The sequence below is a fragment of the Streptomyces spiramyceticus genome, from assembly GCF_028807635.1.
In the GTDB taxonomy this organism is placed as follows: domain Bacteria; phylum Actinomycetota; class Actinomycetes; order Streptomycetales; family Streptomycetaceae; genus Streptomyces; species Streptomyces spiramyceticus.
The window spans coordinates 3,616,249-3,702,500 of record NZ_JARBAX010000001.1; the positions used below are offsets into that span (position 1 = coordinate 3,616,249).

An 86,252-nucleotide genomic window follows, 5' to 3' on the forward strand; every position below is an offset into this window, starting at 1 on the left:
CGTAACGACCCCGACCGCATGACGCTCCGCAAGTTCGACCCGGTCGTCCGCCGGCACGTCGACTTCCGCGAAGAGCGCTGACCAGCAGAAGAGCGCTGACCAGCAGCTCACCGGCCCAGCACCAGAAGTCAGAAGCCAGAAGGGGGCTCACTTCATGAAGCCCGGAATCCACCCGCCGTACGGTCCCGTCGTCTTCCGCGACACAGCCGGCGGCTTCGCCTTCCTCACCCGCTCCACCATGACCAGCGACAAGACGGTGGAGTGGGAGGACGGCCGTACGTACCCCGTCGTCGACGTCGAGATCTCCTCGAAGAGCCACCCCTTCTACACGGGGACGGCCCGCGTGCTGGACACCGCGGGACGCGTGGAGCGCTTCGAGCGCCGCTACGGAGCGAAGTAGTGAGCGAGAGGGGAGCCAAGCTGCCCGTCGTGATCGTCGGCGGGCTGCACTCGGACGCGCGCAAGGAGGTCGTGGACCGCCTGCTGCGCACCGTTCCCGGCAGCGTCGCTCTGCATCACGACCTGTCGACCGCGGCCGAAGGGACGGTACGCCGCAGTGTCCGCGACGCCCTGGGCGAGAGCTCGTCGGGCGAGGCGCCGCTGGTCAACGACTGCGCGTGCTGCGCGCTGCGCGAGGACCTCGTGCCCGAACTGGAGCGGCTCGCGGGCAGCAGCCTGACGCGGCTCGCGGTCGTGGAGCTGTGGGACTCGGTCGAGCCCAAGGCGATGGCTGAGGTCGTCGTCGCGCACGGCGGCGACGTACTGGACCTGACCGCCGTAATGACCGCGGTCGACCCCGCGCTGCTCCTGCCGTACCTCGGCTGCGGCGACGATCTGTCGGAAGCCGGACTCGCCGCCGCAGCCAGCGATCAGCGGACCGTCGCGGACACCTGGGCGCGGCAGCTGGAGTACGCCCCGGTGCTGGCCATCGTCGAGAGCGAGGACTCCCAACAGGCCGACGAGGCGGACAAGGCGCTGCTGGCGCAGCTGCATCCGACCGCCCGCCAGGTCCAGGCCGCGTCCGGCGACCTCGCGGAGGCCGCCTTCGCGGGCTTCGACGTCGAGGCTGCCGCGGCCCGTCAGCACCCGGCGTGCGCACTGCTCCCGCAGGAGGCGGACGAGTCGGGTGTCGGCACCTTGGTGTGGCACCGGCGCCGGCCCTTCCACCCGGAGCGGCTGTACGAGGCCCTGGAGGACCTGACGTGTGCGGCGGCCCGCAGCCGGGGCAGGTTCTGGCTCGCCGACCGCCCGGACACGCTGATGGCGTGGGACGCGGCGGGCGGGGCGCTGTGCGTGGAGAGCGCGGGGCCCTGGCTGGCCTCGCTGCCGGACGCCGCGTGGGACATGGTGCCGCCGATGCGCAGGGCGGCGGCCGCACTCGACTGGCACCCCGACCACGGGGACTGCTGCCAGCACCTGGTGTTCACCTCTCCGGGGCTTGACCGCGACGGACTCGAAGAGCTCCTCGAATCCTGCTTGTTGACCGATGCCGAATACGCGGCAGGGCGCGACGCGTGGAAGCGCCTGCCGCCCGCTTTTGATTCTCTTCTGGAGGCCTGATGTCCCGCCCGTCCCGAGGTAATGACCCCCGCAAGCCCCTGAAATCCCGGCCCAATCCGCTGGATCAGGCGAAGATTACGTACATTGACTACAAGGACACGGATCTGCTGCGGAAATTCATTTCGGACCGCGGGAAGATCCGCAGCCGGCGTGTGACAAGGGTCTCGGCGCAGCAGCAGCGCCAGCTGACCCGGGCCATCAAGAACGCCAGGGAGATGGCCCTTCTCCCCTACTCGTCGCGCTGATCCGGACTCCTGTAACCAAGAGGCCACCCGGCGTGCACGTGCATCTGCCCATGCATCAGCAAGTGAAGAAAGCTATGATCCGGGGCAGTTGACATCTGCACTTTCCGGGAGCGACCTGTGCACCACGCGTACAACGGCATGGCGGCCACAGAGCTTCACGGGGTGGTCTGGCAGAAGAGCAGGCGCAGCAACTCGCAGGGGTCCTGCGTGGAGTTCGCCAAATTGCCGGGGGGGAATGTGGCAGTCCGCAATTCGCGCCACCCGGACGGTCCCGCTCTGGTCTACACGCCTGCGGAGATCGAGGCGATGCTGCTCGGCATCAAGGACGGGGAGTTCGACCACCTGACGGGTGGCTGAATCGTTTCGCCTCAAGTCGGGAGCAGGGCTCACCACTACTGCTGTTCGGCGGCTCTCACGCGGAAGAGTGCCCAGACCACCTTGCCGCTCAGCGTGCCCGCGAGCGGGTGCCAGCCCCAGCTGTCGCTGAAGGAATCCACCAGAAACAGGCCACGGCCCGACTCGGCGGAGAAATCGTCGGCCTCGCGCGCCATCGGGCTCTCGTGGCTTGGGTCGCGCACCGCGCACACCAGACGCGAGGTCCAGTGCATCAGGTGCAGCCGTACGGGCGGGTCCTGATCGCCTTCGCGCGGGGTGTCCGCGGGCAGGGCGTGCCGCAGGGCGTTGGTGACGAGCTCGGAGACGACCAGGGCCACGTCGTCGAAGTGCTCGCCGAGCTCCCACTTCGCCAGCGTCGACTTGGTGAACTGTCTTGCCCCGCCCACCGCTTCGTACCTGGGTGGCAGCGCGCAGGAGGCCGAGCTGGAGACCGCTGCGGGGTCGATGGGTGGCAGGCCCTGCCTTAACGGCTCGAGCACGGTCGATCCATTCGTCCCCATGCGAGGCACTCCCGGGATTCGCGGTCGTTGCGATACAGCGGTGGTGCGGCGTCAGCACGAAAGAGCATGCAGATGCAGGTGCGCGCGGACCATGGTTCCGAATGCGTACGGCAGATGCAAGGGCAGATGCACGTGCACGTGCCGGACCTGTCCGATCCCGTGCCGGTTCTTGCTCATTTCTTCCACCCACTACTTTCAGTGGCTGGCGAAGCCCTTGCCATTTCCGTAATCGAATGAGTACGGGGTGAAGCGTTTTGATGGCAGACTGCGGCTCTCGGGAACCTGGGGGAGGCACCCGCTACTGAACTGTCGGACTGGGGAGGGTTGGAGAAGTGACCGCAGGCGAGTCGAGCGGCTCCGTGGTGCGGCGCATCCTGTTGGGATCCCAGCTCAGACGTCTCCGTGAATCGCGTGGCATTACCCGCGAGGCGGCCGGCTACTCGATCCGAGCATCCGAATCGAAGATCAGCCGCATGGAGTTGGGACGGGTGAGCTTCAAGGCCAGGGACGTCGAGGATCTGCTGACGCTCTACGGCGTCACGGACGGAGCAGAGCGCGAGTCCCTGCTCAGTCTGGCGCGGGAGGCCAATGTGGCTGGCTGGTGGCACAGTTATGGCGATGTGCTGCCCGGCTGGTTCCAGACGTACATCGGTCTGGAAGGTGCCGCCTCACTGATCCGGATTTACGAAGTCCAGTTCGTGCACGGGCTGCTGCAGACGGAGAGCTACGCCCACGCAGTCGTCTCCCGCGGCATGCCGCAAGCGACCGCTGCCGAGGTCGACCGCAGGGTCGCGCTGCGCCTGGAGCGCCAGAAGGTCCTCGTGTCCGAGCGTGCGCCGCACTTCCACGCCGTACTGGACGAGGCCGCGCTGCGCCGTCCGTACGGCGACCGGGGCGTGATGCGGAGCCAGTTGCAGCATCTCATCGAGGTCTCGGAGCAGCCGAACATCACCCTTCAGGTGATGCCGTTCAGCTTCGGCGGTCACGCGGGCGAGAGCGGTGCCTTCACGATGCTGCAGTTCCCCGAGTCGGATCTCTCCGATCTGGTCTATCTGGAGCAACTGACAAGTGCGCTCTATCTGGACAAGCCCGAAGAAGTCGCCCAGTACCGAAGGGTGATGGAACGGCTGCAGAAGGACAGTCCGAGTCCGGCGGAGTCACGCGATGTCCTCCGCGGTCTACTCCAACTCACATAACCGGCCAGTAGGATGACGTTTTATCAGGAGTCTGCACCTGCACACCTTGCAGTAAGGGATCGCATGTCCTTCTTCACCGACCTGGCCCACCAGTACATCGACGGCGAGTGGCGGACCGGCAGCGGCTCGTGGGACATCATCGACTTCAACCCGTACGACGGGGAGAAGCTCGCCGCGATCACCGTGGCCTCGGTGGACGAGGTCGACGAGGCCTACCGGGCAGCGGAGCGCGCGCAGCCCGCCTGGGCCGAGTCGAGCGCGTACCGCAGGAGAGACGTTCTCGAACGCGCCCTGCGGGTCACCCAGGACCGCGAGGACGAGATCGTCGAGGCCATCATCGACGAGCTCGGCGGTACGCGCCTGAAGGCGGTGTACGAGGTCCATCTCGCCAAGGAGTTCCTGCGCGAGGCGACGCGGATGGCACTGCGCCCCGAGGGCCAGATCCTGCCGTCGCCGGTGGACGGCAAGGAGAACCGGGTCTACCGGCTGCCGGTCGGTGTGGTCGGGGTCATCAGCCCCTTCAACTTCCCGTTCCTGGTGACCATCAAGTCGGTCGCCCCGGCGCTGGCGCTCGGCAACGCGGTCGTGATCAAGCCGAACCAGAACACTCCCGTCGTCGGCGGCGGCCTGATCGCCAAGATCTTCGAGGACGCGGGTCTGCCGGCCGGGCTGCTCAATGTGCTCGTGACGGACATCGCGGAGATCGGTGACGCGCTCATAGAGCACCCCGTCCCGAAGGTCATCTCCTTCGCGGGCTCCGACAAGGTCGGACGGCACGTCGCCGCCGTCACCGCGAGCCACTTCAAGCGCTCCGTGCTCGAACTGAGCGGCAACAGCGCGCTCGTGGTGCTGGACGACGCGGACGTCGACTACGCCGTGGACGCCGCGGTTTTCAGTCGTTTCGTGTACCAGGGCCAGGTCTGCATGGCCGCCAACCGCATCCTGGTGGACCGGTCGGTCGAGGTGGAGTTCACGGAGAAGTTCGTCGCGAAGGTACGGTCCCTGGTCACCGGCGACCCGGCCGACCCCAAGACCCACATCGGCCCCGTCATCAACACCTTCCAGGCGGACGCCCTGACCACGCTGGTGGAGCAGGCGCTCGCGGAGGGCGGGACCGCGCTCGTACGCGGGTCCACGCGCGGCAATCTGGTCGAGCCGACCGTACTGACCGGGCTGCCGGACGACTCGACGATCCTGGGGCAGGAGATCTTCGGGCCTGTCGCGTTGATCATTCCCTTCGACGGGGAGGAAGAGGGCGTACGCATCGCCAACGACAGCGAGTACGGGCTCAGCGGGGCGGTCCACACCGCGAACGTGGAGCGAGGTGTGCGCTTCGCCAAGCGCATCGTGACCGGGATGATCCACGTCAACGACTCGACCGTCGCGGACGAGCCGCAGGTGGCCTTCGGGGGCGAGAAGTACTCGGGGATCGGGCGGCTGAACGGCGACTCGGCGGTGGAGGCGTTCACGACGCAGAAGTGGATTTCGGTGCAGCACGGACGGACCGAATTCCCCTTCTGAACGGCTGCCGTTGCGGACAGATGCTGACCGCAAGGGTTCGTAGCGTGGTTCTTGTCAGGACGGCGAGACACCTTACGGAAGAGGCGGACCCATGGTCGTACACGTGAACGCAGAGGCCCACGGCGACGAGCGCGGCGCGCTTCTGGCCTTCCTGGACGCCGAGCGCGGCGGCATCCGGCGCGCGCTGCTCGGCCTGACGGACGAGCAGGCGGCCACGAAGCCGAGCGCCAGCGAGCTCTCGCTCTCCGGGCTCCTCAAGCACGTCTCCGAGGCCGAGCAGAGCTGGCTCTCGCGGGCCAAGGGCGTCGAGCCGGAGACGCGGCGCGACGAGTCGAACTGGGACGAGAGCTTCCGGCTGGTCGGGGACGAGACGGTCGAGAGCAGGCTGGCGTACTGGGAGAAGGTGGCACGGCAGACCGAGGAGGTCATCCGGTCGGTGCCCAGCCTGGACGACACCTTCGCGCTGCCCGACGAGCCGTGGTTCCCCAAGGAGGATGTGTCGATGCGCTGGCTGCTGCTGCGGCTGATCACCGAAATGTCCCGGCACTCCGGCCATGCGGACATCATCCGCGAGACCTTGGACGGCAAGACGGCGTTCGAGCTGGTCGCCCTGGAGCGCGGCGAGAGCTGGGACTGATGGTCCGGGACTGACTCGCCTGGGGCCGATCGCCTGGGGCTGATCGGCCGGCGGATCGTGCTCTCGCTGCTCCGGATACTCTAGTCAAAATTGAGTAGAAGGAAGGTGCGGTGATGTCGGCGATCCGGCTGCTGGTCCTCGGCGCCGTCCGTCAGCACGGACGGGCCCATGGCTATCAAGTACGCAACGACCTGGAGTTCTGGGGCGCCCACGAGTGGTCCAACGCCAAGCCCGGGTCCATCTATCACGCGCTGAAGCAGATGGCCAAGCAGGGACTGCTGCTCGCCCACGAGGTGGCGCCGAGCACGGCCGGCGGGCCGCCGCGTACCGAGTACGAGCTCACGGAGAAGGGTGTCGAGGAGTACTTCGGGCTGCTCCGCGAGGCTCTGACGACGTACGACCAGAAGATGGACGTGCTGTCGGCCGGCATCGGCTTCATCGTGGATCTGGAGCGCGCCGAGGCTGTCGAGCTGCTGAAGGAACGGGTGCGGGGGCTTCAGGAGTGGCGGGCGGCCGTCACCGAGTACTACACCCCGGAGGACGGGCCCGAGTCACTCGGGCACATCGGCGAAATCATGAATATGTGGGTCCACTCGGCGGATGCGGGGGCCGAGTGGACACGCGGCCTCATCGCCCGGATCGAGGGCGGGGCGTACACCTTCTCCGGCGAGGGGGACCCCTTTGTGGGGGTGCTCGCGGAGGACCAGGAGAACCCGTACGCGACCGGGATTCCCGATGAGGGAGATCATCGCTAATCAAGCTTGACTAATGCGCGAGCCCGGCCTACCTTGGGCGCCGTAGTCAAGTTTGACTACAGGGCTTGGAGGAGAGTGCATTGACTGACGCCGACGCGGCGATCGTCGTCGAGGGAGCACAGAAGAGGTACGGGGAGAAGCGGGCCCTGGACGGGCTCGACCTGGTGGTGGGGCGCGGCACGGTGCACGGTGTGCTCGGGCCCAACGGAGCGGGCAAGACGACGATCGTGCGCATCCTGGCCACGCTGTTGCGGCACGACGCGGGCCGCGTGGAGGTGGCCGGGTACGACGTACGGTCGCAGGCCGGCGAGGTGCGGCGGCGGATCGGGCTGCTGGGGCAGCACGCGGCGGTGGACGAGGGGCTCGGCGGGCGGCAGAACCTGGAGATGTTCGGTCGGCTGTACCACCTGGGGGCGCGCAGGGCGGGCCTACGGGCGGACGAGCTCCTTGAGCGGTTCGGGCTCGCGGACACCGGGCGCAAGGCGGTCAAGCAGTACAGCGGCGGGATGCGGCGGCGGCTCGACCTGGCGGCATCGCTGATCACTGATCCGCAGGTGCTGTTCCTGGACGAGCCGACGACCGGGCTCGACCCGCGCGGACGGGCGGAAGTGTGGGGCGCGGTGCGCTCGCTGGTCGGGGGAGGGACGACCGTACTGCTCACGACGCAGTATCTGGAGGAGGCCGACCAACTGGCCGATCGCATCACGGTGGTCGATCGGGGCAAGTCCATCGCGGAGGGCACGCCGGACCAGCTCAAGGGCAAAGTGGGCGGCGACCGGATCGACGTAGTGCTGCACGATGTGCGCCAACTGGGCGTGGCGGCAAGTCGGTTGGGGGTCGGGGCCGAGACGGACGAGGACCGGCGGCTGATCAGCGCGCCGGTGACGGACCGGATGGCGGCGCTCACCGGGATCGTACGGGCGCTGGAGACGGCCGGGATCGAGGCGGAGGACATCGCACTGCGCAGGCCCACGCTCGACGAGGTGTTCCTGCACCTTACGAAGGGAACCGGCGGGACGGATGTTTCCGGCAAGGCCGGCGAGGTCGGCGAGATCCACAAGGGGGTTGCGGCATGAGTGCGGCATGGGCGGTCACGGACTCCTGGACGATGACGCGGCGCGAACTCGCCCACTGGGGGCGGCAGCCGGTCCAGGTCGTCGTCGGACTGGTCTTCCCGGTGATGCTGCTGCTGATGTTCGGATTCCTGATCGGCGGCGGCAAGGGCGTCACCGGGGAGTACGTCGAATTCCTGGTGCCGGGCGTGCTGGCGCTGACCATGGCCTTCGGCCTGGAAGCGACGATGCTCGCGGTCACCCAGGACCTGGGCAAAGGCGTCATCGACCGCTTCCGGTCCATGCCGATGGCGACGTCGGCGGTGCTGGTCGGGCGCTGCGTCGCGGACATGCTCCAGTCGGCGGTCAGCCTGCTCGCCCTGATCGGGGTCGGGTATGCCATCGGGTGGCGCTGGCACGGCAGCTTCATGGCGGCGCTGGGGGCGGTGGGGCTGCTGCTCCTGCTGAGGTTCGCGATGCTGTGGATCGGCATCCATCTTGCGCTGGTGGCGGGCAAACCGGAGCTGGTGCAGGCGGTTCAGATCCTGGTCTGGCCGGTCGGTTTCCTCTCCAACGCCATCGCGATTCCGCAGAGCATGCCGGACTGGCTCGGCGCGATCGTCGAGTGGAACCCGATGTCGGCGACGGCGACGGCGGTGCGTGACCTCTTCGGCAACCCGGGTGCGGCGGGCGGATCGTGGGCGGCGGACCACGCGGAGCTGCTGGCGGTGGTGTGGCCCGTGGCGCTGGTCGCGGTGTTCTTCCCGCTGGCGGTACGGCGGTTCGGGCGGCTGAGCCACTGAAATCGGTCGGCTGAGTCGCTGAAATCGTCGGCTGAGAAGGGGAACCCGGAAGCGGTCTGCGGTGTACCAGAAGGAGAAGTGGTCCGCCGCGGACCGCTGGACCGGGGGGCTTCGATGCGTAAGCCGTTCACGACAGTCGGGGTGCCGACCGGCGCCGTCCTCGTTGCGTTGGTGGTGCTGGCGCTGCTGCTTTCCACACGGTGGGGCCGGCGGCGGACGGGAGCGGCTTCGCGCTGCTCGCGGATTGACGGAGAGCCTGGGGCGCGGCTCGCTGTCCTCGCGTTCCTCAGCGCCCCGATGAAGCGGCACGCGTTACTCCTTGGTAATGACGACCGCTGTGCCGTACGCGCACACCTCGGTGCCCACGTCTGCGGCTTCCGTCACATCGAAGCGGAACATCAGCACCGGGTTGGCGCCGCGCGCCCCCGCTTGCTCGACGAGCCGCTCCATCGCCTGGTTGCGGGTCTCCACCAGCGTCTTGGTGAGCCCCTTGAGCTCGCCGCCGATCTGACTTCCCAGGTCGTGACCACCAGTACGTCGGAATGCCCGCTCTGCCCGCCGCCGTAATCCTCGATGCCCATACGCATCCACCTCCTGACGGACAGCTTTGCCCCAGTACGTGCACCGCGCATCCACTGGGAAGCCACTGGAACCAGGAGAGTCCCGGTGGCGTTGATAGCTTTGGGCAGCACACCCGCAGACGATCGATCCCACCCTGGAGCCCGGTACCCGTGAATACGCTTGCGCTCGGACCGTCCTGGCTGGATCCCGACTATCTGCTGGAGCAGTTCGGCCTGATCGGCCTCCTGGTCATCGTCTTCGCCGAGTCCGGGCTGCTCATCGGCTTCTTCCTGCCGGGCGACTCGCTGCTGTTCACCACCGGCCTGCTCGTGACCACGGGCGCACTGGACACCCCGCTGTGGCTCGTCTGCACGCTGGTCGTTCTCGCGGCGATCATCGGTGACCAGGTCGGCTATCTCTTCGGCCGCAAGGTCGGGCCTGCCCTCTTCAAGCGTCCGGACTCCAGGCTCTTCAAGCAGGAGAACGTCGAGAAGGCCCACGACTTCTTCGAGAAGTACGGGCCGAAGTCGCTGGTCCTGGCCCGCTTCGTGCCGATCGTCCGCACCTTCACGCCGATCATCGCCGGCGTCAGCAGGATGAACTACCGCTCGTTCATCACGTTCAACATCATCGGCGGCGTGCTCTGGGGCGCCGGCGTCACGCTCCTCGGCGCCTCGCTCGGCAAGATCGACTTCGTCCACAAGAACATCGAAGCGATCCTCATCCTGATCGTGCTGATCTCGGTGGTCCCGATCGCCATCGAGTACCTGCGCGCCCGCAGCAGGTCCAAGAAGGCGGCCGCCGCCGAGGGCCCGTCCGACGGCACGCCCCCGTCCCAGCGCGGCCGCCACGCCAAGCGCTGACCCACGCCAGGCACTCGCCCGGGCCGGACAGGACAGGTTAGAAGCCGCGCGTCCGCTTCGCCGCGCGGCGGCTCGCCCCACGGCCTGCTCCCGGCATCTTGAGGAACAGCCGGGAGATCTCGCCACCGAGGTTCACCCCGATGGCGATCGCCAGTGACAGGGCCGCCGCCTTCGACAGCGAGGCGAGCCCCGAGTTCAGATCGTTCTGCGCGATGCCGAGCAGACCGAAGTACGTCGCCGAACCGGGCAGCAGCGGGCCGATCGCCGCCGTGACGTACGGCAGCGCCGAGGCGTACTGGTAGCGCGAGAACAGCTGCCCGAAGAGACCCACCAGACCGGCCGCGACAGCCGTCGAAGCCACCTGCGAGATCTCGCCGATGTCATGCATCGCGCCGTAGACGATCCAGGCCACCGCGCCGTTCAGCGTCACCATCAGCACGGTGTTCCGTTCCTGCTGGAGCAGGATCGCGAAGGAGAAACAGAGCAGCATCGAGGCCAGGATCTGGGTCACCGGACGCGTGGAGCTCTCCAGCGCCGTCGCCGCCTGGAGCTCGGCGCCCAGCTGCACACCCAGATAGAGCACCATCAGCACGCCGATGACGATCGCGATGAAGAAGTACATGACTTCGAGCAGGCGCGCGGACGCGGTGATGTAGTAACCGGTCAGCCCGTCCTGCACGCCCGCAACGAGCGCCCGCCCGGGCAGCAGCGCGAAGAGACCACCGGTGATCACCGCCGAGGGCCGGGCGTCCCACGCCGACGTCTGGGGGGCCAGCGTGAGCGCCACGCCTATCGCGGCGGGCGGCATCGCCGCCACCACGAACTGGTAGAACTCCGGCAGCCCGCGCCCGGAGCACAGCCAGGCGAGCCGGTCGCCGAGCATCGCCCCGATGGCCGCCGCCACGAAGACCACGGGCCCACCGCCGACCAGCACGGAAGCCCCGCCGGCCAGCAGCCCGCTCGCCATCGTCAGCGCCCACCCCGGGTACGGGTGGCGGTTGCGGCGGATCTCCGCGAGCGTGCCGTACGCCTCCTCCAGCGTGACGTCGGTCTCCGGCGTCGTGATGTCGTCGATGAGGTGGTAGACGGCCGCCAGGCGGGTGTAGTCGGTGCCCCGCCTGCGTACGGTCCTGCTGGCCGTCACCGGATCGTCGACCAGTGAGGGCTGGTACGAGATCGACAGCAGGGTGAAGGTGACGTTCGGCTCGCAGCGGTCGAGCCCGTACGCCCGGCTCACGCCGAACATCGCCGCCTCGACGTCCTCCGCGCCCTCGCCGCCGGCGAGCAGCAGCTCGCCGATACGCAGCGTCAGGTCCAGCACGCGCGGTACGGCGGGCCCGGTCTCGTCGTGCTTCTGCACCGGCTCCGACACGGGCCGGTCGCCCACCGGCATGCGCAGCAGCGTACGCATCCGGTCCTGCCAGGGAGCCTCCTTGGTCAGCCTGACCATGGGGACGCCGTGCGCCGGGGTGAAGGCGGGCGGCGCGTTCCTGGCGTTGTACGTGGTCGGTGTGTCGAATGCGGATGATTCGGGCGGTGCGGGCTGCTCGGTCGTCATCCCCTCGGGGACGGCGAACTCGGAGCTCGGGTGGTCCTCCTCGGGCGGCGCCGGCTGCTCCATTCCGGCCGGTGGAGCGAAGGCGCTGCGCGCCTCGTCCGACGGCGGCTTGCGGTCTTCGGGGCCCTCGCTCTCGGCCCCGCTGCCGCCGCGCTTCGGATCCGCCACCGTTCGCCTCGCTTCCATTCCTTGATCGAGTCGGGCCCGTCCGCCCCGGTTCAGTATGCGGACGGACTGCTTCCCGTCACGAGGGGCTCAACACACGGCGGGCGGTGCGCCCCGTTGGGGTGCACCGCCCGCCGTTTTTCATGCCACGAGAGCCCAGAGGCTCATCGGTTTCGCCAGCGCCAGTGTCGCCAGTGGCGTCAGTGGCTGCCGCCCTGCGCCTGGAGGCGCTTGTAGGAGGCCTCGACCTCGGCCTCGGCCTCGGTGCGGCCGACCCAGTCGGCGCCCTCTACGGACTTGCCGGGCTCCAGGTCCTTGTAGACCTCGAAGAAGTGCTGGATCTCCAGCCGGTCGAACTCCGATACGTGGTGGATGTCGCGCAGGTGCTCGACACGCGGGTCCGACGCCGGGACGCACAGCAGCTTGTCGTCGCCGCCGGCCTCGTCGGTCATACGGAACATGCCGATCGCGCGGCACTTGATGACACAGCCGGGGAAGGTCGGCTCGTCGAGCAGAACAAGGGCGTCCAGCGGGTCGCCGTCCTCGCCGAGGGTGTTCTCGACGAAGCCGTAGTCGGCGGGGTAGCTGGTGGAAGTGAAGAGTCGACGGTCCAGGCGGATCCGACCGGTCTCGTGGTCCACCTCGTACTTGTTCCGCGAACCCTTCGGGATCTCGATGGTGACGTCGAACTCCACGGGTGGCTCCTCCATGATCAGCACAAACTTCGGGTGGTTAAGTGTCCCTCACGCAGGTGGATGATCGCGAAAGGGGCTGGTCCGAGGTGCCGGAGTGGAGAACGTGGCAGCTCGCGGCGGGCGCAGCCGTGCTCGGTCTCGCCCTCTCTGCCGGGGCGGTGACCGCGGCAGGCCCTTGGGACTCCGGCCAGCGTAAGGCCGAGCGGGAGTGGGCCGCCTCCCAGAGCCATGGGGGCACCTCCCCTGCCCTTGAGGCTGGGGGGGAGGGTGGCGCACGTCACCAACACCCGGCGCGCGACGCCCCGGCGCCCGCCCCCAGCGCCCCCGGCGTACTCGCCGCGCTCGGAGCGCCCGTACCGCCGCCGGTCGAGAGCGGCCTCGCCGACGCCCTGGAACCCCTGCTCCAGGCCCCCGCCCTCGGCACGCTCCGTACGGCGTCGGTGATCGACACCGCGACGGGCACGCAGGTGTACGGGAAGGGGGACCGGGACCAGATGGTCCCCGCCTCGACCATCAAGATCGCCACGACGGTGGCCGCGCTCTCCGCGCTCGGCCCCGACCACCGCATCGCCACCACGGTCGAGGCGGCCCCCGACGGCAAGAAAATCACGCTGGTCGGCGGCGGCGACCCGACCCTGGAGCGGGAAGACCTGGGCTCCCTGGCCGACGACACCGTACGGGCGCTGAGCGACCGCGGCGTCGGCGAGGCGGAGCTGACGTACGACACCTCGCTCTACTCGGGGCCCGACCTTCACCCCATCGGCCCCAACGCGAACATCAGCCCCGTCAGCCCTCTGATGGTCGGTGAGGGCCGCCTCGACGGCTCCCGCAGCGGCCCCGCCCCTCGCACCGGCGACCCGGCGGGCGACGCGGCCCGCGCTTTCGCCGACCTGTTGCGCAAGCGCGGTCTGACGACGAAGGGCGACCCGGCACCGGGCAAGGCGCCCGGCGAAGCCGATCCGGTCGCCAAGCACCTCTCCGTACCGCTGTCCGCACTCGTCGAGCGCACCCTCACCAACAGCGACAACGACATCGCCGAGGCCCTCGCCCGGCAGACCGCCCTCGCGTCGGACGAGCCCGCGAGCTTCGAAGGTGCGGAGAGGGCGGTCGAGGCCCGGTTGAAGAAGCTTCAACTACCGCTGTCCGGCGCCCGTTTCGCGGACGGCAGCGGCCTCGACCGTGCCGACAGGGCCTCCGCCTCCCTGCTGTCGAGCCTCCTGGCCCGCGCCGCCGACCCGGCCCACCCCGAGCTGCGGCCTGTCCTGACCGGCCTCCCCGTGGCAGGTTTCAACGGCACCCTGAAGAGCCGTTACACAAGGGAATCTCCCGGTACGGGCATGGTCCGCGCCAAGACCGGCACCCTCACCGGCGTGAACGCCCTGGCCGGAACCGTCGTCGACGCGGACGGCCGCCTCCTGGCCTTCGCCTTCCTCGCCTCGGGCACCAGCGGCCCCGAAGCGGCCCAGTCGGCCCTCGACAAGCTGGCTTCCGCGATCGCCAACTGCGGCTGCGAGCCCGCCGAGGGACGGCCCGGGAACTCGTGAACCCCGAGGAAGTTCAGGGGGACGGGTGGAGGACAACACCTCACCGCAGGCCGGTTCGACAACGTACGGTTGACGCATGACGAGCATCGGTGGTGCGGAGATGGTCGACTGGAATCTCGCGGTGGCGACGGCGACCCGACTGGTGAGGCCGGGGCCCGACGTGACCCGCGAGGAGGCGCGCGCCGTCGTCGCGGAGCTCCGCAAGCACGCCAAGGCAGCGGAGGAGCACGTCCGCGGCTTCACGCGGATGATCCCCGACGGCCACGAGCCGGAGGACACCCCGGTCCTCGTCGTCGACCGGGCGGGCTGGATCAAGGCGAATGTCGCCGGGTTCAGGGAGATCCTCAGGCCGCTGCTGGAGAAGATGCAGGACCGCAGGGGCTCGGGCCCCGGCGGCGCCGTGCTCGGCGCGGTCGGCGGCAAGGTGACCGGCGTCGAGGTCGGCATGCTGCTGTCGTTCCTTGCCTCGCGCGTCCTCGGCCAGTACGAGACCTTCGCCCCGGCCACCCGCGAATTCCCCGCGGGAGCCAATGGCGGTGGCCGCCTCCTGCTCGTCGCCCCCAACATCGTCCACGTCGAGCGCGAGCTGGAAGTGGACCCCCACGACTTCCGGCTCTGGGTCTGCCTGCACGAGGAGACGCACCGCACCCAGTTCACGGCCGTGCCCTGGCTGCGCGACCACCTCGAAGGCGAGATCCAGTCATTCCTCGGCGAGACCGAGGTCGACCCGATGACTGTCCTGGAGCGCCTGCGCGAGGCGGCCCAGTCGCTGGCCGGCGGCCGCCCCGAGGGCGAGGCCGGCGAGGGCGGGCGCAGCCTCGTCGAGATCGTCCAGACCCCCGCACAGCGCGAGATCCTCAGCCGCCTGACCGCCGTCATGTCGCTGCTCGAAGGCCACGCCGACTTCGTCATGGACGGCGTGGGCCCCGATGTGGTGCGGTCCGTCGCCGAGATCCGCGAGAAGTTCCAGCAGCGCAGGGCCCGCGGCGCCAGCCGCCTCGACCAGGCGCTGCGCAAGCTGCTCGGCCTGGACGCCAAGCTCCGGCAGTACCGTGACGGTGAGCGTTTTGTACGGTCTGTGGTGGAGGAGGTCGGAATGGACGGCTTCAACCGGGTCTGGACCTCGCCGAACACGCTGCCCACCAAGGCGGAGATCGCCAAACCGGCGGATTGGGTCGCGCGGGTGCACCGTAAGGCAGAGTCGTAGGCGCGATGCGGCCGATGACAGGAGAGCAACCCTCTTAATCACCCATCCGAGGGACCGTGAGCGCTGGGTAGGCGTGCAATGCTCGGGGAATGGCCCGGCTCTGTCACCATCGACGCACTCTGAGTGACTGGCTTCTCCTCCCGAGGCACCCCCAACTTCACCGAAGGGCACCGGACATGGGTCCCCATCCTGCGGTCGCAGCGATACGCCTGGCGGTCCGCCGCGTACTCCACGACGTACTGAACGACACCACCGAGCACACCAGCGCCTCCCACCCCTCACACGCCTCCCACGAGCCGCCGACAGCGCCGCTCGTGCTGGTCGCCTGCTCCGGCGGTGCCGACTCCATGGCGCTCGCCTCCGCCCTCGCCTTCGAAGCACCCAAGCTCGGCATCCGGGCCGGCGGCGTCACGATCGACCACGGCCTCCAGGACGGTTCCGACACGCGCGCGGGCGAGGTCGTCAACCGCCTCGCCACGCTGCGCCTCGACCCCGTCGAGGCCGTCGCCGTGACCGTCGGCCGCGAAGGCGGTCCCGAAGCGGCCGCCCGCGACGCCCGCTACGCCGCGCTGGACGCCGCCGCCGAGCGTCTCGGCGCCGCCGCCGTCCTGCTCGGCCACACCCGCGACGACCAGGCAGAGACAGTCCTGCTCGGCCTTGCCCGCGGCTCCGGCATCCGCTCGCTCTCCGGAATGGCCGCCGTCACCGGAGCCGGGCGCTACCGCCGCCCCTTCCTCCACATCGACCGGCAGACCGCCCGCAAGGCCTGCATGGTCCAGTCGCTCCCGGTCTGGGACGACCCGCACAACACCGACCCCGCGTACACCCGCTCACGACTGCGCCACGACGGCCTGCCGGCCCTGGAGAAGGCGCTCGGCAAGGGCGTCGTCGAGGCCCTGGCCCGCACGGCGCAGCTCTCCCGGGACGATGCCGACGCCCTCGACGACTGGGCCGCCGAGGCGGACGCGTCCGTACGGGACGACGCCGGGCTGCTGGTCTGCGCGAAGCTCTACGCCCTGCCGCCGGCCGTACGCCGCCGCGTCCTGCGCCGTGCCGCCATCGCAGCGGGCGCACCGGCCGGATCCCTCTTCGCACGGCACGTCGAGGAGGTGGACCGCCTGATCACCGGCTGGCGCGGGCAGGGAGCCATCAACCTCCCCGGCCGGGTCGAGGCACAGCGGCAGGGTGGCAGACTGGTCATTCGGCAGGGCTGAGCCGAAGTACTACGAAAGTGATGCGGGTGGACGCGAACGACATGAGCACCGACCTCAAATCGGTGCTCATCACCAAGGAAGAAATCGACGCGAAGCTGGCTGAGCTGGCTGAGAAGATCGATGCGCAGTACGCGGGCAAGGACCTGCTCATCGTCGGTGTCCTCAAGGGCGCAGTGATGGTGATGGCGGACCTGGCGCGTGCGCTGTCCACCCCGGTCACGATGGACTGGATGGCGGTGTCGTCGTACGGCGCGGGCACCCAGTCCTCCGGCGTGGTCCGGATCCTCAAGGACCTCGACACCGACATCAAGGGCAAGCACGTCCTGATCGTCGAGGACATCATCGACTCGGGACTGACGCTGTCGTGGCTGCTGTCGAACCTCGGTTCGCGTGAGCCGGCGTCCCTGAATGTCTGCACCCTTCTGCGCAAGCCGGAGGCGGCGAAGGTCGCGATCGACGTGAAGTGGGTGGGTTTCGACATTCCGAATGAGTTCGTCGTGGGCTACGGCCTGGATTACGACGAGAAGTACCGGAATATGCCGTTCGTCGGCACTCTCGCACCGCACGTCTACGGCGGCTGAGCCGAGCCGCACCTTCCCCGGGGAACCCTCGCCCGTGTCCCGCCGTTGGAGCATGGGAAGGAGGGTTCGTCAGTCGTCCCCCGCAGTCACGGGTGACAATGCTGGGGTACCGTCCGAAGAACAGTCTTTTTAAACAGCAGCATTTACCTACGGGCAGGAGGGACGGGGCGATTACCGCCCCGTATGGATGGACGTGAAGCGATACTTCCGTGGGCCGGTCATGTGGATCGTGCTGGCCGTCCTCGCCGTGGTCGTGTTGATGCAGGTTGTCGGCTCGTCCGGCGGCTACAAGACGGTGGACACTGCCGAGGTCGTCCAGGCGATCGACAAGAACCAGGTCAAGCAGGCCAAGCTGACGACCGGTGACGAACAAGTCATCAGGGTCGAGCTGAAGGACGGCCAGAAGGTCAAGGACAGCAGCAAGATCCAGGCGAGCTACATCGGCGACCAGGGCGTCGCGCTCGCCAACAAGCTGCAGTCGAAGTTCGACAGCGGGGACATCGACAAGGGCTACACGGTCTCCCCCTCCAAGCAGAACCCGTTCGTCGGGATCCTGCTCTCGCTGCTCCCCTTCGTCCTCATCGTGGTTGTCTTCCTGTTCCTGATGAATCAGATGCAGGGCGGCGGCTCCCGGGTCATGCAGTTCGGGAAATCCAAGGCCAAGCTCATCACCAAGGACACCCCGAAGACGACGTTCGCCGATGTGGCGGGGGCGGACGAGGCTGTCGAGGAGCTCCACGAGATCAAGGAGTTCCTGCAGGAGCCGGCGAAGTTCCAGGCCGTCGGCGCCAAGATCCCCAAGGGCGTGCTGCTGTACGGCCCGCCCGGTACGGGCAAGACGCTGCTCGCGCGTGCTGTCGCGGGTGAGGCCGGCGTCCCGTTCTACTCGATCTCCGGTTCCGACTTCGTCGAGATGTTCGTCGGTGTCGGTGCCTCCCGTGTCCGTGACCTCTTCGAGCAGGCCAAGGCGAACGCTCCGGCGATCGTCTTCGTCGACGAGATCGACGCCGTCGGCCGGCACCGCGGTGCCGGTATGGGCGGTGGCCACGACGAGCGCGAGCAGACGCTCAACCAGCTGCTCGTCGAGATGGACGGCTTCGACGTGAAGGGCGGCGTCATCCTGATCGCCGCCACGAACCGGCCCGACATCCTCGACCCGGCGCTCCTGCGCCCGGGCCGCTTCGACCGGCAGATCGCGGTCGACCGCCCGGACCTCCTGGGCCGCCTGGAGATCCTCAAGGTGCACGCCAAGGGCAAGCCGGTCACGCCGGAGGTCGACCTCCGGGCCGTCGCCCGTCGTACGCCCGGCTTCACCGGCGCCGACCTGGCGAACGTGCTGAACGAGGCCGCGCTGCTGACCGCCCGTAGCGACAAGAAGCTGGTCGACAACCACTCCTTGGACGAGGCGATCGACCGCGTCGTGGCCGGACCGCAGAAGCGGACCCGGATCATGAGCGAGAAGGAAAAGAAGATCACCGCGTACCACGAGGGCGGACACGCCCTGGTCGCGGCGGCTTCTCCGAACAGCGACCCGGTGCACAAGGTCACCATCCTGTCCCGCGGGCGTGCCCTCGGTTACACGATGGTGCTCCCGGACGAGGACAAGTACTCGACCACGCGCAACGAGATGCTGGACCAGCTCGCCTACATGATGGGCGGCCGTGCGGCCGAGGAACTGGTGTTCCACGACCCGACCACGGGCGCCTCGAACGACATCGAGAAGGCCACTGCCACGGCCCGCGCGATGGTCACGCAGTACGGCATGACCGAGCGCCTCGGCGCGATCAAGTTCGGCCAGGACGGCTCCGAGCCGTTCCTCGGCCGTGACATGGGTCACCAGCGGGACTACTCGGAAGAGGTCGCCGCGCTCGTCGACGAAGAGGTCAAGAAGCTCATCGAGACCGCGCACAACGAGGCGTGGGAGATCCTCGTCGAGAACCGTGACGTTCTCGACAACCTGGTTCTGGCCCTCCTGGAGAAGGAGACGCTGAACAAGGAGGAGATCGCCGAGATCTTCAGCCCGATCGTGAAGCGCCCGGCCCGCCCCGCGTGGACCGGTTCTTCCCGCCGCATGCCGTCCACGCGGCCGCCGGTGCTCTCCCCCAAGGAGCTTTCGCTCACCAATGGCGTCAACAACGCCAACGGTGCGGCTCCCGCGGTGACCGCCGGTTCTGTGGACACCCCGGCCACCGAGGCGATCCCCGAGGAGCGTCCCGAGAGCTGATCACACCGGCCCCGAGGGGCCCGGAATGGATGCCGCGTCCCCCAGGTTTTAGCCTGTGGGGGCGCGGCGTTTTTCGGCCGCGCACGAAAGCACAGGAACGAGGCAGTGATGACCGACCCGGTGACGTTGGCGGGCGAGGGCTCCATCGGCGAGTTTGACGAGAAGCGGGCCGAGAACGCCGTACGCGAGCTCCTCATCGCGGTCGGGGAGGATCCGGACCGGGAGGGCCTCAGGGCGACGCCGGGGCGCGTGGCGCGGGCCTACAGGGAAATCCTGGCCGGGCTGTGGCAGGAGCCCGAAGATGTCCTGACGACGACGTTCGACCTCGGCCACGACGAGATGATCCTGGTCAAGGGCATCGAGATCGTCAGCCTCTGCGAGCACCACCTGCTGCCGTTCCACGGCGTGGCGCATGTCGGCTACATCCCTGCGGACACAGGAAAGATCACCGGGCTCTCCAAGCTGGCGCGGCTCGTCGACGTCTACGCACGGCGCCCGCAGGTCCAGGAGCGGCTCACCACGCAGATCGCAGACTCCCTGATGGAGATCCTGGAGGCGCGTGGCGCGATCGTAGTCATCGAGGCCGAGCACATGTGCATGTCGGTGCGCGGGATCCGTAAGCCAGGGGCGAAGACCACGACGTCTGCCGTGCGCGGTCAGCTGCGGGACGGCAGCACCCGCTCAGAGGCGATGAGTCTGATATTGGCGCGTTAGGGCCTGTCGTCAAACTCCCGCCTGCCCCGCGAGTTTCACGACAGGCCTAGGCCGCTGAGGCTCTGCTGTTGCCCTGGTCCTCGTCGTCCGGGAGCTTGCAGACGCGCTCCAGGAAGAACGCCGCGGCAACGACCGCCACGCCCGCCAGGACCGCAAAGCCCGCATAGATGGCCTGGTCCCGGCGGGCGGGCACGTCGAGGCTGTTCATCAGCAGGAAGACGCCCGTCCCGCCGTACATCCCGCAGACCAGGGACGCCACCAGCGCGCTCGCCTGGCCGAATACCACCGCCCGGGCCGCCATCAGCGGCTCCACGCCCTTGGCACCGGGACGGCGCTCGCGCTGGGCACGCAGCCGGGAGCGGATCGACAGTGCGGTCGCCGTGAGCACGGCGGCGATCACCGCCAGCACGACGGGTGCCGCCAGCGGCACGCTCGGCAGGGTGTCGATCGTGTCCCAGAGCCGCGCAGCGCCCCAGGAGAGGATTCCGGCCACGGCGAAGAGACCGGCCAGTACGCCGAGCCGAAGTTGCTTCACCGAGAGCGCCCCTCACATCCGCACAATTTTCCGCAAGCCTAACGATTACTCGGGCAGGCGGAGTTCCAGATCGGCGCGCGGGTGAACGCTGCTGACGCCGACCTCGGCCAGCAGCTCGCCGACCGGGCCGCGGCCGGGCAGCTGGGCCTCCGGCTCCACGTCGTGCCACGGGGCGAGCACGAAGGCACGCTCGTGGGCGCGCGGATGCGGGAGGGTGAGGACCGGGTCGTCGGACACCACATCGGCGTACGCCACGATGTCCACGTCGATCGTGCGCGCCCCCCAGCGCTCCTCCCGCACCCGGTCGAACGCTTCCTCGATGGCCTGGCCGCGCTCCAGGAGAGAGGACGGCGGCAGGGTGGTCTTGATGACGACGACCGCGTTGAAGTACGAGGGCTGGGAGCCGGGGGCGACGCCCCAGGGCTCCGTTTCGTACACCGGCGAGACGGCTTTCACCCGCAGGCCGGGCGTGTCCTCCAGAGCGTCGATCGCGCCCTGGAGGGTCTCCAGCCTGTTGCCCAGATTGGAGCCGAGGGAGACCACCGCACGCTTCGGGTTGGACAGCGTCACATCCGCCGCATCCACCTGCTCCACCACGGAGGCGGGCACCGGCTGCACTGTCGGGTCGCTCTGTGCGGGGTTCATACTTGGCTCCGGGTGATGGTGATGGTCACATCGTCGAAGGGGACCGTGATCGGAGCATCCGGCTTGTGGACGCACACCTCGACCTCCTGCACACCGTCGTGCTTGAGACACTGCTGGGCGATCCGCTCGGCGAGCGTCTCGATCAGATCGACCGCTTCGCCCTCCACGACGTCCACGACTTCCTCCGCCACCACGCCGTAGTGCACGGTCTTCGCCAGGTCGTCGTCGGCCGCGGCGGGGCGGGTGTCGAGGCCGAGCACCAGGTCCACGATGAAGGTCTGGCCTTCCTCCCGCTCCCGGGGGAACACACCGTGGTGCCCACGGGCCTTGAGGCCGCGCAGCGCGACACGATCCACGCGAATCACTCCTGCTGTCGTAGTGAACAAGGGCGCCTGCCGAGTGCGGTCGGCACGCCGCCCTCAACCGAATCTACCTGCGAGCACTGACAGCGGACGCCCAAGGGGGCTATGGACAGAAGCTCACGGGACTGGTAGCCGCCCATACCCAAGGGCCAGGGGCGCCAACCTTCAAGAGGCCCCTACCCACTCAGGCCGGGGTCTCGTCGTCCTCTTCGTCGCCGGTTTCGGTCAGAACCGGGGACCCGTGGTGAGACCAGAGTCGCCAGCCGTCCTCGGTGCGGCGGAACACATTGGTGGCCACGATCAGCTGGCCGACCAGAGGCCCCAGCTCGCCGGCCTCCTCGGCAGGACCGCCGCTGAGCGTGTTCTCGGTGCAGTTCACCAGCGCGGTGTCGCCGAGCACCGTCACCTTTACGTCGGTGAGAAAGAACTGGATGTACTCGGTGTTGGCCATGATCAGGGCGTACGAGCGCAACACCTCGCCGCGGCCCGAGAGCACCGGCCAGCCCGGGTGTACGCAGGAGACCTCGTCGTCCAGCCAGATCGACGACAGTTCCTCGAAGTCTCCGCGCTCCACGGCCTCGTAGAACGCCGTGTTGGCCAGTTCGACCTGCTCGACGTCCGTGTTGGCGCGGCTCACAGGGCTCCCTCGACGGCCCTGGCGACCCGTACGGCGTCGGCCGTCGCCCGTACCTCGTGGACGCGCACCGCCCAGGCGCCCTCGTGTGCGGCGATCGCGGAGACGGCGGCGGTGGCGGCGTCGCGCTCGCGGGCGGGCGGCGGGGCGGCGCCCGCGCCGGCGGATGCCGCCAGTACGTGGCCGAGGAACCGCTTGCGGGAAGCGGCGACGAGCAGGGGGCGGCCCAGGGCGCGCAGGTCGGCGAGGTGGGCGACCAGGGCCAGGTCGTGCTCGGCCTGCTTGGCGAAGCCGAGCCCGGGGTCGATGACGACGCGCTCGGGGGCGATGCCGCCGCCGACCACGGCTTCCATGCGCGCGTGCAGCTCGGACACGACCTCGCCGACCACATCGGCGTACACCGCGCGGCTGTTCATTCGGTCGCTGAAGCCGCGCCAGTGCATGACGACGAAGGGCGCTCCGGCCGCCGCGACCGCAGGGATCATGGCGGGGTCGGCGAGACCGCCGCTCACGTCGTTGACCAGGACCGCGCCCGCCGCGATCGCCTGCTCGGCGACGGCGGCGCGCATGGTGTCGACGGAGACGGTGACGCCCTCGGAGGCGAGGCCGCGCACCACGGGGATGACCCGCTTCAGCTCTTCGTCGGCGTCGACGCGGGAGGCGCCGGGGCGGGTCGACTCGCCCCCGACGTCGATCAGGTCGGCGCCCTCGGCGACGAGTTCGAGACCGCGCTTGACCGCGGCGGTCGTGTCGAACCAGCGCCCGCCGTCGGAGAAGGAATCGGGCGTCACATTGACGACCCCCATCACCGCACAGCGGTCCCAGTCCGGCAGACCCTCGATCCGGCCACGCTCGCGCAACGTACTCATGCGTCCAGCCTAGGCGTCAGGCGGCCGGGCCCGAACCGCCTGAACCGCGTAGACCGCGTGAACCGCTGAAGACACGGCCGAGGAGCTCGTACAGCGTGGCGCGTTCCTCGTCGCCGAGGGCGTCGATCGCGGCGTGCGTGGTGTGCATGCGGGCGCGGATGGCGTCGACGGTCTCCTCGCCGGCCTCGGTGAGGGCGACGTTCTTCACGCGGCGGTCGGTGGGGCTGACCTCGCGGCGTACGAGCTCGCGCTTCTCCAGGCGGTCGACGATCCCGGTGATGTTGGACGCGTCGCAGGCCAGCGTGGTCGCCAGTGAGCGCATCGAGGCAGGGGAGGCGCGCAGGACGCCGAGGGTTTTGGCCTGGCTGGCGGTGAGGCCCGCGTCGGCGGCGGCGAGGGAGAAGTCGCCGTAGTAGCCGCTGAAGGACTCGGCGAGCCGCTCCATGAGCTGGGCCTTGGTGGGGATGGTCTCTGTCACGTTGCCAGCCTATCAACCAAAGCTTGACTATCTCAATCATTGAGGTCTACGGTCTAAAGCGTTACTTGATGTACTCAAGCATTTTGGGAGCAGCGCGATGAAGGCCATCACCTACCGCACCTACGGCGGCCCGGACGTCCTCGAATACGGCGATGCGCCGGACCCCAAGCTCGGCCCCGACGCCGTGCTCGTCCGGGTCAGGGCGGCCTCCGTCAACCCTGTCGACTGGAAGATCCAGGCGGGCTACCTCGAATCCGCGCTCGACGCGGTCTTCCCCGTGATCCCGGGCTGGGACGTCGCAGGCGTCGTCGAGCAGACGGGCGTCGGCGTGACCGAGTTCGCGCCCGGCGACGAGGTCATCGGATACGTCCGCGAGGACTTCGTCTCGCGCGGCACCTTCGCCGAGTACGTCGCCGCACCCGTGCGCACCCTGGCCCGCAAGCCGGCGAACCTCACCTTCGAGGAGGCGGCCGGGCTTCCGCTGGCCGGCCTCACGGCGTACCAGGCGCTCACCCGCCACCTCGGCGTCACCGAGGGCGACACACTGCTGGTGCACGCGGCGGCCGGGGGCGTCGGTTCGCTGGCGGTGCAGATCGCCCGCGCCTTCGGCGTCCGGGTCATCGGCACGGCGAGCGAGCGCAACCACGACTACCTGCGGTCCCTGGGCGCCACCCCCGTGACGTACGGCGAAGGGCTCGCCGACCGCGTCAAGGCGCTCGCGCCCGGCGGCGTGGACGCCGTGCTCGACCTGGTCGGCGGCGAGGCGCTGAAGGTCTCGCCGGGGCTGCTCGCTCCCGGTGGCCGACTGGCGTCCGTCGCGGACGGCGCGGTCCTGGGGCTCGGCGGCAGCTATGTCTTCGTACGCCCCGACACCGCCGACCTGACGGCGCTGACCGAGCTGGCCGAGCGCGGTGCGCTGGCCGTCGAGGTCGCCGCGGTCTTCCCGCTGGAGCAGACCGCCGACGCGTTGCGGCTGAGCATGGAGGGCCACACCCGCGGCAAGATCGCGATCAGCATCGGCTGATCCCGGACGGCGAGTCGTGCGGGCTCAGGCGGCCGACTGCCCGGCCTCGCGCGCCCGCACCTGGTCGAGGTGCGCGCACGGGCGCGGCTGCCTGGCCGACGCGCGGCGGGAGGCGAACGGGCGGGGCAGGGCCAGTGTCACGAAGCCCTCCGCCTGCATCGCCGCGAAGCCGATGCGCGGCAGGTCGCGGGTGGTGCGGAAGACCACGAAACGCGGCTCCCAGCGCGGCCTGAACTTGGCGTTGAACTTGTACAGCGACTCGATCTGGAACCACCGGGACAGGAAGACGAGCAGCCCGCGCCAGATGCGGAGCACCGGTCCCGCGCCGATCTTCTCCCCGCGGGCGAGCGCCGAGCGGAACATCGCGAAGTTGAGCGAGACGCGGGTCACGCCCAGCTGGGGTGCGGCCTGGAGAGCGGCGACGATCAGCAGTTCGTTCATGCCGGGGTCGGCGGAGCGGTCGCGGCGCATCAGGTCGAGGGACATGCCGTCCGTACCCCACGGGACGAAGTGGAGTACGGCCTTCAGGTCGCCGTACGGGGAATCCGCGTCGGCGGTGTTGTGGGCGGTGGCGATCACGCAGTCTCCGTCGCCGGGTTCGCCGATGCGGCCGAGCGCCATGGAGAAGCCGCGCTCGGTGTCGGTGCCGCGCCAGTCGGCGGCGGCCCGCCGGATGCGGTCCAACTCGGCTTCGCCGAGGTCACGGACGCGTCGTACCCGGGTTTCGTAACCACCGCGCTCGATGCGCTTGACCATCTGGCGTACGTTCCGCATGGCGCGCCCGGCGAGGGAGAAATCCGGCACGTCCACCACCGCTTCGTCCCCGAGCTCCAGCGCGTCGAGTCCGGTCTCGCGGGTCCACACTTCGCCGCCGGTCTCGCTGCAGCCCATGACGGCCGGGGTCCAGGAGTGGGCCTTGGCCTCGTCCATGAAGCGCTCGATGGCGCCCGGCCAGGCCTCCACGTCGCCGATCGGGTCGCCGCTGGCGAGCATCACGCCGGATACGACGCGGTAGGTGACGGCGGCCTTGCCGCTGGGGGAGAAGACGACGGCCTTGTCGTGGCGGAGCGCGAAGTGGCCGAGGGAGTCGCGGCCGCCGTGCTTGGCCAGCAGCTCGCGCAGGCGGTGCTCGTCGTCGGGGGTGAGGCGAGCGGCCGGGTGCTCGGGGCGCAGGGCCAGGTAGATCGTGGTGACGGCGGTGAGCAGGCCGAGGGCGCCGAGCGAGTAGCCGACGGTCCAGGAGACCCGGCCCGCGTAGTCGACAGGGCCCTCGAAGCCGAAGAGCCCGTACAGGACGTGCTCAAGCCGGTCGGCGACGCTCGGATTACCGACGACCTTCGCCGGGTGCGAGCTGACGATGACCAGGCCCAGGCCGAGGGAACCGGCGCCGAGGAGAACGAAGTTCGCCACCGCCTTCCAGCGGCTCCGCGGGTCGGGCAGCGCTGCGAACTCGCCGCGGTGACGCAGCAGAAGGACCAGCAGCGCGAGCGAGATCACCACGCCGATGACCGAATGCCGGTACGTGAACTGCGCCGCGGCACCGGCGGGCAGCAGCACCACGGCGGCCCGCCAGGCGCGGCGCTTGTGGCGCTTGAGGGCGTGCGCGAGAAGCAGCAGCAGTACGCCCGCACTGATCGCGAGGGCGGCCGCGAACGGGCCGAGAGCCCCGGGCAGCACCTCGGCGGCGGCGTGCATCCGGCTGTGCCGGAAGCGCGGGAAGACACCGGCGGCGATGTCCAGGAGGCCTACGAGGGCGCAGGCCGTACCGACCAGGGAGGGCACCGACTCGGGTCGTGGACCGCTCAGGATCCGCCGTACTCGATTCGGAACCGCTCCCGATTTATCCCCATCTAGCCTGATAGACATCGCTTCCCGTGGCTCCGCGAAAGATTCTCTGTCCGTGGGCCGAAGCGCCGGACAATTTGCGCTCTCTAGGACGGCGCATCAGCGGTGCGGGTTCACTCGCTCACCGGAAATTCTGAGGCAGAAAGCTCGATCGTCATCATGGGTCTCACCAGCAATAAGGTTCTGGCGCTCGCCGTCCTTCTGGCGGTGGCGCTGTTCGTCGCCACGATCTGGCTCTGGCCGCGTCTGGCCGGGCGCAACGTGCGCTCCGTACTGGGCCGTGTCGGGCTGCTGTTCGCAACCCAGTTGATGCTGTTCGCCTCCGTGGGACTGGCGGCCAACAAGTCCTTCCTCTTTTACGGCTCCTGGGCCGACCTTTTCGGCCAGGAGACCGAAATGGGAGTGGTCGTCGACCACTCGGCCGGCGCGAAGCACCTCAAAGTCGTAGGGACGCAGGGTGTTGACGTGCCGGGCGGTCACAAGCCGGCAACGGGAGGCCAGATACAGAAGGTCGTCATAGCGGGGGAGAAGTCGAAGATAGAGGGCCCCGCTTACGTCTATCTGCCACCGGAGTACTTCCAACCACGTTACGCCGGGAGGAACTTCCCCGCGTCCGTGGTGCTCACCGGCTATCCGGGTACAGCGGAGAACCTCCTCAAGGGACTGCGCTATCCGGCGACGGCGTACACGCAGGCGGCGGCGGGCAACATGCAGCCGATGATCCTGGTGATGATGCGGCCCACCGTCGCGCCGCCCCGCGACACCGAATGCGTGGACGTACCGGGCGGCCCGCAGACCGAGACCTTCTTCGCCAAGGACCTGCCCAAGGCGATATCCGAGTCCTACAGGGTGGGCACAAAGCCGCGGAACTGGGGCTTCATGGGGAACTCCACCGGCGGCTACTGCGCCCTGAAAATCGCCATCCACCACCCCGGAACCTTCGGTGCGGGAGCGGGCATGTCCGCGTACTACAAGGCGGCCGAAGACGCGACGACAGGGGACCTCTTCCACGGCAACAGGAATGAGGCGAACCGGGCCGACCTGCTGTGGAGTCTTGACCACCTGAAGCCGTCGAAGTCGTCCTTCCTTGTGACCAGTTCAAGGGAGGGCGAAGGCAATCTGCAGGGCACCCGGCTTTTCATCGAGAAGGTGAAGCCGCCCGCCCGGGTCTCGTCGATCACCCTGGACAGCGGCGGCCACAACTTCGGCACCTGGCGGCGCGAAATAGCGCCCGCCCTGGAGTGGATCAGCGGCAGGCTCAGGGCGAACTGACGGACTCCACTTCCACCGCTGTACGGGGAAGGGCCTGGGCGTCGGCGTCGATGGAACGGCGCAGTGCCTCATGGAGACGGGCCGGGGTGAGTACGCCGAGGAAACGTCCGGCACTGTCCTTGTCGATGACCGCGATCCAGCCCGCGTCGTGCTGGAGCATTGTGGAGAAGGCCTGCTTGAGCGAGGCGCCGACGGGCAGCCACGCCTCCATGCGGCGGGCGTGTTCGCGTACGGTCCCGGTGGCCGTCCGGGCCTGCTCGGCGGAGATCCAGCCGTGCAGGTCGTCCTCGCTGTCCAGGACGACGGCCCAGCGAGCGCCTTCGGCCGTCAGTGCGGCGGCTGCCTTCTTGACCGGGTCGTCGAGGTGCACGACGGGCGGCTGTTCCAGGTCACCGGGCTCTATGGGCGTGACGGAGAGGCGCTTGAGGCCCCGGTCGGCGCCGACGAAGTCCGCGACGTAGGGGGTGGCGGGCATGCCCAGTACGGCCGCCGGGGCGTCGAACTGCTCGATCCTGCCCTGCCCGTAGACGGCGATGCGGTCACCGAGACGGACGGCCTCCTCGATGTCATGAGTGACGAAGAGGACGGTCTTGCGCACCTGCGACTGGAGCCTCAGGAACTCGTTCTGGAGATGCTCGCGCACGACCGGGTCGACCGCGCCGAACGGCTCGTCCATCAGAAGCACGGGCGGGTCCGCGGCCAGGGCCCTTGCCACGCCGACGCGTTGGCGCTGGCCGCCGGAGAGCTGGTCGGGGTAGCGGTCGCCGTGCACGGACGGGTCGAGGCCGACCAGATCGAGGAGCTCGGCGGCGCGCTCGCGGGCTTTGGAGCGCTTGACGCCGAGGAGGTGGGGGACGGTCGCGGTGTTCTCCAGAACCGTCTTGTGGGGGAAGAGGCCGACTTGCTGGATGACATAGCCGATGCGGCGGCGCAGCTGAACGGGATCGATGGCGGATATGTCGGCCCCGTCGAGGAATATCCGGCCCTCGGTCGGCTCGATCAGCCGGTTCACCATTTTCATGGTGGTGGTCTTGCCGCAGCCGGACGGCCCGACGAGCGTGACCAGTTCGCCCTCCGCGACTTCGAAGGAGAGGTCGTCGACGGCGGTGGTGCCATCGGCGTACCGCTTGGTGACGTGCTCGAATCGGATCATGGTTCCCCCATTGTTGCCCGTGTGACGCGCTGTCACTTTTCCGGGGGGCGACCCCCATGCCCCCGCCCCGTGTTGCTGGAATGTGGCGGCCCTCGGCGATTGTCAGTGGCCGAGGATATGGTCGTGAGACGTGAATGTCGTCAGACATGAGTTCGGGGACTCGGGGGAGGCGGGGACGCATGAGCGGCCAGAGCTGTCTGACGGCGAACGACTGGATTTGCGGGGAGTATGTGCGTTCCCGCGGCCAGGAGCTGACCGATGCGACCGTGCAGCATGTGTGGATCACCGCGCTTTCGGTGGTGCTCGGGCTGCTGATCGCCTTCCCGCTGGCCTTGCTCGCGCGCGGGCAAGGCGGTCGCCGCAGCAGGCTCGCGGGTCCGATTCTGGGCCTGACGACCGTCCTCTACACGGTCCCTTCGCTGGCGATGTTCTCGCTGCTGTTGCCCCTGTTCGGGCTTTCGGCGGCCGTGGTGGTCACGGGTCTCGTGCTCTATTCGCTGACCGTGCTCGTACGGAACATCCTGGCCGGGCTGGAAGCCGTGCCCGCCGAAGCGCGGGAGGCCGCGCAGGGCATGGGGTACGCGCCGGCGCGACTGCTGTGGGAGGTCGAACTGCCTTTGGCACTGCCCGCCTTGCTGGCCGGGGTGCGGATCGCGACGGTGTCGACGGTCGCCCTGACGACGGTCGGCGCGATCGTGGGGTACGGCGGGCTGGGGACGCTGATCGTGGACGGCCTCGACTCCCTCTTCAAGGCGCAGGTGCTCACCGCTTCGGTGATCTGCGTGCTGCTGGCTGTGGTGGCCGACCTGCTGCTGCTCTGGCTGCAGCGGGCGCTGACCCCGTGGACCCGGGTGCGTACGCCCCGAATACGCACCGGCCGTGCGGCGGCCGCCCGTGCCGGCCGTGCTGCCCGTACCGCGAAGGCCGGTTGATCCATGGGAGTGATCGGGAACGCCTTCGCCTGGCTGACGACCGCCGTCAACTGGCAGGGCGAGAGCGGCGTCTGGAACCGACTCGGTGAGCATCTGTACTTCAGCGGCGTGTGCCTGTTGCTGTCGTGTCTGATCGCGCTGCCGGTCGCGCTCTGGCTCGGCCACCTCGGCCGGGGCGGAGCACTCGCCATCAACCTCTCCAATGTGGGGCGGGCGATTCCCACCCTCGCGGTTCTGATTCTGCTGACGCTCACACCACTGGGCAGGCAGGGCGACCTGCCGACGATCACCGCGCTCGTGCTGTTCGCGGTGCCGCCGCTGCTGACCAATGCGTACATCGGCATGCGGGAAGTGGACCGGGCGGTTGTGGAGGCCGCGCGCGGGATGGGCATGTCGGGGCGCCAGCTCTTCCTGCGGGTCGAACTGCCACTCGCGTACCCGCTGGTCATGACGGGGCTGAGGTCGGCGGCCGTCCAGGTCGTCGCCACGGCGACGCTCGCCGCGATGGCGGGCGAGGGCGGCCTCGGACGGATCATCACGGCCGGCTTCAACACGTACAACACCCCGCAGGTGGTGGCGGGCGCGCTGCTCGTGGCGGGGCTCGCGCTGCTGGTCGAGGGCGTACTGGTGGCGGCGGACCGGTTGCTCGACCCGGTGCGCCGGCGAGCCGCCGGGGCGCAGAAGACAGCCTGACGATGCCTCTCTCCTCTTCCTTCCCTTTTCCCTCCTTTCTCCCTTTTCTCCTTGGATGGTGAACCTCATGAGCAGGACTTCGCGCACAGCGGGTGCGGTACTGGCCGTGATCGCACTGGCCGGCGGCCTGGCCGCGTGCGGCGGCGAGAGTTTGGAGAAGGGCAAGGGCGGTGAGGCGGGCAAGAACGGCTCGCTGGTGGTCGGTTCGGCCGGATTCACCGAGTCCAAGGTGCTGGCCGAGCTGTACTCGCAGCTTCTCTCCGACGCCGGATACGACACGTCGATCAAGACGGTGGAGAACCGCGAGCTGTACGAACCCGCCCTGGAGAAGGGCGAGATCGACGTCGTACCGGAATACGCCGCTACGCTTGCGGAATTCCTGAACGCAAAGGCCAACGGCCCCAAGGCGCCGGAGAAGAATCCGGTCGCGTCCAGCGATGTGACCGCCACCTTCAATGCGCTGGAGAAGCTCGCGGAGCCGCGCGGGCTCAAGGCGCTGCCGGCAGGCGAGGCCGTCGACCAGAACGCCTTCGCGGTGAGCAAGGAATACGCCGAGAAGAACAAGCTCAAGACGCTTTCCGACCTCGGCGAGTCCAAGCTCGGGGTGAAGATCGCCGCAGGCGACGAATGCACGGTCCGGCCCTTCTGTGCACCGGGCCTGAAGAAGGAGTACGGGATCGACGTGAAGGGCGTCGACCCCAAGGGCGTAGGGACTCCGCAGGCCAAGCAGGCCGTCAAGGACGGCGCCGATCAGCTGGTGCTGACCACGACGACGGACGCGACGCTGGAGGGCTTCGGGCTCGTACTCCTGGAGGACGACAAGAAGCTCCAGAACGCGGACAACGTACTGCCCGTCGTCAATGCGAAGGACGCCGGATCGCAGGAGATAGCCGACGCTCTCGGCAAGCTCACGAAGGTGCTGACGACGGATGATCTGGTCGATCTGAACCGCAAGATCGACGCGGAACGGGTGAAGCCCGCCGACGCTGCGAAGGCGTATCTGGAGTCCAAGGGCCTGATCAAGAAGTAGCCCCGGTAAGCAAATGGGTAACCGCCCGGGAACAGATTGCCGGGCGGGGCCCCATCCATCGTCCATGCACGGTAAATTTCAGGCCATGCCACGTGGACGCCACCGCCATTCCCCACCCCTGCACAGGATCCTTCCGCCTTCCGCGGTCGCCGGCGCATCGATAATCAGCGCCGCCGGTGCGTGGTTGTTCGCGGAACCGGTGGTGCTGCGCGGCTTGGTCGCCGTCGCGGCCGCTGCCGCGGTCACCGGCGCGGTCATGATGCGCAGTTGGGACCGTTCGGCGGGGCGGAGAGTCGCCGAGCTGACACGGGCGCGGGCGAGCGACGAGTGGAAGACCGAGGAGCGAATAGCCGATCTGGAGTCCGACCTCGACGAATCGCGTGCTCTGCGGACCAGGCTCGACGCGAAGCTGCGCGCCAAGCGGGTCGAGCTGGCCGCGCTGCGGGGCGAGCACGCGGCGCTGCTGCGCCGGTACGCGACCGCCGAGACGGAGCGGGCGAGCGCGCTGGAGGGCCGGAGGCTGCTGGCGATAGAGGCGGCGTCTCCTGCGAAGGCGCTGCCCGCGGCGAGCAGTACGCCGACGCCGTCCGCGTACCTGCGGGCCACCATGGCGCTGGACAACCTGTCGCGCAACGCGGCGAAGCAGCAGGCGCGGGAACCGCGGGGACCCGGTGGGGTGGAGCAGCCGGAGGGGAAGCACGTGGCGGCCGCCGGTACCGATGCCGTGTCCGGGAGCTCCCCGGAACACGCGCGGCCGTCGTCCGCCATCGTCACGCGCCCCGTCGCGTCCGCTTCCGCGGTCGTCCCGTACGACGCCGCGCAGAACCGTCGTGCGTCGCGCACGGAGGGCGGCTTCGACTTCTTCGGCACACAGAAGCCGGGCCCGGCGGCGATCGAAGCCGTCGAGAAGGAAGACCTCGCGGACGTGGTGGGCGAGGAGGCGCTGGCGGCGGCGAGCAGGGCGTCGGGGACGCGGGTGGTCGGCCAGGTCATCGACCTGACGGCCCACGACGAAACGGAACAGCTCAGCGTGGCGGAGCTGCGCAGCGCGATCTCATAGGTGCCGGTGCCGGTGTGGGTGCGAGGTGGGACGACGGGTGCCTGCGGCGCTGTTCCCCCGCCCGCCCCTTCCCGGCTGTGACGTTTGCGGCTGCCGCCGCGTGGGGGCCTGACTAACCCGCGGCCAGGCCACCGCCGCCGCCCGCCCGGACCAGTCCGGACTCGTACGCCAGTACCACCACCTGGACGCGATCCCGCAGGTTCAGCTTCGTCAGGATGCGGCCCACGTGCGTCTTGACCGTGGCCTCCGACAGGACCAGCCGTGCCGCGATCTCCCCGTTCGACAGCCCCTGCGCGACGAGCAGCATCACCTCGCGCTCACGGTCCGTCAGCCGCCCCAGCGCGCTGTTGACGGCTTGCGTCTCCTTGCCCGTGCTGGGCAGCAGCGGCGAGAAGCGGTCCAGCAGGCGCCGCGTCGTCGACGGCGCCACGACCGCGTCGCCGCTGTGCACCGAGCGGATCGCGGCCAGCAGTTCGCCCGGCGGCACGTCCTTCAGCATGAAGCCGCTCGCCCCCGCCTTCAGCCCGGAGAAGGCGTACTCGTCCAGGTCGAACGTGGTCAGGATGAGGACCTTCGGCGCATCCGGCTCCGCGCAGATCCGCCGCGTCGCCTCGACCCCGTCCAGTTTCGGCATGCGTACGTCCATCAGGACCACGTCCACCGCCGCCGAGCGCAAGACCTCGATCGCCTCCGCCCCGTCGCCCGCCTCGGCGACCACCTCCATGTCCGGCTGAGCGGCCAGGACCATCCGGAAGCCGGTGCGCAGCAGCATCTGGTCGTCTACGAGCATCACGCGGATGGACATGGAGAGGGTGACCTTTCGTCAGGCACTCGGAAGTCAGGCACTCGGAAGAAATGGGCGGGTCGGTGGGCCGGGCGGATCAGTGGGCCGGTTTCAAGGGAAGCAGTGCGCTGATCCGGAAGCCGCCGCCCGGCCGCGGCCCCGCGTCCAGCGTGCCGCCGACCATACCCACGCGCTCCCGCATGCCGATCAGCCCGTGACCCTGCCCGTCGGCCCCGCCGTCCTCGTACAGCTCGTGCGCCGCGCCCCGCCCGTCGTCCTCGACAAGCAGGCCGAGCCCGTCGTCGAAGTAGACCAGGCGTACGCTCGCGCCCGCGTCGGGACCGCCGTGCTTGCGCGTATTGGTGAGGGCTTCCTGCACGATGCGGTACGCCGTGAGCTCCACGCCGCTGGGCAGCGGCCGGGGCGTGCCCTCGACCTTGAAGTCGACGGTCAGCCCCGCGGTCCGTACCTGCTCGACGAGGTCCTCGATCTGCTCGACGTCGGGCTGCGGCACGTACTCGCCGCTCACCGCCTGCTCGCCGGTTCGCAGCACGCCCAGGAGGCGCCGCATCTCGGCGAGCGCCTGGCGCCCGGTCGTCGAGATGGTTTCCAGTGCCTGTTTGGCCTGGGCGGGGGAGGCGTCCAGGACGTACGCCGCGCCGTCCGCCTGCACCACCATCACCGAGACGTTGTGCGCGACGACATCGTGCAGCTCGCGGGCGATACGGGCCCGCTCGGCGGCGACCGCCACCTTCGACTGCGCCTCGCGTTCCTTCTCCAGGCGCGCGGCGCGCTCCTCCAGCTCCGCGAAATACGCACGCCGGGTCCGCATCGAATCGCCCAGAACCCATGCCAGTGCGAACGGCAGCGCCATGACGATCGAGAAGAAGATGGCCGGAAGGACCGTGCCGTCCTTGTCGGCCGGCCAGCGCAGTTGCGCCAGCGGAGCAGCGGCCAGGCCGCCGACGAGCGCGACGCGCGAGACCCAGCGTGGCCCGTCGCTCGCGGCGACGGTGTAGATGATGACGAGCATGGCCCAGTCGGCCGGGTTGACCTCGACGTCGAACGCGAGCTGGGCGACGCCCATCATGATCGCCAGCAGCAGCATTTTCTGCGGCGCGCGGCGGCGCAGCGCCACCACGAGACAGAGCAGCGTAACGATCGGGATGGCCGCGATCCGCGGCTCGGTGCCCATCGTCGCCTGGACGGCCCACAGCATGGAGAACCCGAAGAGCATCACAGCCCAGAAGCTGTCGACGCTCGTCGGGTGTCTGCGGATGAAGTCGTAGAGGCGTTGCACGTAACCCAGCGTAGGGAAACCCAATAGGTGCAGGGGTCAACCGGAGGAGCGATCCGGTGGACCGGAGCCTACTCCCCAAGGTGGAGACTTGGTGCCGTGACGGATGAGTGGCAGGGGTGGCGGGAAGCGACGGAGGCCGCGCTGTACGGGCCCGAAGGGTTCTACGTACGCCCCGGAGGGCCTGGTCCGGCAGGCCATTTCCGTACGTCGGTGCACGCGTCCCCGCTCTTCGCTTCGGCCGTCGCGCAGCTGCTGACGGAGGTCGACGACGCACTGGGGCAGCCGGACGAGCTGGCGCTGGTCGACATCGGCGCGGGCCGGGGTGAGCTGCTGACCGGCGTGCTGACGGCGCTGCCGCCGGGCCTCTCGGCGCGGGTGCGGCCGTACGCGGTGGAACGGGCGCCCCGCCCGGCGGACCTGGACCCCCGCGTCGAGTGGCGGGCCGAGCCGCCGTCGGGCGTGAGCGGGCTGCTGTTCGCGAACGAGTGGCTGGACAACGTGCCGGTGGACGTCGCGGAGACGGACGCGGAGGGTACGGCGCGATACGTGCTCGTACGGGCGACGGACGGCGAGGAACGTCTGGGCGATGAGGTGACGGGCGCGGACGCGGAGTGGCTGACGCGGTGGTGGCCGCTGGGGGCGGGTGCGGGTGCGGGTGCGGGCGCGGGCGCGGATGCGGACATGGGCGCGGGCGTGGATGCCGGCGCGGGGCCCGGCCAGGGCCCGTGGCAGGCGTACGAGACAGATCCTGCTGAGGCCGCAGGACAGGGGCCGGGGCACGAGGCCATACGTGCGGAGCTGGGCCGGAAGCGCGGGGCGCGGCCCCTGCAGCCGGCTGGGCCGGACCAAGGGCACGAGGCGGAGTCTGCGCAGCCTGCGGGCCTGTCGCAGGGGTACGAGGCAGACGCTGCGGAGGCCATAGGTCCGGGCGGGGGGTACATGGCCGAGCCCGCGCCGCCCGTCGGGTCGGCGCAGTGGGCCGCCGCCGGGCTGCGGGCCGAGATTGGGCGGCCCCGGGACCTCGCGTGGGCCGCCGCCGTTGCGACGCTCGACGCGGGGCTCGCGGTTGCCGTGGACTACGCCCACTCCCGCGCGGCACGCCCGCCGTTCGGCTCGCTGACCGGGTTCCGTACGGGGCGCGAGGTACGCCCCGTACCCGACGGAAGCTGCGACATCACCGCCCACGTGGCGCTGGACGCGTGCGCGCTTCCGGGGGCGGAACTGCTGACGCAGCGCGAGGCCCTGCACCGCCTCGGCGTAACGGCCGCGCGCCCACCGCTCGCACTGGCGAGTACGGATCCGGCGGCGTACGTACGGGCGCTCGCGTCGACGGGTGAAGCCGCCGAGCTGACGGCACGGGGCGGCCTGGGGGACTTCGGCTGGCTGATGCAGTGGGTGCCTTTCCCACCCGCCCGTCCGTCCAACGGGGGCAGGAGTGGGGGACGCCCCTAGTGGCCGGCGCACCGCCGTCGGCGCCCGCGGCCGGCGCCGCGTCTGCGGGCGGGCTGCGGAAATGGCTTCCGCAGGAGCCCCCGCCCGCCCCGTACGGCCCACGGGGGATACTGGCCGCATGACGGAGACCACGGTCGGCATCGGCGGCGCGGCGGAGAGCACCGACATGGTGCTCAACATCGGCCCCCAGCATCCCTCCACCCACGGCGTCCTCCGCCTCCGCCTGGTCCTCGACGGCGAGCGCATCCAGCACGCGGAGCCGGTGATCGGCTACATGCACCGGGGCGCGGAGAAGCTCTTCGAGGCGCGTGACTACCGCCAGATCGTGATGCTCGCGAACCGCCACGACTGGCTGTCCGCCTTCTCGAACGAGCTCGGCGTCGTCATGGCCGTCGAGCGGATGCTCGGCATGGAGGTCCCGGAGCGAGCGGTCTGGACCCGTACGCTTCTCGCCGAGCTCAACCGGGTCCTCAACCACCTGATGTTCCTCGGGTCGTACCCCCTTGAACTGGGCGGAATCACCCCGGTCTTCTACGCGTTCCGAGAGCGCGAGGAGCTCCAGGCCGTCATGGAGGAGGTCTCCGGCGGCCGCATGCACTACATGTTCAACCGGGTCGGCGGCCTCAAGGAGGACCTGCCCGCAGGCTGGCTCGGCCGCGCCCGCGAGACCATCGCGGACGTCCGCTCCCGGATGGACGTCTACGACAACCTCGTCCTCGGCAACGAGATCTTCCGGGGCCGTACGCGCGGGGTCGGCATCCTCTCGGCGGAGGCCGTGCACGCGTACGGCGTCAGCGGCCCCATCGCCCGTGCCTCCGGCGTCGACTTCGACCTGCGGCGCGACGAGCCGTACCTCGCGTACGGCGAACTCCAGGACACCCTCAAGGTCGCCACCAGGACCGAGGGCGACTGCCTGGCCCGCTTCGAGATCCTCCTCGACCAGACACACAACGCGCTGGACATCGCGGATGCCTGCCTCGACCGGATGGCCGACCTGCCGCCCGGTCCGATCAACCAGCGGCTGCCGAAGGTACTGAAGGCCCCGGAGGGCCACACGTACGCCTGGACCGAGAACCCGCTCGGCATCAACGGGTACTACCTGGTGTCGAAGGGCGAGAAGACGCCGTACCGCCTGAAGCTGCGCTCCGCGTCGTTCAACAACATCCAGGCGCTGACGGAGCTGCTGCCGGGGACGCTGGTCGCGGACATGGTCGCGATCCTCGGATCGCTGTTCTTCGTCGTCGGCGACATCGACAAGTAGCCCTACAGGTAGTCCTGGTAGTCCAGCTGCTCGTCCCAGTCGGTTCCGCGCCCGTCCGGTGTGAGGTCGAACAGGTTCCAGAGCGGCTCGATGGTGCCGACATGGCGGGGACCCTGACTGGGATCGTCGGTGGGCGCGTAGAGCAGCTCCGAGCCCCAGAAGTGGCGGATCTCCTCGCCGTCGCGCCGGAAGACGTTGAGCATCGGCATCGACACGCCCTCCGCCGTCTCGGCGAGATAGTCACGCCGGTACGTATTGCCTGCCGCGGACAGCAGGCGCAGCCGTCGCCAGCCGCGCTCCTCGGCGAACGCGAGAAGCCGGGGCAGCGGCGCCTTCGCCACGACCGCGAAGTTGACGCGCTGGGTGACGTGCTCGACGGCGCCGTCGAGCTGATCGAGGATCGCCGTGCACGACGGGCAAGGCCCTTCCTCGCGCTTCAGCTGCGCTGTGCGCCTCGTCCTGGGGCCCGGCCGGTCGTCACCGGGGTCGCGCGGGAACATGAAGCCGTAGATCACCAGCGAGTCCTTGCCCGGCGCGAACAGCTCCGAGAGCCGCACATCGGCCGGAGCGCCGTCGGCCCCGGCTCCCTGGAAGACGTAGTCCTCGGGAACCAGCCCGCCAGGAGGCAGCTTGCGCCTCGCGGCAGCCACCGCCTCGGTGGCACGGCGCAGCGAGACCTCCTGCAGGAGCAGCCGATCGCGCGCGGCACGGTACTCGGCCGACTCGCCCGGAAATGTCATGCCTCCAGCGTGCGGTGTGCGGTGGTCCGGTGCCAGCCGACGCGCGAGACGACGCGTGGTCGAGCGGGCGCCCCAGTTGGTGCATGACGTACCGTCCGCGCCGCTGCATCGTCACCAGGCCCGCCTTCTTCAGCACCGTCAGGTGCCGTGACATCTCGGGGGCGCCGACCGGATAGTGGATCACCGGACGCCAGCCCAGCGCGTGCAGGACCGACAAGTGCGGCCAGCCGAAGCTGGACGGGACGAAGGTGAGCCCCGCGCCGACGGCCGGATCCATGGCGCTGGTGCGCCCCTCGGCCGGCTTGTCCGCGTGGATACGGGTCCGGGCGCCGCCCCCCCGCACTGCCGCATCGCTCCTCCAGCGACAGCGCGGGAGACACCGCGTACAGCGCCTCGGCGAGGCCCTTGTGCCGCAGCACCTCGCCCTTGTGCCGGGCGTCGGCGGCAAGTTGGACCCGTATACGCCGCCACGTGTCGGCGAAGAACGCCTGGTCGCAGTCTTCGAAGAGCCGCCGCAGCCAGGCCCGCACGGACGTCGGGTCGTCGAGCAGCCGGGCCGCGAAGTCGGTCTGCTTCGGCCCGCGTGCGGCGGCCAGCTCCAGCGCGCGCTCGCGCATCGCGGGGTGTGCGGTGAGCGGTGGCCGGGGTAGGGGAACAGCGTGCGGCGCGGTCGCCGCCCACAGGCTGTGGACAGCGCGGCGGGTGCGCGAAACGCTGGCGTAGCATGACGAGAAATCGTCCGGTACCCGCCGCGGACTGGAACGGAAGGCCGTCCCCGCGTGAATGTGAACGCACCACACGAGCCCCTGGATGCCAGGGACCGACCAGCCCGCCTCACCGTCGGCGTGGTCGGAGCCGGCAGGGTCGGCCCGGCCCTCGCCGCCGCCCTGCGACTGGCGGGGCACCGCCCGGTCGCCGTCTCCGGCGTCTCGGACGCGTCCGTGCGCAGAGCCGCCACGCTCCTGCCCGGCGTTCCGCTGGTCACCCCCGCCGACGTAATGGCCCGCGCCGAACTGGTGCTGCTGACGGTCCCCGACGACGCACTGCCGGGTCTCGTGGAAGGTCTCGCGGAGACCGGCGCGGTCCGCCCGGGGCAGCTGATCGTGCACACCTCCGGCCGGTACGGAACCGGGGTCCTCGCACCCGCCCTGCGCGCCGGCGCGCTGCCGCTCGCCCTGCACCCCGCGATGACCTTCACCGGCACCTCCGTGGACGTCCAGCGGCTGGCCGGCTGCTCCTTCGGTGTCACCGCGCCCGACGAGCTGCGGCTGGCCGCCGAGGCCCTGGTCATCGAGATGGGCGGCGAGCCCGAGTGGATCGCGGAGGAGTCCCGTCCGCTCTACCACGCCGCCCTGGCGCTGGGCGCGAACCACCTGGTCACCCTGGTGGCCCAGTCGATGGAGCTGCTCCGTGAGGCGGGCGTCGACGCCCCCGACCGGATGCTCGGCCCGCTGCTCGGTGCCGCCCTCGACAACGCCCTGCGCTCCGGCGACGCGGCGCTCACAGGCCCTGTCGCGCGCGGCGACGCCGGCACCGTGGCCGCGCACGTCGCCGAGCTGCGCAAGCACGCGCCGCACGCCGTGTCCGGATACCTCGCAATGGCCCGTACGACCGCGGACCGCGCCCTCGCGCACGGCCTGCTCAAGCCGGAGCTGGCCGAGGACCTGCTGGGCGTACTGGCGGAGCAGGACGAAGGGGAGGTCCGATGAGTGCCTTCGAGCTGGTCCCCACGCGCGAAGACCTCCGTTACGTTCTCGACCATTTCGGTGCCCCCGGCCGTACCGCCGTCGTCATGACCATGGGCGCCCTGCACGAGGGCCACGCGACGCTGATCCGGGCCGCGCGCAAGCACGTCGGACCCAAGGGCTTTGTCGTCGTCACCGTCTTCGTCAACCCCCTCCAGTTCGGTGTGGGCGAGGACCTCGACCGCTACCCCCGCACCCTCGACGCCGACCTCGCTCTTGCCGAACAGGCAGGCGCGGACGTCGTCTTCGCCCCCTCGGCCGACGAGGTCTACCCGGGCGGAGAACCGCAGGTCCGTATCGCCGCGGGCCCGATGGGCGAGCGCCTCGAAGGAGCGTCCCGCCCGGGGCACTTCGACGGCATGCTGACCGTCGTCGCGAAGTTGCTGCACCTGACGACACCCGACGCCGCCTTCTTCGGGCAGAAGGACGTTCAGCAGCTGGCCCTTATCCGCCGCATGGCCCAGGACCTCAACTTCCCGGTGGAGATCGTCGGCGTACCGACGGTCCGTGAGGAAGACGGCCTGGCCCTGTCCAGCCGCAACCGGTACCTGTCGCCCCAGGAGCGCCGCACCGCGCTCGCCCTCTCCGGGGCCCTGTTCGCCGCCCGTGACCGGCTCGCCGCCCAGGAGGCCCTGCAGGCCCGCGCGTCGGCCCAGACGATGCCGCCGACGCCCCAGCGCGTGGCCGGGCTCGCCGCGGTCGGCGAGACGCGGGCCGCGGCCGACGCGTACGCCGTGTCGCAGGCCGGCCAGCCGGACCTGAGCGGCCCCGCTGCCGTCCGCGCGGCGGCGGCCGCCGTCCTGGACGCGGCCACGCGCCTCGACCCCCCGCTCGACCTCGACTACATGGCCCTGGTCGACCCGTCCGATTTCACCGAGGTCCCCGACACCTACCGCGGCGACGCGGTCCTCGCGGTGGCCGCCAAGGTCGGCGCGACGCGCCTGATCGACAACATTCCGCTGACCTTCGTCCACGAAATCCGCGAGACCCGCGAGACCCGCGAGCAGGGAGCCTCGGCATGACCCGCACCGGTATACGGCTGAACGCCCCCGCCCCCGGCTGGTCCATCGACGCCGACGTCGTGGTCGTCGGCTCCGGCGTCGCCGGCCTGACGGCGGCGCTCCGCTGCACCGCGGCCGGTCTGCGTACCGTCGTCGTCACCAAGGCCCGCCTGGACGACGGCTCCACGCGCTGGGCACAGGGCGGCATAGCCGCCGCGCTGGGCGAGGGCGACACCCCCGAGCAGCACCTGGACGACACGCTCGTCGCGGGCGCGGGCCTGTGCGACGAGGAGGCGGTACGGGCCCTGGTCACCGAGGGCCCCGACGCCGTACGCAGGCTGATCGAAACCGGCGCGCAGTTCGACACCACGGCCGGCGGGGACATCGCCCTCACCCGCGAGGGCGGCCACCACCGCCGCCGTATCGCGCACGCGGGCGGCGACGCCACGGGCGCCGAGATCTCCCGTGCGCTGGTTGAAGCCGTACGCTCCGCCTCGCTCCGTACGATCGAGAACGCCCTGGTCCTGGACCTGCTGACGGACGTCGACGGCCGTACCGCCGGCGTCACTCTGCACGTCATGGGCGAGGGCCAGCACGACGGCGTCGGCGCGGTCCGCGCCCCGGCCGTCGTCCTCGCCACCGGCGGCATGGGCCAGGTCTTCTCGGCCACCACCAACCCGTCCGTCTCGACGGGCGACGGCGTCGCGCTGGCGCTGCGCGCGGGCGCCGAGGTCTCGGACCTCGAATTCGTCCAGTTCCACCCGACCGTGCTCTTCCTGGGCGCGGACGCGGAGGGCCAGCAGCCGCTGGTCTCGGAAGCGGTACGGGGCGAGGGCGCCCATCTCGTCGACGCCGACGGCGTGCGCTTCATGGCGGGCCGGCACGAGCTCGCCGAACTGGCGCCCCGGGACATCGTCGCCAAGGCGATCATGCGCCGCATCCGCGAGCAGGGCGCCGAGCACATGTACCTGGACGCCCGGCACTTCGGCGCCGACATGTGGGAGGCGCGCTTCCCCACCATCCTGGCGGCCTGCCGCTCGCACGGCATCGACCCGGTCACCCAGCCCATCCCGGTCGCCCCCGCGGCCCACTACGCGTCCGGCGGCGTACGGACCGACCTCCACGGCCGTACGACGGTGCCCGGCCTGTACGCCTGCGGCGAGGTCGCCTGCACGGGCGTGCACGGCGCGAACCGCCTGGCGTCCAACTCCCTCCTGGAGGGCCTCGTCTTCGCGGAACGCATCGCGGAGGACATCGCGGCCGCCCCCGCCTCGCCCGGCCCCGCCGTGCAGAACGAAGAGGCACCCGGCCCTCTCCTCGACCCTGCGACCCGCATCGAGATCCAGCGGGTCATGACGGCCGGCGCCGGCGTGCTCCGCTCCGCCGAGAGCCTCGACCACGCGGCCGATGCCCTGGAAGCCCTGTACCGCGCGGCGGCCCTCGAAGCCGACGGCGCCAAGGACGCCGAGCCCGGCGTCGACGCCTGGGAGGCCACCAACCTGCTCCTCGTATCGCGCGTCCTGGTGGCCGCCGCCCGGGAGCGCGAGGAGACCCGCGGCTGCCACTGGCGCGAGGACCGGCCGGACCGCGACGACGACGCCTGGCGCAAGCACCTCGTCGTTCGGCTGACCCCCGACCGCACCCTCGCGGTGCGCCGCACCGACTCCGCCTCATTCCCGCCCGTACGCCCCGCACGCCCCGCACGCCCCGCACGTCCCGCACGCCGCCCCGCACACGCTCAGAGGGAGCAGTAACCGTGAGTACGCCCGACAACCCCAAGCTCCTGCCGACCGCCTCCGGAGGCTGCGGCGACTCCTGCGGCTGCGGGGAGACGTACGAACTCGACACCAGCGAGTGCGCCCTCGACCCGGGCCTCGTCCAGCTCCTCGTCGAAGCGGGCCTGGACCCCGTCGAGGTCGAGGAGATCGCGAACGTCGCCCTCGGCGAGGACCTCGCCCACGGCGTGGACGTGACGACCGTCGCGACCGTCCCCGAGGACGCCGTCGCGACCGGCGACTTCACGGCGCGCGAGGCGGGCGTCGTCGCCGGTCTGCGCGTCGCCGAAGCGGTCCTCTCCATCGTCTGCACGGACGAGTTCGAGGTCGAGCGGCACGTCGAGGACGGCGACCGCGTCGAAGCCGGCCAGAAGCTGATCAGCGTCACCACCCGGACCCGCGACCTGCTCAGCGGCGAGCGCAGCGCGCTCAACCTGCTGTGCCGCCTCTCCGGCATCGCGACCGCGACCCGCGCATGGGCCGACGTACTCGAAGGCACCGGCGCCAAGGTCCGCGACACCCGCAAGACGACGCCCGGCCTGCGCTCCCTGGAGAAGTTCGCGGTCCGCTGCGGCGGCGGCGTCAACCACCGCATGTCCCTGTCGGACGCGGCGCTGGTCAAGGACAACCACGTGGTCGCGGCGGGCGGGGTGGCCGAGGCGTTCACGCTCGTACGCAAGCAGTTCCCGGAGGTCCCGATCGAGGTCGAGGTCGACACCCTGGCCCAGGCCACCGAGGTCCTGGACGCGGGCGCCGACCTGATCCTGCTGGACAACTTCACCCCGGAGCAGACGGCGGAGGCGGTGGCCCTGGTGAACGGCCGCGCGGCCCTCGAATCGTCCGGCCGCCTCACCCTCGACACGGCCCGGGCGTACGCCGAGACGGGCGTCGACTACCTCGCCGTCGGGGCGCTCACGCACTCCTCCCCGATCCTCGACATCGGCCTCGACCTCCGCGAGGCGAAGTAACCCATGCTGCTCACCATCGACGCCGGCAACACCCACACGGTCCTCGGTCTGTTCGACGGCGAGGAGATCGTCGAGCACTGGCGCATCTCGACCGACGCCCGCCGCACCGCGGACGAACTCGCCGTGCTCTTCCAGGGTCTGATGGGCATGCACCCGCTGCTCGGCGACGAACTGGGCGACGGCATCGAGGGCATCGCGATCTGCTCCACCGTCCCGTCCGTCCTGCACGAACTGCGCGAGGTGACCCGCCGCTACTACGGCGACGTCCCGGCCGTGCTCGTCGAGCCGGGCATCAAGACGGGTGTGCCGATCCTGATGGACAACCCCAAGGAGGTCGGCGCGGACCGCATCGTCAACGCGGTCGCGGCGGTCGAGCTCTACGGCGGACCGGCGATCGTCGTCGACTTCGGTACGGCGACGACCTTCGACGCCGTATCGGCGCGTGGTGAGTACGCGGGCGGCGTCATCGCGCCCGGCATCGAGATCTCCGTCGACGCGCTCGGCGTCAAGGGCGCCCAGCTCCGCAAGATCGAGCTGGCCCGGCCGCGCAGCGTGATCGGCAAGAACACGGTCGAGGCCATGCAGGCCGGCATCGTGTACGGCTTCGCGGGCCAGGTCGACGGTGTCGCGCAGCGCATGGCGCGCGAGCTCGCGGGCCCGGACGGCGACCCGGCCGACGTGACCGTCATCGCCACGGGCGGTCTGGCGCCGATGGTGCTCGGCGAGTCCTCGGAGATCGACGAGCACGAGCCGTGGCTGACGCTGATCGGGCTGCGCCTGGTGTACGAGCGGAACGTGGCACGGATGTAGCGCCGATGCGGTGCGGATGCGGTGCGTCGTACGGGCAGCGCGCCCCGTACGACGGACCGGCCCGCAGGGCGGCCCGGTCCGTACGGCGACCCGGCCCGTCCGCCGCGCCGCCGTACAACCATTAAACCGATTTTGTCCGTTTCTTGCGTATTGTCACTACATGCCCACGCCATACGGATCCCGTGGCGGCATGGCGTTCGGCGCTGACGAGCTGCGTGTGCTCCGACGCGCCCTCGCTGTCGCCCTCCATCCCGCGTCACTGTCCGATGAGGACGTCCAGGACTGCCTGCGCCTCGCCGACTCCCTGGACGAGGCGGTCCGCGAGGCGGGCCGGCTGCGCGCGTTCCTCCTCGCCGACCTCGCCCGCTACCGCGAGGCTCTCCCCGGGGCTGCCGCCGGCTATCTGGAGCTGCTCCAGGACGCCCTGGCCGCCGGATACGGGCCGACCTCCGACGACCTCGCGGCCCTGCGTACGCTCCGCGACATGCCGGGCGCCGCCGCACTCCTCGACCGCTGCCGGGACGTCGCCGAAGAGTCGGTACGGGCCCGCCTGGCCGGCCGGAGCCCCGCACCCGCGCCTCGAACCCGGCTGCTGTCGCTCGTGGGCGGCAGGGCCACGGCCTCCCATGCCGACGATCCGCCGCAACCCCGGAAGGGCGACGGCCCGCCGCAGCCGGGGAAACCCGCGCCGAAGCCCGGCCCCCGTGGTCCCGGGGACCGTCCGATGCCGAAGCCGTCCGAGGTCTTTCCGCCACGCCGTCGCCCCGTGCCCCCGCCGGAACAGAGGGCGGCGGGGTAGCTACTCTGGACGGCATGGACTACGTTTCCGCGCTTCTGCCCCCCGTGGTGATGGCCGTGTTCTTCATCGCCCTGGTCACGACGATCGTCAAGTCGCAGGGTGGCTCCAACAAGGCCAAGGAAGACGCGGCCGTGGACGCCGCCCTCTCCCGCGCCGAGTCGGCGCAGCAGACCCGGACGCCCGAGGCGGGCCAGGCCTGACGGCACTCTCTTCGCGAGGCTCACGACAGGCTCACGACGCGGCTTGCTGTGAGGCTCGCGAAGGCGCTGCGTGAGGGCGTACGACTCATTCCGAGCCGTACGCCCTTTTTGCTGCGCAAATACCTGCCATTACTGGAAATCTCCCACTATGGTGGCGCTGTGCCTCGCCAATTGGGAGAGCTGGAAGACGCCGTCATGACGCGCGTGTGGCAGTGGAACCGACCGGTCACCGTCCGGGAAGTCCTGGAAGACCTTCAGAAGGAACGGTCCATCGCCTACACGACGGTCATGACCGTAATGGACAATCTCCATCAGAAGGGCTGGGTGCGCAGGGAAGTCGAGGGCCGCGCCTATCGATATACGGCGGTCTCCACTCGCGCCGCATACTCGGCCGCACTGATGAACGAAGCCTGGTCCACGAGTGACAACCCAGCAGCGGCCCTGGTCGCCTTCTTCGGCATGATGTCGGCGGAACAGCGCGATGCTCTGGAGGACGCGATGCGTGTCGTCGGTCAGCGCACCGATCCCGCCGATGCCGCATCTCCCGCAGAGGGCGCATCTTCCGCAGAGGGCGACGAGAGCGCGGACGACACGGAGCGATAGCGTCGCGGTATGCCCTCAGAGCCTCCCGCGCTTCCCAATGCCGCTGCAAAAGCCATCACCGTACGGCGGGCAAGGACCAGTGATGTGCCAACGATCCGCAACCTTGTGGACACGTACGCACAGAAGCGGATCCTGCTCGACAAAGCGAACGTGACGCTTTACGAGGACATCCAGGAGTTCTGGGTCGCCGAACGCGACGAGGACGCGGCCGTTGTCGGCTGCGGCGCTCTGCATGTGATGTGGGAAGACCTCGCGGAAGTACGAACTCTCGCGGTCGATCCGGCCTTCAAGGGCGCCGGAGTCGGGCATCAAGTGCTTGGCCAGCTGCTCCAGACAGCGCGCTGGCTCGGTGTGCGCCGGGTTTTCTGTCTCACCTTCGAAGTCGAGTTCTTCATCAAGCACGGCTTCGTGGAGATCGGTGAGGCTCCTGTCGACGGAGATGTCTACAGCGAGCTCCTGCGTTCCTATGACGAGGGTGTAGCGGAGTTCCTCGGTCTCGAACGGGTGAAGCCGAACACCTTGGGCAACAGCCGGATGCTTCTGCACCTGTGATCTTCTGAAGCCGTTGGAACACCCTATGTCCGAAACGCGCACGTTTCCCGTGTTGATGAGGTACTGAACCTCGACCGGGGGTTTGTGTTTTCCAGAGAAAAGCGGTTTCCTTTCCGCGTACTGCATTTTCGATGAAAGGAAATCCGGTGGCACAGAAGGTTCAGGTCCTTCTTGTCGATGACCTCGACGGCGGCGAGGCGGACGAGACGGTGACGTTCGCTCTGGATGGCAAGACCTACGAGATCGACCTCACCACCGCGAACGCGGACAAGCTCCGTGGTCTGCTCGACCCGTACGCCAAGAGCGGCCGACGCACCGGCGGCCGCGCGGCTTCCGGCCGCGGCAAGGCGCGCGCTGCCGCTGGTGGCAACCAGAACACCGCCGAGATCCGTAAGTGGGCCAAGGCGAACGGTTACAACGTGAATGACCGTGGCCGCGTCCCGGCAGACATCCGTGAGGCCTACGAGAAGGCCAACGGCTGAGCATTCGCGTCAGCGAAATTCGAGTGCAACAACCGGGCCCGGTGGCATTCAGTTGCCGCCGTGCCCACGAGTCGTACGAGATCGGGTGTTTCCGCACAGCACCCGAGTCCGGCGAATGCCGGCAGCATCGGCTCGACCTCGTGCCGCGGCTCGGGGGGTCGCAGCCACATGGCGGCCCCCTGCGAGCTTGTCCATCCGGGCGGTGTGGGCGCGGCCATCCGCCCGCCCGCCCCGATCGCGCGCAGATCCAGGGCGACGCCGCCCCACTCCAGCCAGTCGAGGAGCCCGGGCAGCTCCTCTGCGCTCCCCGCGGCGACCAGCAGCCGCATGCGCCGCCCGAGGAGCGCAACGGGCCCTGTGAGGCCGCTCAGGCGCCGCAGGACGGCAAATCCCGCGTCGGACGGCAGTTCCAGTACGTCGAAGCGCAGGCCCGTCAGAAGCTGCACCGGGCCCTGCGCCGGAAGTCCCTCCGCCGTGGCCCAGTTCGCCGTGGCCCAGCCGAGCTCGTGCTCGTACCACTGCGCGATCGACTGCGCGATGCCGTTCGCGAACGGCATCGGCGTGCGCGGGAGCGGGACCTGACTCGGGGGGGTCGCCATGTCCGGACCAACTCCGGAAACACTTCGCGAGTTACGCTTCGTATGCACATGACTGCGCTCTGTTGATGCTCGGAGGGCGTGCGAGCGTATTCGGTCGCGCAAGGATGTTCGCCCGTAGCGGAGGGAACCGGTGTGCGCTGCATGGAGTGTCAGTGCTTGCGGGTAAGACATTCCTAGTGGGAAGGGGCGACACGCTGGTCGAGCCGTCTCACGTTCGCCATCGGCGTACTGAATGAACGGGTATCTGCTTGGCCTGCGGGAACATCGTCTCGCACCATCAGGTTGGAGCAGTAGACAGCTGTTCCGGCAGTGAGGTTTCCCCGCAAGGGCGGGGTGATCCGGACGGATGTCGGCAGTTGGAATGAGCTGTCCCGTCCCACGGGACTAGCATGCGGAAGGACTGGGAGGGGACCGACCCCTCACTGCCCGACCGCTCTGAGGAGCGATTAACGATGTTCGAGAGGTTCACCGACCGCGCGCGGCGGGTTGTCGTCCTGGCTCAGGAAGAAGCCCGGATGCTCAACCACAACTACATCGGCACCGAGCACATCCTCCTGGGCCTTATCCACGAGGGTGAGGGTGTCGCCGCTAAGGCCCTGGAGAGCCTCGGGATTTCGCTCGAGGCGGTCCGCCAGCAGGTGGAGGAGATCATCGGTCAGGGGCAGCAGGCCCCGTCCGGCCACATCCCCTTCACTCCCCGTGCCAAGAAGGTCCTGGAGCTGTCGCTCCGGGAGGCTCTTCAGCTCGGCCACAACTACATCGGTACCGAGCACATCCTGCTCGGCCTGATCCGCGAGGGGGAGGGCGTCGCCGCCCAGGTCCTCGTGAAGCTGGGCGCCGATCTGAACCGGGTGCGGCAGCAGGTCATCCAGCTGCTCTCCGGTTACCAGGGCAAGGAGACCGCCGCTGCCGGCGGCCCGGCCGAGGGCACGCCCTCGACCTCTCTCGTCCTGGACCAGTTCGGCCGCAACCTGACTCAGGCCGCCCGCGAATCCAAGCTCGACCCGGTCATCGGGCGCGAGAAGGAGATCGAGCGGGTCATGCAGGTGCTGTCCCGTCGTACCAAGAACAACCCGGTTCTCATCGGCGAGCCCGGCGTCGGAAAGACGGCGGTCGTCGAGGGGCTGGCTCAGGCCATCGTCAAGGGCGAGGTGCCCGAGACCCTCAAGGACAAGCACCTCTACACCCTCGACCTCGGTGCGCTCGTCGCCGGTTCCCGCTACCGCGGTGACTTCGAGGAGCGCCTGAAGAAGGTCCTGAAGGAGATCCGCACTCGCGGCGACATCATCCTGTTCATCGACGAGCTCCACACCCTTGTGGGTGCGGGCGCCGCCGAGGGCGCGATCGATGCGGCCTCGATCCTGAAGCCGATGCTCGCCCGTGGTGAGCTTCAGACCATCGGTGCGACCACGCTCGACGAGTACCGCAAGCACCTTGAGAAGGACGCCGCGCTGGAGCGCCGCTTCCAGCCGATCCAGGTGGCGGAGCCTTCCCTCCCCCACACGATCGAGATCCTCAAGGGCCTGCGCGACCGCTACGAGGCGCACCACCGTGTGTCCATCACGGACTCGGCGCTTGTCGCGGCAGCCACTCTGGCCGACCGCTACATCTCCGACCGCTTCCTGCCGGACAAGGCGATCGACCTGATCGACGAGGCCGGCTCCCGGATGCGAATCCGCCGGATGACCGCACCGCCGGACCTCCGCGAGTTCGACGAGAAGATCGCCGGTGTCCGCAGGGACAAGGAATCCGCGATCGACTCGCAGGACTTCGAGAAGGCGGCTTCGCTGCGCGACAAGGAGAAGCAGCTCCTTGCGGCCAAGGCCAAGCGCGAGAAGGAATGGAAGGCCGGCGACATGGACGTCGTCGCCGAGGTGGACGAGGAACTGATCGCCGAGGTCCTGGCCACGGCCACGGGCATCCCGGTCTTCAAGCTCACCGAGGAAGAGTCTTCCCGCCTGCTGCGCATGGAGGACGAGCTCCACAAGCGCGTCATCGGCCAGAAGGACGCCATCAAGGCCCTCTCGCAGGCGATCCGCCGTACGCGAGCCGGTCTGAAGGACCCGAAGCGCCCCGGTGGCTCGTTCATCTTCGCCGGCCCGTCCGGTGTCGGTAAGACGGAGCTCTCCAAGACGCTCGCCGAATTCCTCTTCGGCGACGAGGACGCACTGATCTCCCTCGACATGTCGGAGTTCAGCGAGAAGCACACGGTTTCCCGTCTCTTCGGTTCTCCCCCCGGTTACGTGGGTTACGAAGAGGGCGGACAGCTCACCGAGAAGGTCCGCCGGAAGCCGTTCTCCGTCGTCCTCTTCGACGAGGTCGAGAAGGCCCACCCCGATATCTTCAATTCCCTTCTGCAGATCCTTGAGGACGGTCGTCTGACCGACTCCCAGGGCCGCGTCGTGGACTTCAAGAACACGGTCATCATCATGACGACCAACCTCGGGACCCGGGACATCTCCAAGGGCTTCAACCTGGGCTTCGCGGCTCAGGGCGACGTCAAGACCGGCTACGAGCGGATGAAGAACAAGGTCAACGAAGAGCTCAAGCAGCACTTCCGCCCCGAGTTCCTCAACCGTGTCGACGACACAGTCGTCTTCCACCAGCTCACCGAGGACGACATCATCCAGATCGTCGACCTCATGCTCGCCAAGGTGGACGAGCGCCTGAAGGACCGCGACATGGGCATCGAGCTCAGCTCGGAAGCCAAGTCGCTGCTCGCGAAGAGGGGTTACGACCCGGTCATGGGCGCCCGGCCGCTGCGCCGGACGATCCAGCGGGAGATCGAGGACATCCTGTCCGAGAAGATCCTCTTCGGCGAGCTGCGTCCCGGCCACATCGTGGTCGTCGACGTCGAGGGCGAGGGCGACGCGAGGGCGTTCACCTTCCGCGGCGAGGAGAAGTCGGCACTCCCCGACGTTCCCCCCATCGAGCAGGCAGCGGGCGGCAGCACCGGCCCGAACCTGTCGAAGGACGCGTAACAGCGCTCTGAGCGCCTGAAGGGGCTGCCCCGGAACCGTATGGGTTCCGGGGCAGCCCCTTTTGCTGTCCGCCTGTCGGCCCTGTCGGCCCTGTCGGCCTGTCCGCGTCGGCTTCAGCCTTCAGCCTTCAGCAGCGGGCCGGCTTGCGCCAGGAGCATTCGAGGTCGCCGGCGGGGGTGGCGTTTCGCTGGAGGCTGGGGCGTACGAGCTGGGTGTCGGTCTTGGTGGACTTCGCGAGGGTGATCACGATCGCGTCCTCGATGCTCTTCACCGAGGAGGCCAGGTAGTTGTTCAGGACGATGCTGTAGACGAGCTCGCGGCCGCCCGCGTCCGTGACGTACCCGGACAGGGCGGAGGCGCCGGTCAGGGAGCCGGTTTTGGCTCGGGTATTGAGGGCGGCGGGGGTGTTGCACATGCGGGAGCGGAGGGTGCCGCCGATGGCGCGGTCCGGGTTGCAGGCGACGGGGAGGGAGGCGTACCAGTCGGCGTACCAGGGGGCGGTGCGTACGGACAGGAGGAGCTTGGCGAGCTGGGCGGCGGAGATGTTGTTCATGCGGGAGAGGCCGGAGCCGTCCACCTGGCGGAGCTTGGAGGCGTCCACGCCTTCCTTGGTGAGCTGGGTGGCGATGGCGGCGAGGCCGGCGTTCCAGGTGCCTTTGCCGCCCGTCTCGTAGCCGATGGTCTTGGTGAGGGCCTCGGCGTGCATGTTGTTCGACAGCTTCATGAAGGGCCGCATGAGCTCTTTCAGGGGCATGGATGTGTGGGTTGCGAGGGGCTTGGCGTTGCCGGGGGTGGGGCGGCCGTGGCTCGTGGGGCGTGTGATGCGTACGCCGTGGGCCCTCAGGGCGTCGGAGAAGACCTCTGCGGCGTAGCCGGTCGGCTCCCAGACGCTGATCCACTCCTTGGTGGGGTTCGCGCCGACGGGGATGTTGCCGGTGACGGCGATGGTGTTGGAGCCGTGTTCGCGTTCGACGGTGAGGGTGTCGGGCTGCCCGGCCGGGACCGTGGTGGCGCGGACGTCGATGTCGACGTAGTCGGTGCGCGGCGTGAGGGTGGTGACCGGGCGGTCGCCCGGATTCGCGCCGGGGGACGCCGTGACGACGACCGTGCCCGAGTCGTAGTCGGTGTCGGGGGCGACGGTGAGCGCGGAGATCTGCGCCGAGTAGTACGCGGACTCGTCGTCGGCGGCCCATGAGCGGCCGAGGCGCTGGGTGTCGAAGCGGGTGTCGTCGGCGATGAGGCGGCCGGTGACGCGCTTGATGCCGGACTCGGCGACGGTGGCGGCAAGTTGCTCGTAGTCCTCGGCGAGCATGGTGGGGTCGCCGGTGCCGCGCAGATACAGGTCACCGACGAGTACGGAGCCCTGTCGGCTGCCGGTGGTCAGGACGTCCGTGCGGTAGCGGTACTCGGGGCCCAGCAGGGCCATGGCGGCGATGGACGTGGGCAGTTTGGTGTTCGACGCCGGCATCAGGCGGTCGGCGCCGTCGCGCTGGTAGAGGGTCTCGCCGGTGGCCGCGTCGGCGACCACGACGCCTGCGGCTCCGCCGTCGAGGCGGGGGTCGGTGAGGATCGTGTCGATGGCGCCCTTGATGCCGGTGTCGGAGGGGCCGGCTCCGGCGGGTGAGCTCCAGGTGAGTGTGCAGGCGAGGCCTACGGCCACGGGCCAGACCCAGACGTGCGTACGGCGCTTCGCGCGAATCACAGGTCGAATCACAGGTCTACTCATGGCACAGGAGCATCCCTGACGGAGGCGCTCGTCGGAAGGACGCCTGCGCCGACGGCTGACGCGGCGTCAACTGTCAGCCGGTGAAGCCCCGTCTCCGCCCCAGGACCCTGACCCGCCCGGGGAGCTGCTCGACGCCCCGGACGGCCGTGAGCGAGAACAGCTCGATGTACTGGAGCGAGGTAAGGGCAGCCAGCGACGCGACATCGCACTCGTCCGTGGGACCGCTGACCATCAGTGAGGTGAGGCTGGGAAACAGTTCGGGCACCATGTCGAGCGCCGACTGGGAGAACGGGCCGAGGAGCGTGAGCCGCTCCACGTTCGCCAGGCTGCCCGAGAAGGGAGCCAGCGCGAGCGATTCCCCGCTCACGCGCAAGGCGCTTATCCGGGGGAGCCGGCTGATGACGGCCCACTCCTCCGCGCTCCGGGGACTGCTCGCAGGGCCGAGCGAGACGTCCTTCAGGGCGCTGTGCCTGCCGAGGCCCCGGAGGCCGTCCTCCGGGCGGACCATGTCGACGAGGTCGAGCGTCCTCAGCGGCGCCCGGGCAGGGAGATCGGACGTGGACCAGGCAAGCCCTCCGCCCAGGGTGAGGATTTCCAGCCGGTCCATCCTCGACAGGGCGCCCAGGTCGGCGCCCGGGGCCATGTCCAGTACGGCCGTGCGCAGAGGGAGGCGGCAGATCCCGGTGAGGTTCGTCAGCCGGGGGCAGCCCGCGACGGTCAGATGGGTGAGACCGCTCTGGCCGCGCAGGAACGACACGTCCCGCAGGTCGGGATTCTCGCGGATCCTGGCCCTGGTGAGCTCCGCCGCGTCTGTGTAGGCGCGCAGCGCGGACGGCGAGATGGGGCCTCTCGCGTCGAGCATCGGCCGGGGGCCGAGGGTGCGCAGGGCGTCGAGTTGTTCGTCCGTCCGGGCGGTGAAGTACAGGCCGGTCGGGTCGATCCGGGAGATGACCTCGGCGGCGTACTGCTGGGTGTGGAACCGGTCCCAGGACCAGATGAGCTGCGCGCGGACCCGTTCCGCCTGATGCCCGCAGAAGCGGGCGAGGAACGGAATTGCTCGCTCCGACGCCACATGGGACGCGGCGATGACGACATGCTCGGCGGCCTCCTCGTCGAGCCGCTCCGGTCCGTCGAGCAGGTCCAGGATCATCGGGCCGACCGCTGCCAGTTCGCGGGCCGCCTCGGCGCTGCGCGGTGGAATGAGGGCCTCCGTGCGGCGTTCGACCTCCTGGCGTACGGCGAGGGAGAGCTCGGTGGCGTCTTCGAGGCAGGCCGCCGCCAGGAGGTGGACGCGGGTCCGTGCGGCGTCGTCCGGATTCTCGTCGCCGTACGAGAGGAGGTCGCCGAAGAACTCCACGCGCTCGCGCGGTCGCGCGTGGGCGACCGCCATCCGGATCACGTCCTCCCACTGGTCGTTCGCGGCATGGCGTACGAGCATCCCGAAGTCGCCCTCCTCGACGGCCGCCCTCGCGCCGAGGAAGTCCTGGAAGGTGCGGTGGATGAAGTCGACGGTTCCGGGGGCCTGTTCGCGCAGCAGCCCGCTGCGGTGCAGGAAGTGGTCGAACACCGCCTTCGCCTCACCGAGCTCGGCCACTTCGGGCAGTGCGGGCAGTGCGTCCGCGATGATGCTCTCCGCCCGCGAACGGTCCATTTCGGTGCGGCCGTTGCGGATCAGCCAGTACGCGAGCCGCTGCAGCAGCTGGATCTGCGGTTCCTCGCGGAGCTCCGGCAGCCCCATGTTGCGCTCGCGGTCGCGGCGTACGAGCAGCATCGAGAGGGCCGCCGTATAGAGGTCCTTGCGGCCGTGCGGCAGGAAGCCGTGGCGGTCGCGGTGCAGCGCGCAGATCATCCCGCACATCAGCGGGTTGGTCGCGAGCCGCCCCAGGTCCGGCTTGGCGCGCACCGCTTCGAGCAGCTGCTTCTCGTAGGCGAGGAGGGCGGTGTCCTCGTCCTCGGAGCCGGTACGGGCCGCGCTGTGCCAGCGCTTGATGAAGGCCGCGACGTCGGCGGGCCGCATGGGGGACAGGGCGAGCTCGGTGAAGTCCTCGTCGCCGAGCCAGTCCTCCCGTACGGCCGAGGGGCGGGACGTGACCAGCCAGCGGTTGCCGGGGTACGCGTCGATGAGGTCGCTCAGCCAGCCACGGGTACGGGAGCGCTCGGCATCCGGGATCTCGTCGATGCCGTCGACGAGGACCAGGCCGCGGCGGGCGTTCAGTACGCGGGTCTCCCAGCCGGCGGGCTGCTCCCCGGCGAGCGGCGAGCCGACAGCGGCCAGGAAGTCCCTGGGGGCGGGGAGGCGCTCGCCGTGGCGGGTCAGGGTGCGCAGGGGCAGGACGAAGGGGATGCGGTCGTAGAGGTACGCCATGCGGTCGTCGAGGTCCTGGCGGGCGGCGGAGACGGCGAGCCACTGGACGAGCGTGGTCTTGCCCGAGCCGGCCTCGCCGCGGAGCAGGACGCGGTCGTGTTCGGCGAGTGCCTGGTCGGCGGGGCGCGGTTCGAAGACGGTGTCGAGGCTGCCGGACATCAGGCGGGAGCCGCCGCCGATCCCGCCGACGTAGTCCCGGAGCGTCTGGACCGTCGTGTCCCCGCGGATGGGGCCGACGGCCGTCGCCTCCAGGCTGAGATACGCCGCGTCCAGCGGCCACTTCCCCGGTGAGTTGCTGAGGTCGATCCCGAAGATCGTCAGCTTGCTGTGCTTCTTCGCCACGTATGCCAGATAGCGCTGCTCGAACGCCACGTCCTCCGCCCCCGGCAGCGGCCGGCGGGAGATGAGCTCGTCGACCTTCGCGATCAGCTCGGCCTGGCGGCGGCTCTGTGCGACGAGGGTCGCCGCGACGAAGGTCGACCGCTGGGTGAAGAAGTTCAGGATGTGCAGGCAGGTGGCGTCGAGGAGGCGCTCGTAGAAGTACGTCGCGTCGCTGGACAGCTGCCGCTCCGGGCGGTCGTCGGCACGGCGCAGTTCGCGGGCCAGGGCGGTGTGGCCCAGTTCGACGGCCTCGACGTCGCTGAGGGTGAGGTCTCCGAGGGCGTACAGCGTGCTGGTCAGGGCGTCGGTGACGGCCCGCTCCTCGTCTGCGGGCAGCGGCCGCTCGCCCGTACGGAGGGCCTGTCTGACCAGCTCGGCGGCCAGTTTGCGGAGGTCGTTCTCGCCCAGGGTGCGCTTCTCGCCCCTGAAGGAGACGTAGCCGGCGAGCCGGACGGGCTTGTCGACCAGCCCGGCGCCCGGGCCCTCGCTCACGAAGAGCTTCTTGACCAGTGGTGCGACGGCGCTCGACACGAGCCGGGCGCCGATGCTTACGGGATCCACGTGCCGTCCCCCTGAGGCCTGTGCTGTCCGAGTGGATCAGCCTAGCGAGGGGTCTGGCGGTGACAAGGCGCACAGGCCGCGAGTGGCCTACGAAACCGAATAGTGGATGTGTTCCAGCCGGGGTGAGGGACTTTCGTCCCGGCGGCCGGGGGACCTTCGGACCGCTTACCGGCGAGGGTCCGAGACCTGGCTTTATAGCCGGTTTCATCAGCTCTGGCTTGGGTTTAAACCGGGAAACAGGGGGTTTATTGCAGCTTATATGCCCACCTGGCGGAAGGGGTAGACGGCCGTCAAGAGCCGAAAAGAAGATGTCGCACATACGGCCCGTGGTAGTAGATAGCCCATTTTGGGCAGGGCGGGAGCACGGGTTACCAAGGTGGAGCAAGCCCGGCGACCAGCCGGGTTCATTCACGCCCGGAGGTTCCCCCCGTATGCAGAAGCGCGACATGTTCTCCCGAATCGGCTCCTCGTCCGCCCGTAGCCGCCGCACCGCCCTCGTGGTCGCCGGACTCGGAGCGTCGATGGTGCTCGGAACGGCAGGCGTGGCGTTCGCCGCCGAGGGGACCGCGGCCACGGCCGTCAAGCAGCAGGCCGAAGCGCAGGCCAAGGCGGCCGTAAACGCGAAGAAGGCCGCCGAGCAGGCCAAGGCCAAGGCCAAGGCCGACGCCAAGGCGAAGGCGGCGAAGGCCAAGAAGGCCATGGCGAAGAAGGCCGCGTCCTGGCAGCAGCCCCTCGACCACTACGCGCTGAGTGCGACGTACGGCAAGGGCGGCGGCATGTGGGCCAGCAAGCACTCCGGCCAGGACTTCGCCGTGCCCACCGGCACCGCGGTCGAGGCCGTGCACGGCGGCACCGTCGTGAAGTCCGGTCCCAACGGCGCCGGCGACGGCCCGGCGTACGGCAACGCGATCGTGGTCAAGCACGACAACAACACGTACTCGCAGTACGCCCACCTGTCGCGCGTCGATGTGAAGCCCGGCCAGACGGTCAAGACGGGTCAGCGCATCGCGCTCTCCGGCAACACCGGCAATTCGAGCGGCCCGCACCTGCACTTCGAGGTCCGTACGACACCGAACTACGGCACCGCGATCAACCCGGTGAGCTTCCTCCGCGCCGAGGGCGTCAGCCTGTAACACCCGGAGCCTGGCCGTGCGCCCGGCTCACCAGATCGACGGCGACTTCGAGGACGGCCCTGCGCTTCTCCTCGGGGTCGCCTTCGACGTCCTTGAGTACGAACATCCCCGCATGCATCGTGAAGAGTGCGCTGATGCAGCGGACCTGGTCGGTCAGTGCCGCGTCCGGCTCCTTGATCAGGTCGAGCATCACGAGCATGCGCTCCTTGAAGGTCTCGCCGATGCTCAGGTCGCGCATCGTCGCCTGGTTCTCCTGCATGAAGCGGAAGAGCGGAGCGGCTGCGGTCAGTGCCTCGCTGTAGCGGGTGAGGATTTCCTTCTTCGTGTCGAGCGAGTGCGGCTGCTTCTGCCCCCACTCGATCAGCTCGTCCATGGGCCTGGTCAGGTCCTGGAAGAGGCTGACGATGATGTCTTCCTTGGTCTTGAAGTGGTAGTAGAGCGCCGCCTTCGTGACATCGAGCCGCTCGGCGATCTCCCGCAGCGAGGTCTTCTCGTATCCCTGCTCGGCGAAGAGTTCAAGCGCGACGTCCTGGATGCGCTGGCGAGTGTTGCCTCTGGACACGTTGAACTCCCAATAAAACTTACTTGACGCCCGGCTAGTCAGGGTCTACTTTCCCATTGTAGTCAACTTGCCGGGCGGCAAGTAAGTAACAGGGGAGCTGGAAAACATGGGCAACGGGGCGAGCGGGAAACCGGGGCTGGAAAAGGTGACGCCCGAGCAAGCGGCGGAGCAAGGAGTGGCGCAAGGAGCGGAGCAAGGAGCGGCGCCACAGCCGCGCAGCGTGCGGGTGGTGCTGCTCGCGCTGATGATCGCGATGCTCCTCGCCATGCTCGACAACATGATCATCGGCACCGCGATGCCGACCATCGTGGGGGAGCTCGGCGGCCTGGAGCATCTCTCCTGGGTCGTTACGTCGTACACCCTGGCCACCGCCGCCTCGACGCCGATCTGGGGGAAGCTCGGCGACCTCTACGGGCGCAAGGGCATCTTCCTCACCTCGATCGTCGTCTTCCTCGTCGGCTCCGTGCTCAGCGGAATGGCCCAGGACATGGGCCAGCTCATCGGCTTCCGTGCCATTCAGGGACTGGGCGCAGGCGGCCTGATGGTCGGCGTCATGGCGATCATCGGCGACCTGATCCCGCCCCGCGAGCGCGGCAAGTACCAGGGCATGATGGCCGGCGTCATGGCGCTCGCCATGATCGGCGGACCGCTCGTCGGCGGCACCATCACCGACCACCTGGGCTGGCGCTGGAGCTTCTACATCAACCTGCCGCTGGGCGCGATCGCCCTGGCGATGGTCACCGCCGTACTGCACCTGCCGAAGAAGGAGCGGTCGACGGCGCGCGTCGACTATCTGGGCGCGGGGCTGCTGACCGTCGGAATCACGGCGATCGTGCTGGTCACGACCTGGGGCGGTACGGAGTACGCCTGGTCGTCGACGATCATCATGGAGCTCATCGCGGTCGGTGTCGCCGCACTCGCGGGCTTCCTCTTCGTCGAGTCCAAGGCCGCCGAGCCGATCATGCCGCTGCACATCTTCCGCAACCGCAACTTCACGCTCATGTCGGTGATCGGCTTCCTCACCGGCTTCGTGATGTTCGGCGCGGTGCTCTTCCTGCCGCTGTACCAGCAGTCCGTGCAGGGTGCTTCGGCGACCAACTCCGGTCTGCTCCTGCTGCCGATGCTGATGTCGATGATGGTCGTCTCGCTCGTCGCGGGCCGGATGACCACCAACAACGGCAAGTACAAGATCTTCCCGATCCTGGGCGGCGGGCTGATGGTCGCCGGGCTGCTCCTGCTCGCGCAGATGGACACGGAGACGCCCCGGCTGACCTCGGGCATCTACATGGCGGTACTCGGCGCGGGCATGGGCTTCCTGATGCAGATCACCATGCTGGTGGCGCAGAACAGCGTCGAGATGAAGGACATGGGCGTCGCCTCCTCGTCGACCACCCTCTTCCGTACGCTCGGCAGCTCCTTCGGCGTCTCGATCATGGGCGCGCTCTTCACCAGCCGGGTCCAGGACGCGATGGCCGAACGGGGCGGGGCCGGCGTGACCCAGCAGTCGGCGACGCTGGACGCGGCGAGCCTGGCGAAGCTGCCTGAGCAGGTGCGCGAGGCGTACCAGTTCGCGGTGGCCTCCGGCACGCATGCGGCGTTCCTGCTGGGCGGGGCGATCGCGGTGATCGGGTTCGTGGCTGCCTTCTTCGTGAAGGAAGTGCCGCTGCGGGGAGCCGGGCCGCAGCCGGCTGAGGAGGGTACGGAGGGTGCGGATGCCACTGAGCCGGAGATGGTGAAGGGATCCGCCTGACCGGATCCCGCCCCACCCACACCGACCTGACCTGGGGACACTCCCCTTGACCTCCGGCCCCCGGCGTTCGCGCCGGGGGCCGGAGTGCGTACTTCTGGAGAAGCGGGGTGAGCGTCCGCTGCCTACGGTGACTGTGCAGGACACGCCCTCCCGAGGAGCTCTCCATGATCAAGGGACTTGCCATATCCACCGTCTGGGTCCTGAACCAGGACCGGGCCAAGGAGTTCTACACCGAGAAGCTGGGACTCGAAGCCCGTACGGACATGACCCTGGGCAAAAGCGGGACGCGCTGGCTGACCGTCGGGTCCAAGGACCAGCCCGACGTAATGCTGACGCTCATGGTCCCCGGGCCGCCGGCCATGGACCCCGTGTCCGCCGAGGCGATACGGAGACTGGTCTCGGAGGGGGCTCTGGGAGCCGGTGTACTGACCACCGACGACATCCACGGCGACTACGCGACCCTCAAGGCGCGCGGGGTGGAGTTCGTGCAGGCGCCGCAGGAGCGGCCGTACGGCACGGAAGCCATCTTCAGGGACGACTCGGGGAACTGGTTCTCGTTCACCCAGGCGCGGGCGGGCGGCTTCGACGGAGAGATGGACCCGGCCTGCTGAGGCATGGGGATTGCTACGGCCCGGTGCCGCTACTGCGGCCGCGCCACGTCGTCCGGCAGCCGGACCATCGGGAAGCTCCCCGTCGTCGTCGGCGCGTGCTCGGGCAGCCACAGCACCGCGATCGCCCCGCCGTCCTTGTGGGCGTTGCGGAAGGTGAGGCGTGCGCCGAGTACGCGCGCCTGGCCGGCCGCGATCGTCAGGCCCAGGCCGTGGCCGTGCCCCGCCCGGTCGGTGCTGCCCGTACGGAACCGGCTCGGGCCGTCCTTGAGCAGCTCCTCGGGGAAACCGGGGCCCTGGTCGCGGACCCGCACGACCCGGCCCTCGACCGTGACCTCGAAGGGGGCCTTGCCGTGCTTGGCGGCGTTGCCGAGGAGGTTGCCGAGGATGCGTTCCAGGCGGCGCGGATCGGTGTTCACCCATGATTCGTGCACCACGTTCACCACCGCGTCCGGGTGCAGCAGCGCGACCCGGCGGCTGACGAACTCGCCCAGCGCGATCTCCTGGAGCTCGGCCCGCTCCGCCGCACTGTCGAGGCGTGCCACCTCCAGGACGTCCTCGACGAGCGTCCGCATCGCCTGAGCCCGGTCCCGCACGAGCTCGGTGGGGCGGCCGGGCGGCAGCAGCTCGGCCGCAGTGAGCAGCCCGGTCACGGGGGTACGCAGCTCGTGCGCGATGTCGGCGGTGACCCGCCGTTCCGCTTCGAGCCGCTCCTGGAGGGCGTCCGTCATGGCGTCGACGGCGCGCGCGAGCTCGTCGGTCTCGTCGCGTACGACGCCGCCGACGGCATCCCGGACGCGTACGTCCGTATTGCCCTGCGCGACCTTGCCGGCCGCCGTGGCCGCCTTGCGCAGGCGCCGGGAGAGCTGGCCGCCGATCAGTACGCCGAGTGCGCAGCCGCCGAAGACGACCGAGACCGAGCCGATGACCAGGGCGCGGTCGAGGTCGTCCATGATGGCGGCGCTGCGGTCGGTGAACCGGGTGTGCAGCGAGAGGACGTCCCCGTTTTCGAGGGGGGCGGCGGCCCATACGTCGGGTACGCCGCTGTGGCCGTCCGTGACAAATGTGGCGCGGCGGCTGTTGGCCATGCTCGCCTTGAGCTCCCGGGGGAGGGCGGGGTCGTTGAGCTTGGTGCCGAATCTGGCGTCGCCGGACGACTCGTACCAACGCTGCGCGAACTGGAGCCGTTCAATCTGTACGTCGCGGGCGTTGTCGAGCATCGAGACGCGGGCGGCGTTGTGCACGACGAGGCTCAGCGCGACCGCGATGAGGGCGCCGACGGCGGCGATCGCGATGCTGATCTTCCACCGGACGCCGGTGCGCAGGGCGAGGCGCATGCTCTACGCCTTCAACTTGTAGCCGAAGCCCCGCACGGTTTCGATGCGGTCCTGGCCGATCTTGGTGCGCAGTCGCTGCACGTGGACGTCCACGACACGGGTGTCCCCGCCCCACCCGTAGTCCCAGACCCGCTCCAGCAGCTTGTCGCGCGACAGGACCGTCCCGGGCGCCGACGAGAACTCCAGCAGCAGCCGCATCTCCGTCGGTGTCAGCCCCACCGGAAGGCCGCCCTTGCGGACCTCCATGCCCTCTCTGTCGACCTCCAGGTCGCCGAAGACGAGCGGCCCGCCGTCCGTCCCGTCGTCCCCGCCGTGGCCCCCGCCCGCCGGCCCGCCCGCGTGACCGAAGCGCCGCAGCACCGCGCGGATGCGCGCGACGAGCACCGCACCGTCGAACGGCTTCGTCACGTAGTCGTCGGCCCCGGCCTCCAGGCCCAGTACGACGTCGATCGAGTCGGCCCGCGCCGACAGCATGATCACCGGAACGGTCGATTCGTCCCTGATGCGCCGGCACAGGCTCACACCGTCGAGCCCGGGCACCATCACGTCGAGCAGCGCGATGTCCGGCTGGTTGCTGCGGAAGGCCGCCAGACCCGAAAGCCCGTCGGGCATGGCGGTGACCACGAAACCGTCGCGTTCGAGCGCAAGCTGCGTGGCCTCACGGATGACGTCGTCGTCCTCCACAAACAGGACATGGGTCTCGGCCATCCGCTGCTCTCAACTCTCTCGTTCTCGCGGTCGCGGTCTTGATCTCGGTGTCGGCCGTCTCAGCTCTCCGGCGGGGGTGTGGGCAGGGGCTCGGTGCCGCCCGCGTCGCCCTCCCCGCCGACCGAACGGCTGAAGTCGTTGTGCACCTGGTCGTGCACCGTGAACTTGGTCCCCGACCAGCGGTACGTGATCACTTCTTCGCCGGAGGGATACGCCATCGGGTCGTTCTTCCCGTAGACCGGCTTGGTCAGTACCAGGTCGCCGCGGTCGATCTCCGCGTACACCGCGGGCGCCTCGGCCGCGAAGACATTCTCGTACCTGTCACCGTCCTCGCGGTACACATACGTCCCGACGCCCACGGCATCCCCGCACGTCATCACATTCACCACGACGTCGTTTCCGGGTCCGCCGGTCAGCTTCCCGTACGACGTGTCCACCGGGTACTCGTCCCTCACGCAGGGCCGCAGGTCCTGCTTGACCGTGTCGCTGACCTTGGGGTCGTCCTGTATCAGCGCCACCGGGTCCACCCGCTTGGCGGCCGGGGGCGTCGTGCCGCCCTCCGAGGGCGTCGCCCTGACCACCGGATCCGTCCGCGCCGGACCCGCGTCGCGCGCGCCCGTACCCCCCGCGTCGCACGCCACTACAAGCAGGCCGACGGCGGCGACGCCGGCCATTGCCGTGCCACTCGCCGCCACCGTGAACCTGCTGCCCCTGCCTAGGCCGCGCACCGCTCCCGCCCCCGTTCGTCACCCTGCTCCGCACGCTCGAAGGCGCGTGCGTCCAGTTCCCGGCTCTCCAGCTCCTGCCGGAGACGTGCCAGCGCCCTGTGCAGCGTGCTCTTGACCGTACCTGCCGACATACCGAGCGCCGCAGCCGTCTCTTCGGTGCTCATCTGCTCCCAGTGTCGCAGCACGACTACGCTGCGCTGCTTCGGTGCCAGCACTCCGAGTATGTCCATGAGCAGCGCGCGGTCGGCGCGCTGGTCGCTGCCGTCCTCGACGCTGGCGTCCGGCAGCTGCTCGGTGGGCACCTCTTCGAGCTTGCGGGCCCGCCACCACTCGGTCCTCGTGTTGATCATTACGCGGCGCAGGTAGGCGTCGGCGAGCGACTTGTCGGCAATGCCGTCCCAGCGGCCGTACGTCCGTACCAGCGCGGTCTGGAGGAGGTCCTGCGCGTCCACCGGGTCGGGGACCAGACGCCTGGCGCTCCGCAGCAGAGCATCCTGCCGAGTGCGTACGTACTCTTCGAATTCGAGCACCTCGCCGTGCGCCATTAGAACCGCCTCCGTCCCGCTGCAAAACCCCGTGTGTCCCGCTTACGTCGACGAAGTTACGGAGGCGTTGTCACGGCACTGTGCGGGCCAGCCCTCGGCAGGCGCACGGCTGTCCATCGGTTGTGTAACGGAGATGTGCTCAAGCCAGGGGGAGCCGGTAGACACCGCTGGCCAGGGGCTCGACGAGCCCGTCGGCGACCAGCCCGTCCAGCGCACGCGCCCGCTGTACGGGTTCGTCCCACACCGCGTCGAGCGCGGCCTGCGGAACCGGCCCTGCCGCTTCCCGGAGTACGGCGAGGAGCTTGCCGCGCACCTGACGGTCCGTACCCGCGTACGTCTGACCGCGCCGAGGCGGCCCGTCGTGCGCCGGCCTGCCCGCCAGCCGCCACGCGCACTGCCCGGAGACCGGGCAGCTCCCGCAGTCGGGGCTCTTGGCGGTGCATACCAGCGCGCCGAGCTCCATCGAGGCGGCCGCCCAACGGGCCGCTCTCGCCTCTTCGTCGGGCAGCAGGGAGCGGGCGAGCCTGCGCTCGGCGGCGGTGGTGGCGTTCGGCGGGTATTGGACGCCGGTGACCGTACGGGCGAAGACGCGGCGCACATTCGTGTCGAGCACCGCGTGCCGCTGCCCGTACGCGAAGGAGGCGACGGCCGCGGCCGTGTACTCGCCGACCCCGGGCAGGGCCAGGAGCTCGGCGTGGTCGCTCGGTACATCGCCACCGTGCCGCTCCGTGATCGCCACGGCCGCGCCGTGCAGCCGCAGCGCGCGGCGCGGATAGCCGAGGCGGCCCCAGGCGCGGACCGCTTCGCCGGGGGCGTCGGCGGCCAGGTCGGCGGGGCGCGGCCAGCGGGCCAGCCACTGCTCGTACACCGGCAGCACACGGCTGACCGGCGTCTGCTGGAGCATGAACTCGCTGACCATCACGCCCCAGGCGCCGGCCTCGGGGCGGCGCCAGGGAAGGTCACGGGCATGCGTGTCGAACCACGCGATGACGGGGGCGTGAAGGGCGGTGGCGGTGGTGTCGCTTGTCGCAGTCATGGCACCGCCGATCCTTCCACGACCTGACGGATGCCAGGGATCCGGAATGATGATCGTGAAAAGTTGGGGTCAGGAGCGGCGGGTGGGGCAGGAGTTCGCCCCGATCTCTCGTACAGTTTGCGCCGTGGGATCTATGCGCAATCCAGTCGGGCCGCTTCCCTCCTCCATTTACTGGCGCCGGAGGGCAGTCGCGCTGTCCGTGCTGGCGCTGCTCGCGCTGGTGATCCTATGGGTCGTCATGTCCGGCGGTGGCGACGGCGGCAAGCAGAAGAACGCCGGTGGCGGCGCCACTCCCGCACCGTCCATCACACCCGGCCCCGCTTCCTCCGGTCCCGCCATCAGTGAAGACCCCGGCGGCCGCGACGAGCCGGGCGAAACCGGCAGCGACGACGGCGGCAGCGACAACGGCGGCGGCAGTGGCGGCGGAGACGACGGCGGTACGGACGCGGGCAGCGACGGCGGCGGCTCGGGTGACAGCGGCGACGGCGACGGTGGCGACACCGGATCGGGCAGCGGCGGTGGCAGCGGTGGTGGCGGAGCCGCTCAGCGCGTACAAGCCGGATCCCGCCTCCCCAACTGCAATGCGTCCACCGTCGAGTTGTCCCTGCGCAGCATCAAGAACGAGTACGAGCCGGGCGAGACGCCGAAGTTCGAGGTGATCGCGGAGAACCGCTCCGGGGCCGCCTGCAAGATCGACTTCGGGCCGAAGACCGCCGTGCTGACGATCACCGACGACGACAACAACACGGTGTGGTCCTCCAAGGACTGCCCCGAGGGCCCCGGCAGCCTGCTGTTCCGCGTCCCGGCGCACAGCACCGTCAGGCACGCTGTGGAGTGGGACCGCAAGGAGAGCGCGCCGCAGTGCGCCACGCCGCCCGCGGCGGCCGTCGGCGACGGGACGTACCTGCTGGAGATGGCGGGCGCGAAGTCGCCGGCCACCTTCACGCTGAAGAAGGACTGAAGGAGCTGAAAGAGAAGCGCGGTACGCCCCGTCCGGGCGTACCGCGCTTCTCGTGTCAGGTGGGTCAGACGTAGCGTTCCAGGATCGACGACTCCGCCAGTCTGGACAGCCCCTCGCGCACCGACCGCGCCCGCGCCTCGCCGACACCGTCGACCGTCTGGAGGTCGTCGACGCTCGCGGCGAGCAGCTTCTGGAGGCCGCCGAAGTGCTCGACGAGCCGCTCGATGATGGCGCCGGGAAGCCGCGGGACCTTGGCGAGCAGCCGGTAACCGCGCGGCGAGACCGCCGCGTCCAGTGTCTCGGGGGAGCCGCTGTAGCCCAGAGCCCGTGCCACGACCGGCAGTTCGAGCAGCTCGGTGTGCGGCAGCGCGTCCAGATCGGTCAGCGCCTCGTCGACCGTGCGGGAACGCTTCGCCGTCGGCTCCGGAACGTAGTCCCGTACAACCAGCTCACGCTCCGGCTCGACGCCCGCGATCAACTCGTCCAGCTGCAGAGAGAGGAGGCGCCCGTCGGTGCCGAGCTCCACCACGTACTCGGCGATCTCGGTGGCGATACGGCGCACCATCTCCAGCCGCTGCGCCACCGCCGTTACGTCGCGGACCGTCACCAGGTCCTCGATCTCCAGCGCGGACAGCGTGCCCGCGACCTCGTCGAGGCGGAGCTTGTAGCGCTCCAGGGTGGCCAGTGCCTGGTTGGCCCGGGAGAGGATCGTCGCGGACTCCTCCAGGACCCGGCGCTCCCCGTCGACGTACAGCGCGATCAGGCGCATGGACTGGGAGACCGAGACGACCGGGAAGTTGCACTGCTTGGAGACGCGGTCCGCCGTGCGGTGGCGGGTGCCGGTCTCTTCGGTCGGGATGGACGCGTCCGGGACGAGCTGGACGCCGGCCCGGAGGATCTTGGTGATGTCCTTGTCGAGGATGAGCGCACCGTCGAGCTTGCACAGCTCGCGGAGTCTGGTCGCGGTGAATTCCACATCCAGCACGAATCCGCCGGTACACATGGATTCGACGGTTTTGTCCATACCGAGGACGATGAGGCCGCCGGTGTTGCCGCGCAGGATGCGCTCCAGGCCGTCGCGCAGTCCCTTGCCGGGCGCGACAGCGCTCAGCGAGGCGCGCATCAGCGCTTCGGTGCCCGAGCCTTGGCCGGACTTTCCGGATGCTGCTGCCCGGTCGATGGCTGCCACTGCACTCCTCCGGTCACGGGGTTGCGGTGCCCTGGGGGCACTGAACTTCGCCTCGCGTACTCGTACGGGTGGGCGAGACCAGGGCAAAGTCTACCGGCGCTGTTCGTCGCCTTGGGGGGCCTGTGCGCGAGACCGGCGCGGAAGGACCCTGAGGGCGTCTCCCATGTCGGCCACTTCGATGACGTTCATGCCTGCCGGGACCTTGCCCGGGTCGCTCGGTACGAGGGCGTGCGTGAAGCCCAGACGGTGCGCTTCGGCCAGCCTGCGCTGGACCCCGGTGACCCGTCTGACCTCGCCCGCGAGGCCCACCTCGCCGATCGCCACAAGATTCTTCGGCAGCGGGGTGTCGCTGGCCGCGCTGGCCAGCGCCAGCGCGATCGCGAGGTCGGCGGCGGGCTCCGAGAGCTTCACACCGCCCACCGTCGCGCTGTAGATGTCGCGCTTGCCGAGCGCCGTGATCCGCCCGCGCTGTTCGAGCACGGCGAGCATCATCGACACGCGCGAGGTCTCCAGGCCCGAGGTGGTACGCCGGGGGGACGGGATCTGCGAGTCGACGGTCAGCGCCTGCACCTCGGCGACGAGCGGGCGGCGCCCTTCGAGGGTGACCGTCAGGCAGGTGCCGGGGACGGACTCGGCGCGACGGGTGAGGAACAGGCCCGAGGGGTCGGCGAGGCCGGTGATGCCCTCGTCGTGCAGCTCGAAACAGCCGACCTCGTCGGTCGCGCCGTAACGGTTCTTGACGCCTCGCACGAGTCGCAGGCGCGCGTGCCGGTCGCCCTCGAAGGACAGCACGACGTCGACGAGGTGCTCCAGCAGACGCGGGCCCGCGATCGCGCCGTCCTTCGTGACGTGGCCGACCAGGAGCGTCGACATGCCGCGCTCCTTGGAGGCCCGGATGAGCGCCCCCGCGACCTCGCGGACCTGGGCCATGCCGCCGGGCGCGCCGTCGATCTCGGGCGAAGCGACGGTCTGTACGGAGTCGAGGACAAGCAGGGACGGCTTGACGGCGTCGAGGTGGCCGAGGACGGCGGAGAGGTCGGTCTCGGCGGCGAGGAAGAGGTGGTCGCTGAGCGCACTGATCCGGTCGGCGCGCAGGCGCACCTGGCTCGCGGACTCCTCCGCCGTGACATACAGCGTCCGATGGTCGTCGCTCGCCGCCTTGGCGGCCACGTCCAGGAGCAGGGTCGATTTGCCGACACCGGGCTCGCCCGCGAGCAGCACGACGGCGCCGGGCACGAGCCCGCCGCCGAGCACGCGGTCCAACTCGTCGACGCCGGTGGAGCGGGCGGTGGCCGTGCGACCGTCGACCTGGCCGATGGGGAGGGCGGCGGAGCTTACGCGGCCGACCGCGGTCGTCCGTACGGCGGGCGTGCCGGTCTCCTCGATCGTGCCCCAGGCCTGGCATTCGGGGCAGCGGCCGAGCCACTTGGCGGTCGTCCATCCGCATTCGGTGCAGCGGTAGGACGGCCGGTCCTTCGCGGATGAACGAGATGTACGGGCAGCCATGGTGGTGACCGTACAGGTGAAGTCCGACAACGCCGACCGCGCTGCCCAGTGGCCCCCGCGCCTCCCCTGCACTCACCTCCCGCCCTGTCTACGGAATTCCCCGTTCCTGTCCCCTTTCGAGGGACGTGTTCACCCGTACGGGTTAAAAGTGCGCAAGGGGTACAAGGCGGCATGCCTCCACTGCCTACGGTCGCCGAGTGACAAGCAGCAGGCTGGAACCCCCCACGCACACCACCGGCGCACCCCGGGCGCACAGTCGTGCGCCCCGGCCGACGCTTGTGCAGACACCGCCCGCGCGTTACGAGCCGTATCTGGACGGTCTGTTCACCTATTGCCTGTCCGTCCTCTGCGACCACGACGCGGCGACCGCGGTGCTCGGCGGCGTACTGGCCATCTCCGAACGCCATTACGGCCGTTGTCCGGCCCGGGAGCCGGAGCGCAAGGCGTGGCTGTACGCGCTGGCGCGCTGGGCCTGTCTGCGCAGGCTCGCCGAGCAGAAGCGGCGCCGGCAGGGGGCACACACGGGGCATCGCCCCCCCGCCGCTGCCCCCGGTCCAGTGGCCGACGTGCCCGAGGAGACGGCCGAGCGCAGGCGGCGCGAACTGTCCCTGCTGGCCTGGCCCGAGGCCGCCGGCACCACCCCGGAGCAGCGCGACGCCCTGGAGCTCGCCGTACGCCACCGGCTCGGCCCGCGTGAGGTCGCCGCGGTCCTGGGCATGGAGTACCCGGCGGCCCGCGAACTGCTGGCCGCGGCGGCCTGCGAGGTCGAGCGGACCCGGGCCGCACTCACCGTGGTCGAGAGCGGCGGCTGCCCGATCGTCGCCCGGCTGACCGGCGACAACCAGGTACTGCTGGGCGCGGCCCTGCGGCGCGAGCTCGTACGGCACGTGGACGACTGCCCGCGCTGCCGTCGCGCCGCCGAGCGGGCCGAGGCGGGCGGTCCGTGGCCGGGTACCGTCGCCGCGCCTGCCGCGCTGCCGGTGGTGGAGGCGCCCCGGGCGGCGGCGTACGTGGCGATGACGAGCGCACCGAGGGCGCGCGGGACCGGGCCGAGGTTCGACCGCGACGGTTTCCCGCTGGACCCCAAGGACCACGCGGCGCGGCGCGACCGGCTGCGGACCAGGGCGCTCACGACGACGGTGGTGGCGACGGTCGTCGCCGCCCCCGTGTTCGCGCTCTGGGCGGCGTACCGGGGAGCGCCGCTCACCGGCGAGAGCGAGGGCGGTGCGACGGTCACCGCGAGCGAGGCGGACGGGCCCGGCGGCCTGGACGGCGACATGAAGGACGGCCGCGACGGCTCCGCGTACGACGCCTACGAAAACGCGGGCAACGCCCGCACGACCCCCGACACGCGTTTCACCGAGGGCAGCCGGTCGCCGGACGTATCGGTCGAGGTCATCGGCGGCGGTACGCCGATGCCGGGCACGGACCAGTCCGGGCCGGCGCGGCTGTCGGTGGAGGCGCGCGCGGCGGGCAGCACGACGGTGGTCACGCTCCGGGCGACGGGCGGGAGCGAGCGGGTTGCGTGGTCGGCGTGGACGGACGTGCCCTGGCTCTACCTGAGCCAGTCGACGGGCACGCTGGCTCCCGGAGAATCGATCACCCTGTACGTGTCCGTGGACCATGAGCGGGAGCCGGCCGGGCGGTGGCGGGCGCGGATCGGCGTGAACCCGTCGGGTGCGGTGATCGCGGTGCACGGGCAGGGCCGCCCTCGCCCGAAGCCCCCGTCGCCGCCGTCGACACCGCCACCCTCCCAGCACCCCACGACGCCGCCCGCGTCCCCGTCCCCGACACCCACGGCCCCGACGACACCCCCGCCGTCCCCGACGCCTGCGCCGACGGACCCGACGACGCCGCCACCGTCGGAGGACCCGACCCCGACGGAGTCGACATCGCAGCCGGCGCCGGGCTGAGGGCGGTTTGTTCCCCGACCGCGCGGGGAGGGGAACAGCGCCGCAGGCAACCCGCACGCACCACCGCGCTCCGCCCACGCCCCCGGTGGACGGAGTCCACCGCAGCCGGTCGAAGCCCGGAAGGCCCGCCAGGGCCGAGCGGTGCGAGAGCGGCGTTAAGAGGGGTCGGCCGGATGCGGAGCCATCGGAAGCAGCGACGACAGTCGCTCCTTGCACAGCTCCACCAGCCGCCCGTAAGCCTCCTTGCCCATGAGCTCCGTGAGCTCCGGCGCGTACGAGACGTACACCGGCTCCCCCGCCCCGTGCGCCGACGTCGCCGACGTGCACCACCAGTGCAGGTCGTGGCCGCCCGCCCCCCAGCCCCGCCGGTCGTACTCGCCGATCGAGATCTGCAGGATGCGCGTGTCGTCGGGGCGGTCGATCCAGTCGTACGTACGCCGGACCGGCAGCTGCCAGCACACGTCCGGCTTCGTCTCCAGCGGCTCCTTGCCCTCCTTCAGGGCGAGGATGTGCAGCGAGCAGCCCGCGCCGCCCGCGAAACCCGGGCGGTTCTGGAAGATGCAGGAGCCGTCCCAGCGGCGCGTCTGGCGTTCGCCGTCTTCGTCGGTCTGGGTCCAGCCCGACTCCGTACCGACGTCGTGGAACTGCCACACATCCGGCGTGAGGCGTGCCACATGGCCCGCGACCCGCTTTTCGTCGTCCTCGTCGGAGAAGTGCGCGCCCAGCGTGCAGCAGCCGTCGTCCGCACGGCCCGCCTGGATGCCCTGGCAGCCGCTGCCGAAGATGCAGCTCCAGCGCGATGTCAGCCACGTCAGGTCGCAGCGGAAGATCTGTTCGTCGTCGGCGGGATCGGGGAACTCCACCCAGGCGCGGGCGAAGTCCAGCCCGCCCCGCTCGTCGTCCCGGACATCTCGGACGACCGGAATGTTCGGGGCAGTACGGACATCCTGAGCCGCCTCGACGGCCTCGGCCGACGCGGTGGTCTTCGTCTTCTTCTTCGGCTGCTTCGTGGCTTTGCCCGGCTTCGCCTTTTTCGTCTTCGGCACGAGGGCAAGGGTAAGCGCGCAGCCGCAGTAGCGTTCCGCATATGAGACTCGGAGTCCTCGACGTGGGTTCGAACACGGTTCATCTGCTGGTGGTCGACGCCCACCCCGGCGCCCGCCCCCTGCCCGCCCACTCGCACAAGGCCGAGCTTCGCCTCGCCGAACTTCTCGACGCGGACGGAGCCATCGGCGCCGAGGGCATCGACCGCCTCGTCGCCACGGTCGGCGACGCCCTCCAGGCCGCCGAGGACAAGGGCTGCGAGGACGTTCTGCCCTTCGCCACCTCCGCCGTGCGCGAGGCGAGCAACGCCGACGAGGTGCTGGCCAGGGTCAGGCGCGAGACCGGTGTCGATCTTCAGGTGCTCAGCGGCGACGACGAGGCGCGGCTCACATTTCTCGCCGCACGCCGCTGGTTCGGCTGGTCGGCCGGGAAGCTGCTGGTCCTGGACATCGGCGGCGGGTCGCTGGAGATCGCGTACGGGATCGACGAGGAGCCCGACGCCGTGGTGTCGCTGCCGCTCGGGGCGGGCCGCCTGACCGCGGGCTGGCTGCCGGGCGATCCGCCCGACCCGCAGGACGTGAAGGCGCTGCGTCGCCATGTACGCGCCCAGATCGCCCGTACGGTCGGCGAATTCAGCCGCTTCGGCACTCCCGACCACGTCGTGGCGACCTCCAAGACCTTCAAGCAGCTGGCGCGCATCGCCGGGGCGGCACGCTCCGGCGAGGGGCAGTACGTACAGCGGGATCTGAGTCGCAAATCACTGGAGGAGTGGGTGCCGAAGCTGGCCGCGATGCCCGCCGTCCAGCGTGCCGCCCTGCCCGGCGTCTCGGACGCACGCGCCGCGCAACTGCTGGCAGGGGCCCTGGTCGCGGAGGGCGCGATGGACCTTTTCGGGGTCGACGAGCTGGAAATCTGCCCGTGGGCGCTGCGCGAAGGCGTCATCCTGCGGCGCCTGGACCACATGCCGACGACGTGACGTCATGGTGACGGCGACACCATGACGCACTTCATGACGAACACGCCGACGATCACGACAAGGAACACGACAACGACGCGCTGACCGCCTGACACCCACCCGGGGGCGGCCCGTACGCTGTCCCTCGTGGCAGATCCAGTGGTGCGCATCCCGGATGCGAAGGTCGCACTGTCCACGGCGTCCGTGTATCCGGAGTCGACGGCGACGGCCTTCGAGATCGCGGCACGCCTCGGCTACGACGGCGTCGAGATCATGGTGTGGACGGACCCCGTCAGCCAGGACATCGAGGCGCTGCGCAGACTCTCCGACTACCACGGCGTGCCGATCCTGGCCGTCCACGCGCCCTGTCTGCTCATCACGCAGCGCGTCTGGTCCACGGACCCGTGGGCGAAGCTCCAGCGGGCGCAGGCGGCCGCCGAGAAGCTCGGTGCGTCGGCCGTGGTCGTACACCCGCCCTTCCGCTGGCAGCGGCAGTACGCCCGCGATTTCGTCACCGGGATCTGGCGCATGGCGAACGAGACGGACGTCCGCTTCGCCGTCGAGAACATGTACCCCTGGCGCTACAAGGACCGCGAGATGCTGGCGTACGCCCCCGAGTGGGACGTGACCAAGGACGACTACCGGCACTTCACCGTCGACCTGTCGCACACCGCGACCGCCCGTACCGACACCCTCGCCATGATCGACCGTATGGGCGACCGTCTCGGCCACGTCCACCTCGCGGACGGCAAGGGCTCGGCGAAGGACGAGCACCTGGTGCCGGGGCGCGGCAACCAGCCCTGCGCCCAAGTCCTGGAGCGGCTCGCGGGCAGCGGCTTCGACGGCCATGTCGTCATCGAGGTCAACACCCGGCGGGCGATGTCCTCGGCCGAACGGGAGGCCGACCTCGCCGAGGCCCTCGCCTTCACCCGTCTGCACCTCGCGTCCCGGGTGCCCCAGCAGTGAGCGACGCGGCGCCGCGACGGCGCGGCCGCCCACGCCGTTCGCCGGACGACGCGGGGCCGGGAGCGCGCGAGCGGATCCTCCAGGCAGCCCGCGACGAATTCGCCGAGCGCGGCTACGACAAGACGTCCGTGCGCGGCATCGCGAAGGCGGCGGGCGTCGACGCGGCGCTCGTCCACCACTACTTCGGCACGAAGGACGACGTCTTCGCCGCCGCCATCGAGATGTCCTTCGAGCCCGCGCTGGTGTTGCCCGCTGTCCTCGGCCAGGGCAAGGACGGCATCGGGGAGCGGCTGGCCCGCTACTTCATCGGCGTATGGGAGAACCCGGCGACCAGGGCGCCGCTGCTCGCGGTCGTCCGGTCGGCGCTGACGAACGAGACGGCGGCGAAGGTGCTGCGTACGTTCGTACTGCGCCGTCTGCTCGAACGGATCGCAGCGGAGCTCGACGTGCCGGATCCGACCTTCCGGGCGGAGCTCGCCGCCTCGCACATGGTGGGCATCGCGATTCTGCGGTACGTCATCAAGGCGGAGCCGCTGGCGTCGGTGGACCCGGAGAAGATCATCGAGATGGTGGCGCCGACGCTCCAGCGGTATCTCACCGAGGCGTGACCGAAGGCTGAGCAGGCCGTCCCGGATACCGGACATGCTGTCCAGATCCTGGATCCGAGGCGTACGCTCGGAGTAAGTCTCATCTGCCTAAGGAGCGAGCGACGATGCCCGAGCTGAGGTCCCGCACAGTCACCCACGGCCGCAACATGGCGGGCGCGCGCGCCCTTATGCGGGCGTCGGGCGTAGCGAGCGGTGACATCGGCAAGCCGATCATCGCTGTCGCCAACTCGTTCACCGAGTTCGTCCCCGGGCACACGCACCTCGCACCGGTCGGCCGGATCGTGAGTGACGCGATCCTGGCGGCGGGCGCCGTGCCGCGCGAGTTCAACACGATCGCGGTCGACGACGGCATTGCGATGGGCCACGCCGGAATGCTGTACTCGCTGCCCTCCCGCGACCTGATCGCGGACAGCGTCGAGTACATGGTCGAGGCGCACTGCGCCGACGCGCTGATCTGCATCTCCAACTGCGACAAGATCACGCCGGGCATGCTGATGGCCGCACTGCGCCTCAACATCCCGGTCGTCTTCGTCTCCGGCGGCCCGATGGAGGCCGGTCAGGCCACCCTCGTCGACGGCACGGTCCGCAAGCTCGACCTGATCGACGCTATGGTGGACGCGGCGAACGACTCCGTGTCCGACGCCGACGTGCTCCGTATCGAGGAGAACGCCTGCCCGACCTGCGGCTCGTGTTCCGGCATGTTCACCGCCAACTCGATGAACTGCCTGACCGAGGCCATCGGCCTCTCCCTGCCGGGCAACGGCTCGGTGCTCGCCACGCACACCGCCCGCAAGGGGCTGTACGAGGACGCGGCCCGTACGGTCGTCGAGATCACCAAGCGCTACTACGAGCAGGACGACGAGTCGGTCCTGCCGCGCAACATCGCCACCCGCGCGGCCTTCGACAACGCCATGGCCCTCGACATCGCCATGGGCGGCTCGACCAACACGATCCTGCACCTGCTGGCCGCCGCACAGGAGGCCGGGCTCGACTACGACCTCAAGGACATCGACGCGGTCTCGCGCCGGGTGCCCTGCCTGTCCAAGGTCGCGCCGAACGTCGCCCCCGGCGGCACGTACTACATGGAAGACATCCACCGCGCCGGCGGCATCCCCGCCATCCTCGGTGAGCTCTACCGCGCAGGCATGCTGAACGAGGACGTCCACACCGTCCACTCGCCCGGCATCAAGGAGTGGCTGGAGGCCTGGGACGTGCGCGGCGGCTCCCCGTCCGCCGAGGCCGTCGAGCTGTGGCACGCGGCGCCCGGATGCGTCCGGTCGGCGACCGCGTTCTCCCAGTCGGAGCGCTGGGACACCCTCGACACGGACGCGGCGGGCGGCTGCATCCGTGACGCGGAGCACGCGTACTCGAAGGACGGCGGACTGGCCGTCCTCAAGGGCAATCTTGCCGAGGACGGCTGTGTCGTGAAGACGGCCGGTGTCGACGAGTCGATCTGGACCTTCGAGGGACCGGCCGTCGTCTGCGAGTCGCAGGACGAGGCCGTCGACAAGATCCTCCGTAAGGAGATCAAGGAGGGCGACGTCGTCGTCATCCGTTACGAGGGCCCGCGCGGCGGCCCCGGCATGCAGGAGATGCTCTACCCGACGTCCTTCCTGAAGGGCCGCGGTCTCGGCAAGGTCTGCGCGCTGGTGACGGACGGCCGGTTCTCCGGCGGTACGTCGGGCCTGTCCATCGGCCACGCCTCGCCCGAGGCGGCCTCGGGCGGCACGATCGCGCTCGTCGAGGACGGCGACCGCATCCGTATCGACATCCCGAACCGTTCGATCGAACTCCTCGTCTCCGACGAGGAACTGGCGGCCCGTCGCGAGGCTCTGAACGGTGTGTACGCGCCGAAGAACCGCGACCGTCAGGTGTCGGCCGCTCTGCGGGCGTACGCGGCGATGGCGACCAGCGCGGACAAGGGCGCGGTGCGCGACGTCTCGATGCTCGGCTAGGGGGACACCCCCTAGGGCTCGATGCTCGGCCAGGGCCGGGACTTTCTTGCTGGGACGTTTTTGAAGGGAGGGACGGGTGCGAAGCCCGTCCCTCCCTTTCTTGCTGTTCACCGGCACTGCTGTTCACCGGCTCTTGCTTCACCAGCGCGCCGGGTCTCCGTCGTCCACGGCGAAGACCGACCCGTCGGGCGCGGTCGCGAAGACCTTGCCCGCGGCCGCAGTCGGGGCAGGCAGGGTGGTGGCGAAGGTGTCGGGCGCCTCGGCCATACGGGGCCTTGTCTGGCCGAGCAGCCTTCCGTCGGCGGCGTCCACCGCCAGCAGCCGCCCGTCGGCCGCCGTCAGGTAGACACGGCCGGCGGTCGCGACCGGCCGTGATGCGTGGCTGACCGATGTCTCGAGCCGCCACTGCTGAGCCTGCTGTGCACTCGCGGTGCGGCGGGTGTCCACGGCGACGAGGGAGCCGCCTGCGCCGAAGATGTACGCCGTGTCGCCGCGTACAGCCGCCTGCGCCTGGTCGACGGGCGCCAGAAGGGGGATGCGGCGGGCGGTACGGGCCGTGGTGTCGAGGCGTACGACAGCGCGGGTGAGGCTGGCGGTGTCGTAGGACAGCAGGAACAGCGACCCGTCGGACGCGCCGACGGGAGTGAGCATCCCGTTCAGGCGCTGCGTCCAGAGCGCGGAGCCGTTGTCGGGGTCGACCGCGACGACTGTGCTCGTCGTGCCGTCCGCCGAGGGGGTGACGGCGAAGACGGGACCCTTGTGGCGGGGCGACGACGACATCCACTGGGTGCCGGGTACGCCGTGGCGCCGGGTCCAGCGCGTTTTCCCCGTGGCGCTGTTGACGGCTTCCTCTGTCCCGTCCGCGGTCACGAGGAGAACCGACTTCCGGGTGTGCAGGACGACGGGGTGGGCGGACGCGTCGACGCTCCAACGGGCATCGCCGGACTTCGGATCGAGAGCCTCCAGGCGTTCCCCGCCGGGTGCCACCACATGCAGCAGCCCTCCGGAGAGTACGGGCGCGGTGTCGTCCCAGGCCGGCTCGGAGGGGGCGCCGGTCTTCTTCGACCAGGCGACGGTGCCGTCGGCGGCGTTCAGGCGGGAGGCGCTGATGCCGGGGGCGTTGCAGTAGAGGGAGCTGTCCGCGTACGAACAGGAGGCGGCACTGCTCGCGCCGCCACCGCCGCCCTGAAGGGAGACCTGCCAGGGCCGCGAGCCTTCGCCGGTCCCGGACCTCTGCGCGGCGGGGGAGGGGTCGGGGTGGCGGCCGTCGTCGGCGGTCAGGGCGCGTACGCCGAACGCCCCGCCCACGACAAGGGATGCCAGCGCGACGGCGAGGACGGCCCGCCGGACGACGCGCCGACGGATACGCACGGGGCTGCCCGGCTGCGGCGCCGCCTCCCGCTGAGCTTCCACCTCACTCCGCTGTACCGGCACTCTCTCCGGCCCCCTCACCGTCCCCTCCACCCGGCTGGGCGTCCGCTGCGCGGGTATGAAGGCCTGGGTGTCGTCTCCGGTCCGGTACGCGGCGGAGCGCAGCGCCGTCATCAGCGCGTCCGGGGTGGGCCGGTCGGCGGGGTCCTTCGCGAGGCAGCGGGCGAAGAGCGGGGCGAGGGCCTCCGGTACGCCCGTCAGGTCCGGCTCGTCATGGACCACCTGGTACGCCACGATGTACGGGCTGTCGGAGTCGAACGGCCCGCTGCCGGTCGCCGCGTGAACGAGTACGGAGCCCATCGCGAACACATCGGCGGCGGGGCCGACTTCGCGCGGACGCTGGAACTGCTCGGGCGCCATGAAGGGCGGCGTACCGATCAGCTTGCCCGTTTCCGTACGCAGATCGCTGTCCGACGGCCGGGAGATGCCGAAGTCGATGACCTTGGGCCCGTCGGCGGCCAGCAGCACATTGCTCGGCTTGAGATCGCGGTGCACCACACCGGCGCGGTGGATGTCGCGCAGCGACTCGGCGAGTCCGGCGCCGAGCCTCAGCAACTCCTCGGTGCCCAACGGGCCGTTCCGTTTGACGCGCTCGGCGAGGGTCGGCCCCTCGATGAAGAGAGTGGCCATCCAGGGGCGTTCGGCGTCGGTGTCGGCGTCCACGACGGGCGCGGTGAAGGCACCGCTCACCCGGCGGGCAGCGGCGACCTCTTGCCTGAAGCGGGCCCGGAACTCGGGATCTGTGGCGAAGTCGGCGTGCACCACCTTGACGGCAAGCCGCAACCCCGAGGCGGACGTAGCCAGATGGACGACGCCCATGCCGCCCGAGCCCAGCACCGACTCCAGCCGATACTGCCCGGCATATTCCGGATGCTCCGCTTCCGGTCCTGTCCCGGTTCTGCGCAGCGGCGGCATCGTCCACCCCCGTGTGTGTTCGTCCGCAAGCGCGACGCACGGAGCCTAGTCGATGATGCGTGCGATGTCGGTGCGGGTTGCTAGCCTGCGCGGCGTACGGAGAACGAACATCAACGGGGGAGACCGAAATGGCCACAGAAGAGACCACAGAAGAGACCACAAAGCCCGCGCAGACCGCCGAGGCGACGGCGACGGCAGGCACGCTGGCGGTCCGGTACCCGGTGGCACCGGGCTACAGGGTGAACGTCCGAAGCGGCCCGGGCACGAACTACAGGATCGTGAAGGTCCTCCCGTACGGCGCCACTGTGCCGATCAACTGCCAGTGCCCCGGCACGTGGGTGACCGGCCCGTACGGCACGACAAATCTCTGGTCCAACATCGCGAGCGGCCAGTTCGTCTCGGACGCGTACATCAAGACGGGCAGCGACGGTTACGTGGCACCGCGCTGCTCCTGACGCGCGGGCGCAGGGGATAATCGCCCGCGTGAGCGAGCCCACCAGGAACACACCCCCCACCCCCACCCCCACCCCCACTCCCATCCGCTTCTTCGGCACGACGTGGGTGAGCCACGACAACGGCTACGGGCTGCGCCGCGCCGGGGTGGCGGTGGGCTCACTGGCAGCAGCGGCGGCCGGCTGTTTCGTGCTGCGCTTCGCCTACGAGGGCCTGGCGATCGCGGACGTCGGCGGCTTCGTCAACGTCCTGCTCGTCGCGATGTTCGCGATCTGCAGCGCAGTCGCGTTCCGCCGCACGTGGGAGGGCTACACCCGCCGCCCGGACCCGACGACAGAGGCAACGCTCCGCAGCCTGAAGGGCATCGGCTTCGTCGGCGTACTCCTCGCCTACTTCTTCCGCTCACTGACGGAGGCCCCGGGCGAGAAGCTGCACCGCACGGAGTACGAGACGGCCGTAACCCAGTACGAACGCCGCCGAGGCACACGCACGGGCAACCCGGCAGCCCGCAAGAAGAACCCGAAGCGAAGGTAGCCGGAGCCCCCGCCCCCGGAACGCCGGCCCGCGGGCCGGCCGGGGCCGAGCTGAATCCAGATCCCCGGACCAGATCCCCGGACCAGATCCCCGGACCAGATCTTTGGACCTCCGCACGGGCCCCCGGGCGAGGGTCCTCTGGGGCGCCGGTGGAGCCCGGCGGTGCGGCCGTTGCGGGCCTGGGGCTTGGAGGCCTGCCCGCAGTTCCGGGAAGGGGGCAGGTAGGGAAAGCCCAGCGCAGCGCCCCCGCGCCGCCGCCTAGACCACCCTTCACCTCTTCTCTTCCGCCAGGGCAACCCCACCACAAGCACCCGCGCCCCGGGAAAGAGCCAAACCCAGGCGCCACCCGCTCCCACGCCGCAGGATGAGGCCTATGGCCACCCACGACTTCGCGCTCTCCTTCGACACCGTCGCCGCCGAGTACGCCGCCGCCCGCCCCGGCTACCCGCCCGCCCTCTTCAACGCCGTTGAGGAGTTGACGGGCCGCCCCTTTCCCGGGGCCCGCACCCTCGACATCGGTGCCGGCACCGGCATAGCCACTCGCCTCCTGCGCGACCGTGGCGCCCGTGTCACCGCCGTAGAGCCGGGGCCCGGCATGGCCGCCCAACTGCGGCAGTCACTGCCGGATGTACCTCTCGTACGCGCCGACGGCAACGCCCTCCCCTTCGCCGCAGCCACCGCCGACCTCATCACGTACGCCCAGTCCTGGCACTGGACCGACCAGGCCCGCTCCGTCCCGGAAGCCCTGCGCGTGCTCAGGCCGGGCGGGGCCCTTGCCGTCTGGTGGAACGTCCCCGACCCGGATACCGAGTGGACCGCCGCACAGGAGGCGCGACTCGCCCGGGTCCTCCCCGGCTACCACGGCCACGGCATCACCGACGAGGCCGTGGCCATCATCAAGCGCCATGCCCCGACGCCCCTCGACCCTGTCTTCCGCCGCCTTCACTGGGCGCGTCGCATCCCGCTGGACACGCACCTCGCCCATCTGGGCAGCCGCTCGTACTTTGCGGTGATGGGCAAGTCGGCCGCGGCGCCGGTCCTGGCCGCCGAACGGGCCGAGCTCCTCACACTCTTCCCCGACGGCATCGTCGAAGAGGCGTACGCACTGGACCTGACAGTGGCCCGAACCTCCCACTGACCGCGCTCCCACCACCTACCGCACCCCGGCCGTCAGGCCACGAGCGTCGAAGCCGCCCCGTCGTCCTCGCCGTCCCCCGACGCGGCATCCCCACCGGCATCCCCACCGGCACCGGCACCGGCACCGGCATGGGCACCAACACCCGCATGCCCCGTACGCGCCCCTCGCCTCCGCTCCGCCCACCCCTCCAGTGCCGCCGCGCACGCGTGGTCCACGTGCCGCAGGCCGCCCAGGTTCAGCTGTACGGGGCGGTCGTGCGGCAGGGCCTCCAGTGCGTCCATCAGCTTCGGCAGCCGCAGGAACGTCGCGTTCCCCAACACCCGCACCCGCAACCCCTCCTCCGCCCCCAGATCCTCCGTCTCCACATGCACATGGCTGGTGTCCCACGCGGTTTTCGCGACGGCCAGCAGCAGCCCGACCAGTACCCCTTCGAAGAGGTTCGTCGCCACGATCGCGCCGGTCGTCACCGCCAGCACAACCGCCTCACCGCGGTGCTCACGCCACAGCGGCACCAATTCCCGTACGGGAATGAGCTTCCAGCCCGCGTGCACGAGGATCCCGGCCAGCGCCGCCACCGGAATCACGCCGAGCGCCGCGGGCACCGCCGCCGCGAACACCAGCAGCCACACGCCGTGCAGCACCCGCGAAGCCTTGGTGCGCCCGCCCGCCCGCACATTCGCGGCGCTGCGCACGATGACGGCGGTCATCGGCAGCGCACCCAGCACCCCGCACACCGCGTTGCCCGCGCCCTGCGCCATCAGTTCCTTGTCGTAATCCGTGCGCGGCCCGTTGTGCAGGCGGTCCACGGCGGTCGCGCTGAACAACGACTCGGCGGAGGCGATCAGCGCGAAGGCCAGCACCGTCCCGACGGCCCCGAACTCCGCGAGCCGCACGAACGAGGCCGCGTCCGGCGGCTGCACGGCATCCAGCAGCCCCTGCACCTCCACGCGCCGTACGGGAAGGTCCAGCAACGCGGTCACCCCAGACGCGAGCCCGACAGCCACAAGCGGCGCAGGCACTACGCGCACCACCCGCACCACGCGAACTGCCCGCACCACACCAGCCACCCGCGCCAGGCCCAGCCACTTCGGCCACAACACCAGCACCAAGACGGTCCCCAACCCCAGGGCGAGCGCTTCGGGACGGGCCGAACCACTGAACAGCAGCCCCGGCAGCCCGGCGATCTTCGCCACCCCGCCCGCAGGCGCCACCGCATCGGCCATCGCGTAGACCTGCCCGGTCACGAGCACCAGCCCGATCCCGGCGAGCATCCCCTGTACGACGGCCACGGAAATCGCCCGGAACCACCGCCCGAGCCGGAGCGCCCCCATCGCCAACTGCATCAGCCCGGCGGCCAGGACAAGAACCCCCAACGCGCCGACGCCGTAACGCTGCACGGCTTCGTACACGAGGACGGTGAGCCCGGCGGCCGGGCCGCTGACGTTCAGGCTGCTGCCGGGCAGCGCCCCGGCGACGAGCCCGCCGACGATGCCGGTGATCAGGCCGAGCTCGGCCGGTACGCCGGACGCGACGGCGACGCCCACGCACAGCGGCAGGGCGACGAGGAAGACGACAAGGGAAGCGGTGAAGTCGGCTCGGGGTAAGGACAGACGACGCAAAAGGAACCTCCACAGACACCAAAACCCACGAAATCCCTTACTAGGCAAGGGAGTCGGACATCACAGGGCGTTCTGTTACGCATCGTCCCCGCCCGAAGCCATAAGTAAGCAGACGTTCCGCTTCCGCTTATGTCGGCGTCCTACGTGACCGGCTTACGCCGCCGACCTACGTCGTCGACCCCGACGCGCAGTCACTCCTCGGGCCCTTGACGCGGACCACCACCCGGAGGATTATTCATCGCATGATGAATTACGCCCCCGGGTCCGCCGCGACGACAGAGGGGGCTGCCGTGGCAGCCCGCGCCCTCACCGTTGTACGAGGCCCCCGCACCGTCCTCCGCGACCTCGACTTCGCCGTACCCCGCGGCAGGATCACCGGCCTCCTGGGCCCCTCGGGCTGCGGCAAAACCACCCTCATGCGGGCCATCGTCGGCACCCAGGCCAAAGTCACCGGCACACTCGAAGTCCTGGGCAGCCCGGCGGGCGCCGCCACCCTCCGCCCCCGCATCGGCTACGTGACCCAGGCACCCTCCGTCTACGCCGACCTGACGGTCCGCCAGAACCTCGAATACTTCGCGGCCGTACTCCAGCCCGGCCGCAACCACCGCGACGCACGCCACGAGGCCGTCACCCGCGCCATCTCCGACGTCGACCTCACCTCCCACGAAACCGCCCTGGCCAGCAACCTCTCCGGCGGCCAGAGCAGCCGCGTGTCCCTGGCCGTCGCCCTCCTCGGTACGCCCGAACTCCTCGTACTCGACGAACCGACCGTCGGCCTCGACCCCGTACTCCGCCGCGACCTGTGGAACCTCTTCCACACCCTCGCGGACCGCGGCACCACGCTCCTCATCTCCTCCCACGTGATGGACGAGGCCGAGCGCTGCCACCGCCTCCTCCTCATGCGCGAGGGCGAGATCCTGGCCGAGGAGACGCCCGACGCGCTCCGCACCCGCACCCGCTCCGCCACGGTCGAGGACGCCTTCCTCCGCCTGGTGGACGAGGCCAACGCCCGCCAGGAGAGCTCACGATGAACGCGTCCCGCACCCTCGCCACCGCCGCCCGCGTCCTGGCTCAACTGCGCCACGACCCCCGCACGATCGCCCTGCTGCTCCTCATCCCGGTAGTGATGATCACGCTGCTCCGCTTCGTCTTCGACGCGAGCCCGCGGACCTTCGACAACATCGGCGCGTCACTGCTCGGCATCTTCCCGCTGATCACGATGTTCCTGGTGACATCCATCGCCACCCTGCGCGAACGCACATCGGGCACCCTCGAACGCCTCCTCGCCATGCCGTTGGGCAAAGCCGACCTGATCGCGGGCTACGCCCTGGCGTTCGGCGTACTTGCCATCGTCCAGTCGGCCCTGGCCACAGGAATCTCCCTCTGGCTGCTGGACCTGGACGTCATCGGCTCCCCCTGGCTACTACTCCTGATCGCCCTGCTGGACGCGCTGCTCGGCACAGCACTCGGCCTCTTCGTCTCGGCCTTCGCGGCGTCGGAATTCCAGGCGGTCCAGTTCATGCCGGCGGTGATCTTCCCCCAGCTCCTGCTGTGCGGCCTGTTCACCCCGCGCGACGCGATGCACCCGGTACTGGAGGGCATCTCCAACGTCCTCCCCATGTCGTACGCGGTGGACGGCATGAACGAGGTCCTGCGCCACACGGACGTCACAGTCACCTTCATCCGCGACGCCACAGTCGTCGCGGCCTGCGCCCTGCTGGTCCTGACCCTGGGCGCGGCAACCCTCCGCCGCCGCACAACCTGAACCACCGGTCCGCCAACCGGACACCCCGCCCCACGACCCGCCCCCGGTGCGAAGATGTCCCAAGAACAGCCAAACACCCCCACGCACCCCAAGCACCAAGCACACACGCACACCACCGGCGAGGTGACCCGCATGACCCAGAAAGTCGCAGTCCTCGGCACCGGGAAAATCGGCGAGGCCCTGCTGAGCGGAATGATCCGCGCCGGCTGGCACCCCGCCGACCTCCTGGTCACGGCCCGCCGCGCCGAGCGCGCCGACGAGCTCCGCACCCGCTACGGCGTCGAGCCCGTCACCAACGCCGAAGCCGCCAAACGCGCCGACACCCTCATCCTCACGGTCAAGCCCCAGGACATGGGCAAGCTCCTCGACGAACTCGCGCCCCACGTCCCCGCCGACCGCCTCGTCATCAGCGGCGCCGCCGGCATCCCGACCGCCTACTTCGAAGAGCGCCTCGCCCCCAACACCCCCGTAGTCCGCGTCATGACGAACACCCCCGCCCTCGTGGACGAGGCGATGTCCGTCATCTCGGCGGGCAGCCACGCCACCCCCGAGCACCTCGCCCACGCCGAGGAAATCTTCGGCGGCGTGGGCAAGACCCTCCGCGTCCCCGAGTCCCAGCAGGACGCGGCCACCGCCCTCTCCGGCTCGGGCCCGGCGTACTTCTACTACCTGGTCGAGGCGATGACCGACGCAGGCATCCTCCTGGGCCTGCCCCGCGCCCAGGCCCACGACCTGATCGTCCAGGCAGCCATCGGCGCAGCCGTGATGCTCCGCGACAGCGGCGAACACCCGGTGAAGCTCCGCGAGGCGGTCACATCCCCCGCCGGCACCACCATCAACGCGATCCGCGAGCTCGAGAACCACGGTGTACGAGCCGCACTCATCGCCGCCCTGGAAGCAGCCCGCGACCGCAGCCGCGAGCTGGCATCCGGCAACGGTTAGGGAGTCTCCGGCGGATCATCCCTAATGGGCGGGGCCTGGCACGCACTCCCCCAAGGCCTTAATGGCCAGGGGGACCCCTCCGGCGTCGCAGGTCGGCGACTCCCCTGTTCTCGACTGCGCTCGAACAGGGGGAACCCCATCGCGTCGACTCCCTCCTCCGCCTTGCAGCCGCACGCACCAAGCCCCGCTCACCAGCACCGAGAAGGCGCCGCCCCCCGAAGCACCGAGAAGGCGCCGCACCGAAGCCGGGCCTGATCCGCCGGACACGCCCTAGCCGGCCGAACCCACCCCGACGGCCCCCGCGGCCCGCACCAGCTCCTCCGTAGCGACCACCTTCGCGAACCCACCGCCGTGCAGCGACACGGCGGTGGCCCGCGCCAGCTCGTCCGCGCTCAGCGCCCACCCCCAAGGCCCGACCGCATCGAAGGTGTACGTCGCGTCCAGCGCGAAGAAGACCTCGTACCCCAGGTTCCCGCCCATCCGCGCCGTGGTTTCCGCGCACATATTGGTCTGGATCCCGGCCACGACAATCTGGCCACTCCCCGCTCCCTTCAGCCACGCATCCAGATCCGGCACCCCGTAAAACGCGGAGTTCACACTCTTCGTCACCAGCAGCTCCGCCCCGTCCCCCTTTCCGCGCCGCTGCTCCACGTACTCCTTGAAGCCGTTCCCCTCGTGCCCCGCCCGCAGCGGTGACCCGGGCTTCGTCGAGTCATGCCGTACGAACACGACCGGCCGCCCCGTCGCCTGCCATACGTCGATCAGCGCGGCGATGTTGTCATCGGCCGCCGGATTGTTCCGAGTTCCCCAGTGCCCCTCCTCGTCGAACCCCTTCTGCACGTCGACAACCACCAGCGCTGCGTTCTCTGAGATCTCCATGCCGACGATGCTGCCGCCCCACCACCGCCCGCCCCAGACCGGAGAAAGCCATCGATCGATGGTTTACTGCCAAGGTGACCTCCCCAGAGACCACCCGCATCGCGCTCCTCTCCTTCCCGGGCATTCGCGCCTTCGACGTCTCCGTCATCACCGAGGTCTGGGGCGTCGACCGCACCGACCGCGGCGTCCCCGCATTCGACCTGCGCCGAGTCGCCGCCGACCGCACCCCCGTCCCCATGCGCGGCGGCCTCACGCTCACCCCCGACCGCACCCTCGACTGGCTCACCAACGCCGATCTGCTCGTAGTCCCCGGCCTCGACGACCACCTCACCCCGGCTCCGCCTCAGGTCCTGGACGCGCTACGCCGAGCCCACACCCGAGGAACCCCCATCGCCGCCCTGTGCGGCGGCGCCTTCACCCTCGCCCAGGCAGGTCTCCTCGACGGCCGCCGCGCCATCACCCACTGGAACCTCGCGCACCTCCTCCGCACGCACCACCCCCTCGTCACCGTCGTCCCCGACGCCCTCTTCATCGAGGACGACAACATCTGGACCTCCGCAGGCACCGCCGCCGGAATCGACCTGTGCCTGCACCTCGTCCGCACGGCGCACGGCGCCGAAGCCGCCGCAGCCATCGCCCGCTCGATGGTCACCGCCCCCTTCCGCACCGGCACCCAGGCCCAGTTCATCGAGCAGCCCACCCCCCGCGCCGACCGCGACGCCAACACCCTCGCCTACGTACGCGAATACGCCCTGCGGCACCTCGACGAACCGCTCACGGTCAACGACCTCGCGGCCCGCGCCGACATGTCCCCCCGTTCTTTCGCCCGGCACTTCTCCGCCACTACCGGCACGACCCCGCAGCGCTGGCTCATCACCCAGCGCCTCGCCGCCGCGCGGAAACTGCTGGAACGCACCGACCACCCCATCCCCGAAGTGGCCCGCCGCGCGGGCTTCGGCAGCGAGGTGACCATGCGCCAGCACTTCGCCGCCCACCTCGCAACCAGCCCGCGCGACTACCGCGCCGCGTTCCGCCGGCCTCAGACTCAGCCCGCCGGCAGCAGGCCGATGGCCCGGTAGGCCTCATCCACCCTCGGCCGGGCCATCGCCCGAGCCCGCTCAGCCCCCTCCTTCAGCACCTGATCCACATACCCGGGGTCGGCCGCCAGCTCCGCGTGCCGCTCCCGCACCGGCCGCAGCAGCTCGACGACAGCCTCCGCGGTGTCCTTCTTCAATGCTCCGTACGACTCATATACACCGGCCAGCTCTTCCGGGTTCCCACTCTCACAAGCCGCGAGCACATCCAGCAGATTCGCGACCCCCGGCTTGGCCTCCCGGTCGTACTCGACCTCACGCCCGCTGTCGGTCACCGCCCGCATGATCTTCTTCCGCACCACCTCGGGCTCGTCGAGCAGATAGACGATCCCCGCGGTGGCCGCATGCGACTTCCCCATCTTGGAAGTGG

The 86,252-nt window shown here is 70.0% G+C and carries 84 protein-coding genes and 2 pseudogenes (2 of these 86 only partly in view); 54 read left to right on the forward strand and 32 right to left on the reverse strand.

All coding sequences use genetic code 11. The features are described from left to right. From rpmG to PXH83_RS16465, 5 genes are all read left to right on the forward strand, one after another. On the forward strand, nucleotides 1-81 hold the 3' portion of the coding sequence (gene rpmG, locus PXH83_RS16445; protein ID WP_138898864.1) for a 50S ribosomal protein L33. It extends 84 nt beyond the left edge of the window; 81 of the gene's 165 nt are visible here — the last part of the coding sequence; the start codon falls outside the window, past its left edge; it ends in the stop codon at nucleotides 79-81. A gap of 73 nt (nucleotides 82-154) precedes the next feature. After that, entirely contained in the window at nucleotides 155-400 is a 246-nt protein-coding gene (locus PXH83_RS16450; RefSeq protein WP_214920890.1) for a type B 50S ribosomal protein L31, read from the forward strand. Beyond that, nucleotides 400-1,560 carry a CobW family GTP-binding protein gene (locus tag PXH83_RS16455; RefSeq protein ID WP_274561110.1) on the forward strand — a complete coding sequence of 387 codons (1,161 nt, stop codon included), beginning with the start codon at nucleotides 400-402 and terminating at the stop codon, nucleotides 1,558-1,560. The genes PXH83_RS16450 and PXH83_RS16455 overlap by 1 nt, the downstream gene beginning before the upstream one ends. After that, complete coding sequence (gene rpsR / locus PXH83_RS16460) at nucleotides 1,560-1,805, forward strand: 30S ribosomal protein S18 (protein WP_274561111.1); 246 nt, start codon at nucleotides 1,560-1,562, stop codon at nucleotides 1,803-1,805. Before PXH83_RS16455 ends, rpsR begins: the two co-directional genes overlap by 1 nt. Before the next feature lie 117 nt (nucleotides 1,806-1,922). Next, on the forward strand, nucleotides 1,923-2,162 hold the full coding sequence (locus tag PXH83_RS16465) for a DUF397 domain-containing protein (protein ID WP_214920887.1): 240 nt from the start codon (nucleotides 1,923-1,925) through the stop codon (nucleotides 2,160-2,162). Between the two features lie 35 nt (nucleotides 2,163-2,197). On the opposite strand, the gene PXH83_RS16470 is transcribed toward PXH83_RS16465, so the two are convergent. Then, nucleotides 2,198-2,701, reverse strand: coding sequence for an ATP-binding protein (locus PXH83_RS16470; RefSeq protein ID WP_274561112.1), 504 nt, complete (start codon nucleotides 2,699-2,701; stop codon nucleotides 2,198-2,200). A 66-nt stretch (nucleotides 2,702-2,767) separates the two neighbouring features. Here PXH83_RS16470 and PXH83_RS16475 point away from each other — a divergent pair, with 66 nt between their 5' ends. The 7 genes from PXH83_RS16475 to PXH83_RS16505 all read left to right on the forward strand — a co-directional run bounded on the left by PXH83_RS16475 (nucleotide 2,768) and on the right by PXH83_RS16505 (nucleotide 8,665). Further along, the gene (locus PXH83_RS16475; protein ID WP_274561113.1) at nucleotides 2,768-2,938 is read left to right on the forward strand and encodes a hypothetical protein; all 171 of its coding nucleotides are present in this window, start codon (nucleotides 2,768-2,770) and stop codon (nucleotides 2,936-2,938) included. Between the two features lie 95 nt (nucleotides 2,939-3,033). Next, complete coding sequence (locus PXH83_RS16480) at nucleotides 3,034-3,897, forward strand: helix-turn-helix domain-containing protein (RefSeq protein WP_274561114.1); 864 nt, start codon at nucleotides 3,034-3,036, stop codon at nucleotides 3,895-3,897. A 63-nt stretch (nucleotides 3,898-3,960) separates the two neighbouring features. Then, nucleotides 3,961-5,418 carry an aldehyde dehydrogenase family protein gene (locus PXH83_RS16485; RefSeq protein WP_274561116.1) on the forward strand — a complete coding sequence of 486 codons (1,458 nt, stop codon included), beginning with the start codon at nucleotides 3,961-3,963 and terminating at the stop codon, nucleotides 5,416-5,418. A 91-nt stretch (nucleotides 5,419-5,509) separates the two neighbouring features. Next, nucleotides 5,510-6,055 (forward strand): DinB family protein, encoded by a 546-nt coding sequence (locus PXH83_RS16490; RefSeq protein ID WP_274561117.1) that lies wholly within the window; start codon nucleotides 5,510-5,512, stop codon nucleotides 6,053-6,055. Between the two features lie 113 nt (nucleotides 6,056-6,168). Then, entirely contained in the window at nucleotides 6,169-6,810 is a 642-nt protein-coding gene (locus tag PXH83_RS16495; protein WP_274561118.1) for a PadR family transcriptional regulator, read from the forward strand. An 80-nt stretch (nucleotides 6,811-6,890) separates the two neighbouring features. Further along, nucleotides 6,891-7,886, forward strand: a complete 996-nt coding sequence (locus PXH83_RS16500) for an ATP-binding cassette domain-containing protein (RefSeq protein WP_274561119.1) — start codon at nucleotides 6,891-6,893, stop codon at nucleotides 7,884-7,886. Further along, complete coding sequence (locus PXH83_RS16505; RefSeq protein ID WP_274561120.1) at nucleotides 7,883-8,665, forward strand: ABC transporter permease; 783 nt, start codon at nucleotides 7,883-7,885, stop codon at nucleotides 8,663-8,665. Before PXH83_RS16500 ends, PXH83_RS16505 begins: the two co-directional genes overlap by 4 nt. A gap of 312 nt (nucleotides 8,666-8,977) precedes the next feature. Here the strand turns inward: PXH83_RS16505 and PXH83_RS16510 are convergent. Next, a pseudogene (locus tag PXH83_RS16510) lies at nucleotides 8,978-9,246 on the reverse strand (YbjQ family protein). 150 nt (nucleotides 9,247-9,396) lie between these two features. Here PXH83_RS16510 and PXH83_RS16515 point away from each other — a divergent pair. Then, nucleotides 9,397-10,089: a DedA family protein gene (locus tag PXH83_RS16515; RefSeq protein ID WP_274561121.1), complete on the forward strand. Its 693-nt coding sequence runs from the start codon at nucleotides 9,397-9,399 to the stop codon at nucleotides 10,087-10,089. Nucleotides 10,090-10,126: 37 nt separating this feature from the next. On the opposite strand, the gene PXH83_RS16520 is transcribed toward PXH83_RS16515, so the two are convergent. Next, complete coding sequence (locus PXH83_RS16520; RefSeq protein WP_274561123.1) at nucleotides 10,127-11,833, reverse strand: threonine/serine exporter family protein; 1,707 nt, start codon at nucleotides 11,831-11,833, stop codon at nucleotides 10,127-10,129. 179 nt (nucleotides 11,834-12,012) lie between these two features. Beyond that, nucleotides 12,013-12,507 (reverse strand): inorganic diphosphatase, encoded by a 495-nt coding sequence (locus PXH83_RS16525; RefSeq protein WP_069930540.1) that lies wholly within the window; start codon nucleotides 12,505-12,507, stop codon nucleotides 12,013-12,015. 86 nt (nucleotides 12,508-12,593) lie between these two features. Between PXH83_RS16525 and dacB (PXH83_RS16530) the strand changes: the two genes are divergently transcribed. From dacB (PXH83_RS16530) to folE, 6 genes are all read left to right on the forward strand, one after another. Next, complete coding sequence (gene dacB, locus PXH83_RS16530; protein WP_274561128.1) at nucleotides 12,594-14,051, forward strand: D-alanyl-D-alanine carboxypeptidase/D-alanyl-D-alanine endopeptidase; 1,458 nt, start codon at nucleotides 12,594-12,596, stop codon at nucleotides 14,049-14,051. A 76-nt stretch (nucleotides 14,052-14,127) separates the two neighbouring features. Continuing rightward, nucleotides 14,128-15,258, forward strand: a complete 1,131-nt coding sequence (locus PXH83_RS16535) for a zinc-dependent metalloprotease (protein ID WP_274561129.1) — start codon at nucleotides 14,128-14,130, stop codon at nucleotides 15,256-15,258. Nucleotides 15,259-15,434: 176 nt separating this feature from the next. Next, nucleotides 15,435-16,472: a tRNA lysidine(34) synthetase TilS gene (tilS, locus tag PXH83_RS16540; RefSeq protein WP_274561131.1), complete on the forward strand. Its 1,038-nt coding sequence runs from the start codon at nucleotides 15,435-15,437 to the stop codon at nucleotides 16,470-16,472. A 20-nt stretch (nucleotides 16,473-16,492) separates the two neighbouring features. After that, the gene (gene hpt, locus PXH83_RS16545) at nucleotides 16,493-17,053 is read left to right on the forward strand and encodes a hypoxanthine phosphoribosyltransferase (protein WP_274561133.1); all 561 of its coding nucleotides are present in this window, start codon (nucleotides 16,493-16,495) and stop codon (nucleotides 17,051-17,053) included. 187 nt (nucleotides 17,054-17,240) lie between these two features. Further along, nucleotides 17,241-19,277: an ATP-dependent zinc metalloprotease FtsH gene (gene ftsH / locus PXH83_RS16550; protein WP_274561136.1), complete on the forward strand. Its 2,037-nt coding sequence runs from the start codon at nucleotides 17,241-17,243 to the stop codon at nucleotides 19,275-19,277. 108 nt (nucleotides 19,278-19,385) lie between these two features. Continuing rightward, the gene (gene folE / locus PXH83_RS16555) at nucleotides 19,386-19,991 is read left to right on the forward strand and encodes a GTP cyclohydrolase I FolE (RefSeq protein ID WP_214920869.1); all 606 of its coding nucleotides are present in this window, start codon (nucleotides 19,386-19,388) and stop codon (nucleotides 19,989-19,991) included. Nucleotides 19,992-20,037: 46 nt separating this feature from the next. Here the strand turns inward: folE and PXH83_RS16560 are convergent, their stop codons facing one another. The 6 genes from PXH83_RS16560 to PXH83_RS16585 all read right to left on the reverse strand — a co-directional run bounded on the left by PXH83_RS16560 (nucleotide 20,038) and on the right by PXH83_RS16585 (nucleotide 23,481). Further along, on the reverse strand, nucleotides 20,038-20,526 hold the full coding sequence (locus PXH83_RS16560; RefSeq protein ID WP_274561139.1) for a DUF3180 domain-containing protein: 489 nt from the start codon (nucleotides 20,524-20,526) through the stop codon (nucleotides 20,038-20,040). Between the two features lie 45 nt (nucleotides 20,527-20,571). Beyond that, complete coding sequence (folK, locus tag PXH83_RS16565; RefSeq protein WP_274561140.1) at nucleotides 20,572-21,171, reverse strand: 2-amino-4-hydroxy-6-hydroxymethyldihydropteridine diphosphokinase; 600 nt, start codon at nucleotides 21,169-21,171, stop codon at nucleotides 20,572-20,574. Further along, on the reverse strand, nucleotides 21,168-21,527 hold the full coding sequence (gene folB / locus PXH83_RS16570) for a dihydroneopterin aldolase (RefSeq protein WP_274561141.1): 360 nt from the start codon (nucleotides 21,525-21,527) through the stop codon (nucleotides 21,168-21,170). The genes folK and folB overlap by 4 nt, the downstream gene beginning before the upstream one ends. 190 nt (nucleotides 21,528-21,717) lie before the next feature. Next, nucleotides 21,718-22,170: a nuclear transport factor 2 family protein gene (locus tag PXH83_RS16575; RefSeq protein ID WP_274561142.1), complete on the reverse strand. Its 453-nt coding sequence runs from the start codon at nucleotides 22,168-22,170 to the stop codon at nucleotides 21,718-21,720. Further along, nucleotides 22,167-23,036 (reverse strand): dihydropteroate synthase, encoded by an 870-nt coding sequence (gene folP, locus PXH83_RS16580; protein WP_274561143.1) that lies wholly within the window; start codon nucleotides 23,034-23,036, stop codon nucleotides 22,167-22,169. Before folP ends, PXH83_RS16575 begins: the two co-directional genes overlap by 4 nt. A gap of 16 nt (nucleotides 23,037-23,052) precedes the next feature. Then, a complete protein-coding gene (locus PXH83_RS16585) occupies nucleotides 23,053-23,481 on the reverse strand; it encodes a MarR family winged helix-turn-helix transcriptional regulator (protein ID WP_274562858.1) in 429 nt (142 codons plus the stop codon). Nucleotides 23,482-23,611: 130 nt separating this feature from the next. On the opposite strand from PXH83_RS16585, the gene PXH83_RS16590 reads away from it, so the two are divergent. Beyond that, nucleotides 23,612-24,538, forward strand: a complete 927-nt coding sequence (locus PXH83_RS16590; RefSeq protein ID WP_274561144.1) for an NADP-dependent oxidoreductase — start codon at nucleotides 23,612-23,614, stop codon at nucleotides 24,536-24,538. Nucleotides 24,539-24,562: 24 nt separating this feature from the next. On the opposite strand, the gene PXH83_RS16595 is transcribed toward PXH83_RS16590, so the two are convergent. After that, nucleotides 24,563-26,404, reverse strand: coding sequence for a phosphatidylglycerol lysyltransferase domain-containing protein (locus tag PXH83_RS16595; RefSeq protein WP_274561145.1), 1,842 nt, complete (start codon nucleotides 26,402-26,404; stop codon nucleotides 24,563-24,565). Nucleotides 26,405-26,542: 138 nt separating this feature from the next. On the opposite strand from PXH83_RS16595, the gene PXH83_RS16600 reads away from it, so the two are divergent. Further along, nucleotides 26,543-27,655 (forward strand): alpha/beta hydrolase, encoded by a 1,113-nt coding sequence (locus PXH83_RS16600; protein WP_274561146.1) that lies wholly within the window; start codon nucleotides 26,543-26,545, stop codon nucleotides 27,653-27,655. Here the strand turns inward: PXH83_RS16600 and PXH83_RS16605 are convergent. Beyond that, nucleotides 27,642-28,808 (reverse strand): ABC transporter ATP-binding protein, encoded by a 1,167-nt coding sequence (locus PXH83_RS16605; protein ID WP_274561147.1) that lies wholly within the window; start codon nucleotides 28,806-28,808, stop codon nucleotides 27,642-27,644. The two genes, PXH83_RS16600 and PXH83_RS16605, sit on opposite strands and share 14 nt — an antisense overlap. A gap of 179 nt (nucleotides 28,809-28,987) precedes the next feature. Here PXH83_RS16605 and PXH83_RS16610 point away from each other — a divergent pair, with 179 nt between their 5' ends. The 4 genes from PXH83_RS16610 (at nucleotide 28,988) to PXH83_RS16625 (ending at nucleotide 32,523) form a co-directional block, all read left to right on the forward strand. Continuing rightward, nucleotides 28,988-29,740, forward strand: a complete 753-nt coding sequence (locus tag PXH83_RS16610) for an ABC transporter permease (RefSeq protein WP_274561148.1) — start codon at nucleotides 28,988-28,990, stop codon at nucleotides 29,738-29,740. 3 nt (nucleotides 29,741-29,743) lie between these two features. Further along, a complete protein-coding gene (locus tag PXH83_RS16615; protein ID WP_274561149.1) occupies nucleotides 29,744-30,433 on the forward strand; it encodes an ABC transporter permease in 690 nt (229 codons plus the stop codon). A 67-nt stretch (nucleotides 30,434-30,500) separates the two neighbouring features. Then, on the forward strand, nucleotides 30,501-31,463 hold the full coding sequence (locus PXH83_RS16620; protein ID WP_274561150.1) for an ABC transporter substrate-binding protein: 963 nt from the start codon (nucleotides 30,501-30,503) through the stop codon (nucleotides 31,461-31,463). An 85-nt stretch (nucleotides 31,464-31,548) separates the two neighbouring features. Further along, on the forward strand, nucleotides 31,549-32,523 hold the full coding sequence (locus PXH83_RS16625) for a coiled-coil domain-containing protein (protein ID WP_274561151.1): 975 nt from the start codon (nucleotides 31,549-31,551) through the stop codon (nucleotides 32,521-32,523). Between the two features lie 112 nt (nucleotides 32,524-32,635). Here PXH83_RS16625 and PXH83_RS16630 read toward each other — a convergent pair whose 3' ends face one another. Continuing rightward, nucleotides 32,636-33,328, reverse strand: coding sequence for a response regulator transcription factor (locus tag PXH83_RS16630; RefSeq protein ID WP_274561153.1), 693 nt, complete (start codon nucleotides 33,326-33,328; stop codon nucleotides 32,636-32,638). Between the two features lie 76 nt (nucleotides 33,329-33,404). Further along, complete coding sequence (locus tag PXH83_RS16635) at nucleotides 33,405-34,607, reverse strand: sensor histidine kinase (RefSeq protein ID WP_274561155.1); 1,203 nt, start codon at nucleotides 34,605-34,607, stop codon at nucleotides 33,405-33,407. Nucleotides 34,608-34,703: 96 nt separating this feature from the next. Here PXH83_RS16635 and PXH83_RS16640 point away from each other — a divergent pair, with 96 nt between their 5' ends. Both PXH83_RS16640 and PXH83_RS16645 read left to right on the forward strand, forming a co-directional pair. Then, nucleotides 34,704-36,059: an SAM-dependent methyltransferase gene (locus PXH83_RS16640; protein WP_274561158.1), complete on the forward strand. Its 1,356-nt coding sequence runs from the start codon at nucleotides 34,704-34,706 to the stop codon at nucleotides 36,057-36,059. A gap of 118 nt (nucleotides 36,060-36,177) precedes the next feature. Next, nucleotides 36,178-37,320 carry an NADH-quinone oxidoreductase subunit D gene (locus PXH83_RS16645; RefSeq protein WP_274561160.1) on the forward strand — a complete coding sequence of 381 codons (1,143 nt, stop codon included), beginning with the start codon at nucleotides 36,178-36,180 and terminating at the stop codon, nucleotides 37,318-37,320. A gap of 2 nt (nucleotides 37,321-37,322) precedes the next feature. On the opposite strand, the gene PXH83_RS16650 is transcribed toward PXH83_RS16645, so the two are convergent. Both PXH83_RS16650 and PXH83_RS16655 read right to left on the reverse strand, forming a co-directional pair. After that, nucleotides 37,323-38,060, reverse strand: coding sequence for a DUF899 family protein (locus PXH83_RS16650; RefSeq protein WP_274561162.1), 738 nt, complete (start codon nucleotides 38,058-38,060; stop codon nucleotides 37,323-37,325). Nucleotides 38,061-38,133: 73 nt separating this feature from the next. Next, nucleotides 38,134-38,677, reverse strand: a pseudogene (locus tag PXH83_RS16655) (DUF5937 family protein); the annotation flags it as partial. A gap of 162 nt (nucleotides 38,678-38,839) precedes the next feature. Here PXH83_RS16655 and PXH83_RS16660 point away from each other — a divergent pair. From PXH83_RS16660 to PXH83_RS16705, 10 genes are all read left to right on the forward strand, one after another. After that, nucleotides 38,840-39,769, forward strand: coding sequence for a Rossmann-like and DUF2520 domain-containing protein (locus tag PXH83_RS16660; RefSeq protein ID WP_274561164.1), 930 nt, complete (start codon nucleotides 38,840-38,842; stop codon nucleotides 39,767-39,769). Continuing rightward, on the forward strand, nucleotides 39,766-40,827 hold the full coding sequence (panC, locus tag PXH83_RS16665; protein WP_274561166.1) for a pantoate--beta-alanine ligase: 1,062 nt from the start codon (nucleotides 39,766-39,768) through the stop codon (nucleotides 40,825-40,827). Before PXH83_RS16660 ends, panC begins: the two co-directional genes overlap by 4 nt. Continuing rightward, nucleotides 40,824-42,560 (forward strand): L-aspartate oxidase, encoded by a 1,737-nt coding sequence (locus PXH83_RS16670; RefSeq protein WP_274561168.1) that lies wholly within the window; start codon nucleotides 40,824-40,826, stop codon nucleotides 42,558-42,560. Before panC ends, PXH83_RS16670 begins: the two co-directional genes overlap by 4 nt. A 2-nt stretch (nucleotides 42,561-42,562) precedes the next feature. Continuing rightward, the gene (gene nadC / locus PXH83_RS16675) at nucleotides 42,563-43,549 is read left to right on the forward strand and encodes a carboxylating nicotinate-nucleotide diphosphorylase (RefSeq protein WP_274561171.1); all 987 of its coding nucleotides are present in this window, start codon (nucleotides 42,563-42,565) and stop codon (nucleotides 43,547-43,549) included. A gap of 3 nt (nucleotides 43,550-43,552) precedes the next feature. After that, the gene (locus tag PXH83_RS16680) at nucleotides 43,553-44,359 is read left to right on the forward strand and encodes a type III pantothenate kinase (RefSeq protein WP_274561173.1); all 807 of its coding nucleotides are present in this window, start codon (nucleotides 43,553-43,555) and stop codon (nucleotides 44,357-44,359) included. A gap of 190 nt (nucleotides 44,360-44,549) precedes the next feature. Then, a complete protein-coding gene (locus tag PXH83_RS16685; RefSeq protein ID WP_274562859.1) occupies nucleotides 44,550-45,158 on the forward strand; it encodes a hypothetical protein in 609 nt (202 codons plus the stop codon). 14 nt (nucleotides 45,159-45,172) lie between these two features. Next, the gene (locus PXH83_RS16690; RefSeq protein WP_214920845.1) at nucleotides 45,173-45,358 is read left to right on the forward strand and encodes a hypothetical protein; all 186 of its coding nucleotides are present in this window, start codon (nucleotides 45,173-45,175) and stop codon (nucleotides 45,356-45,358) included. 159 nt (nucleotides 45,359-45,517) lie between these two features. Further along, nucleotides 45,518-45,961 carry a BlaI/MecI/CopY family transcriptional regulator gene (locus PXH83_RS16695; RefSeq protein WP_274561175.1) on the forward strand — a complete coding sequence of 148 codons (444 nt, stop codon included), beginning with the start codon at nucleotides 45,518-45,520 and terminating at the stop codon, nucleotides 45,959-45,961. Between the two features lie 9 nt (nucleotides 45,962-45,970). After that, nucleotides 45,971-46,513 (forward strand): amino-acid N-acetyltransferase, encoded by a 543-nt coding sequence (locus PXH83_RS16700; protein ID WP_274561176.1) that lies wholly within the window; start codon nucleotides 45,971-45,973, stop codon nucleotides 46,511-46,513. Nucleotides 46,514-46,659: 146 nt separating this feature from the next. Beyond that, nucleotides 46,660-46,995 carry a histone-like nucleoid-structuring protein Lsr2 gene (locus PXH83_RS16705; protein WP_274561177.1) on the forward strand — a complete coding sequence of 112 codons (336 nt, stop codon included), beginning with the start codon at nucleotides 46,660-46,662 and terminating at the stop codon, nucleotides 46,993-46,995. Here the strand turns inward: PXH83_RS16705 and PXH83_RS16710 are convergent. Beyond that, nucleotides 46,974-47,594 carry an SCO3374 family protein gene (locus PXH83_RS16710; protein WP_274561178.1) on the reverse strand — a complete coding sequence of 207 codons (621 nt, stop codon included), beginning with the start codon at nucleotides 47,592-47,594 and terminating at the stop codon, nucleotides 46,974-46,976. The two genes, PXH83_RS16705 and PXH83_RS16710, sit on opposite strands and share 22 nt — an antisense overlap. Before the next feature lie 452 nt (nucleotides 47,595-48,046). On the opposite strand from PXH83_RS16710, the gene PXH83_RS16715 reads away from it, so the two are divergent. After that, on the forward strand, nucleotides 48,047-50,575 hold the full coding sequence (locus PXH83_RS16715) for an ATP-dependent Clp protease ATP-binding subunit (protein ID WP_274561179.1): 2,529 nt from the start codon (nucleotides 48,047-48,049) through the stop codon (nucleotides 50,573-50,575). A gap of 127 nt (nucleotides 50,576-50,702) precedes the next feature. Here PXH83_RS16715 and dacB (PXH83_RS16720) read toward each other — a convergent pair whose 3' ends face one another. After that, nucleotides 50,703-52,301 carry a D-alanyl-D-alanine carboxypeptidase/D-alanyl-D-alanine endopeptidase gene (dacB, locus tag PXH83_RS16720; RefSeq protein ID WP_274561180.1) on the reverse strand — a complete coding sequence of 533 codons (1,599 nt, stop codon included), beginning with the start codon at nucleotides 52,299-52,301 and terminating at the stop codon, nucleotides 50,703-50,705. Nucleotides 52,302-52,374: 73 nt separating this feature from the next. Next, entirely contained in the window at nucleotides 52,375-55,608 is a 3,234-nt protein-coding gene (locus PXH83_RS16725) for an NACHT domain-containing protein (protein WP_274561181.1), read from the reverse strand. Between the two features lie 431 nt (nucleotides 55,609-56,039). Here PXH83_RS16725 and PXH83_RS16730 point away from each other — a divergent pair, with 431 nt between their 5' ends. Beyond that, on the forward strand, nucleotides 56,040-56,741 hold the full coding sequence (locus PXH83_RS16730) for a M23 family metallopeptidase (protein WP_274561182.1): 702 nt from the start codon (nucleotides 56,040-56,042) through the stop codon (nucleotides 56,739-56,741). On the opposite strand, the gene PXH83_RS16735 is transcribed toward PXH83_RS16730, so the two are convergent. Further along, nucleotides 56,731-57,303 (reverse strand): TetR/AcrR family transcriptional regulator, encoded by a 573-nt coding sequence (locus PXH83_RS16735; protein ID WP_274561183.1) that lies wholly within the window; start codon nucleotides 57,301-57,303, stop codon nucleotides 56,731-56,733. The genes PXH83_RS16730 and PXH83_RS16735 overlap by 11 nt on opposite strands. Before the next feature lie 175 nt (nucleotides 57,304-57,478). Between PXH83_RS16735 and PXH83_RS16740 the strand changes: the two genes are divergently transcribed. Both PXH83_RS16740 and PXH83_RS16745 read left to right on the forward strand, forming a co-directional pair. Continuing rightward, nucleotides 57,479-59,053, forward strand: a complete 1,575-nt coding sequence (locus PXH83_RS16740; protein WP_476691299.1) for an MDR family MFS transporter — start codon at nucleotides 57,479-57,481, stop codon at nucleotides 59,051-59,053. A gap of 164 nt (nucleotides 59,054-59,217) precedes the next feature. Continuing rightward, on the forward strand, nucleotides 59,218-59,664 hold the full coding sequence (locus PXH83_RS16745; protein WP_274561185.1) for a VOC family protein: 447 nt from the start codon (nucleotides 59,218-59,220) through the stop codon (nucleotides 59,662-59,664). Nucleotides 59,665-59,693: 29 nt separating this feature from the next. Here the strand turns inward: PXH83_RS16745 and cseC are convergent, their stop codons facing one another. The 5 genes from cseC to PXH83_RS16770 all read right to left on the reverse strand — a co-directional run bounded on the left by cseC (nucleotide 59,694) and on the right by PXH83_RS16770 (nucleotide 64,015). Continuing rightward, nucleotides 59,694-60,998 (reverse strand): two-component system sensor histidine kinase CseC, encoded by a 1,305-nt coding sequence (cseC, locus tag PXH83_RS16750; RefSeq protein WP_274561186.1) that lies wholly within the window; start codon nucleotides 60,996-60,998, stop codon nucleotides 59,694-59,696. Between the two features lie 3 nt (nucleotides 60,999-61,001). Then, nucleotides 61,002-61,706, reverse strand: coding sequence for a two-component system response regulator CseB (gene cseB / locus PXH83_RS16755; RefSeq protein ID WP_274561187.1), 705 nt, complete (start codon nucleotides 61,704-61,706; stop codon nucleotides 61,002-61,004). 59 nt (nucleotides 61,707-61,765) lie between these two features. Next, on the reverse strand, nucleotides 61,766-62,380 hold the full coding sequence (locus tag PXH83_RS16760) for a hypothetical protein (RefSeq protein ID WP_274561188.1): 615 nt from the start codon (nucleotides 62,378-62,380) through the stop codon (nucleotides 61,766-61,768). 41 nt (nucleotides 62,381-62,421) lie between these two features. Further along, the gene (locus PXH83_RS16765) at nucleotides 62,422-62,979 is read right to left on the reverse strand and encodes a SigE family RNA polymerase sigma factor (protein ID WP_214920833.1); all 558 of its coding nucleotides are present in this window, start codon (nucleotides 62,977-62,979) and stop codon (nucleotides 62,422-62,424) included. A 139-nt stretch (nucleotides 62,980-63,118) separates the two neighbouring features. After that, on the reverse strand, nucleotides 63,119-64,015 hold the full coding sequence (locus PXH83_RS16770) for an HhH-GPD family protein (protein ID WP_274561192.1): 897 nt from the start codon (nucleotides 64,013-64,015) through the stop codon (nucleotides 63,119-63,121). Nucleotides 64,016-64,139: 124 nt separating this feature from the next. Here PXH83_RS16770 and PXH83_RS16775 point away from each other — a divergent pair, with 124 nt between their 5' ends. After that, nucleotides 64,140-64,976: a hypothetical protein gene (locus PXH83_RS16775; protein WP_274561194.1), complete on the forward strand. Its 837-nt coding sequence runs from the start codon at nucleotides 64,140-64,142 to the stop codon at nucleotides 64,974-64,976. A 64-nt stretch (nucleotides 64,977-65,040) separates the two neighbouring features. On the opposite strand, the gene disA is transcribed toward PXH83_RS16775, so the two are convergent. Together disA and radA are read right to left on the reverse strand one after the other, a co-directional pair. Beyond that, nucleotides 65,041-66,165 (reverse strand): DNA integrity scanning diadenylate cyclase DisA, encoded by a 1,125-nt coding sequence (gene disA, locus PXH83_RS16780; RefSeq protein WP_214920830.1) that lies wholly within the window; start codon nucleotides 66,163-66,165, stop codon nucleotides 65,041-65,043. A gap of 90 nt (nucleotides 66,166-66,255) precedes the next feature. Further along, on the reverse strand, nucleotides 66,256-67,671 hold the full coding sequence (gene radA / locus PXH83_RS16785) for a DNA repair protein RadA (protein WP_274561198.1): 1,416 nt from the start codon (nucleotides 67,669-67,671) through the stop codon (nucleotides 66,256-66,258). 197 nt (nucleotides 67,672-67,868) lie between these two features. On the opposite strand from radA, the gene PXH83_RS16790 reads away from it, so the two are divergent. Further along, on the forward strand, nucleotides 67,869-69,584 hold the full coding sequence (locus PXH83_RS16790) for a hypothetical protein (RefSeq protein WP_274561201.1): 1,716 nt from the start codon (nucleotides 67,869-67,871) through the stop codon (nucleotides 69,582-69,584). 155 nt (nucleotides 69,585-69,739) lie between these two features. Here the strand turns inward: PXH83_RS16790 and PXH83_RS16795 are convergent, their stop codons facing one another. Further along, on the reverse strand, nucleotides 69,740-70,630 hold the full coding sequence (locus PXH83_RS16795; protein ID WP_274561203.1) for a DUF3109 family protein: 891 nt from the start codon (nucleotides 70,628-70,630) through the stop codon (nucleotides 69,740-69,742). A 41-nt stretch (nucleotides 70,631-70,671) separates the two neighbouring features. Between PXH83_RS16795 and PXH83_RS16800 the strand changes: the two genes are divergently transcribed. From PXH83_RS16800 to ilvD, 4 genes are all read left to right on the forward strand, one after another. Next, nucleotides 70,672-71,604 carry a Ppx/GppA family phosphatase gene (locus PXH83_RS16800; RefSeq protein WP_274561205.1) on the forward strand — a complete coding sequence of 311 codons (933 nt, stop codon included), beginning with the start codon at nucleotides 70,672-70,674 and terminating at the stop codon, nucleotides 71,602-71,604. A 126-nt stretch (nucleotides 71,605-71,730) separates the two neighbouring features. Beyond that, nucleotides 71,731-72,549 carry a sugar phosphate isomerase/epimerase family protein gene (locus tag PXH83_RS16805; protein WP_274561206.1) on the forward strand — a complete coding sequence of 273 codons (819 nt, stop codon included), beginning with the start codon at nucleotides 71,731-71,733 and terminating at the stop codon, nucleotides 72,547-72,549. Then, a complete protein-coding gene (locus PXH83_RS16810) occupies nucleotides 72,546-73,157 on the forward strand; it encodes a TetR/AcrR family transcriptional regulator (RefSeq protein ID WP_274561207.1) in 612 nt (203 codons plus the stop codon). The genes PXH83_RS16805 and PXH83_RS16810 overlap by 4 nt, the downstream gene beginning before the upstream one ends. 104 nt (nucleotides 73,158-73,261) lie before the next feature. Beyond that, nucleotides 73,262-75,112: a dihydroxy-acid dehydratase gene (ilvD, locus tag PXH83_RS16815; protein WP_274561209.1), complete on the forward strand. Its 1,851-nt coding sequence runs from the start codon at nucleotides 73,262-73,264 to the stop codon at nucleotides 75,110-75,112. 138 nt (nucleotides 75,113-75,250) lie between these two features. Here the strand turns inward: ilvD and PXH83_RS16820 are convergent, their stop codons facing one another. Continuing rightward, nucleotides 75,251-77,458 carry a serine/threonine-protein kinase gene (locus PXH83_RS16820; protein WP_274561211.1) on the reverse strand — a complete coding sequence of 736 codons (2,208 nt, stop codon included), beginning with the start codon at nucleotides 77,456-77,458 and terminating at the stop codon, nucleotides 75,251-75,253. Nucleotides 77,459-77,586: 128 nt separating this feature from the next. Between PXH83_RS16820 and PXH83_RS16825 the strand changes: the two genes are divergently transcribed. The 3 genes from PXH83_RS16825 (at nucleotide 77,587) to PXH83_RS16835 (ending at nucleotide 79,583) form a co-directional block, all read left to right on the forward strand. After that, a complete protein-coding gene (locus PXH83_RS16825; protein WP_274561213.1) occupies nucleotides 77,587-77,913 on the forward strand; it encodes an SH3 domain-containing protein in 327 nt (108 codons plus the stop codon). 28 nt (nucleotides 77,914-77,941) lie between these two features. Further along, on the forward strand, nucleotides 77,942-78,445 hold the full coding sequence (locus tag PXH83_RS16830; protein WP_274561214.1) for a hypothetical protein: 504 nt from the start codon (nucleotides 77,942-77,944) through the stop codon (nucleotides 78,443-78,445). Nucleotides 78,446-78,809: 364 nt separating this feature from the next. Further along, nucleotides 78,810-79,583: a class I SAM-dependent methyltransferase gene (locus PXH83_RS16835; protein WP_420803178.1), complete on the forward strand. Its 774-nt coding sequence runs from the start codon at nucleotides 78,810-78,812 to the stop codon at nucleotides 79,581-79,583. Between the two features lie 32 nt (nucleotides 79,584-79,615). Here PXH83_RS16835 and PXH83_RS16840 read toward each other — a convergent pair whose 3' ends face one another. Further along, complete coding sequence (locus tag PXH83_RS16840; RefSeq protein ID WP_274561216.1) at nucleotides 79,616-81,202, reverse strand: SulP family inorganic anion transporter; 1,587 nt, start codon at nucleotides 81,200-81,202, stop codon at nucleotides 79,616-79,618. A gap of 242 nt (nucleotides 81,203-81,444) precedes the next feature. On the opposite strand from PXH83_RS16840, the gene PXH83_RS16845 reads away from it, so the two are divergent. The 3 genes from PXH83_RS16845 (at nucleotide 81,445) to proC (ending at nucleotide 83,909) form a co-directional block, all read left to right on the forward strand. Then, nucleotides 81,445-82,233 (forward strand): ABC transporter ATP-binding protein, encoded by a 789-nt coding sequence (locus PXH83_RS16845; protein ID WP_274561217.1) that lies wholly within the window; start codon nucleotides 81,445-81,447, stop codon nucleotides 82,231-82,233. Continuing rightward, a complete protein-coding gene (locus PXH83_RS16850) occupies nucleotides 82,230-82,967 on the forward strand; it encodes an ABC transporter permease (protein WP_274561219.1) in 738 nt (245 codons plus the stop codon). Before PXH83_RS16845 ends, PXH83_RS16850 begins: the two co-directional genes overlap by 4 nt. Before the next feature lie 132 nt (nucleotides 82,968-83,099). Continuing rightward, nucleotides 83,100-83,909 (forward strand): pyrroline-5-carboxylate reductase, encoded by an 810-nt coding sequence (gene proC / locus PXH83_RS16855; RefSeq protein ID WP_214920817.1) that lies wholly within the window; start codon nucleotides 83,100-83,102, stop codon nucleotides 83,907-83,909. A 270-nt stretch (nucleotides 83,910-84,179) separates the two neighbouring features. Here proC and PXH83_RS16860 read toward each other — a convergent pair whose 3' ends face one another. Next, nucleotides 84,180-84,788, reverse strand: a complete 609-nt coding sequence (locus PXH83_RS16860) for a cysteine hydrolase family protein (RefSeq protein ID WP_274561221.1) — start codon at nucleotides 84,786-84,788, stop codon at nucleotides 84,180-84,182. A 74-nt stretch (nucleotides 84,789-84,862) separates the two neighbouring features. Between PXH83_RS16860 and PXH83_RS16865 the strand changes: the two genes are divergently transcribed. Continuing rightward, nucleotides 84,863-85,867: a GlxA family transcriptional regulator gene (locus PXH83_RS16865; protein WP_274561224.1), complete on the forward strand. Its 1,005-nt coding sequence runs from the start codon at nucleotides 84,863-84,865 to the stop codon at nucleotides 85,865-85,867. On the opposite strand, the gene trpS is transcribed toward PXH83_RS16865, so the two are convergent. Then, nucleotides 85,834-86,252, reverse strand: partial view of a tryptophan--tRNA ligase gene (gene trpS, locus PXH83_RS16870; protein WP_274561226.1) — the 3' portion only. Its footprint extends 580 nt past the window's final position; 419 of the gene's 999 nt are visible here — the last part of the coding sequence; its start codon lies off the right edge, out of view — the gene reads right to left on this strand; it ends in the stop codon at nucleotides 85,834-85,836. The genes PXH83_RS16865 and trpS overlap by 34 nt on opposite strands.

Bases quoted from the DNA above. Each gene is read 5' to 3' on its own strand.
- PXH83_RS16450 (WP_214920890.1), top strand. From the start codon at position 155: ATGAAGCCCGGAATCCACCCGCCGTACGGTCCCGTCGTCTTCCGCGAC.
- rpsR (WP_274561111.1), top strand. From the start codon at position 1,560: ATGTCCCGCCCGTCCCGAGGTAATGACCCCCGCAAGCCCCTGAAATCC.
- PXH83_RS16470 (WP_274561112.1), bottom strand. From the start codon at position 2,701: ATGGGGACGAATGGATCGACCGTGCTCGAGCCGTTAAGGCAGGGCCTG.
- PXH83_RS16475 (WP_274561113.1), top strand. From the start codon at position 2,768: ATGCAGATGCAGGTGCGCGCGGACCATGGTTCCGAATGCGTACGGCAG.
- PXH83_RS16485 (WP_274561116.1), top strand. From the start codon at position 3,961: ATGTCCTTCTTCACCGACCTGGCCCACCAGTACATCGACGGCGAGTGG.
- PXH83_RS16490 (WP_274561117.1), top strand. From the start codon at position 5,510: ATGGTCGTACACGTGAACGCAGAGGCCCACGGCGACGAGCGCGGCGCG.
- PXH83_RS16495 (WP_274561118.1), top strand. From the start codon at position 6,169: ATGTCGGCGATCCGGCTGCTGGTCCTCGGCGCCGTCCGTCAGCACGGA.
- PXH83_RS16505 (WP_274561120.1), top strand. From the start codon at position 7,883: ATGAGTGCGGCATGGGCGGTCACGGACTCCTGGACGATGACGCGGCGC.
- PXH83_RS16520 (WP_274561123.1), bottom strand. From the start codon at position 11,833: ATGGAAGCGAGGCGAACGGTGGCGGATCCGAAGCGCGGCGGCAGCGGG.
- PXH83_RS16535 (WP_274561129.1), top strand. From the start codon at position 14,128: ATGACGAGCATCGGTGGTGCGGAGATGGTCGACTGGAATCTCGCGGTG.
- tilS (WP_274561131.1), top strand. From the start codon at position 15,435: ATGGGTCCCCATCCTGCGGTCGCAGCGATACGCCTGGCGGTCCGCCGC.
- hpt (WP_274561133.1), top strand. From the start codon at position 16,493: ATGCGGGTGGACGCGAACGACATGAGCACCGACCTCAAATCGGTGCTC.
- ftsH (WP_274561136.1), top strand. From the start codon at position 17,241: ATGGACGTGAAGCGATACTTCCGTGGGCCGGTCATGTGGATCGTGCTG.
- folE (WP_214920869.1), top strand. From the start codon at position 19,386: ATGACCGACCCGGTGACGTTGGCGGGCGAGGGCTCCATCGGCGAGTTT.
- folK (WP_274561140.1), bottom strand. From the start codon at position 21,171: ATGAACCCCGCACAGAGCGACCCGACAGTGCAGCCGGTGCCCGCCTCC.
- folP (WP_274561143.1), bottom strand. From the start codon at position 23,036: ATGAGTACGTTGCGCGAGCGTGGCCGGATCGAGGGTCTGCCGGACTGG.
- PXH83_RS16585 (WP_274562858.1), bottom strand. From the start codon at position 23,481: ATGGAGCGGCTCGCCGAGTCCTTCAGCGGCTACTACGGCGACTTCTCC.
- PXH83_RS16590 (WP_274561144.1), top strand. From the start codon at position 23,612: ATGAAGGCCATCACCTACCGCACCTACGGCGGCCCGGACGTCCTCGAA.
- PXH83_RS16595 (WP_274561145.1), bottom strand. From the start codon at position 26,404: ATGTCTATCAGGCTAGATGGGGATAAATCGGGAGCGGTTCCGAATCGA.
- PXH83_RS16600 (WP_274561146.1), top strand. From the start codon at position 26,543: ATGGGTCTCACCAGCAATAAGGTTCTGGCGCTCGCCGTCCTTCTGGCG.
- PXH83_RS16605 (WP_274561147.1), bottom strand. From the start codon at position 28,808: ATGATCCGATTCGAGCACGTCACCAAGCGGTACGCCGATGGCACCACC.
- PXH83_RS16610 (WP_274561148.1), top strand. From the start codon at position 28,988: ATGAGCGGCCAGAGCTGTCTGACGGCGAACGACTGGATTTGCGGGGAG.
- PXH83_RS16615 (WP_274561149.1), top strand. From the start codon at position 29,744: ATGGGAGTGATCGGGAACGCCTTCGCCTGGCTGACGACCGCCGTCAAC.
- PXH83_RS16620 (WP_274561150.1), top strand. From the start codon at position 30,501: ATGAGCAGGACTTCGCGCACAGCGGGTGCGGTACTGGCCGTGATCGCA.
- PXH83_RS16625 (WP_274561151.1), top strand. From the start codon at position 31,549: ATGCCACGTGGACGCCACCGCCATTCCCCACCCCTGCACAGGATCCTT.
- PXH83_RS16630 (WP_274561153.1), bottom strand. From the start codon at position 33,328: ATGTCCATCCGCGTGATGCTCGTAGACGACCAGATGCTGCTGCGCACC.
- PXH83_RS16645 (WP_274561160.1), top strand. From the start codon at position 36,178: ATGACGGAGACCACGGTCGGCATCGGCGGCGCGGCGGAGAGCACCGAC.
- PXH83_RS16650 (WP_274561162.1), bottom strand. From the start codon at position 38,060: ATGACATTTCCGGGCGAGTCGGCCGAGTACCGTGCCGCGCGCGATCGG.
- panC (WP_274561166.1), top strand. From the start codon at position 39,766: ATGAGTGCCTTCGAGCTGGTCCCCACGCGCGAAGACCTCCGTTACGTT.
- PXH83_RS16670 (WP_274561168.1), top strand. From the start codon at position 40,824: ATGACCCGCACCGGTATACGGCTGAACGCCCCCGCCCCCGGCTGGTCC.
- PXH83_RS16680 (WP_274561173.1), top strand. From the start codon at position 43,553: ATGCTGCTCACCATCGACGCCGGCAACACCCACACGGTCCTCGGTCTG.
- PXH83_RS16685 (WP_274562859.1), top strand. From the start codon at position 44,550: ATGGCGTTCGGCGCTGACGAGCTGCGTGTGCTCCGACGCGCCCTCGCT.
- PXH83_RS16690 (WP_214920845.1), top strand. From the start codon at position 45,173: ATGGACTACGTTTCCGCGCTTCTGCCCCCCGTGGTGATGGCCGTGTTC.
- PXH83_RS16700 (WP_274561176.1), top strand. From the start codon at position 45,971: ATGCCCTCAGAGCCTCCCGCGCTTCCCAATGCCGCTGCAAAAGCCATC.
- PXH83_RS16710 (WP_274561178.1), bottom strand. From the start codon at position 47,594: ATGGCGACCCCCCCGAGTCAGGTCCCGCTCCCGCGCACGCCGATGCCG.
- PXH83_RS16715 (WP_274561179.1), top strand. From the start codon at position 48,047: ATGTTCGAGAGGTTCACCGACCGCGCGCGGCGGGTTGTCGTCCTGGCT.
- dacB (WP_274561180.1), bottom strand. From the start codon at position 52,301: ATGAGTAGACCTGTGATTCGACCTGTGATTCGCGCGAAGCGCCGTACG.
- PXH83_RS16730 (WP_274561182.1), top strand. From the start codon at position 56,040: ATGCAGAAGCGCGACATGTTCTCCCGAATCGGCTCCTCGTCCGCCCGT.
- PXH83_RS16745 (WP_274561185.1), top strand. From the start codon at position 59,218: ATGATCAAGGGACTTGCCATATCCACCGTCTGGGTCCTGAACCAGGAC.
- cseC (WP_274561186.1), bottom strand. From the start codon at position 60,998: ATGCGCCTCGCCCTGCGCACCGGCGTCCGGTGGAAGATCAGCATCGCG.
- cseB (WP_274561187.1), bottom strand. From the start codon at position 61,706: ATGGCCGAGACCCATGTCCTGTTTGTGGAGGACGACGACGTCATCCGT.
- PXH83_RS16760 (WP_274561188.1), bottom strand. From the start codon at position 62,380: ATGGCCGGCGTCGCCGCCGTCGGCCTGCTTGTAGTGGCGTGCGACGCG.
- PXH83_RS16765 (WP_214920833.1), bottom strand. From the start codon at position 62,979: ATGGCGCACGGCGAGGTGCTCGAATTCGAAGAGTACGTACGCACTCGG.
- PXH83_RS16770 (WP_274561192.1), bottom strand. From the start codon at position 64,015: ATGACTGCGACAAGCGACACCACCGCCACCGCCCTTCACGCCCCCGTC.
- radA (WP_274561198.1), bottom strand. From the start codon at position 67,671: ATGGCTGCCCGTACATCTCGTTCATCCGCGAAGGACCGGCCGTCCTAC.
- PXH83_RS16800 (WP_274561205.1), top strand. From the start codon at position 70,672: ATGAGACTCGGAGTCCTCGACGTGGGTTCGAACACGGTTCATCTGCTG.
- ilvD (WP_274561209.1), top strand. From the start codon at position 73,262: ATGCCCGAGCTGAGGTCCCGCACAGTCACCCACGGCCGCAACATGGCG.
- PXH83_RS16820 (WP_274561211.1), bottom strand. From the start codon at position 77,458: ATGCCGCCGCTGCGCAGAACCGGGACAGGACCGGAAGCGGAGCATCCG.
- PXH83_RS16825 (WP_274561213.1), top strand. From the start codon at position 77,587: ATGGCCACAGAAGAGACCACAGAAGAGACCACAAAGCCCGCGCAGACC.
- PXH83_RS16835 (WP_420803178.1), top strand. From the start codon at position 78,810: ATGAGGCCTATGGCCACCCACGACTTCGCGCTCTCCTTCGACACCGTC.
- PXH83_RS16845 (WP_274561217.1), top strand. From the start codon at position 81,445: ATGATGAATTACGCCCCCGGGTCCGCCGCGACGACAGAGGGGGCTGCC.
- PXH83_RS16850 (WP_274561219.1), top strand. From the start codon at position 82,230: ATGAACGCGTCCCGCACCCTCGCCACCGCCGCCCGCGTCCTGGCTCAA.
- proC (WP_214920817.1), top strand. From the start codon at position 83,100: ATGACCCAGAAAGTCGCAGTCCTCGGCACCGGGAAAATCGGCGAGGCC.
- PXH83_RS16860 (WP_274561221.1), bottom strand. From the start codon at position 84,788: ATGGAGATCTCAGAGAACGCAGCGCTGGTGGTTGTCGACGTGCAGAAG.